Genomic DNA, 115343 nt, shown 5'->3' on the forward strand with positions numbered 1-115343 from the left:
GTTATAGGCCAGGAAGTAGATTTGCTCCCTCATACATTAGAGATGCTGCACAGTATATAGAATTTTATTCTATAAGGACTGGAATTGATATGGGAGATGTAGGTTTTAACGATGTAGGAGATATAATATTACATTCGTCTGACGCTGAAGAGAATATAAGGAGAATTTCAACGGTCTCAAGTTATTTTAAAGATAAAGGAAAAATTTTGATTTCGATTGGCGGAGAACATACTATAACCGTAGGAACTACTAAAGGGCTAAATCCTGATTGCGTATTAAGTTTCGATGCACACTTAGATCTAAGAGATGAATACATGGGATATAAGTATGATCATGCATGCGTTATGAGAAGAATAAGTGAAAGAAGCACAAGAATATTTGAAATTGGAACAAGAGCAGTTAGTAAAGAGGAAATTGATTACGCTAATTCTATTGGTATTCCATTTATAACTTCTCATCAAGTAAAACTTTTAGGTCCTAGAGAAGTCAGTAAAAAAGTTATGACGCATTTCGAAGGATGCAATAAGATCTATATCACATTCGATATGGATTCAATAGATCCGTCATATGCGCCTGGCGTCGCTACTCCAGAACCAGAAGGATTAGATCCATCTACAATATTAGATATAGTAAATTTAATCACAGATAAAAGAATAATAGGATTTGATGTAGTCGAGGTATCTCCTCCTTATGACCCTTCCGGTATAACTACAGTATTAGCATCGAAAATAATTCTAGAAACTGCAGCTTCGATATTCAAGTCGCTTTTATAACTTTTATTGTAGGTTTTCTTATCATATATATTATATCATACCCACAATAAGGACATCTAACTCCTGGTAAAACTTTTAATTTATCATCATCAAATGTTTTCCAACATTTGCCGCATCTATATTTATCTGCCATAGAAGTATGAATGTTTAGCAATGATTTAAAGCTATTTCTAATAGAAAAGCTCAAAAAGGGGATTTCTAATAAATATTTTAGTAAAATGACAGACAATTTGTGTGGAGGACTTCCACCAGAAATATGTGAGCAGTTAAATAAAGAGGAACAGTTTATAAAGGTAAAATTAGAAAGGCGACGATATGGTAAAGAAGTTACAGTAATAGAAGGTATTTCAGATTCTGACGTTGAACTTAAAAAAATAGCTTCGGAGTTAAAATCTAAGTTGGCTGCAGGAGGTACTGTAAAGAATGGTAGAATAGAGATTCAAGGCGATCATAGAGAAAAAGTAAAAGATTTGCTAATTAAGCTAGGATTTCCAGAAAGTAATATAATGGTTATAGAATAGATTAAAAAGAATAAAATTAAAAATAACTAATTTGAAAATTGCTAAGTTATTGGTTTTGTATTTCTATTTTTAGTTCTTGTATTAACTCCTTATATCTATTTCTAACAGTAACCTCGGTAACACCAGCAACTTGTGCTATTTCTTTTTGAGTTCTTCTTTCATCGTTAAGAAGTGCTGCTATGTATATTGCAGCAGCTGCAAGACCTGCTGGATCTTTACCTGCAGTTAATCCAACATTTTTAGCTTTTTCTAAGATTTCTGCGGCAAGCTTCATAGAGGCTCCACTTAAACCTAACAATGAACCTATTCTTGTTACATAATCCTTAGGATCAGAAACCGGTACATCTACGTCTAATTCTCGTAGTAACAATCTATAACATCTGGCAACCTCTTTTCTATTAGCTTTAGTATACTGTGCTATCTCATCTAGTGTTCTAGCTATTTTCATTCTTCTACATGAAGCGTAAATTGATGCTGCTACTACGCTTTCTATAGATCTTCCTCTAACTAATCCTTTTTCTACTGCTTTTCTATATATTAATGCAGCTTCATCTTTTACTGATTTAGGTAAGCCTAGCAAGTTTCCTATTCTCTCAAGTTCGTTCATTGCTTGAGCTAAATTCCTGTCTATTGACGACTGTATCCTTGCTCTAACTTGCCATTTTCTCCATCTTAAAACTTCTAATCTTCTTTTTGGATCAAGATTTCTTCCTATAGCATCCTTATCTTTCCAATCAATGAGCGTGGAAAGTCCTCTGTCATGAATTGTATTATTTAAAGGTCCACCAACTCTACTTCTTTTTTCTTTTTCTTCTGGTGTAAATGCTCTCCATTCTGGACCTTGATCTACTATTCTATCTTCTATTACTTCTCCAGTTTCTGTGCAAATATACTCTCCTCTATCAGCGTCAAAAATTATTTTATCTGGAGGACAGATATATGAACCAGATTTAGAATCTTGCTCCTTACTCATGTCTACCACCTAATCTAGAAATAAGGCACAACCGGGAAAACCCTTTTAAATCTTTCTATTCCGCCATTTATAAGCTTTTCTATAAGTTTTTAAATAAGATACAAGGATTAACCTTTAATAGTTATATTCCCTAAAATAATATAGCCGGGTAGTCTAGCGGCCAAGGATCTAGGGCTTTGGCCCCTGGGACCAGGGTTCGAATCCCTGCCCGGCTACCAGTTGTTAAGATTTTCTTTTTAATTGCTTAATGATATGATAATTCAATTATTATTGATGTTAGTATAATGCTGTTCTCATCTATTCTCTATATTTTTTCTAAACATATAAATACTTAATATAAAGAAAATTATCGATATTATTGTAAAAATTATCCCTAACGTTACTAGTGGTAATAAAGCTTGATGAGGTCCAACTCCAAAAAATATTGGTATTGGGCCAATAAGAACGAGTCCGCCAATTGCTGAACTTGTAGACTGCGGAGTAACTTGCGATATAGATCCGAATATTATAAGGAGCATTCCTATGAAGATTATAAGGAAGCCAATAATGGTTAATCTCATAATTTACTCTATTGTTTTGATATTTATAACGGTGTCGTTTATTGTATTATGGGGGAATAATATCCGTATTATCATCAAAAAAGCAAGATGCTAATGAAATAGCAGAAAAGCTAGGTAAACTTCATGAAGAAGGTAAAATTAGAATATATTATAGGCGTAATGGTGATTTCATCAGATCAGTATTAGTGCCTTCGGAATATCCTGAAAAAATTTTGGATGCAGCAGAAGCAGTTAGTTTATCATCATATTGTATTTTACATATACCTGAAGATATAAAATGGGTAGATGGAGAAGAGGCCCTACTAATAGATGCTCTAGGATTACCAGGAAAAATAGTTACAAATTTACCTTCTGATAATATTAAGAAAATTTTTAAAGGTTTAACAATAGAAAAATTTGAAATAATTAAGGATATTCAAGAAATTGAAAATAAGGAAAATGAAAAAGGTTTTGTATATATAGACAGAGCTTTTGTTGTAAAAGGCGTTGGAGTAGTAATTACAGGATTTTCCTTTACTCAAGTAAAAGTTCATGACAAACTGAAGATTCTACCTCAAGGAAAAGAGGTGGAAATAAAAAGCATTCAGGTTTTAGACGAGGATCAGACAGAAGTTATGCCAGGAATAAGAATAGGATTTGCATTGAGAAATGTTAAAGAAGAAGAATTAAAAGATTCATTTGCTTTAGTAAAATCAAATTCCAAATTATTAAAAGAGTTTACTGCAAAAATTACAGTTTATCCGTGGTCTAAATTTACTGATGGTAAATATCATGTAGTAAGTAATGGTATATCAGTAGTAGCAGAAATAAAAAGGCAAGAAAACGAGGCTCTTGTGTCTTTACCATTCGAAGTTCCAATATCTCAAAGAATAGCAATAATTGATGTAAATGCTAAACAAGGTAAGTCAAGAGTTATAGGCTATCTAGAGCCTAAATAAATTACGTTAAATATATATTTTAGAATAATATAAATACATAATGCGGCCGTAGTCTAGCCTGGATAGGACGCCTGCCTGCCATCATCAGGCAGAACGCAGGAGGTCCCGGGTTCAAATCCCGGCGGTCGCATATTAGTGATGAGCAGTGGGTAACAGAAAAAGTGACGATGGTCTTGAGTCCTGAAATTTTCAAGTATTTTTAATATTAGTTCTTAGTTCATTAAGATTATTTTCTGCTGTAAAAAATACAGGAACATCGTGCGGTAAAGCTGCTTTAAAACTAACTAGTAGCCATTGTCCTATCTCGAGATCTAACGTTCTATCCATTAGCACGTCGTTTATTCCAAATGTTTCAGAGATTAATTGTCTATCATATGGTCTAGGCAAAGTACTAATAAAATATGTATGAAGTTGTTGCAGTACATTTGTATTTAGATAAGCTAATCTCTGTGTACTGATTAGTGCATGTAGATGATATTTTCTTCCATGTCTTAATAATTTTTCTATAGCGTTACTAGAAAGCTCACTTCTGTCCTTTTGTCTAGTATCAAAAGGTATGAATTCCTGAGCTTCGTCTATTACGAACATTATTGGAGATGTAGAATAAAATCTCTTTCTTCTGTTCATGACTTCATTTATAAGCGAAGCTACAATACTTCTAGACTCTTCTATATTTGGTAATTCCAAAATGAAAAGTCTTGGTGAAGACGAAGAACCGTCCAATATTTCTATTGCCATTTTTTCTATATCATAATCTTCAGTTTCGTACTCTTGAGAATTAATGTATGCCTTTAGTGTACTTATAAAAGTAAAAATTGATGAAGTTTCTTTTAATCCGCTAGTTTTTGCTGTTTCTTCTATTTCATCTAGAATTCCTATTATACTATCATCTACTATATCATCTTTACCTAATTTTTTTTCTCTCATGAATATATCTATTTTACGTAATAGTAATCCAAAGAGTGGTTTCTGTGCATACGCTGTATATTTATCATTTATTTGAGATCTTACCATTTCCATGAGATCTCCAAAAGTTAAATATTGAAATTCTTGAGGCGGAACATACAATTGCCTCATTTTTGGATATATTTTATTTGCAACATCTTTTATTGTATCTTTTAAGTCTAGTATTTCTTCTGGTAATACATGGGTCCTTAAGAATTTTCTTGCAGCGTCTTCTGAATTTATTGGCAACCTCTCAGTAGAAACTAATCTTGAATTTATATTTAGCAATTGATCTAGAAGTAAGATTGCGTATTCCATAGAGATATCTATAATTACTATTTTCATATCCGTAGTTTTTAGAATTCTTCTTATTAATGACGCAGTTAAATTAGATTTTCCAGATCCTGTGAAAGCAAATATTCCTATATGATAATTTATAGCTTTTATAAGATCAATATTCAATGGCAAATTTTCTCCAATAACTTTTCCTATTTCAACTCCGTCTTTTTTGCATACAAAGTTTCTAAAAAAATCCTGATCTAAGACATATACTGTAGAACCTACAAGTGGAGGCACATATGTTTTTCTAAACTTAGGTTCACCATTTAGCTCTAAGGTGTAACCAATGGGATAAGAATATACTTCTATCCAAGTATTATCATCTTCCTTATTCCAGCTCTCTTCTACTCTTCGCATAATTTCTTCTCTTAAATCCCTAGGTACAGTTTCGTCTAGTTCTAACATTCCGTAGTGCATAGGTAAAAAATCAGCTACTTCTAATAGTAAATATGAGTTTTCTACCATTGTTTTTACAGCAAGAAGTTTTCCTATGTTTAGTATTTTCCCTGCTATATATGGCATTTCAATAATAAAGCTTCTAAAGCTAATTGAACCTCTACCATCAGCAGTTTGTCTAGTGATTATCTTAACTTCTCTTAGTCTTCCCTTTATATCTTCAAACATTCTTATCACTTTTTAGCTCTACTATATTCCATAATACTTCTAAACTCTCTGTATTCAAGTAATTTACCTTTAGTAATATCCATAGCTTTTTCCATTTTATTTCTGTAGTATTTTACTAACTTATCTGCTAGGAATAAAGGATAATTATACCCCAAAGCCTCTGGTATAGGGTATTCCCCACATATACTTAATAATGTTAATATTTTTTTGGGATCAATTATATTACTTTCGAAATAAAATACCCAACTATATTTATTAAGCTTAAAATATCCAGAAATTATGTCTTTGTTCTCTTCCTTTACTAATAGCCATGGATATTCATTATAGTTTAATTCTGATCTTATTTTAGGATCAAAGTCTTTTACTATACCAATTGTGTTATTAGGAATCTTCATATTTTTTTCTTTATCCATGGATAACTTTCTATCCATTAAAATAATATCAGAATTTAATGAATTAGCTAGATCGTATTCCATTCTTCTCATAAATTCCTCTCCAGAACCTTCGTATATATTATCAGTTATATTATAGGAGTTAAAAGCTAATTTATGTTTATTTAGAGTAAAATTTACAGCTCCTGCTATAACATAAGAGACTATTCCTTCTGCTGTAGGTATTTCGTGCAGACTTCCGTCAATTGCTGAAAGAGTTAACTTAAAAGAGTAGTCAATGTTACTATCTAGTTTGATAAAAGTGGAAACTCCCATATCACTAATTACTGATGTATTCTTGCCAAATATAAGAGCTTTGGAAGCTAAAAAGTTAAGATCAATGGATATGAGTCAAAGTAAAATAGCATCTTTACTTGGCGTAACACAACCAGCAGTAAAACAGTATTTAGATACTAGAGATTCGATATATTTAAATAAACTAAAGGAATTAGGTATTACAGAAGAAGAAATAAATATGTTTTTATCAGATTTAACTGAAATTTTACTTAAAAATGATGTTAAAAGTACTATGTTTTTTATAACAATTTATAGTATGGATATGCTAAGTAGGCTAAGATTTTGTTCATATCATAGGAAAGTCAATCCTCTAATACCACAAGATTGTAACATTTGTGAAAAACTATATAAGGAAGATGAAGAAGAACAGCTTTCTTTAGCTACTTCTATGCTTCAAAACGAAATTATTAGTCCATTAATTCCAGAAGTTTTAAGCAATATAGCCTTTGCTAGGAAAAATCCGAGAGAAATAAACGATGTGATAGCTATAGCAGGCAGGATAACTAAAATTAGAGGTATTCCAACTCCAGTCTCTAGACCTATGTGGGGGGCTAGTAATCATTTAGCTAAAATTCTATTAGCAATAAATATCAATTATCCTGAAATACGCTCAGTTATGAATATAAAATATGATGAAAATGTGAAAAATTCATTACAGAAATTAGGTTATAAGTTTACCTTAGCAGGACCTAAAGATTACGCTAACGATGATATTTTGGCAAAAGATATTGCCAAAGCTTTTAATGGTGGAGACGCCGTTATACATCTAGGAGGAAAAGGAGTAGAGCCAATAACATATATTTTTGGTAAAAATCCGTTAGAAGTTGTAAGAAAGGTAATTGAAATTTCTAGAAAGTATAAAGAAATTATCGAATTATCTTCCTTATCTTAGGCCACCAGTTATATTGCTTTAAGAATGACATAATTGCAGGAACAAATATAGGTCTTACTATAAAGGTATCAAATAATACTGAAAAGCCTACTGAAAAACCTATTTCCTGTAAAAATCTCATATTTGTAGCAACAAGCGAAAAGAAAGCTCCAGCTAGTATGAGTCCGGCAGCAGTTACTACTAATCCAGAGTTTTTGATTCCTGTAAGTATTCTTTTCTCTTCACTTCCTTTTTCTTCTATAATTCTAAGAATTATGAACATATCATAATCTATTCCTATACTAAACAGCATTGCAAAAACTATTAATGGGGATAACCAATACACACTATGGAAAACTAAATCCATAGTAGCTACACCTGTTAAAGAACTTACAATTAATGTTAATGCTAGTCTTATAGGTACTACAATAGATCCTAGTATTACAAATAAATAAAAGATTATAATTAAAATTGTAAAAGGTAATACAAAATTATAATAGTTGCTTACTGTATTATTAACAATATATATTCTTTGTGCATTACTTCCTCCTACTTCATATCCTTGGTTTATAATGCTTTTAGTAAAATCAATAGCTTTTGAACTAAATACTGGATAAGGTATATAGGCTTCGACTAGAGTATAATTATCTCTATAAAATTGAGGTATATATTCAGATTTATTTAAAATAATATTATTTATGGAAAATGTACTATATACTAATCCATTATTTGATATTATATATTTACTTAAATTATAAACTTTCGTATAAGTTATATTTGGATTTCCATGAATTATTATATAATCTATACTATAATTAAATAAATTTAATAGATATTTTTCTCCAATTACTGACGATGAATAAGAAGGAACTATTTCATTAATATTAATATTAGTAGAGTGAGTATAAAACACAGAAAACGAAAATAAGGTAAGTATAATCATTACGAATATCACTATAGTCTTTCTATGGATAGAGGACGAAGCTACTTTTTCTAAATATTTTATTCTAGAATCTACTGGACTAGGAATATCGCGTCTAGGATAGCCTAACCAGGATATTGGTATAGCCTTTAATGCAGTATATGTAAATATTACAGCAGGAATTATTGATGATATTGACGCTGTTATTAGCGCTTCCCCAATATTTTTTAGTAATGGAGAGGGAGAGAATACGAAAGACATGAAGCCTAAAGTTATTGATAGACCGCTAAATATTGCACCTTTTCCAGCAGTTTTTAACGCAGTTTTAATTGGATTATTACTCTTCTTCTTGATTTCTTCAAAATATCTATAAATAAAAAGTATTGAATAGTCTATAGTAATTCCAAACACTATTGGAGGTATAACTAATCCAGAAATGTAGTAAATCTGATAACCAGTAAAAGTTAAAAGATAAAGCAGAGTATATGAAATTTCTATACCTATTACTGCACTAGCTAATAATAATAAAATAGGTAATAATGAACGTAATAATATTATAAGAAGTGAACCTACTAGTATTATCGTTACAATATCTATTAATTTTAAATTACTTTCAGTGTAATAAGCAGATTGAGCGTATATAGCGAAATGGCCAGTAACTGTTCCATTCGTATTCTTTATGAAATTTTCAACATCTATAAGACTCTCGTTTTTTGGAATTTGAATTAAAAAGAGCCATTCGTTTCCTTTATGAAAGTTGCTTAACGATATGGGTGGAGGTAAAATTCTATTTTTAACTTCAGTAAGCGAAAAATTATACGGATTTACTAGTGCAGATTCTGGAATATATTTCCCTGTAATTTCGTATATTATCTCAGAATAATTATTAAAGGTTTTTAAAAAATTATATGCTAGACTAAAATTGCTATAATTATTAAAAGAGAAAAATAAAATATATGGATCTTTAAATACATATGCGCCAGCGTCTCTTGCTGCATTTAGTTTAGTTTCGTTTTTAGTCAAAATAGAGTATGCTACTAGAAATTCCTTAGCTTTGCTAGAATTAGAATGATATTTATCTAATGGTATTCCAAAACTTACATTTAATTGGCATTCAAAATTTGTGAAATTTTTTAATAGATTATACTTTAATATAGTTAAATTATTATAAATTCTATGAAAAGGTTCTAAGTAAGCTGCAGTAATGTTAGCTAATTCAGAGATTTCTTTTGAGTACTCGTTTTTTGTTTCATTAATATATTGAAATGGAGTTACTATTCTATAATCTTCTAGATATTTAGAATTTTTATCTATTTGATTTAGACTTTGATTGTAATTTCCATTTATTATAATATAAAGTGTAGAATCTTGTGAGAAATTAAAATAGTTATCTAACACACGGCTTACGGTAACGCTGGGATATTCATTACTTAAAAAAGGAGAATCGCTATAGACAAAATAATTCTGAATTTGTAATGTAATAGGTGATAATATAACTATTAGAAGTAACCAAGGTATTACAGTAATTAGGCTCTTTTTCATATATTTCTAGAATAATAGCTGTGAATAAAATCGTTTAGGAAATACCAATTTTATGAATGTAACCCATTTATCTAAAAACAAATAGTATAAATCTATGCAGTCTCTAAAGGACGCATTAAATTTGCTTGAAGAAGTTGAGAAAATAATTTCTAACTATAATCCGTCTGAAGAAGATAAAAAGATACTAAATGATATAATCACTAAAAATATGAAAATAGAGGCAGAGCTATATTCAAAATATATAAATATGAGATAATATCGTAGTGATGCGCTAAATACAAAAAAAGACTTATATTCTTCTTTTTAAAATTAATCTTTTGTATGTTTGAGATATTCTTAGATAAACTAATGCCCTATGGAGAAAAAGTATTAACTGACAGCGGACATGTTGTGACATTTTCCAAGAATTTATCTATAGAATTAAAAAATATGGGTATAAATATTAAGGTTTTTGCAGGAGTCGTAGCAGACTATTTTAACGAAAAATCTAAATCTTACTCAATATATTATAGACCTTTAAATATGGCTAATATGTCTGATATATTTACTAGAGTATTCGAGTTTTGGGTAGTTTATTCTTCTGGCCAAATTCAGTTATTTTCTATAATTTCAAATTATAAAGATATAAGTGAAATAACAATTATAGATCCACAATTAGTAACATTAGAACTAGAGAAAATTATGAACTTCGCTAAAAATTACAAGACAGCTACAATTACTATGCCATTTCTATATAAATTCTTAATATTTGAAACATTTAATTTGTTTAGAAAGAATAATATATTGAAATTTGAAGGGATTATAGAAGAAAAACGTGATGCTAAATACATGATGGCCGTAAATAAGAATCTTAATGCAATAATATGGAAAATAGACTCCACAAAACTGAATTATGTTAACGATATTTCGAGTGAAAAAATTGGTGGAATGGTTAGGAATTTATAGTAAAACAAATACATAATATCGGATAACAGTGACAAAACTTGAAGAATGGGATTGGCGATTCAGAAATCTTAATGAAGTAGAGTCGTTTTTACTTGCCATATTTTCTATTGCAGTAAAAGCAATTCCTTTGTTTTTCCTATTACCCAACTACTCTATTTTAGTAATACCAGCTGTTATACTTGCAGCTACAATAGCTGTTATTCCTCATGAATTAGCCCATAGGCAATACGCAAGAAAATACGGATGCTTTTCAAGGTTTACTTTGAATTTTACCGGATTTCTAGCTACTACTATAATAAATGCGTTACCATTTTTTGGTCTATTATTTCTTTCTGGATATACTCTAATTTCTTGCAGATTTTTCTCTATAAGCAAAGAAATAGAAGGTAAATCAGCAGCTGTAGGCCCATTGACTAATATCATAATCTCGGTTTTATCATTTTTATTAATAGGTTATGTTACGCAAACTGTAGCTTTCTTCTTGTATGAAATAGCCGCGTTTAATGCTGCAGTAGCTTTCTTTAATTTACTACCTTTCTGGATATTAGACGGTCTTAAAGTATTTAGATGGAACGTAGGAATATGGATAGTAATGATAATATCTTCTGTAGTACTAATGTATTTTACTGGTGAATTATGAAACCTAAAATATTATCAATTAAACCTACAATACTGTTAATGATTCTAGTAGCTGTAGGATATATTATAGGTTATGTATTGTCAATAGTTAATTTTATAGATTTCCTTTATTTGATTCAGGTAAACTTATTAGTTTTTAACGGTGATTACATAAGTTTAGTAACATCAATTTTTATTACAAATAGTTTTATAGACTTTTTCTTTAATTTTATATCATTAGGTGTAATATATTATTTATTTAGATCATATGCAGGGAAGATTGAATATGTAGTTTTTCTAATATCTGGAATAGTAGGTAATATTTTGACTTTGTTTGTATTTCCTCCAAGAACCGCATCAGAAGGTGCATCTGGCGGAATATTTGGAATATTTGCTTATTATGTAATATTAGATATGTTGGAGTTGAATAGAATAGATTATAATGGGTTAGGAATACTTGTTTTTGTTTTTATCTTAAGCGATATAATACCAAACGTTAATTATGTTGCGCATATTGGAGGAATAACTAGCGGGATATTACTGGCATTTGCTACCTTTAGGCTTTTAAGGAAAAATAGAAGAATTTAGTATTTATGAATATAATAGAAGAAATTTTGTTAGTATTAGGAATTGTAATGATGCCTTATGGTTTATATGAAGTGGCTAAGGGTAATGGCGATAAACAAGTAAAAATCATTCTAATAACTATATCGTTAGCGTTATTTGCTACTGAGTTCTTTTTAGCATATAGATGAGAATACTAATATCTGGTACTCCTGGAGTAGGAAAGACTGAAATTAGTAAAATATTGTCATTAAAATTTAATTTTTTATACTTTTCTGTATCAAAATTTATTTTAGAGAATAAATTATATACGAGTTACGATTCTAAAAGGGAAACATATAATATAGATGATAGTGTAATACAGAAAATAAATGATCAAATTAATAAAATGGATAATGTTATAATAGAAACAATCTATCCATCTTTAGTAGATAATGCAGATAAAATTATAGTTTTAAGAAAAAATCCATTTGTTTTATATAAAGATCTTAAGGATAGAAATTGGGGAGATTTAAAGATAGCCGAAAACGTTGAAGCTGAAATACTAGGCGTAATAGCTCAAGAAGCAAGAGAATGGTTTAAGAATATTTGTGAAATAGATGTTACAAATAAATCCAGAGAAGAAGTTGTAAAGAATATTATTGATAATCGCTGTGATAATGTAGATTGGCTATCCGATGATAGAATTCAAGATCTTTTAATAGAATTAGATAAGATTATTAGTCTATACGAGAATAAATAATTATAATGAGCTCTAATCCATTTAGAATACAGTCTCCTCAACAGCCTCAAAAACAACCTAGAGATCTTAGAAAAACTCAGCCTCAGATACCAGCAGCAGATATAAAAATCCAAATGAAAATGAAAAATATTAAATATAAAATAGCCGTGCTAAGCGGTAAAGGTGGAGTAGGAAAATCTTTTGTATCATCTAATTTAGCTATGGCATTAGCTGCCTCTGGAAAAAAAGTTGGTATAGTAGATGTAGATTTTCATGGTCCATCTGTTCCTAAGATGTTAGGAGTAAGGGGTCAAGTATTAACAGCTGATGACAACGGGATAAATCCAGTACAAGGTCCTTTCGGGATAAAAGTAGTTTCTATAGATTTCCTATTACCTAGAGACGACACACCAGTAGTATGGAGGGGGGCAATAAAACATACTGCTATAAAGCAATTTCTAGGAGATGTAAATTGGGGTGAATTAGACTATTTAATAATAGACATGCCACCTGGAACTGGAGACGAGGCGCTTTCAATAGCTCAACTAGTACCAAGTATTAGCGGAGCTATTATAGTTACTATACCTTCCGAAGTTTCTACACTTGCAGTTAAAAAATCTATAACTTTCGTAAAAACTGTAAACACAAAAATATTAGGCGTTGTAGAAAACATGAGTTATTTTGTGTGTCCTTCTGATAATAAACCTTACTATATTTTTGGTGAAGGAAAAGGTAAAAAAATGGCTGAAGATATGGGAGTATCGCTTCTAGGCCAAATACCTCTTGATCCTAAAATTGCCGAATCCAATGACTCTGGTGAACCGTTCTTTCTTAAATATGTAGATTCCCCTACGTCAAAAGAGTTTTTGAATATTGCAGATAATATAATTAAAATTGTGGAACAAAATTCTTCTTCAACTTAAAATAAAATTTTTTATTTTCATAAACTGGATATTTTTCTATAATTCCTTCTCTTACTAGATCAGCTAACGTTTCTCTAAATTCCATAGGTGAGAATTCTGTACTTGTTTTTAATATTTCTTTCATAATTTCTTCTGATGTCATATCTCTATTTTTTAGAATTTCAATGATTTTTTCTCTTAATTTATTGTTCATAGGTAATATGTATATATCAATTTCCTATAAAAATTTAGGTCTTGATTATAGATATAACTTTAAAAAGAATAAAAACTAAAATCTAAAAGGTGGAAAGTAAAATGAGTATTGAAATTACTGAAAAAAGCATAATATTGAGAAGATTTCTCATGGTTGCTTATGGCTTATCTGAGGCCGATGTTGATGCATTTATGAAAATAGTTAAGAGCAAGGAGGGCAAGGATGTAGATTCTATATCATCGGAACTAGGAATAAGTAAAAGCAGAGCTAGTCTTATACTTAAAAGGTTATCAGATTCTGGTTTAATCGAAAAACAGAAAAATAGCGGAAGTAAAGGAGGAAGACCAAAATATCTATACTACATTAATAAAGAAGAGGTTATATCTAAAATGATAAGAAGAGCAAAAGAAATATGCACAGATCTAGAAAGTATAATTTCTTCTATATGACTAGTTTAATGCCTTCCAAAAGAATATAAAAACCAAATGCTAGAATAATAATAAATGATGCTATTTTCGTATATTTCGAATACTTTCTTATATACTTGTGCGAGATCAAAGGAAATATTATAACCCATATCAATATTCCAATAAAAAAACCTAATATACTGGAAATTCCTAGATTTTCTAGCATAAAGATTCCTATAGTTAGCCACCAAGTTATCTGATATGGATTAGTTAGACCCATGCTAAGACCAGTTAGGTAATTTCCTTTAGGTGAAGTATTAGTATTGAATTTAGATTTTATAATTAAAGTAGAGATAATAATAAGTAATAAACCTCCTGCTATATAAATTACCTTTAGGAAATCTTTAGGTATGAAATTTCTGAAATTATACGATATAAAATAAAAAATCAAATCCGCTGTCATAGCTCCAAGTCCTACACTACTCCCATGAATTTTTGATTTTACGGACTCATTTAATATTATAGCATTAACTGGACCTGGAGGAGCAGCCATAGAAAGTCCTAGAATGATACCTAACAGAATAGATATCATGATACCATCTCCTTAAATTTTAACGCGTTTTTAATAGAGTAAATATTATTAAAAAGCACATAAGATTCCCCGTTCACTATGCTTTTTAATTTAAGTAAATCTTCATCAGAATAATTATATCTATAGTTAACTTCCTTACCGCCTATTCCATGTAACCTGTAGTATCTGATGTCTCCATATAAAGGCATATGTCTAAAAGGATCTGTTACATGAATAAGTTTAGCTTCCTCTAAAACATGGAGTAATATGTCTTGATTGTTATACCACTCTCCTCTAGGTTCCCATCCATACAAAAATTTTCTATCTAGTATCGAGGAGAACTCTATAACGTTTCTTATATTTTCTGCATTAGGCTTAAATGAAGGTGGAGTTTGAAATATTATTATTCTAGAGTTTAAAACATTGGCTTCTTCAAGTGTGATTTCTAACGCTTTTTCTGTATCTATATTAACCTTGAATGAACCTAGGTTATTTATATCACTAACTAAAAATTTTTTCATTTTTTCATAGTTTTTATTATAAGAATGTGTTATAACTTGTAGTGCTTTAACATTTAGCTCGATATCTCTGTTATAATTTCTCCATTTCTTTAATTTATCAATACTTACTATATCATAAAATGTATCCTGAATCTCTAGAACATTAAATAAATTAGCTGCCTTATAGCTAAAGCCGCAAATGCCGATTTTCATATGTATTAAAAATGATTTTGGGAAAAAATTTAAAAAGTTTATATGTGAGCCCTATTTATGCAGAATGAAGAAACAAGCAAAATAGCTAAAGAAATGTATGAAAGAGGTAAAAGCATAAGAGAAATTGCAAGAGAACTTAATCTTAGTTATTCACGAGTAAGAAAGATTCTTAAAGATTCTGGAGTTCAATTTAGAGGAAAAATTTCTAGAGATCTTGAGGAGAAAATAATAGATCTCGCTAAAAGAGGATATAGTGCCAATAGAATAAGTAAGGAGACTAAAATAAATTCCAATACAGTACTTCGAGTTCTAAAAAAGAACAACTTAGCTAAAACTAAAAGGAAATTAGCTCCAGAAAAAATAGAAGAAATAAAGAATCTGTATAAAAACGGAGTTTCAATTTATAAAATAGCTAAAAATTTGAATATATCTACAAACTTAGTAGTATATCATTTAAAAAAGTTAAATGTATATAAGCCTACTCATGAATCTTATTCCACATCTCAGTAGCTAACTTTCCATCGTATTTAAATAATCTAACTTTGTCTTTTGCCATTTCTTTCATCTGCCTATGTTCCTCTAAAGTATTATTCAGTTTTTCTATAAGTATTTCTTTTAATTCTCCAGTTAGCATTTTTCCTGATCTATATTCTTCTTCTATTTCTCTAATTTTATTATCATCTGGCTCAAAGAAATAGTATAACCATTGAAAAGAGACATCTATTTCAGTGTTTCCGCCCAATTTTCTATGAAGTTCTACTGTAGGCTGTCCTCCAGAGAACGCATATTTCATTATTTTTCTCTCAACAGTTTTGGGATCGTCTGTAAGGTATATAGCGGATTCTGGAATAGAAGAACTCATTTTTCCCTCAGGCCCAGTTAATGGAGGAAGAAATTTACTATGAATTTGTGCCGCCTTGTAATATCCTAAACTCTCTGCTATATCTCTTTGTAATCTCCAATATGGATCTTGATCTATTCCTGCAGGAATTAAACATCTTTTCTTTTCAAACATTGTAGGGGCAATTTGTAGAGCAGGATAAAATATTATTCCTATATTGGACGATAGTTCTAAACCAAATGTAGCCTTTACTTCATTAAACGTAAGTTTTTTAGCTATTTTTGTTGTAATAGGATACATATTTTTAATATATTCAGTATCCTGAAATATAAATGTCTTATCTGGATCAAAACCTACTGCAATTATATCTAAAATATTATCATAAGCCCATTGTCTAGTCTGTTCTAACGTATATTCCTGGTTTCTCATGAATTTTTCATCGTCTGTTATTTCAATATATACATTTACCTTAAATTTGTCTTGGAGCCATTTAGTAAAAATGAACGGTATCAGATGTCCAATATGCATTCCTAAAGATGGAGCTCTACCAGTATAAAGGAAAAATCCTTTCCCATTCCTATAATCCTTTAAAATTAGGTCTAAATCTCTATGTGAGAAAAAAATATCTCTTCTTAACATTACATGTAGGTCTCCTCCTATAAGTTTAGAGATCTCTTCCTTTAGTTCTGGAGTAATTTTTTGAGTGCCAAACTGTATTATTAGCTTATCATAATCTACTTTACCCTTAACTTCCCAAGGAGTTACAGAAAAGTTTTCATTGGACATAAAAAGAGATGATAAAAAAGGAAATAAAAAGCGTTTTTAGGCTTTTTGAGTGAGAGTAGCTGCGGGTAAATCTGGGAATTTTTCCTTCATTTTTTGCTCTGCTATTGTAGACGCTTCGTCTAAAATCTTTCTTGCCTCAGCAGTTGGTGCAGATGCGTATGAGTAACTTCCAGTAAAGTCTCCAGCCTCGACAACTACTTCCTGTAGACCTTCTCCCAATTCTCCTAGTTCTACAGATAATTCTGGCATTACTCCTCTTAATACGCCTTTTAGTTCATTTATAACTCCAACTACAGGTACTAAGTTTACAAACACATCTCCTATTTCGCTTACAGTTTCTAATCTAAGTTCTACTTGTTCCAACGCTATTTGAGTTGTTAATAATTGTCTGCTTATTTTTCTTATTTCTGCTACCTCATTTGCATACATTGCAGCTCTTGCTGTATCTTTGGACATTTGAGCTTCAACTACTCTTTCGAATAATGTTCTGTCTCTTTCCTGCATTCTTCCTATGTATGCGTCAAGTCTACTTACCATAGAACTTAATTGGTAATGAGCTTGAACTATCCTATATTTTAAGGGTTCCTTGCTCTTAAATGCACCCTTAAAACTTTTCCACATATCTTTATCTTCTGATCCTGCCCAATATTTCTGGAAATCTTTTCCAAGCATCTTAATTAATATGTTGTCAAAGAAGTTTTTTAAAGCGGATGACCAGTAATATATATTTATTATGTATTAACGAGAATATAATATATTTGTGAGAGTGTTGCCATTCATACAAGTAGATGAAGATCCAGATTTTGATATAATTCAAGAAGGAAATAAAATAAATATATACGTAGATCTAAGGGGAAAAGGCTTAAATATAGATAATATACAAGTTAAAATAAATTCTAATTCCGTATATATTATAGATCAACAATCGAATTCTACTGTAAAAACTATAAATCTTGCTGCGAATACAAATCTTCAGGTCTCAGAAGTAAGAAAACATAATGGAACTTTATTAATAATATTAGAGAAGAATAATTGATGGTAGAAGAAATATATCTTACTGATTCTTATGTAAAAAATTTTAAGGCAAAAGTTGTTAAGGTAGGTCAAGACGGAGTTATTTTAGATAGAACTGCATTTTATCCAGGCGGAGGCGGGCTTGAAAACGATATAGGAAAATTAGTTATAGACAATAAGGAAATACAAGTGACGGAAGTCAAACGTCAAGACAACGAAATAGTACATAAGATAAACGGAAATCTTTCCGAAGGAGATCTTGTAGACGGAATTATAGATTGGGAAAGAAGATATTCTATGATGAAATTACATACCGCTTCCCATATAATTGCCTCGATAGCATACAATAAATACGGTGCTATGGTAACTGGAGGACATATTTCACCAGAATATGCAAAAGATGATTTTAATGTAGAAGATAAAAACGTATTAACTAATATAATAAATGAGGCCAATGACATAATTAAGAAAAATATTGATGTTAAGGTTTACTTTAAACCTAAAGAAGAAGCATTAAAGATACCTGGAATAGTGAAATTAATGGGCAGAAATCCTCCTGATGTACCTATATGGAGAATTGTAGAAATTCCAGGGATAGATATTCAGGCTGATGGAGGACCACACGTTAAGAATACATCAGAAATAGGACATATAGAATTAATTAAAGTCGAAAATAGAGGTAAAAATAAGAAGAGAGTCTATTATACTGTAAAAAGTTAAGGCCATACCCATTTTATACTTGTTATAAATCTTACGATGAATCCAGAAATTATTCCTATGAAATTGATTATGCCAAGTACTAAAGACTGAAGTTTTAAATAAGACGTAAAAAACAATATTGCCAATATTTCCGAAGCATTACTAAAATGAAACATAATTACAATAATTGAAATTACCACAATATACTGAATAATTCCTCCACTAGCTGACGACATATGAAATTTAAGTAGTCTTTTCCATATGTTTCCTATTCTTTTATCTTTAAATGTCCATACATCGTTTAACATAAAATTGAAAATTATTGAAATTTCAATTGCTAATGCTAATGATATCGATATGGATAAAAGCTTAGTAGTAGATAAAAATACTAGTTCATTCACCAACGTGCCTAGCCCTCCTACTATGGCAAATTTCAGTAATCTCGACATCAAGAGATTATTTATATAATGAATTTTAAAATGCTTTGGTTAGTACTGTAAAACTTATTTATATAGTTAATTAGAGTCTTAAAATTTCTTTTTATTGATATTCTAGCATAATACGAATTTAATCCTACAAAACTACTTGCATCCCTTACCATAAACCCTTTCTTAACTAGATAATCATTTAAAATGTTCACCTTGAAAGGAAATTTAAAGAGTAAATACGGAGCATTGCTATTGTACATTTTATAATTGAAATCAAATTTTATGGAAAGTTTTATTTCTGATAATAGATTTTTTGTATAGCTCTTACTCTCATTGAAGAAGATTCTTACGTCATTAGGATTTACATTAGAAAATATGTAATAAGCAATGCTATTTACTCTCCATGGTATAGCTTTTGACTCTAAGACTTTAGAACTTTTACCTATTGTAAATCCTAGTCGTAAACCAGGGACTGAAAATGATTTAGTAAATGTAGATATTATTAGAATGTTATTGAACTCCTCTACAAGTTTTTTTGCGCTGCTAACTGCACTAATATCTGAAAATGATTCGTCAATAATTAGTTCTTTCCCATCATTGAGCGCACTAACTATTTCTTCTAAACTTATTGTACTTCCCGTTGGATTATTAGGGTTACTGAGTAAGACTTTTTTGCCTAATATACGATATATAAAACTATTTCCATTCTCCTCAGCAAAATAGATTGATGTTCTTGGATATTCTGAAAAATTAGGCTCAGGAACATTAATTCCTTTATCTAACAATCTTATAGCTTCAGTAGCTCCATTAAAAACTCCTATATATTCAGGATTTACGTCATAAATTTCTGCTATATTTTCTTTCAATTTAGTATAGTTATCAGGATAATATTGATATACTTTATATTTTATAGCATCACTTATTAGGTCAGATAGAAAATCAGGCATACCAAGTGGGTTAAGATTAATACTAAAATCATCAATAGTGTTTGGCTTTCCATTAATCCATTTAGCTCCTCCATGTATCATAATCCTCTTTCTCTAAAATAGTTCCCTATAATGTTTTTCTCAGCTCTTCTCAATATTTCGGAAAGATTAGATACACTTATATTTAATTTATCTGCTAGTTCGGAGACTTTTATTTTTCTAGGGAAATCAAAAAATCCTGCTTCAAATGCAATTTTTAGTATCTGTTCCTGCCTTGCGGTAAGTATATCTTGAGACTTAACTTTTACAACCTTTATTATTTTCGTATCTATTTTGTAATTTAAAAACTCCTTAAGGAGCTTTTTCAATTCTGTGTAATCACTTAAAATTACTGTCCAATAGAATCCTTCTAATGTTATTGTTCCATTTAATATGATATAATTTGATAAAATCTTTTCTACAGGATAATTAATATTTAAAGTACCCAAATATTTGAATTTAGAGACTTTAGTAAATTTTCCATTAAGCACAGAAAGTGTTTTCTCATCTCCCTTAAATTCAGCCAAAATTTTAGGAACATTGCTGAAATTCTTTATATCAAGAATAACCAAGGAATTTCTAGTCCAGTCTATATTTTTTGTCCATTCTTCGTGCGGTAACTTAATACTTACATATAAAAGCATCGATATTAAATACTTCGTCTTAATTTTTAAGTTTACGTAGATCAATGCTATGTTAAGAGTTTAAGTAAATTTTATATTACCTTAAATGGTAATATCAAATGCTCCGGTAGTATAGCCCGGTCAAGTTTAGCGCCGAGAGTATGCAGGCCTTTCGAGCCTGTGACCCGGGTTCAAATCCCGGCCGGAGCACTAATTTTTAATAAAATTGAAAGAGAGTTATGTTCTCTTTATTAAGGCGTAAATGGAACGGCAAAGGATATTTTGCAATATTCTTATACCATTTAATAATAGAAGTAAGATTATGATGATTAATATAAATAAATTAGATAATGGACATAATTTCAATTTTGAAGAAAGTCATTAAAAAGTTAGTGCTAAGATATATTGAATAAAATCCCAGATAATATAATGCTTGAAAACGCAAATAGTTGAAGAGCCTTACCTTTACGACATAAGGGGTTTTTGAGAGTCATATATGTTAAAATAAGATCCTCCATAATGCTAATTAACTTACTTTAAGAGATAGCCTTTCTATAATAGTTTAAATACTACAACTGTAACGCTTTTGTTATTATATTAAGGGTTTTTGTTTCACTGAATTGTTATTTTTGAGTACTAGGTTTAAAAGAAGATCTGCTAACTTTCTGTCTAAATTTTTTATACACTTTCTGTCTATTCCAATCATAGGGCTACTTATTATGGCAATTGAGGATAGAATTTATCGTTTAATTGAATTGCTACTTTATGTTGCTAAAGAGGAGAGTGCAGAGGTTACTGCAACTAAACTGCAGAAGATTTTTAATATTGCAAGATCTTTCGAAACTTTAAGCAAAACTTTTCTTGCAGCATATGGTACATTATACCGTGGCTAACCTGATATTTTTTGATATCAGGCATTTTCCAACCTCCTAAACTTCTCTAACTCAGTAATGAAAAAATTGACAGGAAGAGTATAAAGAAGACTAATAGGTACTTCATTTAAATGAAGAAAGAGGAAAGGGTTTAAAAATGGAAAGTTAACCATTCCTTAAAAGTCTAATTATGCTTTCAAATATTACCATTACACTTAGCATTCCTAAACCTATGCCAAGAAAATAAAACCATAACGTAGCGTACCATGGCGGTGGAATCTTAGGACAGAGATAAAAAGAACCAAAGTGAGATGAACTTGCATAGACCGGATTATTGATATATACTGTATGATCCATTGATAGTAACCATAATCCAATACCGATTAAAACTAAAGAAGACAGTATGATAACTAAACTTCTTTTATCTGCCTTTCTTAAGGAAAAATGAACAGTCAATAAGGTAGAAATTATACCTGCAACAAGTATTAGAACTGAAACCCACAACATATAAAAAAAGAAAATTTAACTTTTGGTAAAAAGTTTATTGGATAGGCATATACGTAGTGTTGTATTGCAAACCATTGTGATATTATAGCTAGACTTAGAAGGCTTATCCACTTCATTGTGGTTGGGAAGAGGGAAAAAGGGTTTAAAAATGGCTGAATAACTGCAATAAATAAGGTAATGTTAGCTCATATGTTACTAAGGCTATGTATAATCCTGCTAAGAATTTAAGTAATAATAACTTCAAGTTTTCAGATAATAATTTCGTTATCCAGTAAACAGCCAACAACGATAGAACTTTAATGCTTATTAAGTCTGGAAGAACTAGGCTTCCATTACTCTCAACAAATCTTGCAATAGGGTTGAGTTCGAACACATAAGCATCCACATTCACTTCATAATTATCAGTCCATAAAATATAACTATAAATTACATCAAAAGCACTGCAAATTATTATAATGAGCCAAAGAGTCCTAATTTTCATAAGATCACTTAACTTACGCAAATATTATGTTTTTTGCAGAGGTGGTTTAGAAGGGTCTCAGTATCCTTAAATCCCTTTCTGCATATTGGGCAAACAGTCGTATGTTCTGAATATCTTATGTGCATTTTCAATGCCTCACTTGATGAAAAAGGTATAAGGCAGAGGGGGCAAACGTAAGGTGAAACCGCTTTACTCTGCATTAATCTGTATAAATAGTTTGTTTCATTCAGTAAATCAGGCCTATAAATGAGAGTCTTTACTATCGCCCTAATGACCCTCTTTTGTTCCGGAGTGAGAGAATGGTAACGCGTTAATTCCTCCAATGATACATGAATCATTATACCCTTATGGTTACTCAGGTACTTTTTAGTACCTGACTTAACGTTATTGGCGTCTGTCATTTTTTCACCCTCCATATTGTGTAGATGTTTGAGCAAGTTACTGCACCTTCAAGAACTGTATCACCGTATATTACCCACATCGGTGAGAAATGGAAAACCATTAACCAATCTGTAGCAGTCAGCAAAAGGAAAAGCAAAATATCTTCTTAGAGGTAATCAAGGCGGTAACAGGAAATACTAATAATCCCATGCTACAGTTTCATTTAAGTTTTTAATGTTTCGTCAGTTGTAGAATCTTTTAAATTTAATTAAAAATAAGCAATGTAACTATGGCCGAATCTGATATAGAAAAAAGGATAGCGTATTATAGATGCCAAAATAAACCAGTAATTTATATTGCAAAAACATTAAATATAGACTGTCAGAGTGTTAAATATATTCTGAAAAAATGGAAATTTCTAACTAAGGAATATATAAATTCATTAACTCAGTGTGAGAATTCTTTTCTAAATCCTGACATAACCGGTCTTCTTAAGAGTTCTGACTTAACTTTTGATTATGCTAAAAAATTACTTTCAAACAAATATGTTCTTAATTATATTTTTCTAAATAAAAACGAGAATCATAATAGATATATGGATTGTCTTCGTTATCATATTATCCTTTTACAAAAAAATATGTGAACTATTATAGAGGAAATATCTCTAGATTATAATAAGAATTTTCTATTTCTATATGTCTCATTCTTTGTATCGAGACTTTGTCTAACTACATTAGTGCTTCCACTAAGTTTTTGTCTTATTTCTTCTTATTTTGCACTGTCTAAATGTATGAGAACTTCATGGGAATACTAATATTATATGAATAGCATTAAAAAATATTATAGCATTATTAAGTTTCAATAGACAAATATGTTAATTCTAGTTTAATACTAATCATATTTAATTATTACCATTATTTTTACAATAAATGATTTTTATGTAATAAACGCTTCACTCATTAACGCTGTAAGGTTAAATATAATTTACTTATGATAATCATAAAGATTATTTTGTACTCTAATGTTAAGTAACTTAGGTGCTTAGGAATAACTATAGAACGAACTAAATTAATAAGCAGGGCTCTTGAAATAATTAAAAAGGCTGAAGAATCTAATATAACCTTAAGGCTAATTGGGGGTGCTGCAATAGCATCCATAGCAGAAAAGGGGAGTGAGATATTTGCAAGGAACTATAAGGACGCCGATTATTTTGGCTTATCTTCCCAAAGGAAAGAGATCATTACATTTTTAGAAAATCTGGGATTAGAGCAGAATAAGAGGTTTAACGCTTTACATGGATATATTAGATTAATGTTTTACGACTCAGTTTTAGATTCTACTATAGATGTATTTTTAGACGAATTTATTATGTGCCATAAGCTGATATTGAAGGATAGATTAAAGTTATATTATCCTACTATTCCCCCTTCAGATCTCTTGTTAACTAAAATGCAGATAATAAATCTCACAGAGAATGATAAAAAGGATATAGCAGCTCTGTTATACGATTTTGAGATTGGCAATAAGGATGAGGATAAGATTTTAGATGCTAATCATATAGCAAGTATTTTATCTAATGATTGGGGATTTTATAAAACTTATACTATAAATCATGATAGGATGGTAGATTTCCTGAAAAACAGTGAGTATTCTAATATAATCTTGCCAAAGTTGCAGAAAATTATGGAAATCATTGAACAGTTTCCTAAATCAATGAAATGGAAGATGAGAGCTAAAATAGGAGATAAAGTGAAATGGTATGAGGAGCCAGAGGAGGTTAATACAGACTTCAAAAAGTAGAGCAGGTGCGGGGAGTGGGGTTTGAACCCACGCAGGCCTTCGCCAATAGGGCCTAAGCCTATCCCCTTTGGCCTAGCTCGGGCATCCCCGCATACATCTTTTTTAATTTTTGCTATATAAAAAACTAGTCCTTTACAGTTTCTAGAATAGAAACTACATTCCAAATAGATATTCTTGTATGTGTAGGCATATTTGGATCCTGACTTATATCTTCTAAGATACCTATTGCGTTAGCTGCTCTTACAGCAGGGCTAGAATTTTCGTCCTGCAAATTTCTTATTGCGTCTGTTGCTGCTCTTCTGATGTTCCTAGGAACGCTTGTATCGTTAACTATTTTTTGTAATAGAATGACAGCTTGTTTAATTTTTGCTTCATTATCGTAGAGTGTTGCCATAAACTCATCACCAGTTATTTTTTTATATACTCACATTTAGGTTTATTTTAGAGTAAAAATGAGTAACGATCAATCTATTAAGAAAGGAGCTGAGCTTTTAACTCAGGGGGCTACGATGCTTAATGAGTCTTGTCCTATTTGTCATTCCCCTTTATTTAAACTTAAGAATGGAGACGTTATATGTCCAGTTCATGGTAAGGTTTACTTAGTTAAGTCTGACGAAGAGGAGAAAAAGGTTAAGAAAGATATAGTTCTGAGTTCTACGGAGGACGAGCTTATAAATAATTTAAATTATCTGTTAAAGAAACTTAGAGATAGTCCAGAGGATTCTGATGTTATGATGCAAATAATAAGGTATTTGGATGCTATAGAAAGACTTAGGAGGATTTTAGGTACTTCTCAACAACATTAAATATTTCCGTAGTTATTGTTTCAATATTATTCTGGCCATTTACTATTATTAATTTGTCCTTTTTAGCGATTTCCAAGTATTTATTTCTTACATTATGTAAAAGTTTTATTTTCTCCTCAAAATTGAATTTATCATTTTTATTTATTCGTTGAATGGCTATTTCTATTGGAACGTCAATTAGAAACGTGATAGTAGGTTTAGGAAACTTAGAGTTAACTTCTCTAATCCATTCTTCGTCTATTCCCATTACTGATTGATAGGCTATTGATGAATAAATATATCTATCTAGAATTACTATATCTGGATGTTGGTTATATATCCAGTTTATATGTATAGCTCTATCTGCTGCGAAAAGTAAGGTTAAAATTATTGGATTTTTCCACCCATTATCCTCTATCATTTTGATAATGTCCTGAGTAAAAGGCTCAGCTGTAATAATTACATTTTTGTTATGCAACTTCTCAAAAAGTTTTTTTGCAACTGTAGTCTTTCCAGCACCATCTATTCCTTCTAATGCTATCAATAACATTTTAATAATCTTAATGATCTTTCTTCAAAATTATCATTTAAGCTTATTGAGCCTAATATTACTCCGTCTGCCTTCTTTTCTGGAGTTAATATTTCGATTTTTTCATTTATATTTCTAATTATGCCTGCACCAGAGATTTTTCCAGAATTAAGTAAAGCCACTAATGCGCCTTTAATAATTGATTTATCTATAAAATATCCGTAACATTCTCCATATTCAAATTGCAACATATCTCCCCATGCTGTAGATAAATTATGATTAAGTCTTGATCCGAAGACATCAGTATAATTTACTTCTAAAATATGTGAATCCCTAAAATATTTTATGAATTTTTCCCTTCTAGATCTTATTCTTTCTAGCTTGTTCTTAAAAAGAAATCTAGGTATTTTATTGACAATAACTATTCTATTTTGAAACATAGACGGTAAATCATTTTTCAATCTTTCATCGAATAGTAATATATAATCTGGATTAATATAATAAATAAGTTCTTTTTTATGCATATATGCCTTTAATCCTCTTACCCATCCGTCTGTATCTATAACGTTTATTTTAGATTTAGTTTTTTCGTATATTTTGCTAGTTTGTTCTACGTGAAGTCTGGGATTGTATGAAGGTGAGGTATACCCATAAAATTCAGTGTAGTTAAAAATACTATTTTCAGGAAAAATTTTAGATGATATGAAAGTAGGTATAAAAATATCTGGCTGTCCTACATCAGCTGTTAAATAAGTTATGTTTTTTGTCTTATTAATGAAGGTTTTACAAAAATATGTTTTACCGGAGTCATTACTACCAAGAACTATAGTAGTTCCTTCCGTTTGGATTATTTGTGAAATTATTTCATCCCAGCCTAAATGGCTTATCTTCGCTAGTATGTTACAATTTGTCTCTATTTCTGCAATGTTATTGGTAGATACTGAAAAAGTTCCTTTCCCAATAATAGCTATATCGCCGAATTCTTTTCCTTGTATAAATATATTACCTGTTAATATTTTTATTTCACAAGGTCCCTCTACTATTATATCTTCTTCTTTATTTAGTTTCATGTAGTTGACCTTAACGCTATAAGATACGCTGCTCTTATGTCCTTATTTTTTATTTTTACGTAAGGATTTTTAGAACTTGTTTTTCTTTCATCTACTCTTTTTACTCCAGGAAATTTTAAACTAAGTACCTTATATACTAATTCTCCTAATCTATTTCCTGTTCCGACTCCAATATAGAATCTATTGTGTGGAAAACTTTCCAATATAGAATCTATTGTGTCCTCTACGCTTTCTATTTGGGTTTGCTTAGTGTCTATAAGAGTCCCATCTGCAACAACTGCTATAGTTAATCTAAATGAGTTAGTATCAATTCCTACTAGAACTTCATTAAATTTTTCTTTACCCTGTGCTTCGCATATCGCCTTATTTATAGCTAATTCAATATCTTCTTCCTTATTTATTACTATATCTCCACTACATTCTGAAACTTCTATTTTAGATGACATCGAATCTAACAGATTTTCTCTCTTTTTTATTTCTTTAATTGTTAATGGGAACAATCTTGGGTCATTAATACGCAATAATGGTTTTTTAATACCCACACTTTATTATTAAAATATAGTGGAATATAAACATTGCAAAATAAGCGAGTTCATATTTAAAGAGAGTAATCTAGTGTCTATATATGGAGCTTCCGGTAGAGGAAAGACTATAATAGGACTTCAAGTTGCTAAAGAATTTTCCAGGTCTATTTTTATATCTTCAGAAGGTTATATCTATAAATCTAGAGTTTCGAATATATATTTTAAAAACGTATTATTTGCAGACGTATCTACTTCATTAGAACTTATGAATTCTATTTTAAAAGCAATGTTATTAGAACCTAGTGTAATAGTAGTAGATACTATAAACAAATTTTATAGAATTGATAAAAAATACAAAGGTCTACTTTACCCTTTAATGTTATTAAGTGAGTATTCTAAATATGGCAAAGTTCTTCTTTTTTGGCAAGTTTCTATGAATAATAAGGTAAGTGGAGAAAAATTTATGCGATATTTTTCTGGCGATGTTCTTAGATTAGCTAATGGGAATATAATAGGAAATTTAAGAAATTGTAAATTCAAGATTAGTGAGGATGGTGTTATAGGTTGTTTGTAAGCTTGCTAAGTCTTCTTATCGGTTTTTCTTTTTATATTCCGGCATTTATAGCTAATGGATCAGGTCCTTTTGTAAGGAAAGGAACTCCGATAGACAGAGGAAAGAATTTTATAGACGGCAGAAGAATATTTGGAGATGGTAAGACATTTGAAGGTTTATTAGTAGCATTAACCTTTGGAACTACTGTAGGTTTAATTCTAGCTAAGTTTTACGGAAATTGGTGGATCTTTGTTTCGTTTTTCGAATCTCTATTTGCAATGTTTGGAGATATGAGCGGAGCTTTTATTAAGAGAAGACTTAATATTCCTAGAGGCGGAAGGGCAATATTATTAGATCAGCTTGATTTTGTAATAGGAGCTACAATAGCTCTAATTATTCTAGGTATACAGATAAATATATATCAATTTATATTTGTAGCCATCATAGCTTTTCTATTGCATATAATGACTAACGATATTGCATATCGATTAAAAATAAAAAGTGTACCATGGTAAGTTATATTATGGCAAATAGTAGAAGAACGTACAGCCAAGTATTGAATACCTATTTAGTAATAATCTTGATCATAATAATGATGGTAGCAATATTTGGAGTATTAGCTGTTCCTTATTACATTTCTCCTATAACGTATTTTAATGGAGGAGTTCCTCAAGCTACTGGATTATTAGTGCTTGGAAGCATACTTGTCGCAATGCTACTCTCCGGTATTTATTTATTAGAAAGAAGGCAAATAGAATTTGGATCTTTTTTAATTATATTTGCAGTTATGATATTAGCTATACTTATATGGGAACAGTATGGAATAAGTTCCGTGAACAATATAATTCACAATATATAAAAATACTATCACTCTGATAGTAAAATTTAAAATATACGTATAAAGTTTATTGAGTATGGAGCCAATAAAGGTTAAGTTGACTAGTGGGAGAGAAGTAGAAATAAATGACGATGCTATAAGGTTACTAAATAAATATGTTAGGACTCAAATAACTTTAGAGCAATTAGCTAGAGATCTTGGATTAGCTGGATGGGAAGAAGCATATGAACTTATAAAAAGTGTGCCATCATGGGTAATGTGGACTCCTATTTCTATTTACAAGAGACTTGCTTAAACTTTCTTAAAGCATTCAGTTTTTACTTCATAAATTAAGCCGCTCTTTTTCATGTCTGAGACTATTTTTTCAGTACTTTGTTTTTCTATTCCTTCTCTTTCTGCTTCTTTTGAAATTTCTTTTATCTTAGCGCACTCTTCATTTTGTGCAAGCGTATCTATTATTTCTAGTATTTTAACCATCTTTTCTCTTGCACTCTTTGGTTTACCTAGCATTATAGTATCTATATCTATACTACCAGACTCTACATCTAGACCTACTTTTTCCAAGAATATCCTCATTATATTTATTGCCCTTTCTGCGTCATCTCTAGTAGCAACTTCTCTCAGTCCCATTCTTGCATATGCCTCTGTTAATCTTATTAAGGCTTCAAGCTGTCGTGGAGTTATTAGTATTGGAGAATCTGGCGTATCAGAACTTTTTTTCCTCATTTCCACATAGAAATCTGCCAATAGTTTTTTTGCTTCGTCACTTAGTTGAGGATTAACGTATTTTCTAGAAAATGCTATATATTTTTTCAATAAATCTACATCTATGGAATTTTTAACAGATTTTCCTCCATGCATATCTAGAATGTGATTTGCTAATAACTGATCTTCTGAGCCAGGCTTATCTACTAAAATAAATATTAAATCAAATCTGGAGAGAATAGTAGGAGGTAAATCTATATTTTCTGCTATTCCTCTCTCTTGAATATACCTTCCAAATTTTGGATTACCTGCTGCTATAATAGTTGCTCTAGCATTTAGCTTCGCTACTATACCTGCTTTAGCTATAGATACAGTTTGTTGTTCCATTGCCTCATGTATTGCTACTCTATCTTCATCTTTCATCTTATCTATTTCGTCTATTACGGCTATCCCACCATCTGCTAGTACTAACGCTCCAGCCTCTAAATAATAATCTCCAGTATTTTTTTCTCTAACTACGGCTGCTGTTAAACCTGCTGCAGTAGCACCTTTACCTGTAGTGTAAACAGATCTAGGTGCTACTCTAGCAGCAAATTGTAGTAATTGCGATTTTGCTGTACCTGGATCACCTATTATTAGAACATGAATGTCTCCTCTTATTCTAGTACCGTCCTGCATTGTCCTTTGAACTCCTCCAAAAAGTGCTAATCCTATGGCTTCTTTTATTTCCCAATGATCATAAATTGAAGGTGCTATTGATGACATAATTCTTTCCTTTATCCAAGGATCTTTAGCTAGCTCTTGGATCTTCTTCTTGTCCTCATCGGTTATTTCTACCTCATCTAGAACTTTTTCTGAAACTTCTATACTTATTACTTTCATATAAACATCGAAAACTGTTCTACTGCCTCTTTTTACTATAGAATCTTGCTTTATCATTAATATTCCAGTTAGTTTTACTCTATCTCCTGGTCTGGCCGAATCTACTAGATCATCTTCAAGGATTGCTTCAATTTGTCTTGGTAATTGGCCTGGTGGGACTTCTTCAGGTCTTTCTTGAAGTATAACTTTTTGCCAATCTATAAGTTTTGTTTTTTCTGGAACTATTTCGAATTGGCCTATTTTTCCGCATCTAGGACATACGGAAGGAGTAGTTATTATATCGTTCATTTCTCCTTCTTCAGGCCATATAAATTCTTGGTTACAATCTGGATGAACATGCTTAAATGTTACTCTATATGCTCTTTCTTTAACTGGAGTTTGTTTTGTTAATATTCCTTCTACACTTATGATTTTATTAACATCACTGCTTCGTATTTTCCTTAACTCTATTACTCTTGGTAGATTTATTATTCTGACATGAACTTTTTCTACTTCTAAAGGATACGAGTTATCTAACTCCTCAATTATTTTTATCATTCTATCTTCAAGTAAAGTTAGTGACTGTAAAGGATTCAATATAATTTCATTAGCAATTTTTTCATTAAATGAAAATAAATCATTAAAATCTACTATTATACTTTTCTTTCTATATGCTATGATTTCATTAATTTGATTCATGTACTTAAAATTCCCAGGGATATCCTGGAAATTCTTCAAGAATTCTTCAAAAACATCTCCTATATCAACTTGAGTTTCCAATAATATCACCATAATACTTTCTTAAGATTTCACTTATAGTTGAATACACTAAAAATTCTTCTTTTGTCATTTTACTTATAAGTGTTTGTTCATTTATATTAAGCAACGCTAATTGTATTATTTTTCTCAATCTAATAGAAGATAATTCCTTTATTATCGCGTATACTTTTCTTAAACGTTCTAGATCTTCTATATTACTTGAATTTTTTAGATCATTTATTAGAAATTTTATAATGATATAGAAATTATTATAAAGCTGGATAATTGATGCAGGCGTATTTATATTTTGTTTCTCTTGGAATAGTATTCTTCCCATTTCATCGATATTAGGTCTATTAACCTTTGTTTTTCCAGACTTTTCTAACTCTTTAGCTAACCAGAAAGGTATTTCATCTTCACTTCCTTTATATAAGGAAATTTCATTAAAGCCTAAATCTATAGTTCCAGTGTCATCAAGTACTATTACCTTCTCTTTTTCTACCATAAATAATCGATTTATCGCCCTTAGTTTAGTATTAAACATAAGTTATTTTTTATGGTAAAGGTTTTAGAACTATTTTGGCTTTATTCAGTATTAGAACTTATATGGAACCTAAAGTTCTAGTTACTACTGCGTCTAATAAAGGCAATAAATGTGTCGTAGAAATATTAAATAGAATATTTATAAAAGATTCTAATGCAATAGCAAAAGAAATTACACAAAATGTGATAATAGTAGAAACGTCGTTATCTCCTATAGAAACGTATGGACTAATTATTTCTGCTCCTCCAGCATGTGCAAAAAAGATATTTCCAATAAATATGATATTACCTTTAGATACCAAACTTATTATTTGCAAAGTATCAGAATGTCTCACAAAACTCCATATATCGAAATTTTTTGTTAATTGTTATGTAAGATCAGGGAATTTCGATTGTAAAATGTTAGAAATAGGAATAGCATTAAAATTAAAAGGACTTCTTAGTGTTGACTATAAAACTCCTGACAAGGTAGTAAATCTAAATATAATTAAAGATACAGTTTATGTTTCTATATTAAATAAGGATCAAGAAAAAGTTTCGGTTAAGTCCCTCGGTTAGAATATATAGTAATACTTCGTTATATAACGTATAGGTGAAAGTTATGGCGACCCCTGAAGATATAATTAATTCAGAATTAGAATCACCTTCAGTATTTAGGAATAAAGGAATTCTTTTTCCAGATTACATACCTAAAAGACTCTTACATAGAGAAGATAAAATACGAGAGTTAACTATAGCGTTTAAAGACATAATAAATGATCCAGGAAATTCTTCGATAAGAGTTGTCATTTGGGGAAGAACAGGTACTGGCAAGACAGCAACAACTAAATCTTTTGGACAAGGATTTAAAGGAATAACGAATAATAGAGGCATAAAAACCGAGTATATACATATTAATTGTCATAGACAAAGAACTCTTTACCTTTTAACGCTAGAAATTGCAAATATCTTAAAACTTCCTATACCAGTACGAGGATTATCCTCACAAGAAGTATTCAAGGTTATTCATGACTATTTAGATAAGAGAAATATGTATATAATAGTAACTCTAGACGAATTTGACTATCTAGTAAATACGTCTCCCCAAGAAGACGTCTATTTTCTTGTAAGACTTTATGATGAGATCTCTGCTGCCGTTAAAAGAATAAGCTATATTTTCGTAGTTAGAGATCTTTCCACTATTAATTCTCTAGACAAAAGTATTAAGGACCATATTCTAAGAAATATTATAGAATTCAAGCCTTATTCATCAACAGAATTATATGATATATTGCAAGATAGAGTTAGAGAAGCATTTAATGAAAATGCTGTCTTAGATGATGCAGTAAAGTTTGTGGCAGATATGAATGGATTTGACAAAGGAGGAAGTGGGAATGCCAGATTATCTATAGAGACATTGCAACTAGCAGGTGAAATAGCTGATAGAGAAAAATCCTTACTTGTAACATTAGATCATGTAAAACTAGCAAATTCTAAATTAAATCAAGAGGCTAGCGTAATATTTGATGAGATAGGCGATTTGGAATTACACTCTTTATTACTTATAAAATCGGTTAGTAATTTGAGCAAGCGATTTAGAGATGAAGCTTTTTCTATGGGAAAAGTTGAAGAAGAATATCAACAGATTTGTAAAGACATTGGAGAAGAGCCTAGAAGGCATACGCAAGTATACGAGTATGTTAGAAGGCTTAAGTTAATGGGCATATTCAATACTCAGCAAAGTGGACGTGGAACTAGAGGAAGAACTACATTGATTTCTTTGTCAGTTCCACTGTCTCAAGAATTTGACGATTATATAACTAAGCAAATAAGGGGGAAGCTAAATACAAAATACACTTAAACTTCAGAGAATTAAGATTTTGCTTACATTAATGCAATATGGTGATTTGAGCCTTACTAGGCTTTCTAGGCTCTCAAAAGTTAGATTTTCTGTTTTAAAAAGAGAGATTTTAATTCTAAAAAACAAGGGATATATAGAAATTATAGATAGTGGTAGAGTTAAAATAGCTAGGTTAAACTATTCTAACCAAAAAGTTATAATTCTTAAAAATCTGCTTGAAGAACTTGAGGATATATGACAGCAAAAATGGTTGATATATCTCCTAAAGATATAGTATTGCGAGAAGCAATAGCAGAAGGATTCATAAAATTAAAGAAAGAAACAATAGAAAGAATAAAAAAGGGAGAAATTGAAAAAGGTGATGTCATTACTGTAGCTAAAGTAGCAGGCATTATGGCAGCTAAAAAGAATTATGAATTGCTTCCAATGTGTCATCCTATACCTTTAGAATATTCTGGATTAGAAATATTTTTAGAAGAAGAAGGAGTGAGAGTAAGATCTACAATCAAGGCTCATTATAGAACAGGAGTAGAAATGGAAGCATTAACTTCGGTTGCAGTGGCTTTACTTACAATATGGGATATGGTAAAACAATACGAAAAAGACGAAAATGGGCAATACCCTACTACGATAATAAAGAATATTAAGGTTGTAAACAAAATTAAGTCTTCTTCTTAGAACTGCTGTATCTTCTATATGTCTTCTTTTGAGAATATTTTTGTGTATACTTAGTTTGTGTTTCTTCACTACTAGTTTCTCCACTTATTGTAGATAAATATTCTTGTTCTTTAGGAGTTAATTCAAGATTTTTCGAAACTTCCTTTATTTTTGAGTATTGTATGAAATATGGAAACACATCGTTTAGAATCTTATCGCTAGATGTGTGTATTTTTTTACCTATTTTTTCAAGTATTGAATTCTTGAGATCCCTATTTTCTTTAGACTTATATAACATCTGTATAACTTGAGGGAATTGATATTTTTTCCATTTAGGCTTCCATCCTTGTTTGAATTTTTCCGTTTCGGCCATAGCTACGCCTGGTCCCATTAAATCAAAAGTGTAACTAAGTAAATCCCAACCAGACGTTTTAGCCCTATTTAAGAATATTGATGCTCTAGATAACGCGTCATAAGCCCTCCAAATATCTTCCAAATTATCATATTGTATTGGTATATTTTCAGAGAACCATTTTATAAGTAAATCATAATCAACTTGTGAATTTGAAACGGCGTTCTTAGCTTGCCACACATATTTAGCCCAAAACACGTTTCTTACAGTCTCAAATGAGTCTAGTTCTCTTTCTTTTCTTTTTGCTATCTCGCTAACAGTAGTTTCTGTAACCTTTTTATATCCTTCAGCCACTGATTGTAGTAAATTTATGGCATATCTAGCATCTCCTTCACTAATGTCTATTATGTCGCCTAATGCCTCATCTTCGCATTGTATTTTTTCCGAGTTACAGATCTTAGACAGAATTCTTTTTAATGCATATTTTCCTAGTTTTTTAACTTCTATCATTTTAGTAGCGTTTCTAAGATCTCTAAGGCTTGGATCCCATGGATTATTAGCCGCCATAATTATTGGATACTTAGATTTTTGTATTAGTTCTAATATGGCAGGAATTGCGCCAGAATCTTGCTTAACATTTATTCCATCAACTTCATCTAGAAAAATTAGTTTTCCTCGTATGCCAAAAAGACTGCCACTTAAAGCCGCTTTTTCTGCAATATTTTTTATTGCAGTTATATTTCTATTATCACTAGCATTCATTTCCATTAATTCTAATTTATAGTCATTTGCTACCGCTATAGCTATAGTAGTCTTCCCAGAGCCAGGAGGACCATAAAGCAGTATAGCTCTATTTTCTGCCTTACCTTTGAGCCATGATTCTATCCATTCTTTTACCGAATTTTTAACGTCGTCTTGATTTTCTACATCGTTTAAACTCTTTGGTCTATATTTTATTATCCATGGTAAATTACTCATTATTACTACCTAGATATTTATTACCATAAATAGCTATTTTTGCTAAAAGTCCAGAAAGTTGAATTTCGTCATCTGCACCTTCTATTATTCTAAACTCTATTTCGCCTATATAATCCATTAATAATACTCTTAATTCTTCTGGTATCTGAAGTTCATTAGAAGTTAATTCCCTATGCAGCTGCTTTACTATATCTTCACCTGATAGTCCATAAGTTACTAATAACGATCTAAGTTTTTCTCTAGCATCCATGAATTTACCTTTTAGAGCAAAATTTAACATATCTCTCACTTCTTTAGGCTGTGCAAATCCTAATACCTTGTAAACTGATTCTACAGTAACTTTACCATAAGCCGACGCAGCTTGCAAAATATTTATTGATTTTCTCATATCTCCCATAGTCACATCGTATATAGTTTCTAAGGCTTTAGTATCAAAGTCCACTTTCTCCTGTTTTGATATATATTCTAACCTGCCTACTATGTCATCCTTCTTTAATGGATAGAATCTAAACAGTGCAGTTCTAGATTGTATAGGATCTATTATCTTACTAAGATAATTGCAGGCCAGGATAAATCTGGTAGTTTCTGTATAAAGTTCCATAGTTCTTCTAAGAGCTTGTTGAGCATCAGCAGTCATATTATCTGCTTCATCAAGAAGAATTACTTTAAATGGTACATTTCCTGGAACCATTGTCCTAGCAAATTCTTTCACCTTATTTCTTATTATGTCGATGCCTCTTTCATCGCTGGCGTTAAGTTCTAAGAAATATTGTAGATAGTTATCTCCATATAAATCATGTACCAGGGCAAGTGCTGCAGTAGTTTTACCAGTACCTGGTGGACCAGCAAAAAGTAAATGTGGCATATTTTTCTCCTGAGCGAATCTTTTTAATCTGCTTACTATGTCCTCTTGGTCTACTATATCATTAAGAGTTTTAGGTCTATATTTTTCTGCCCAGAGTACCTCTTCGACTATTTCTGACATATAAAAAGAATGTGATTTATAGGAATAAAAAATACAACTCTTCTTATTTTCTCTTATATTTTCCCATTAAATTGCCAGCAGATATTATATGATTCTCCATTAGAGATTTAAGATTGTCTGCAGTAATATTTTTCCTTAAAGGTAATTCCGAATCTAACGCATAGACATTAAAATAATATCTATGAGGACCATGAGATTTAGGAGGGCAAGGTCCATTATATCCTATTTTACCAAAATCATTAACACCTTGAATACCAATTTCACTCTCCATTTCCTTTTTCACATTTTCCGGCAATGAATTTCTTTTTATATTATATATAACCCAGTGAATAAATGTTCCCCCTGGTGCATCTGGATCTTCAACTATAATAGCGTAAGTTTTAGCGTTATCTATTTTTTCCCACTCCAATGGGGGAGATATATCTATTCCATCACAAGTATATTTTATTGGAATTTCTTCTCCGTTTGTGAAGGCAGATCTTATTTCCATGTAAGGATTTTATAATTAAAAATAATTAAGCTTTCTTATTTGGATAGATCTCTTTCTCTATATGGCCTTGTGCATTTATTTTAGTTACTATAGCTCCTGTTCCAGTGAATGAATCTCTTTTTATTGCTGATAATATTGCTCTACCAGCAAGATCCATAGCTTCGTCTTCAGATAAGTTTTCATTGTAGTCATCTTCTAAGACTCCCATTGCTACTGGAGATCCAGATCCGGTAGCTACATACTTTTCTTCTGTCATATCTCCGAAATAATCCAGGTTATATAATCTTGGTGCATCATCATACCCTCCTATCAATATCTGGACAACATAAGGTAGATATTTGGTTTGAGATAACACATTAGCCAGATAAGTAGACAAGGACTTAATACTTGTTGGTCTATTACCTGAGATATAATTAAAATGATATAAATTTTTTAGATAGTTATATATGAACTGTAAATCAGCTACGCTACCTGCAGTAGTTACTCCTATTTTATCTGTAATGTATAATATTTTTCTAACCATTTTATTAGCAACAAATGATCCAGCACTGGCTCTTCTATCTGCAGCTAGAACTACAGCAGTTTTTGTTACTAGACCGACGGTAGTAGTTCCTTTTAGTATTTTAATTTTGCTTTCACTTTCCATACTTACCACTATATATTCTCCATATTTAGTATTTGAAACTTGCTTAACGTAAGATCTTTACTGGATTAAGTTTTTTTCCTACCCAGTTAAATAAACTTCTAATGAAGATACTTGTTAATGGTTTACTTACATTTGATTCTGGTAAAACTACATTTGCTTCATATATATTAAGCGAATTAAAAAATACTGGATTGAATTTTTTTCCTCTTAAACCTATAGCTGGTCATAATGGATGGTATAGCTATGAGACGTTATTGAAAAGTAAATCTATTAATGCTCTTGCAGGTAACGATGCGTTGAAGTATTATAATATAACTGGAATTGATGTTAGACTTATAAATCCATTTGCTGTACTATTATTTCCAGTAGATCTTGAGAAATTAGACTATAAAATATCATTTTATGAACAACTGATGGAAAATGGATATCCAGTTATGATAAGATATACTGATGTTAACGGCAATGATTATTATTACGCTGTAGACCCCGGACTAGTTATAGACTCCTTAAGTGATATTTTGGAAGATCTATATAATACGTTTAAACCAATTATTGTTTCGAATAGGTGTATTAGGAACAAAGTTAATGAATCAAGCTATATTGTGGATAATAATGTGAAAGAATTTTTAAAAAAAGATAATATTATAATAGAATCATATAATGATGCTTTAGCTCCTACGTATTCATCATTAGGCGTTGATGTAATGTTTGCGGTAGCCCCAGGTAAGGTATTTATGATAGATGGCGATAGATTAAGGAAGATACTTAGCTTATTTACATTACCACCTTGGATAATTAGGACAAAAGAGATATTCGAATATACTAAACCAGATAAGACTTTTGTTATCAATATCAAAAATTCAAAAAATGATATAATAGTAAACGAGCTTTTGCGTTATGTAGATTTATAGTTTTCTCCTATATGTCTTAGTATAGATATCATTATTCCTAGACCTTTTTGTACTTCAGGATCTCTTAAAGATGATAATAGTCCACCTAGGCCTACTGGTTTTACTTTTTCGACTTTTATTGCTTCTCCTACTTTATTAATTAGATCTGTATAATATTTGAAATTTTCCAAGTTCATAGCACTTAAGCCTTTCATTATATTATCCCAATTTGTTAATAGGTTCATAGTAAAATCATTAACAAGTCCAGATATTATTTTACCTAAAGTTTCTTCATCTTTTAACAATCCTTTTATAGGATCTATAATTCCGGTATTTTGTAGATCTTTTAGCACTTCCAGTATACTTTTTATTGAGGAAATTGTTTCAGTAGAAGTTACGGTATCTATGAGATCTACTATATTATTCCACCTTCCTATAAGTTCTAAAGTTTTGTCGTTAACTATAGCTCCCATTATCTTACTCATATATTCTTCATCATTAAGAATACCAAGAACTGGGTCTATAATGCCAGTTTTTCTCAATTGAGTTAACATATTGAGAGCAAATTGTAGATTTTCTTTTGTATTCTCGTCTGTTAGTATATCCATAAATGACATTAAATTATTCCAATTTCCTATCAATTCCATAGTTTTGTCGTTAACTATAGCTCCCATTATCTTACCTAGATATTCATCATCTTCCAATAGACCGTTTACTACATCTATTATTCCTAATTTATCTAATTTTTCTAATAAACTAAGTAAATGATTTACTGTTATCAGTTTATCTCCAGATAAAATATTGTCTAAAACATTTACTTCAATTTCGGAAGCCATTTTCGTCACCAGCTAGCTAGGAATTTTTCTAATGCCATATCTCCTTTTGTCCACATAAAGTATTTTGTAAACAATTCTTTTTTAAGATGGTTAACAGCTGCAGGTTCAGCGACAGTTATGGATCCACCATACCATGTATCGTCTTTCACACTAACTGCAAAACCTTCATATGGATTATCGGCTACGCATACTATTGTAGGATAATATGAATCTATTTTTGTATGAACTCCTAATCTATTAGCTAAGTGTTGCGCTGCTATTCTTCCAGTCATTACGGCCAAATATCCTAGTTTAGGTACTGTCATTGAATTTGAGTCTCCTACTGCATATACGTTATCGTATTTTAATGATACCATATTTAGATCTGTTGGTATGAATCCTCCATCATCAACTAGATCTGGAGTAGAATTCTTTAGTGCAGGATTTCCAGTGTATGGCGGTAAAACTATAGTAAGATCAGAATCCAGTTTATTACCTTTCTCATCAACTATTTCATGTTCTCTTATTTCTTTAATTCTGAAATTGTGAACTAATTTCACTCCAAGTTGTTGATATATACTAGCTACAGCTTTTCTAGACTGTGGGGAAAGATCAGATAAATACTCTCCGGGAGAGAATACTGTGACTTTTACTTTATCAAGTAAACCTTTCTTCTTAAAATATCCATGAAGCATTAAAGACATTTCAAATACTGGCCCTTCGCATGCGGAATCTGCATTAGGTACGAAGTTTTCTGGAACTTTTGGTTTAGGATTATGGCCTTGATAAAAAGGACCAGATCCTATAGTTATATTTCCTCCTTTGAACTCATTTAGTTTTTCTCTCAGTTTAGACGCAAATTCTGGTTCACATACACTATATCCATACTCGTTCCATCCCTTCATAAGCTCTGTAGCTAGATGTGCTCCTATACCTACAATTACGTAATCGTAATCCTCCTCTTCTGTAGATCCATCAGATTTGGTATATATTACCTTGCTATTTTTGGCATCTATTTTTTGTACTTTGCCCTCTTGAAACTTTATTCCTTTATTTGGTAACGCTTCTGAAAGATCTATTTTTAATTCATCTACGTCTCTTACTCCAATAGCAACATGTGGAAGGGCTGGTCTAAAGTATGAGAATCTACTTTGATTAATTACTTTAATATCTGCACTACTACCTACTAATCTTTTTAATGTGTAAGCTGCTGTTAAAGCACCAAATCTACCTCCTAAAACTAGTACTTTGGGCATATTAGGTCTGATTATATTTGATCATATACTTAAAAAATCTTTTTTTGAAATAGTTTATATTTATCTTACAATATATTGACTATTTTAATTTAAAATTCTTTTTACTAAAATCTTATTCAAAAACTTTATAGCTTTTAAAGTAAATGTATATTTATGCAAAATCTGGAAAAGTTTGTTCAAGTTAACGGAGCAAAAATTCATTATATTGAAGCAGGAAATGGAAAGGCTGTTGTATTGCATCATGGTGCAAGGTTTAATGCTCATACATGGGAAGAAACAGGAACAATATCTGCTATAGCTGAGGTAGGCTATAGAGCAATTTCAATTGATTTTCCTGGTTTTGGAAAGTCTGAAAGTGGCAATTTTGGAAATTTATCAGATTTTATTTCCAGCTTTATTGAGACAATGAAGTTAGATAAACCAATATTATTAGGTGCATCTATGGGAGGAGAAGCAGTATTAGAATATGCCGTAGATAATCCAAAGAAGTTGGGTGGTTTAATTTTAGTAGGAGCAGTAGGAGTATCATCGTATGAAAATAAACTCAAAGATTTAGATGGACTTCCAATACTCCTTATTTGGGGAAAACATGATAACGTTTCACCAAAACATAACTATGAATTAATACTCAAATACGTTAAGAGTGCTAAGTTTGTGAATATAGGAAATCAACATGCATGCTATCTTGATGATCCTAATGGATTTAATGAGCAAATAAAGACATTTCTGAAGGGCTTATGATGGAGGATACACTTCGAACAAAACTTTATGAAGTTTTAAAAGATAAAAGGTACTTAGAGGTATTGGAGCATCTTAAGAAGGCTAATATAGATTATGGAAAATCTATAATGCTTAACACTAAGATACCCATTGATCAAGTAGTAGATATTCTAGATAAACTAGAACAGTTGGGGTTAATAGAAAGAGTTCATGGTGCTACTTTAAAGAATACAGAAGCTAAATTTAAGTTGAGTTCGGAGGTACATAAACATCATACTTATTATACTCTAACTAGAGACGGAGATCATTTGTTAAGAAATTTAGATGAAAAAATATTAATAAAAACGTATATTGATATGGTAAAAAACGATGATCTTGCTAAGACAATTCTAAATTTAGCAGATGAATTAAACGCAGATCATGCTTTAACATATTCAAAGTTAACTCATAAAACACTTGAAGAAGTTACTCCAAAATTAGAGGAATTAGAAAGGATGGGCTTACTTGAGGAAGCTAAAGCAAAAATAATAAAGTTTGGTGAAAGAAAATCAAAACCTAAAAAAGAAACAAGGACTCATCATAAATATTACGGTCTCTCTAGAACTGGAGAATTAGTAGTTAGAGAAATGAAGAGAAGAGGATTATTACCTAGATAATGTTTATATTTTCTTTTTGAAATTTTCATAAATTTCTTCTATAGTTTCAGTTAAACCAGTACCTTTCTTCTCATATTCTGAAATTATATCTTCGTTTTCTCTAATAGTATTTAATAATACCTCATCAATTTTCTTTTTTAAATATAGCTCAATAATCTTATGTCTTCTTTGATATATTCTCTTAATGAATAGATCATGTTCCTTTACAAATTTTTCATGTTGTGTAATACCTTGTATTAATTCACTAATACCATATTTTTTTAACGCACTAATTTTAATTATAGATGGTTTCCAACCATCTCTCCAATTCGTTTCTCCACTTTCTATAGCAAATTTTATAGAATTATACAATGACTCAGCTTCTATTTTATCAGATTTATTAATAACGTAAAAATCTCCAATTTCCATTATTCCTGCCTTTAATGCTTGTATTTCATCTCCACTGCCTGGTATCACTAGAACCAAAATACTGTGCACTGCAGAAACTATATCAGTGTCTGTTTGACCAGAACCTACGGTTTCCACGATTATCTTATCAAATCCTAGACCGTCCATAGCCTCCATTAGCATTATAGCTTCGGCCGATACTCCACCTAAAAATCCCCTAGATGCTATACTTCTTATAAAAACGTTTTTAAGCATGGTTTTATCTTGCATTCTGATTCTGTTTCCCATAAAAGAGCCTTTAGAAAACGGACTACTTGGATCTATCATAATAACTCCTATTTTTAAATCGTTTTTTGCGTATTCTTCTATTAAATCAGATATTAACGTACTTTTGCCAGCGCCTGGTGAACCAGTTATACCTATAGTATACGCATTACCTGCTCTTAAACTAAGTTCTTTTAGATATTCCATGCCATCTTTTGTTGAGTATTCTATATTAGTAAATATTTTAGATATAGATAATTCGTCTCCTTCAAGAGCTTTCTTAAGTAATTCATGGTTCAATTTTAATACCTCTTTTCTTTTCAGCAACTTGTCTTACTTTTTCAGCAACTTCTTTTAAGCTGGATCCAGGTAAAAATACGTCGTCTACTCCTATACTTTTAAGTTTTGGGATATCCTCTGGAGGAATAACTCCTCCTACTACTAATCCAACATCGTTTAAATTATTTTTTCTCATAATCTCAACTACTTTAGGTATTAATTCCAAGTGTGCGCCGCTAAGAATACTTATTCCTACTACATCAGCATCCTCCTGAATTGCTGTTTTTACTATCTGTTCAGGAGTCTGTCTTAATCCAGTGTATACTACTTCCATTCCAGCGTCTTTTAAAGCTCTAGCTATTACTTTAGCTCCTCTATCGTGTCCATCCAATCCCAACTTTGCTACTATGACCTTTATTCTTTTTTCCATATGTTATCTTTATTTCATATCTGTTTAAAATGTTTAAACTTTTCTTTGGAATTATCTCTTATAATATATATTTTTCAATATACAGGATAGATTTGGGCAAATGCTTATAATATCTTCAAGAAGACATTCTTTTATGTTTGAATTATGGTATATTCATATATCTCTAGCAATAATATCTGTAATATTCTCCTCATTGATTTTTATTGAGTTTAAATCTCTAAGATCAGAATTTAAGGGAAAACTTTCAGCTATTTTACTTATAATTTCTGTATTACTTTTATTGCAAAGCATTACTGATACTATAGCATTTAGTATGTGGAGCTCTTCTAAGAATCCTGTTTATGTATATCCATCATTACTTATAGCAATAATAACCACAACGATTATCATCTTATTTTATTATTATGTTACTAAAGCTTAATTTCTCTATATTTTTTAATGACATCATATACGAATATGGATGCGGAAATTGAAATTATTATATCAGAAAAAACTTGTGATGCAATTATATGTGATCTTAAAAATACAACTAAGATTATTAGTGATGTTAAAAAAAATGATGCTAAAAATGCTGATATAGGAATAAGAAAATTTGCGAATTTAACATAATCAGATAAAATCACTTTTGAAACAACGTATCCTTTTTCTGTTTCTTTGATTAGACCATCTTCTTCTAATTTCTTTAAATGATATTGTACAAGAGAGGGAGAGCTTAAATTGAGATCTCGTTGAATTTTTCTAATTGAAACTGCATTTTTCTGTCTAAGTATATAATAATAAATTTTCCTTCTCGTTCCGTATAAGCTCTCCACACTCATTAATTGTCACTTTATATTCATAAAACTTACTTAAAGCATATACGGAATAAATATAAAAACACAAATGAAAAACGTATTATGTGAAAACAATCCTAATGATAATAGCTGGAGTATTATTGGCAATTACTTTAGCTTATATTTCAATATACATGTCTGCAGGTAACTACACTAGAATTCAAAATTCTCCAAATGTAAGTATGCCAAATATAGAATTTAGTACGGAAAATTCTCCAGCAGTATATAGGCTTAACATTAGTGATAATAATTTCAGTGCCGAATATACTGTCCTATTAACTACTGATTCAATTATAAATTCATATTGTATAAACAACGATACACAAATTCCTCAGTACGGTCCCGCTTTTGTAGTAAATACAAAGATATATATATATCCTTTACTCTATGTATATCCACAACAGATAGTAATAAATAATTCTAATCGAAATATTGAATTTAATATAATGTCAGATAGTTTGAAAGAAATTTTTATAGGTTATAATTCATCGTTGTATGAAATATCATTTATTCATGAATATCTATCTGGTAATAACACATTAATACAAGTTGGGTTACATCTGAAAGATATTTCTAGACAGTCGGAAATTGTTATTCCCATATGGACAGAATATAATATGAAATATTACTATACATATATTATTATAATATACTAATTTTCAGTCGGGGATATTCATTTCATTATTGTCAAACTACATCGAGCTCATCATAAATTAAACTCTTTCATAGTGTCATATATTGACGCTTCAGCTGATATATTTTCTTGTAATGGACTTCTTGATTTACCTACGTAAAGTCCTCTGTATCTAAGTGCTATTTTTATTCCAGTGGGATAATCAGATAATGATACTGCATTGTTTAGTTTTATGGCCACTAACTGATATTTATATGCCTCCTTAAAGTCTCCTTCCTTATATTTAGTATAAATAGATGAAATAATTTCTGGTGCAAAATTTGCTATACCTGATACAGCACCATCTGCTCCATACATTAATGCTGGTAAAACTAATGTATCACTTCCTATTAGCATATTGAAATCTTTGTTCATTTCCTTCAGTACCATAGTGTACTTTATAAAAGAATCCATATCAGAAGTAGTATATTTCATACCGTCTATTATTCCATCATCTACTAATTTCGTTAGTATATCTAAACTTATGTTATATCCTACGTAAGACGGAATGTTGTAAATATAAACCGGTAATCCGGGCTTAGATAAATTTTCATAAAACTGTATAATTCCTTTATCATTTGGCTTGTGATATAATGGAGGTATTGAAAATACTCCATCTACTCCAAAATCCACAAAATTCTTTAATAATATATCAGAATTCTTTAATGAGTTTTCATTTATTCCAGCTAATATTTTACTATTTACTGATTCTCTAGCAGTCTTTACTACTGAAATTTTCTCATCCAAACTTAACATATTAAATTCCCCTGAAGTACCTAAGACCCAAAAAGAAGAAACTCCTCTATTTTTATCAAATTCCATCACGCTCTTTAACATACTTAAATTTAGGTTTTCTTTTTCGTCAAAAGGTGTTATTAGTGCAGTTAATATACCTTCCATATAATTTAAGCCCAAAATCTACATTTTAAGCTTAAGCAATCTATTTACATAATCATTAGCTTAGTGATGTTCAAGTTATTAAGAACCTTAGAAGTTCTCTCTCATATATTGTTAATTGCAATCTGTGATCTTTATCAACTATAGCTATTACTGGAGTTTCGGTTTCTCTAAATTTTTTTAATATATCTGATATTTTTGAATCTAATGGCATGATATCTATATCATCTAGTTCCATATCACATAACCTGAGTTTATCATAATAATCTGGACTTATTTCCAATAATTTTGATACTGTTATTATTCCGACAGGTTTCATATCACTTACTACGACTAGTGCTCTAGCATTTTTCTCATTAATCTTATTTATAGCTTCTCTTAGTGTCTCATTACAATTGGCAAATATTGGAGACGAAAATTGCGATAAAATTAAGGAAACCTTAGTATTCAATTTAATTTTCTCTTTCCTTTCAACTTTATATCCACTTCTTAGTTTGAATAATAAAGGAATAAATAGTGCCGAAAATGTTATAGCCAAAGCAGAATATGAGTATTCTGACGGAGTAATCGCATTAATCGTTAATGCGCTTATTAATAATGATGCGTCTACGCCACCTTTTGTTGACGTTCCTAAGCCATTTAAAAATAAATTGTTTTTTATTATCATACTAGAAATAATGCCTGCTGAAAATTTTGATATAAATATTACAATAAATAATATACTTCCAATTATTAATATTTGATAATCTATTTTTACGAAAAATAAGCCTATACTTACAAAGAATAAAGGTTCAAAAAAACCATATGTGAATCCGTGTAGTTTTTCTAACAGTTCTGGTCTATCTTTTAAATATCTCCTTAAAAGGAATCCTAAAAATAGTGCGGCTATTGCAGAATTAAATTTTAAAATTTCAGATAAAAAACCTATTATCAAGATTAATGAGATAATACTAGCAAATTCTATTTCTCTTACTTTTATATATCCTTCTATTTTCTCTAACAATCTAGATAAGAATGGACCTAGAGCAAATATTAAAACGAAAATAGCTATTATTTCTAATGCAGTATAGAGTAGATTTCCATTTATACCTAAGAAAATTGCAAACAAAATTACTGAGATTATTTCTACTATTGTGGCTTGATAAAAAAGATTTACACCAAATTCACTTTTTGTAATTCCAAGATCTATTAAAAGTCGCGTTAATGGTCCTGCACTTGTCATTATAAGTGGTATTATAAGTATCAGATAATGAGGTACATTTAGTATATATAAAACAACTAAAACTAAAGAAAATGGGATAGTAATCTGAATTATAGATGTTAATACTAATTTTTTATCTAATTTTTGTTCCATATTTATTTCTTCTGCTCCAGCTAAAAATAACAAAAAAACTATTCCTAATGACGTTATAAACGATATTATCTCATTAACCTTGATAAAGTCAGTTACTCCTTCACCTAAGATTATTCCAATAAATATTGCTCCAACAAACGGAATTAAACCTAACCTAGAAAATAATTCTTCTGCAAGTTTTGCCAAAAATAACATTATTCCTAGATATAATAGCGTAATTATAAGAACGTTCATAGTAAAGGCTTATTAGATTCTAAGCTATAATAAAATTGATGAAAATTTCTCATAGAGAGTTACAATATCTACTAATAATAAAGAAGTATAATGACGATGGAAAGCCTGCTAGGTTAACTAACATAGCAAAAGAAGTAGAGGTAAGTCCGGCTAGTGCGTATGAAGAAATAAATCATCTAAGTGAGAAAGGTATGGTAACAAAGGAGAAATCGGAAATCTGGATAACAAATAATGGTATAAACTATATAATGAAAGCTGTCAGAGCTCATAGAGTTATAGAATCATTTTTAGTAAAATTGGGTGTAGATAAGGACGAAGCTTGTAAATATTCACAACAATTTGATCTAATGGTTCCGGACGAAATAGTTGAGAAGCTATATGAGTTTTTAGGGAAGCCTCATAATTGTCCTCATGGTGAAGATATTCCTTGATAGACTATCTAGAAATTTTTCTTCTAATGATTGTGGAAAGTATAGGATTCCCTGTACCTAGTGAAATAATTCTTCCTTTAGCGGGTTACTATTCTTCTCAAGGTTTAACAAACCCAGTTTACGTAATTATTATATCTACTTTAGGTTCGATAGTGGGTTCTATAGTAGACTATTTTATAGCTTTTAAGCTTGGAATACCATTCTTACATAAATATGGAAAAATTTTTGGTTTGACCTCTATTAAATTGAATAAATTAAATCTATGGTTTTCGAAATATGGGACTTTTTCGGTATTCATTTTTAGATTCGTCCCTGAATTTAGAGCATTAATATCATTCCCTGCAGGGATTGCAAGTATGCAAATAGTAAAATTCCTTATATCGACTTTTTTAGGAAATATAATATGGGATTCTATATTAGTCTGGATCGGATTTGCATTTCCTTCAAGCTGGGAGTTGTTAATTAGTACTGTATATAGATATTTGATATATATTACAATATTGTTAGTCATTGGAATTATATTATATATAATACGAAATAAACTTAAAGTATTGTTTTTTAAGATTTAATTTCAAAAATAAGATATTTAAAATAAATTTATATAAAATCTGTAAAACAATATAGTAATGTCGAAAAGTGTATCAATATATAAGTTTTTAAGATACAAAAACTTTTTTATGTTTTAAGGAAATAAAGTTAATTATGGTCGTCATAGATCTTACTCCTTTGCAATATCTTCTTTCAATAGTTTCTGGTATACTTGTAGGATTTAGTCTAGGATTAATAGGAGGCGGTGGATCTATTTTAGCTATACCGTTATTACTGTATTTCGTTGGTCTATATTATGCCGTGCCAATAGCTGATAGAGGTTATGCTGTACATTTAGCTATAGGTACTACAGCTCTTGCTGTAGGATTAAATGCATACATAAACAGTTATATTCATTTTAAAAAAGGTAATGTAAAAGTTCCTCAAGGTATTATGTTTACATTACCTGGGCTTGTTGGAGTATTTGCAGGTACAACATTGGATAAAATAACGCCAGGGAATTCGTTACTATTTTTCTTCAGTATATTAATGATAGTTGTAGCTTTAATGATGTTAAGACCTCAAAAGAAAATAGTTTCGCAATCTAACGTAGATGCTTCAAAAGGCTTTAGTTTATCATCTCTTATATCTTCAGTATCTATAAAGAAAGTTATTCCTGCAGGATTCTTAGTGGGTTTTGCTTCTGGATATTTTGGTATAGGTGGCGGATTTTTAGTGGTACCAGGATTGCTATTTAGTACTGGCTTATGTATGGTTAGAGCAGTAGGTACGTCCTTAATAGCTGTAGGCACATTCGGAGTAGCATCTGCAATTTCATATACATTTTCAGGCTACGTACTTTTCATAGTTAGTATATTATACCTTTTAGGGGGAATAGCAGGTGGATATGCAGGAGCTTCTATAGCATCTAGAATGCCTAGAGGGCTGTTAAGAAAAATATTTGCTATTATTATAATAATAGTAGCCATATATACAATGTATACTAGTATTAATGGTTTATATTTATTGCTACATATTCTAGGAATTTGATAGATAATCATAAAGCTCATTAATTTTTTTTGATATTATATCAATTGTTGCATTTATGTCTGATAATAGCTCTGAATAGTTTTCAGCTTTGATATCAGATATAATTTTCTCTACATATGGATTCAAATCTTTATCGTGTTTTATTAAAAATCCACTTAATTCAGAACTTACCCATTTATATACTGTCTTTTCTTTCCTATTCTCAATATGAAGCTTTACCTTTTCTAATGAAGTTTTCTCTAAGATAAGGTCCTGAAGCCTTATAAATTCTTTATTATTTGACATTTGAAAAACTCTTTATAGCCAGACGTTAAAGAGTTATCCATGAATGAAAAGAAACTAGTACTATCTAGATATTACATCTATGTGATTATTGGATCCATATTGATATTCATGATATCATTAAGCGTAGCACCTTTTGCTCCTCTTGACGAACCTAAAGTGTATGCATACGATGGAGAATATTATAATCTTGGAATACCAGTAGGTTTCTCATTTTCTGCTTTTATCTCACTTATAATATTTATATTGTCTGCCATAATATTATGGGGAAATAAAAACGTATTATATAATATAATAATTGATTCTTCTGCGCTTTCATTCATAATTCTTAATTATATTAATTATTATTTTATTTGGGATGTCTGGAGACCTTATATTATGTTCTTACCATTTTTTGTTCTTATAAAGTATAATGGAGCTACGGCTATGCAGTTAGATTTAGGCCAGATAGTCTTAATTATTTTCCTTTATAGATTTTATAGATTCTATAAGAAATCAAAATCGTCCCGCCCTCTATCTGGTCCAGACTTGCAGTAAATGCACGGATGAAGGTCTATAGCCGGGCGGGATACAAATGATGAGGCCGACATAAACAGATAAAGTGAAGATCGGGTCGATAAACTGATGCAAAGATTCATAGTTGCTTTGTATACTGATATTTCCAATAACTTTAGTATTGTTGATCTAAAAATGCAAAGATAAAGATTTCACAAGACTGCTTTATAAGAATTATAATTAAGTTTAGTAGTTAAACTGATATTGATAATACTGACTTTAATATCTAAGAATATATCTTTAAAAACTCTATTACAAAGACAATGGATTTAGACGAATTAAATAGCACAATAAGAAGTTGTAAGTTATGTAAGCTTTCCATAAGTAGAACTAATGCGGTTCCTGGTGAAGGTAATCCTAAGGCGTCAGTTCTTTTTGTAGGCGAAGCGCCTGGAGCTACAGAAGACAAAATGGGTAGGCCATTCGTAGGATCTGCTGGGAAACTCTTAGATGAACTATTAAAAAGTATAGGGCTAGATAGAGAAAAAGTATATATTACTAATTTAGTAAAATGTAGGCCTCCCAATAATAGAGATCCAGAATCTGATGAAATTTCTTCTTGTTCCCCTTATTTAGAAACTCAAATATCTCTGATAAATCCTAAAATAATAGTAACATTGGGAAAATATTCTACAATTTATATGCTTAAAAAAGTTAATATAAATGTAACGTCTATATCTAAAGTCAGAGGAAAATTTTATGAATGGAACAATATTCTCATATTTCCTACTTATCATCCGGCAGCTGCTTTATATAATCCTAATCTGAAGGAGGTTCTTGAAAAAGATTTTAAGGTATTAGGTAGTAAGATAGGTTCAAAATTGTTTACTCTTGATAATTTTATGAATGAAAATGGACCTAGGAATACGAAATAAAAAGGTAATAGTAACTGCTGCTAGTAAAGGCATAGGATATGCTACCGCTAAAAGATTTTTAGAAGAAGGAGCACATGTTTTAATATCCTCTCATGATGAACAAAAACTGCTTGACGCATATAACAAATTGAAAGATATAGGAGATGTATATTACTTAAAAGCAGATCTTAGATCAATAGAAGAAATTAAGAATCTTATACTGAAAGGTAACGAAATTCTTAATGGAATAGATGTTTTTGTGTATGTTGCTGGAAGTCCTAAACCTGGAAATTTATTTGAATTGACGGATAATGATTGGGAAGAAGGATTTAAACTATTATTAATGAGTGCAGTTGTTTCTATAAGAGAAGTATCTAAATTCATGAAAAACAATGGTAGAATAATATTATCTACGTCTATTAGCATTAAACAGCCTTTAGAAAACCTAGATCTTTCAAACGTCATTAGACTTTCATTAGCGGGTCTTATAAAATCTGTTTCGAATCAACTTGCGCATAAGGGAATATTAGTTAATGGTGTAATACCTGGATGGACATTAACAGAACGCGTAGATCAGTTGGTTAAGGACAGATCTAGGAGAGAGAACAGATCAGAATCTGATATAATAAACGATATAGTTAAGGACGTACCGTTAGGTCGTATGGCATTACCTGAGGAAGTAGCTAATGTTATAATATTTCTTGCTTCTGAACTATCAACGTATATTACAGGGGCTTTAATTCCTGTGGATGGAGGCTATATTAAAGCAACTTTTTAAAACATTTGGGCAGATAATACTCTCTTTTTTCTTCATTTAGAGACTTAAGTGCATTAATTTGGCTAATGGTTATATTATATCTTTACAAAAAAGAGGGGTAGTGAGTAGTATTGAGACTCATTGAGTTTTACACTAACAATTTTAGAAGTCTTAGTAACGTTAATTTAGATTCCCTTGGTGGATTTAATGTTATAGTAGGTTTTAACGGTTATGGAAAAACAAATTTACTAACTGCAATGTATATATTTATAAAAAATATCGCTGCCGGTTTAGATAAAAAGTCTGTAGAAGATAGAAACCAGGAGTTCATGCTATTGTGGCAAGGGTACGATACATCAAAGATTATATATTTGGGGGGTAAACTTCAATTTAATGAACAAGAGGTAGAAAAAGCTACTGGAAAAATCCAAACAATGAATATAGAGATAATAAATAAACTGAGATATACTAATGGGTATTTAGAATGGGATTTAGATTTACTTAAGGTCAACGGTACTGTACCAAATAAGGATAATATTGATGAAGTAAAGAAGTTATTTGAATATGCATCTCAACAAGTAGAATATGTGCCAATATTTGACCAAAACTATTTTGATGATGTAATGAGAAGAATAACAGAAATAAGTAGATCTCCTATAAATTTGAGAAAGTATTGGTACGATTTTGTCAATTTGGTTAGTGCAACAATACCTGAGATAAGAGGAATGGAAATTTGGGATTCGAAAAAATTAGTTTTAAATGTATATAATTTACCTATATATATTGATCTTGCTGCTAGTGGTTTTCAAAGAGTTATCCTTATGCTTTTTGTCATTTGGTTAAGTGGAAATAAGGTACTTTTAGTGGAAGAGCCAGAAGTAAATATGCATCCTACATTGCAGTATAAAATAGCTAAACTATTAAAAAATTGGACTGATAATAATACGTTACAAGTTTTTATGACAACTCATTCTCCCTTCATAGTGTCTACAGATATAGATAATTATATAGTTCTTAAGAAAGCCTCAGCATATTCCAAGGCTATCTCAATAACTCCTACTGAAAATTTAAGGAGTCTATTAAGTATTTTAAAGGTTAGTTTGAGTGATCTATTGTTTAGTAGAATAGTTATTCTATGCAATGAATACGCAGATCCTAATGCAATTTCGAATTGGCTCAAAAGGCTAAGTGTAAACCCGGAATACAATGGTATTTCAATCTTTAGTGTAAAATCAGATATCGAACTTCAAGCCTGGCTAAAATTAAAAGAAATACTAAGACTTGAAACCATGTTTCTAGGAATGTGCGATAGAATTGACTCTTCTATGGCTGAATATTGCCTACCATTAGGAAGAGAAGTAGAATCATTTTATAGTAAAACTGGAATTCTCGAGGCGTTAAAAACTTTAGGTATATATCCTGATGATAAAGAACTTAAGGATTTAGGTAAGGAGGAAAACTTAAGGTGGCTAATAAACATATTTAAAAGACGTGGACTAGATTATTCAATATTAAGATCTTCATTAAGTGATATTGTTACAAGAATAGATAGCATAGAAATACCAAAAGAGGTGGAACTTTTAGCAAATAAAATTAAATCTTTTCAAGCAGTATAATAAAATATGGAAGGGATAATTCAACTAGGTATATTTTTGGTTCTGTTAGGATTTTTCATAGTATTTATAGGGTTTATATATGACGTCTTTAAAAATTCTGAAAAGAATGAAAATACTAGAACAAGTGCTGGAGGTATAATATTTATAGGACCTGTACCTATAATTTTTGGTAATTCAAAAAAGGTAGAAAAATGGATGATAATAATAGCACTAATAATAACGATTATTTTAGTTCTTCTATACATACTTCCAAGCTTATATTAAGCCTCTTGATTTCATTGCTTTTATTACCCTTTCTACTGCTACTACCATGGCAGATGTTCTTAGATCTTGATCGCCAAGTTTATTATATTTCTTATACATCTCATCAAAAGCTCTTTCCATTCTACTTAATATTAATTTCCTTGCTTCTTCATCCTCTATTATTTCTCCCATCTTATTGTTAGCCCATTCTACATAACTTCCTACTACACCTCCTGAATTAGCAAGTATGTCTGGAACAACTGGTATTTGTTTTTCTTTAAGAATTTCATCAGCATCAGCTGTCAATGGTCCATTAGCTCCTTCCACTATTAACTTAGCTTTAATTTTTGGTGCGTTGTATTTTGTTATAACATTTTCTAGAGCAGCAGGTACTAGTATATCACAGTCACTAATAAGAAGTTCATCATTGCTTACTTTCTTTCCATCAGGATAATCAATAACAGAGCCTGTCTTTGCTTTTATTTCTAATGCTTTATCAACATCAATTCCATTATAATCTAATACTCCGCCTTTAGAATCGCTTATTCCTACAACCTTAGCTCCTAATTCTGTAAAGAATTTAGCCGCATATGAGCCAAGATTTCCAAACCCTTGTATTATTACTGTCTTTCCTTCTATACCGCCCAGGAATTTTTCAGCGGCTATTTTTGCAGTATGTGTTAGACCTAGTCCAGTACTGTATTCCCTCACTGCTATACCTCCTAATTCTACAGGTTTACCAGTAAAAGCACCAAGATCAATTTTCCCTGAGATTTTATTGTACTCATCTAAAAACCAAGCCATTATTTGGGAATCAGTATTTACGTCTGGAGCAGGAACATCTATTTCGCTTCCTATATACTTATATAACGCATCAATAAAGTTCCTAGAAAGCATTTCAAGCTCTTGCTTAGATAAGGTCTTAGGATCAACTCTAATTCCAGCCTTTCCTCCTCCATATGGCAATTGCAATAAAGAATTCTTCCATGTCATTATCATTGATAATGCTATGACTTCATCTTGCGTAACATTTGGATGATATCTAACTCCTCCCTTGTAAGGTCCTAATGCACTATTATGCTGAGATCTCCATCCAGTAAATGTTCTTATTTTTCCATCTTTACTTAAGATTTGAATTTTTACTTGCAGTACTCTTTCGGGAGTTGAAAGTGCTTGTAACTCATCTTCATGTAAGCCTAATATATCTCCTATTTTATACAGTTTTTTAACTTGTTGTGTATATAAATTAGAACTTAAAACTTCTTCTACAGATGTCATCAAGATTAGTGTTAATATTTCCCAAAAAAAATCTTACTTATTTCTTACTTAAATTGTATAAGTATGTTTATTCTCTTCTATGCAAAATGACAAGAACTGCTACAAGAACTAATGTAATAACAATAGTCGCTACAAGAGATAATGTGGGTGCTATGGCTTTGAATGGTAATGCAGTATTGTTATAAGCATTTAGATTTATAAACGTTATATTGTTTCCATAAAACTTGTTTCCAAGATATTTTATACTTAACTCAGTAATGAAAGTATTTGATATATTTTGTTTAATGGATTCTTCTAATAAAATTCCTGATTTATTAAATATCAACGTTTGTATTGTTGAGTTAGTTGAGTTAGTATATACAAGCGTATTACTATATTGTTTATTAAATATAGAAATATTCTTATATCCTACAAATTTAAACGGAATAGAGTTCCATAATATAGTTTTAGTCATGTTTGGATAGAATGTAATCTCTATGTGAGTATAATTTGCTATGTGAATAGTAAAATCAGTAGTATCTACAATAGGTTGCCCACTTATTGTATTTAAGCTATAGGCAGATTCTCCTATTATACCGTTGGAGAAAACTACTGGATATACGATTTCTTCATCTCCTACACTTTGAGTAGTATTAGCAAAAGACGAATATTCGAAAACTGCATATAGATATGATATATTTAGTAGGTTCTTCGGAAGATATATTTGGGTTAAATCTCCCGTAAATAATGAAGCAAATCTCTCTAAAGTCATATTTACGCTTAATCCCTTATATGTAGTTTCAAGCTTTGCTATGTTTCCATTGGTTAATACCCAAATTTTTCCGCTTAATGAAGTTGTTGAAAAAGAGAATTCTGTCGTGTTATAATTAACGCCAGAGATTTTTACAGTTGAGTAGTTTATAAACGTTAATGAAATTGACGAAATAGAAGATTGTAAAGTATATGTATTATTAAATATATATTCCGGAGCTATAAATGGATAATTAAGGTTAAGAAAATCTTTCTGAAGACTAACGTTATACGTACCACTTTTTATTAACGTAAAATTGAAAGTTTTATTTTGCGACATTGATTGGGTACTAGTATCATTTATCTCTACATTTACAGTAACGTTACCATTATTGAAATTTTTTACATAATAATTTGCTATATATGTATAATTTAGCTTAGAAGTAGTAGAGTTACTTGATGTATTATATGCTACTATTTTATATGTTAAATTATTATAAAATGTAATACTACTTTTATAATTTGTTATATTTGTAGGCGCGTTAGGTATTGCTAATGAGAGTATAGGGAATATAAATATGAGGATTAACGATATTGCCAATATATATTTTGACATCATATAACACCTTACCAATAGTTTAATAACTTTTATCCAGAAGATTCCACATGGATAGACCTCTAGTAGCAGTAGGTGGAGTCATTATTGAGAGAAATAAAATATTATTGGTAAAACGCGCTCATCCACCAAACAAGGATATGTGGGCCATACCTGGCGGAAAACTAGAATATGGAGAAACATTAGAGGATGCAGTAAAACGAGAGATATTAGAAGAAACTAATTTACAAGTTAAGGTTCTAAATTTGCTATCTTTAATACAAATGATAAAGGAGGGATTTCATTATGTGATTTTAGATTTTCTTTGCGAAATAGTTGGAGGAAATCTTAAGCCATCATCAGATGCAGCTGACGCTAAATTTTTCTCTGTTGATGAGATAAAAAATCTTAATACTTCTCCTACGACAAAAGAGATGCTAATTCGCTACAATAATAAAGAGAAACTTCCCATTTTTATTACTGAAATCTCCAAGTAGATTTTTCTTTACTATCAAGTATCTTAATTCCATTATTCTCTAGAATACTGCGTATTTCATCCGAAAGATCATACATTTTTTTAGCTCTTAATTCATTTCTTATTTCTACAATAGAATCTATTATTTTAGATAATCTATCATATGCGAGACTAAATTCCTCATCCATGACTCCAAAAACTTCGTTAAATTGTCTAAAAGCGTCAAATGCTATAGAGGCTCCCATAAAATCTCTAGTGTTCTCTAGTTTGGAAAAGATTATACTAGCAATATTATGAATATGAGACAATGCGTTAGCAGTATCGAAATCATCACTCATGCTTTCATGGAATTTTTCTATTTCAGAAACTATATTCTTCTGAATTTTTATATCTTCGTCTGTTGAATAACTCTTTGGTCCTTCAGAAAGAATATTTCGAATTATCGACATAGCATCTTTAAGTCTATTTAAAGAGGCCTTACTTTGCTCTAATGAATCTTCGTTAAAATCTACTTGAGATCTATAGTGAGAGGATAGGAACCAATATCTTAATACTGAAGGTCCATAAGATCTTATTGCGTCTTTAAGTGGAATAATATTTCCTAAAGATTTACTCATTTTAGTTTTCTTTATTGTAAGAAACGCTACATGCATCCAATACCTTACCCATAGTTTTCCAGTATATGATTCAGACTGTGCTCTTTCATTCTCATGATGAGGAAATATTAGGTCCATTCCTCCCCCATGTATATCGAAACTCTCTCCTAGATATCTAGTAGACATAGTAGAACACTCTATATGCCATCCGGGTCTTCCTTCTCCCCATGGAGATTTCCAAAACGGTTCTCCCGGCTTTTTAGACTTCCATAAAGCGAAATCATATGCATGTCTTTTTTCCTTTATAAATTCTTCTCCTTGGTTCCATTCTTCCTTTTTTGTATTAGAAAGTTCTCCATACTTAGAATAAGTATCTACGTCAAAATAAACACTTCCACTAGGTGCTATGTAGGCATTTCCTTTATCTATTAATTTTTGTATAAAATCTATTATCTCATTAATATGATTAGAAACTCTAGGGTGAAGGTCTATCTTTACTTTTAAGGCATTAAGATTATCTATATAATCTCTGGAATAATCGTCAACTATTTCTTCCCAGCTTTTACCAGTTTCTTTTGATTTATTAATTATTTTATCATCAATATCAGTTATATTTTGAACTCTAATAACGTTAAAACCTCTTAGTTTAAGGTAACGGCTTATTGCGTCAAAAGCCACAAATGTTCTTCCATGACCTATGTGGACATAATCATAAACAGTAGGACCACATACATACATTCTTACTGTATTATTTTCAACGTTAAAATCTTCTATTTTTCTTCCAAATGTGTTATAGAGTCTAATCACAAAAATAAGAAGTAAAAGAACTACTTAAATACATTAGCTGTAAGCGATCTAGCCTTTGGTATTATATTAAGCTTCTCTGGATTTTCTCCTAATGAATTGGCTAATCTTATTGATGTTAATCCAGCTAACAAGAGTATTGAAGAGATATTTTTAAGTTCACTTTTGAATAATGGGGATATTTGCAGTGCATTTAGAGTCTCTATAGTAACTTTATCAATGTCATCATCTCCAATAACAATCGGTATTAAATATTTTCCGTTAACATAGCTTTCTACTTCGTTATGATTAACTTCAGGAATTAAGCCATAAAATGCAGGATATTTGGCGTTTTCATTTATTTCTTGTTTAAATCTTATAGCTAATGGAAAATATCTTGAAGCATAAAATACTGGCAAATTATTTTCTATCTTTTGTTCTAAATCTTCACTCATTTTTATCATTTTATCAGAACTTTCTATAATTCCTTCTTTTAGTTCGTCAATATTAATTCTAGTATTTGCTTTTTTAGCAAGCATCTTTATCAACGGCGTAAATAGTACAGGAAAAGAATATCTAGTTTGTGAAAGTCCTTTTACTTTAATTAATGGAATATTTTTATTTATAGCAATTTTTTCTAGATCACCTCCTGATGTTATAACTATTATCTTAGATTCCTTTTTAATTCCGTAATTAACTGCATATATTGTTTCTTTTGTTGTACCTGAATAGCTTACTGCTATTAGAGTTGTATCTTTATCTAGATTTCTTGGTATTCCAGAAACTACTGTATAATCTAGAGGTAAATTTAGAATTTCTGCTATTTTTCCAGGGATATAGCTTCCTCCCATCCCAGTATAAACTATCTTATTAGTGGAAATTTCTGGCACGTCTATGTTCTTTATTTCATCAAATAATGTATACCAGTTTAAGTAAATATCAAGCACTTTTAAGCACCAGTGATATATTTATTGATGGAGGATTAGAATTTAGACTAGAGGTTATACTTTCTATACCTATGTTTTTCATGTTATTTTTTAGTGATATTACTGCCTCTGCTATTGTGGTAGATAAACAGTCTACTAGATCTTGTGCTATTTCTGCGATCTTACTGGAGGAAAGAGAGCTAATGACAGCTGGTTGCACTAGGTATGAAAATATTAAATTTGTTCTTTGACCTAATTGGAAGAAAGAAATTAACGACTCGTCCCACTTTTTTTCTGATATATTTTTCTCAAATTCCAATATAAGATCTTCTTCTTTTCTTGCTTGTTCTTTAAGAAAAGATAAAATTCCCTGTTCGGCTAGACTTAAATTTATTTGCTGTAATCCTTCTATCTCCCTATAGAGATTTTCCATTCTAGTCTTAGCAATCATAGTTCTCTATATCTCATATTTGATTATAAAGTCTTAAATCTAGGTATTTAGTATGGAGAAGATTTTAGTACTAGGTGGAGGGGCAGCAGGTATGAGTGCTTCTTCTAGAGTTAGAAGACTTAGACCAGATACGGAAATTACAGTACTAGAACAAACTAAAATGGTTAGTCATGCTCCATGCGGGATTCCATATTTTGTAGAGGGATTATTTAATGACGAAAACTTGTTTATGACATATACACCAGGATTTTTTAAGGAAAAAAGGAAAATTAATGTAATAACTAATACTAAAGTAGAGGAATTGGATTTACAATCTAGAACCGTAAAAATTGCACGTATGCCAGAAAAACTAGAATATGATTATCTTATAGTTACGCTAGGTGCTAAGCCTAAAAAAATAAAAAACGTTGATGGTAAGAGAATTTTTTATGTTCATCATCCAGCTAGTGCCGCAGAACTTAGAGCAAAATTATGGTCTTTAAACACTATTGGAATAATAGGAGGAGGTATATTAGGAGTAGAAATGAGTGAAGCTTTAGTATCTATAGGAAAGAAAGTTATTCTATTTCAAAGATCTAATTACATATTAAATAAAATGTTAGATGAAGATATGTCAAAAATTATTATAGAAACTATGAAAAAGGATGTAGATATAAAGTTAGGCGAAGAAATAGAGGATATTAAAGAAGACGGTACACTCATAATTACTAATAAAGGAAAATATTCAGTAGATGGTACTATTATATCTATAGGTGTAGAGCCTAATATAGATCTCATAAAGGATAAATTAAAACTAGGAAAGACTGGAGCTGTATGGACGAATTCTCACATGGAAACTAACGTAAAAAACGTCTATGCTGCTGGTGATATAGCAGAAACCAAAAACATTGTTACTGGGAAAGAATTCTGGATTCCTTTTGCACCTGTAGCTAATAAGATGGGTTATGTTGCTGGAAGCAATATAGGAGGAAAAGAGATGGAATTTCCTGGCAGTATAGGTACAATGATAACCAAATATAAAGATATGTATATAGCTAAGACAGGTCTTTTAGAAAATGAAGCAAAAGGAAATGGTTTTAATGTTATTTCCTCAATGATTCATACGAAAACTAGAGCGAGATATTATCCTGGAAGTAAAGATATTTTTGTAAAACTAATAGCCGAAGAAGAAACAAATAGAATACTAGGAGCTCAGATAATAGGCGGAGAAGAGGTTTTAGGTAGAATAGATATGCTTGCAGCACAGATTATGAAAGGATTTAGCGTTGAAGATGTATTTTTTACTGAGATGGGATATTTGCCTGCAATATCAGAAGTATGGGATCCAGTGATAATAGCAGCTAGACAGTTAATGAAATCGTGATAGTATTACGCTATATTTAAATATTTCTATAAATAGTTAATAACTTAATTATGGCAATTCAGCAAGGATTCTTTGAAATACTTAGTGACTGTATTATTAACTATATAACTAGATATCTTAATACAGCGTCTATAGATGGCATATATTATATCGATGATCAAAAGAATGATGATATATTGCCATTAGAAAAACCACAAAATCTAGTAAGAGAAGTAAAACCATTGAGATTTGAAAAGGAGGTTTTTAGTATTGATGGAAGTAGTAGAAGTTTCATTTCTGGTAAGGGAATAGTTAGTATAGCGAGTGTTGCTGTAACCTCTACTTCTAGCAGTATTTATGATGTTTATCCTTCAGTTGATGGCAAATCTAAGCTAGGACTTAATGAACCTTTCATAGCTGTTGCGGCCTCTAATTTAGAATCTTCTAAACTAGATCCGTATTTATTTTCCAACAATTACATTTCATCTGTATCATTAAGTGGTGAACCATTTAATCCACTTAATGGATTTGAAAATATAGAAAGTGAATTAAGATCATTACTAGAAACTAAAGCTTTATCTAAATTGAAGGATAAAGGCTATATAATTGTCGATGGACCATTATTTCCATCGTATCTTTATTTAAACGGCAAAGTTAAAGACAAGATAATTTCGGAGAGAATAAAAATAATTGATAGTAATTTTATCGGAATAGTAAAAAGAATAGATAAATCTCAATATTTGGTAAAATCTCTAAATGGCGAATATAGAAAATATTTTGTTCAAAAATTCAAGTTAGATCCTAAATCTTTTATTTCTGATGAATCTTTGCTATTAAACCTTATACGTTTCAACTATAATATTCCCTATTCACCTATAGTAATTGGCCCCTTCTTAGATAGAGTAAAAGAGAATATAAATGTTTATATTAATTATTTGGTAGTTCCATTTAATCCTTATATAGCTAATTTCTTCATATTAAGAGTAGAAACATTAAACAATAATAGTGATATAATTGAAAAAATTTTATCATTAAAACCAACAAAAGACGGTATACCTTATAATCTTGCTTTAGCAGATTTAACTGCAAAAAAATTATCAGCAGGGCTATACAAATTAATCATATTATATCTTCAACAATTAGGCTTACAATCAAGTTTCTACAGCAGACTAGAGGTTATTAAGTCATGAGTAACAATGGGTTATTTGATAGTATTAAAGACAGAATGGAAAAAGCTAGGGCATTAGCTATAACACTAGGCGATATTATAGGTAAAGTTTCTAGGAATATGTCTAATAAAGTTCAAGAAAACGAATATATAGTTAATATTATTGTAGATCCACTCACATATTATAAATATAATTTTTTGGGTAAAGTGGGTATATTTTTGGGAGTTATAGATATTAAAACTCTTTATTTTGTTCTATTGAGAGTAATAGGATATGAAAGAAGTGATGTAAGTAGTTATTTATTTGATAATTCAACTATATCTACCATAGAGGATGAAGAAAATCCAGGAACTTTAATAAATAATGTGATCATAAAATGTGAAATGTTAACTAAGGTTGATATTCTGTCTTCTTCTGATATTTCTCCTGGTGATATAATAATAGAGCCTCAGTCTCCAGTAATTATTCCAAGGTCAGAAATTATAGAAAGAGCTTTAGGAATAAACAGCGGTGCACTAAAAATAGGATTCTTGGATTTAGATGAAGCAAGCGTCAAAGTAAGTTTAAGTTTAGATGAACTTAATTATCATACGCTCATTTTAGGCACTACTGGAGCAGGAAAGACGTCGTTTATAAAAGATTTATTGACAGCACTTTATAAGATAAATGAAGAAGGAAGTAAGGTATTTGTTGTTGATACAACAGGAGACTATTATCACATGTTTTTACCACCTGAAATTACAAATAAGCAAGTTAAGGTCGGTATACAAAAATTTGAAGATCTTTATGGTAAAGTAAATGGCATAGATATGGACATAATTTATCCAATAACTCATAAATGGGCCAAGAAATATCTTAAAAATAATTATGAAATAGAAAATATTGTGAAACAATATTATGAACTATATGTAAATCCTTTAATACAATATTTGAATAAAAAAGGTATAAATACATATACATCAATTTCAAATAATGAAATAACGATTTCAAATGATTTTTGGACTTCCAAAATCCACGTAAATCCCTTTTATTTTAAGTTTAAAAGTGTAAAAAGAATTTTATATAGACTAAATCCATATTTTAGTGAGCAAGCTTCGCATTTTCTTAAGATTATTCTTTCTCAAAAGGAATTTAGTAGTTCTTATAATTTAAACGACTTTATAGATAGATTAGATGATAATGTTTTTGAAAAAATGAAATTACATCGAAGTACTAGAGAGAATATTATAAGAGGGCTTTATTTATTACGCGAAACTGATATGTTTGATCTTAAGATAAGGCAGAAAAGCATTAATGAATTGTTAGAATCGAATTCCAGGATAACTGTATTTGATATATATAACTCTGAACTAGATGATTTTACTCAAAAAATATTTATATACTATATTTTAGATAAAATTTTTAATATTAGGGAAAAACAGCTTAGAAGTGGTATCGTAAAAGGTAGATATATAATAATTCTTGACGAAGCCCATAGATTTTTTCCTTCAACTCAAGGCAGTGAAGAGGATACTTACTATGTTAGAAGAGTTGCTGGAAAAATATCAATGATGATGAGATTAGGAAGAAGAAGGAAGATAGGATTTATTTTTTCTACTCATAATCCTGCAGATCTTAGTGACATAATAGTGCAGCTTTCCAATACTAAAATAATTTTTAGAATAAGACCAGAAATTTCAGAAAACTTTGGATTAACTAAGATGGAAGCAAAAACATTAAGTTGGGAAAACAATGGCGTAGCATTTATAATTTCTCCATGGTTAAGAGAAGGAAGAATAAAGGTAAAAGTCCCTGTACCACCTCCAGTTGGTCATTATGACTTATCTAAAACATAAAGGTGAAGTTATTTGGAATTAAAAACAGCATTACAAGAAATGTTGGAAAAAAAAGATGAGCCATCAGTATATAATTTCATTAAATGTATAGTTAACCTTTTTCCTCCATCTGATGACTTGTCTATATCTGTTATAAAGAGAGGTAACTACGAATATATTTTAGACAGAAAAGGTCTATGTTTAGTAAGTTTAGCTCAAGATGAGTATTTGCCATTTTTTTCTGCAGCAGAAAAAAGACTAACTACAATTCCGTACGATATCCAGGATTATATAGTTAATAACTGGAAGATGATTTTAAAGGAACTGGAAAAAATTCTAGATCAATACTCAAAAAGAGAATCTACATATGAGAAAAAATTGGAAGAGGTAAAAAGTCTTGTTAATAACTGATACTCGTGTTGAGACTGTAAATCTTGTTCATTATGAGCAGTGTAATTTCATGGGCAGATTACACGGAGGAGATATGCTAAGAATGCTAATTGACACTGGTATGTTATCCTCAATAAAGGCCGCTAAAGGTACTTCAGTTTTAGCATCACTAGATAATGTAGTCTTTAAAAAACCCATATATCTTGGAGATATAATAAAAATTAGCGCTCAAGTTGACTATATAGGTAATTCTTCTATGGAAGTTGAAATGGCCGCAAGCAGAGGTGAAGAAATACTGGTAACATCTACTGCAGCTTACGTTAAGATAGATCAAAATTTTAGACCTATTGCAGTAGGAGACAAAATAATTCCTTCAAACGAACAAGAATTGAAAATCTTTAAGAATGGAGAACAAAGGAGAAAAGATAGATTATCGAAAATAAAAAAGGACGTTGCTCAGATAGATCTTTCATCGAAATTAAGTAATAGAATTAGTAATATTTTTTACGTGAGTCCAGATATGACATACGATGGCAAAGTTATTTCTGCTGGTAGATTACTTAAATTAATGGATGATCTAGGTGGGATATTAGGTCTACGGTTAATTAATTATAAAGGCTATACGTCTTCTGCAGATACTGTAGTTACTGTTTCTGTTTCCAATATGAGTTTTTATTCTCCCATAAAATTGGGCGATATAGTTCAAATAAATGCTGGGCTTACTTATGTTGGTAAAACTTCAATGGAAGTCTTAATAACTGTAATGAAAAAAAGTCCTTCTACTGATTTTGAAGTAGTTACTACAGCATTTTTTAATTACGTTAGAGTTGGAAGTGACGGAAAGCCAAAAGAATTTCCTCAATATATTCCTCAAAACGAATACGAGAAAAAATTTTGGGATGATGCATTAAACCGAAGACGCAAGAATTTTTCTTAAATAATTTGCGAATAAAAAGGCAGAAAGTATAAATGAATAGAATATTGCCATATATGCATTATCTAAATTGTTGCCTATTATACCTGCAGTAAGGCTTCCAAGAATACTCGCTATATCTTCCACTGCATTAAAAATACCTATTATAGTTCCTCTATTCTTTTTCAAGTTTCTAAACATTACAGAGAAAAATGATGCACTATAAATTGGATATATAGATCCGAACGATAAAAATAATGGAATGGATAACATACCAATTTTTAATTTTGATAGAATTAAAATGGAAATACCAATAGATATTACTGCTCTTATAAAAATTATAAGGTAAATATAATATATTTCTCTGTTTATTATAATCTTTGACGAGAAATAATAGAATATTTCATCGACTATATAGAGTAAGGCATAACTTGCAAATATAAAGTATTCTGGATTTCCCATAATGTAATTGAACGGAATATAAATTGTAAAGAAAATTTCTGCTGCAAAATTGAAGCTGAAAAATGATAATATCGCATATAGCTTATTTTTAACTTCCTTTCGTTCTTCTGTTTTATCTCTAGTAATTGAGCCTGTTACGTTCCTTATAAACAACACATTAGAAACGAACGCAATAAGGAAAACGAAGGTTATAATTTCAAAATTGGGCTTAAAGATTGCCAAAAGACTACCCGAAATATTACCTGCTAATGTGAATTGTGATAATCTAATATTAGCTTTAGGAAGCTCTTCAAAAGTGAAATTTTCTAGTAATAAAATAGAATAAAGAGGTGCATCTATTGCATATACAAATCCTAGTAATCCATAACCTATAAACCCTAGTATAATTGATCCAGAAAATAGCAAGATGCTACATGGTATTAACGAAATAGGTAGCAAGAATAAAAATTCCTTTCTCCTTTTTATTGTATCAAGGATGTTACCCCAAATATATGAACCAAAAGCATTAGCAGCATTGAATATCATTGAAACTATTCCTAGAATTAATATAGACTTCGTTTCATCATATACTTCTACTGGATATAGTAAAGAAAGTTCTGTAATACCAGAAATTACTAGAGCCTGCCCTATGAATAGCCTCATCCGAATTCAAATGATTCATTCAGTTAATCTTTAAAGTAAACAGCTCTAGATGATGATGTGAATTACATAGCCCTTGCCATAGCTTTTCTTACATATAGTTTGATAGCGTTTAGAGGTATTACAAAAATACCACCTTGGGCATCCATGTTTTTTGGTGGAGTTTTAATGGTTGTATTCAATGTAATTAGCATAAATTTTGCTCTAAAATATATCAATTTAGACGTGATTTTATTCTTAATTACAATATTTATATTTTCCTCTGCTCTAGAAGTTTCTGGTTTTCTAAAATATTTAGCTTACTACATCATTTCTAAATTCAGAACTCCAAAAAGAATAATCATGGCTATAGTAATTTTCTCTGGTTTATTATCAAATTTTGTTACTAATGATGGTATTTCGTCAAGCTGGACGCCTATTATGTTAGAAGCTAGTAAACAACTAAAAATCGATGAAAAGCCTTTTCTTTACTCCTTAGCTTTTGGTGTAACAATAGGCAGCGTAATGCTTCCTACTGGCAATCCCCAGAATTTACTAATAGCACTAGAAGGTAACTTAAAACAGCCATTTATTTTATTTTTAGAATACTTAGGTATACCAACTGTATTAAACTTAATTATTAGTGCATTTATGATATATTTTATTTTCAGAAAATATCTATATAATAAGGAAATAAAAGTATCTAATATAAAAATGGAAGACGTATATACGGCAAAAATAGCAATAATATTATTAACTATAACTATAATTCTTTTCTTTCTTTTAAGCCTTTTTAATATAGATATATTACTAGGTTCCCTTTTTACATCTTCTTTACTGCTCATTATAGTAAAATCTAGGCGTGAAATAGTCAGAAGAGTAGATTGGTCGATAATTATATTTTTCATAGGTTTGTTTTTATTTACCGGTGGTTTAATAAACGGTGGAATAATATCTTCTTTAACCAGCATATTTCCACCACCTTCTAGTATATTTATCATTATGTTGATAAGTATTTTATTAAGTCAAGTTCTTAGTAATGTGCCAATGGTAGCAATATATATACCTATAATGTATGCAAATAATGCTGTAAGTGTATTTGATTGGCTTGCATTAGCTGCAGGAAGTACCATTGCAGGTAATTTAACTCTTATAGGTGCAGCTAGCAATATAATTATTTCTGAATCTTCTGAGAGTAGAGGTGGGAAAGGATTTGAATTTTTTGAATTTATAAAATATTCAATTCCAGTTTTGATTGAAAATTTTTTAATTTTGTATTTATTTCTTAGTTTGAAAACTCCTTGATACTGCCAATAGTTGCATCTCGTTAGTACCTTCTGCTATTTCCATAATTTTTGAATCACGATATAATCTTTCTACTTTTGATCCTCTATTTAATCCGTGGCCACCAAATATATGTAACGCAGTTCTTGTAGTCTCGGCAGCAGTAATTGCTGCATAATACTTTGCCATAGACGCCTCAGTTAAAGCTTCTATTCCGTTATCTAGTAAGGAAGCTGCCTTCCATGTTAGTAGACGTGCGGCTTCTATTTTTATATAAGCATCAGCTAAATTGAATGCTATCCATTCTTGATCTATTAGTGCTTTACCAAATTGCTTTCTTGCAGACGCTCTATTTATTGCATCTTCTACTGCACCTCTAGCGATTCCCACTGCTATTCCTGCGTATCCATTTCTACTAACCATTAATGCCTTTATTGCTCCTTTAAACGCATCTCCTTCTTTTCCAATTATCGAGTCCTTAGGTATTCTTACATTATTAAATTTTACATAAGACACGCCAGCACCTCTAATGCCCATAAGATCTAGTTTATGAATATCTACTCCTGCAGTTTTTGAATCTACTAAAAGTAGCGAAATTCCATTTTTATCACCAGGGTTTCCACTAGTTCTGGCAAGAACTACCATCTTCGTAGAAAACGAAGCTGCACTAGTGAAGATTTTCTCTCCATTTAATACTAATTCATTTCCGTCTAATTTAGCATTTGTTTGTAGTGCTCCTAGATCCGAACCAGCAGCAGGTTCAGTTAAAGCAACTGCGTATATTTCTTCGCCTTTTATTCCTTTTTCTATAAGGTCTTTAGCTGAATCCCCGCCAATAGATACAAGTAATTGTAAAGCATTTAATTGTGTATGAAGACTATGCGAAGCTCCACCACTCTCAGTACCTAATTCTTCCGTGGCTATAGCAAACGCTATTTCACCTAAACCAAGTCCACCGTATTTGGATGGTATTTTCATTCCTAGTAATCCCATTTCCCCGAAATCTCTGACTATTTTTTCTCCTCCCTCATTTGTCTCATCCATGTATTTAGCATAATCCTTAACCACTTTTTGTACATAATCTCGCACTTTTTCTCTATAATCTTCTACTTCTTTTGGTATTTCAAACATAAAGCATCAGAATATAAAGAGTATAAATAATAATAAACCTTATGTTATTCTTATGTTAAGAAACCTTATACTATCATTAATATTCAATAAAATCCCATTAGATTTTTCTGCAATGAGCTTATTATAGCTAGGTAAGAATTCTGAATAATTAGTGTCTATAATAATTACTTTTGAGATTTTTCCCAGTTTATAGCTTAAACATTCTAGTTCATGCTTTATATTTCCGGAAATACTCACGTTAGCTTTTCCATCAGTGATTATAAATGTTATCGGTGTAGCATATTTGCTCTCCTTTCTTAGAATATTGAAAGCATTTAATAAAGCATGACTCAGTGGAGTTTTACCAAATGGTCTTGTATTAGAGAGAATCTTATTGAATTTGTCAAAATTCTTTGAAAATGGAATTATATATTGAGACGCTGTACCAGAAAATGTTATTAAACCTACTTTACTTCTTAATTTGTAAGCATTAGCTAAAAGTGAATGAGATATCCGTGTAGCTATATTTATTCGCTTATTAAAATTCATGGATTTACTAGTATCGAGTAAAATTAATATAGGCAACGAACCTTTGCCTAAGTTATCTCTGAGCACTATATCGTCTTCTGCTATTTTTCTTCTTTTATTTAATGCCATATTTACTATTGTAGAATGAAAATCTAGTATAGTACCTTCATGATTATCTAGGTATCCATAAGATTTTGAAACTCCGCTTTTTCCACTTTTTTCGCTATTAATATTTTTAGTATCAAAATTAATTTTTATGTTCTCTTTATCTAACTCGTTATTCTCTTTATTTTCATTTCCATTCTCTTTATTCTCAGTTTTTTCGTTTTCATTTCCTTTTTGATTATCTTCTTTATCTAAGTTATTTATTATCTCATTTATGTTAGGTGTATTATTTAGACCTTGATTTAACGGTTCATTTTTTAATCTATGTGGCAATACTAGTTCTAAAGCTTCTTTTACGTCTTTCAGATTAACTTCCTTTCTTCCTTCCATTGCCGCAATAGTTTTAGAGACTTTAACAGCAGCTATCATAGCTCTATTACTTAACGAGTATCTTAATACCACGTTAGCTATGATTTTCAATAATTTTTCAGAAATATCAACTTCCGGTAATAATCTCCTAGCAGTGATAATCTTTATTTCTATTTCTTTTTCGTTATTTAAAAATCTTTTTTTGAAGTTTTCTGGATCTTTTTCAAATTCTTCTACTCTATTAGCTATTTCTATTAATTCATCTTCAGATTTTGGAGATTCTGCTTCAACTGAAATTCCAAATCTATCTAATAATTGCGGTCTTAATTCTCCTTCTTCTGGATTCATTGTTCCTATTAATATGAAATCGGCCGGATGAGATACTGATACTCCTTCCCTTTCTACTACATTAACTTTTGATGCTGCAGAATCTAGTATAGCGTTAACAATATCATCATTAAGTAAGTTAACTTCGTCTATATATAGAATTCCCCTATTTGCTTCAGCTAACAAACCTGGTTGCAATGACCTTATTCCGTCCTCTATAGCCTTTTTAATATCTAAGCTTCCTACTACTCTATCCAGAGTAGCGCTTACTGGTAGGTCAACAATTCTCATCTTCCTTTTTTTGGTGGGAAGCTTTTCTCCAGCTAACAATCTTCTTTTGCAGTTTTCACACATCTTATTATTATCGTAAGGATCGCAGCTAAATGGACAGTCTGCAACAACATCTATTTCAGGCAATAAATTCGCTAAGGCTCGTACAGCAGTAGACTTAGCAACTCCTTTAGGTCCTTTTATTAGGAGTCCTCCTATAGACGGATTTATAGCTATTATTAATAGAGCCTTTTTTAACCTTTCTTGTCCTACTATTGCAGAGAAAGGTAAAATGTTTCTTTCTACCATTCCTCAGATTCACCTTCTATTTTAGTATATATATCTTCTATTTTTTCTATTGTGTCTTTCTTTGGTTTCCATATACCTCTTTTTTCGGCTTCTATTAGTCTTCTTGTTATTTCCTCTAGAGCCCAAGGATTTTCCTTTAAAAACCAATTTCTATTATTATCGTTAAAAATAAATTTTTCTGCTACTTTATTAAATATAGAATCATTTACTAAACCTGTAGTAGCTCCCCATCCGTAAAGGTGTTCTATTTTCTTTAAGATTTCTGTAGCTCCTCTATATCCAAATTTTTTCTGCGATTCTATCCATTCATCATTAAGCAACTTTAAAATGCTCACTCTCTCAATCTCGTCCTTAAAAATTCTAATTCTAGGATTTTTAGGATTAAATGTATCTTCAAACATAAGCTCTGGATTTTTACCTATTTTTTTACATACTTGGAAAAATCCTCCTATATAGCTATAATTACAACTATCGTCTAAGATATCTATTTCATCTATTTCTCTTTTATGTACTATGAGATCTATTTTACTGGAAGCTTTTATTAAGTCTTCTACTGCTCTTATTCCGTTTTTACCTTTACCATAAGAGTATCCCATCCAGTTTAGATATACATTAGCTAGATCGTCTGAAGATTTCCAGTTAGATGATTCTATAGCCTTATCTGTACCTGCTCCATAAGCTCCAGGTTTGGCAGCGAAAATATGCTCAAAATTGTCTTCTTTGAGATAATTGTTCTGGGAATTTTCGTCTAATTTTTTTACAGTATCTATAGCTTCGTCTATTAATTCTATAATATTCATTAAATTATCTCTAACTATACCGCTAACTGTTATTATAGTGTCTATCCTTGGTCTATTTAGCTGATCTAATGGTATAGGTTCTATTCCTATAATCTTTTTAGTTACTGGATGCCATTTTGGTTTTACACCTAATGTATGAAGAATCTGTGCTACCAATTCTCCATCAGACCTAAAAATATCAGTAGACCATAATACGAAGCCTATGGCTTTAGGATATCTTCTGTATTTTTTTCTATAGTCTTCAATGAGTCTTTCAGATAGTATTACTCCTATTTGCCACGCAGATAAGGTAGGTATTTTCCACGGATCTATAGAGTAAAAATTTCTACCAGTAGGCAAAATATCATATCTTCCTCTAGATAGTGATCCTGAAGGTCCAGATTCAATAAATCCCCCATCTAAAGCATTAATTAGATTTATTTTCTCCAAATGTGCTGATTCTATTAGTTTAGTAATTACATAATTTTCTTTAATTGGCAACTTATAAAACCCATGCATTGCCTCTATTATTAATTGTTTGGCTTTTTCCCTTCCTACCTTATTTACTAATGAATCTTCTTCAAATCTTGTTGTAGATATTACGTATTCTGCAATATCCTCTTCATTGGGTAAATCGCCTAGGATATGTAAACCTTTTGAAATACTTGAGTCTTTAAATATATTGAGTTTATGTTCTATTTCATGAGTAGCTTTATCTGGATCAGAGAAATCTATTTTTATGCCCACGCTATTACTTAATTCCTTTATCTGTTCTAAAACTAGTTTTTGTCTTGATTTATTTTGTGCTCTTTCTGACTCTTCATATTCTTCAATCAAATCTTCTAATTTTCTAGCATCTTCCGGTATATCATCAGAAGTAGGAGGAGAAAGGTGATCTATTAGTATAGCATAGCTTCTTCTTTTTGCTGTTATTCCTTCTCCAGGAACGTTAACCGCATAGATATATAAGTGTGGTATTGTTCCTATGGAAATTTGCGGAAAACATGAAGGAGATAATCCTACACTTTTTCCTGGTGTGAACTCTAAAGTCCCATGAGTTCCAACATGAATTACGGCATCAAAATTATCATTAATCCATTTATAGAAGGCTAACCAGAAATGATGTACAGGTAAGTCAGAATTATGAGTTAACCTTATTGCATTTTCGTCATCTTGCCATGTAACTCTCTTTGGTTGAACTCCTACAAAAATATTTCCAAAAAATATTCCGGGGATGATAAATTTAGTTCCATCAAACATATAATTTCTTTCTCCATGTTTTATTTCTCCCCAAGTATTTATTACAAGTTTTTTAGATAGTTCTGGGAGAGAAGAGAAGAATTTTTCATATTCCTGAAACGTAATATAGCCAGCGTCTCCTTTTTTACTTAATATTTCTTCTAGGCTAGTATACTTAGTTTCTGGAATAGCCTTCCTACCTATTATTCTATTAATAAGATCTTCTCCATCTTTAGGAGGAATGCATCTATATCCTCTTTTTCTTAATTCGTTTATAATTTCTACAGTGGTCTGAAGAGTATCTAGTCCTGTAGCAGTACCTATATTAGCTTCAAGATCTTTATATGCAGATGCAGAGTGAAGTATTATAGCTATCTTTTTATCACTATTAGGTTTATATTTTAAGTTAATCCATCTATATACTCTTTCAATTAAATAGTCTATCTGGTTATCTATACCATTAAGTTTTCTAAATCTATACTTTCCTAATTGCTGAATTTCTATAGTACCAACTATTATAGGCTGTGTAGTTCCATCCATTTCAGGAATAGTAACGCTCATTATAGTGGAAATATTATCTACGCCAGTAGATTCGTTCCATTCTTTTTCTGACTTAAAATAGTTTATTATACCTTGAAATATAGGAACATTTAATTTTTTTAATATTCCATTATCTTTATCTTTTATCAATGAAAAGGAAAGTAGACTTATAACAGCATCTACTACCGGTTTTCCATTTAACATAAAATATTTGCTTATAGCATCTTCGTTACTGTCTATATTTTTAGATTTATCTCCAAAGCCTTGTACAAATACTGGAATAGGTATTATATTTTTCATACTTAACTTGTCAATTATCTTATTCACTATTTCTAGATCATTATCTACCCATTCCGATCTATAGAATAATATTCCTACCTTTTTTAAATTTGGATTACTAAAATTAGATAGATATTTATTTAAATCGAGATAAACATGATCTTTTGTATAAATTCCAGAAAATGGAAGAGGAGTTGGGTCCTCATATTTTATATTATATTTAAATGATAATAGAAATAGCATTAGATTTCTGATGTTATCCGTTCCACCAAAATTATAATATTCTATAACTTTTTTAGTAGATATTGGATCTAATTTATTGTACTTTGATAATACAGGATCTATTACCGCCACTATTTCCTTTCCTTCTAAAATTTCATGAATTTTATCTATAATTTCCGAATAAAGTTGTTCACTCGAAAAATGATGTATAAAAATTGCATCAGATTTTTTTAAATCTTGTATAAAATCTTCGTCAATTGGATCTAATCTTGGATATTTTATCGATAGTTCTATTCCAGTTTTTTTAGCCTCTTCTATAAAAGTTCTGATTACTGAACCGTTCCAGCCGATTAGAACAGAAATTTTCATTATACTTATCCTTTAATGTACCATATATAAAAATTTGGTTAGCCTATCCATATATTATTATTCAAAAAATTATCTAGCCTTAAACTTTTATACTATTAGTAAAAGATACAAAATGGGGTATCTGACCCCTGACAGCCTCGTAGTAGGCGGAATGAGGAGGGTTTCCTGCCGTGATTTTTATATATATTCTTCAAGTTCTGCTTTCAATAATAATGCTAGTCCACGTATCTATATTGGACGTTAAATATCGTGAGATAGATACAAAAATTTGGTTATTTTACTCACCTTTAGTTCTCTTTTTTATTTATAATATAAAATTCTTAAATATTTACTTATTTTTATACTCCTTTATAGTAACTATTCTAATATTATATTTTTTCTATAGATTATCTTTTATGGGGGGCGCAGATTTATTTGTGATGATCATTTTAGGTCTAGTTGACTCAAGTGTTCATCCATTATTTTATTCTTTCTTCTCTATAATAGGAATGGAACCTATAATTATAATGCTTTTTGCGTCTCTTCTTGTTTTTATGTTTGTTATAATAAATTTTATAAGATACTATAAATACACAGTAGGTTTATCGATATCTAAAAGGATATTATTATCCATTTCAGGTAAAAGAATGAAAATAAAGGATTTTATTAATTCTAAGTTTTTATTTCCATTATCAGTAATTGATGATAAAGGTAATGAAAGTTTGAGAACAAGTTTCTCAGTAGACGAAGATGATCGTGAATGGAGAGATAAATATACTAAACTTGTATTAAACAATATCATTAATGAAGATAAAGTGATATGGGTTGCGTACGGAATTCCTGTTTTACCATTTATTTTATTTGGATATATCGTAAGTCTAATTATTGGGATACCGATTTAATCTATAAATAATAATCTCTAAACTCAAAAGATTATTGAGTTGTATGTTTCTAAAGTTAAGATAATAGCTAATAAACAGAATAATATAGCAAAAGAACTATCGAAGGATTTAGAAGAATTAGGCTATTTTATTGTAGATAAAAATCCTGATGCAATAATATATTTTTATCCTATAGGAATAACTATAAGAAAAATTGCGAAAAATCTCAAAAATAAGGAGAAAGATCCAGTTATTATTTCAATAACTGATGATGGAGGTTATGTTATACCTTTAATAAAGGAACATTGGGGAGGATCCTTTTTGGGTGGAATAATAGCTGATTTATTAGGATCTCAGTTAGTATTAACTTCTAGAACAGCTCAATTAGGATTATACAGTGTAGAAGAATTTGCATGGGTAAATGGATTAGATATTGTCAATAAAAATAGACTTCTTGAAATGGAGAAAAAGTTAATAGAGGAAAGAAAGTTAAATGTGTTCTCTGAAGCTGTAAAACTTTGTAAATTAGAAGGATACAACGTTATAGATGATTGTAAAGACGCGGATATTGTAGTTGGTTTAGATTGTAAAGACTCTGGAAAATTAGTGATGAGACCTTACTCTATTGCTATGGCAATAGGATATACTTCTTCTGCTCCCAAAGAGTCTATCTATTATTCAATAAAGTCTACTCTTAAATCAATATACATTTCTGAAACTCGTCTTGATTTTATTTTAGTTCCAGAAATAAAGAAAGAGGATCAAAAAATAAAGGAAATAGCAAAATCTTTAGGTTCTACAATAATTTATGTACCTATTGAAGAATTACGAAATAAAACTCAGTCTACTCCTTCTCAAGTTGCTAGAAAATATTTTAATATTGAAGGAGTCTGTGAGCCTTCTCTAGAGTTTTTAGGAAGCAAAATAATTCTAAAGAGAACTAAAAGAGCTTATGGAGTAGTTACATGTTTGGGGATAAAATGATAAAAGTCGTAGGCATTGGAGCTGGAGGTAAAACATTAACATTAGAAGCTATTGAAGCAATCAAAAAAGCGGAGGTTATAATAGGCTATTCAAGATACATAGAAATGATAAGAGGTTATATAGAGAACGCAGAAATAATTTCGTCTAATGTGAATGAGATAGGACAGAGAATAGATGACTCTCTAAAGTTTAGCAATAAAAATACTATTGTTATAAGTTCGGGTGATCCGATGATATACGGTATGGGATCTAGATTATTCAAGTATAATGTAGAAATAATTCCTGGTGTAACTGCTGCATCATTGGCTAGTAGCGTAGCTAAGGTTCCCTTAGATGATTTTGTAACTATTAGTTTAAGCACGTACAGTAGAAGTCTTAAGGAAATAGAAAATAAACTAATAAATGCAATAAACGGTAATTTTACGTTAGTAATATATAATATAAATCCCGTTGCTAGAAAAGAATCTGCCTTATTAGCAGAAAATACTCTCAAGAAATATGCCATAGATTGGGACTATTATATGGTCTATAATGCCAGACGTGCTAACCAAAGGCTAATTCATGGTAAAATAAATAGCCTAGATATTAAAAATGCTAATATGGATACTATTTTAATGGTGAAAAAATGGTAAAGATATATAACGAGATACTAGATGAATACTTGGAAATACCTAGGCCAGTCAAAAAAATAATTAGTCTAGATCCAGCCTCTACTGAAACTATCTTTTTCCTAGGATATGGCGAAAAGATAATAGGTACTGACGCATTTAGTTACAGACCTGAGGAAGCTAAGAAGATACCTAAAATAGGTAGCTATACTCATGTTAAAATGGAATTTTTAGAAACTCAAAAACCTGATATAATTTTTACAACTATGGGAGCACAAAAAGATTTGACTAAACTGTTGTTAAATAATGGATATAACGTTTATCCTATTGGTGTTGCATCAAGTGTTAGCAAAATTCTTAATAATATAATTATAATAGGTGAAGTTTTAGGGATATATGAGAAATCACGGGAACTTTACTTAAATCTATTAAAAATCATTGCAGAAAATATATCTTCACCTAAAATAAATGTTTATCTAGAATTTGATCTAGGAGGTCCGATAACTGCAGGTTTTCCTACGCATGTAAGTGATGCAATAAGAATAGCCGGTGGTAAAAATATATTTGATAAATTTGAAAACGCATATTTTGAACCTAATCCGGCAGATATCATTGAAGGAAATCCAGACATTGTAATTTATGAACCTAAGCGGTTTAGTGAGTATGAGAAGGAAAGATTTCTTAGGTCTCTCGAAAATAGAGGTCTTGGAAATCTTATTTCTAAAAAAATATTCTATACGAAAGGTGACTTTCTAGCTCATCAAGGTCCAAGTTTCATTTCAGATGGTATACCGTGGCTTAAATCTATTTTCTCCTCCTAGAAAGTAGTTCTTGTAAAAGTGCTATTATTGCAATAGCTGCTCCTGCTAATGCTACTATTTCCATTACTTCATCATAAATACTTAGCCCATAATAAAAGCCGTTAATATAACTTGAAGGAAATATACCATAAGTATATTTTATTTCTTGAGAAGAATTTTCATCATTTATTACTACTAAGTCATATTTTCCGGGTGTAAGTTGTAGTCCGATTTCACCTTGAGCATTTCCTAATTCTTTGAAATTACTAGAATTATAAATGGATACGTTAGCGTTAGAGTCTACTACAAAAAATATTACAGAATTATTTTTAGGTGTTATTTGAATAGTTTTGACAATGTATTGTGCATAAGGCTTAACAGTTACAATATTTTCATTATTAGCGTATACATGATTTATAGTAGAATAATTAGGGTAGTATATTGGTGCCGCAATCACTGCTATTAATCCAATTAGAAAAATTATAACACCAATAGCTATAGTCTTAAAGTTCATAGAGTGATTATTATAATCTAAGCTTTTATATCTATTCAATAGATTATAACCCATGGCCGGTGGACAAGAAATTAGTTAAGGTTTTGGATACTACATTAAGAGATGGATCTCAAACAGCCTCCATATCTTTTACTTTAAACGATAAAATAAGAATAGCTCTATACTTAGATAAAATAGGTATAGATTTTATAGAAGGCGGATGGCCTAGTTCTAATCCTAAAGATTATGAGTTTTTTAGGAAGATAAAGGAATACTCATTAAGATCCAAAGTAGCCGCATTTGGAAGTACTAGAAGGAAAGATACTAAAGCTGAAAAGGATCCTACTCTAAACTCTATTTTAGAATCCGATGTTGATACTGCAGTTATTTTCGGAAAATCATGGATCTTACATGTAACAGATGTTTTAAGAGTATCTAAAGAAGATAATCTTAATCTAATAACTGAAAGTATAGAATATTTAAAGCAACATGGACTTTACGTTATATTTGATGCAGAGCATTTCTATCAAGGATTTTTGGATAGCGCAGACTATGCTATGCAAGTAATTAAAGCTGCTGAAGAAGCTAAAGCAGATGTTATAGCACTAGCAGATACCAACGGTGGAACAACACCAGATAAAATATATGATATAACTAGTTACGTTGTAAAGCAGACTAACGTTGAAATTGGTTTGCATATGCATAATGATATTGGGTGCGGTGTGGCAAATACTTTAATGGGTGTTCTAGCTGGTGCTCGTCATGTTCAAGGTACTATAAACGGTATAGGCGAAAGAACTGGAAATGCTGACCTAATTCAGATAATACCTACATTAGTTTTAAAATTTGGGTTTAAGGTATTAAAGGACATAAATAGTTTAAAAGAACTTAAACCATTATCTAGACTAGTCTATGAGTTGTCAGGAGTTAGTCCTAATCCTTTTCAACCATATGTTGGAGATAATGCATTTGCTCATAAGGCTGGAGTTCATGCCGATGCTGTAATTAAAAATCATAGAGCTTACGAGCATGTAGATCCAGAAAGTGTAGGAAACTCTAGAAAAATACTCATATCAGAAGTAGCTGGTTCTGCTAATCTTGTAAACTATCTTGAGAGATTAGGTATAAATATTGATAAAAAAGATCCTAGGCTGAAATCTATACTGCAAAAAATAAAAGATCTAGAAAATCATGGATATAGTTTTGATATAGCGCCAGCTTCTGCTGCGCTTATAGCTTTAAAAGATTTAGGACTTTATGAGAAAGTATTTGATGTAGAGTATTGGAAAGTTATTAATGAGAATGGGCTTGCACTAGCATTAGTTAAGGTAAATTCATATTTGGAAGCTTCAGAAGGAGTAGGTCCAGTAAATGCTATTGACCTTGCTATAAGGAAGGCTCTTCAGAATATTTTCCCTGACATATCGAAAATAAAGCTAATAGATTATAGGGTTGTGTTACCAGGAGAGATAAAAAATACTGAAAGTGTGGTTAGGGTAACAATCGAATTTACAGACGGAGAAAAACAATGGAAAACTATAGGTGTTTCGAGAAGTGTAATAGAAGCATCAATAGAGGCATTAGTGAGTGGGTTCGACTATTATATTCAAATTAGCAAGAAATTAAAACCATTAGTGGTTTAGATAATTTGTGACTTGGGATCCAGGAGGAGCAAGAGGAGGTAAAGGTAAACTTTATCTTATTATGAGATTCTTAAGAATGGAACAAACTTTATTTAGCCTTCCTATGGCTTACTTAGGTGCTTTTATAGCTATACGAAGAGTTCCTTCCATTTATATTCTAGTTTTAATATTTTCTGCATTGTTTTTTTTACGTATTGCGGGAATGACAAATGATAATTTAGCTGACAGATTTATAGATTCTAAAAATCCAAGAACTAGATCTAGGCCATTAGTTACTGGAGCTATAAGTGTAACTGAGGCTAGAATCTTAATAATAATAGGTTTACTTGGTTTCTTTATTTCTGCATATCTTGTAAATATATGGGCTTTCATTTTATCTCCAATAGTAGCCCTAATAGTCATGACATATCCCTATATGAAAAGATTTACAGCGCTTGCTAACTATCACTTAGCATCAATACAAGGCCTCGCAATATTTAGTGGTGCAGTAGCTGCTGCAGGAGTATATTACAATTCGTTATTAAGAGTATTAGAAGCCGTACCATGGTATTTTGTTATAGCTACTATATTTTGGGCTGTTGGTTTTGATTTATATAATCATATTCCAGACATGGAATTTGATAAACAAATGGGTTTACATAGTTTTGCGGTCGTACTTGGAAATTCTGCATTACAGTTTGCTGGAATAAATCAATTATTGTCTGTAACTATTGATTTTGTTGCAGATTTTTCATATGGATTAGGATTTTTATCATATATATCTACAATAGCCCATGGATTAATAATGGCCTATGCGTATTATTTAGCAACAAGAAGCAAGTTTGGAAGTGCGTTCTATTACAATATATATTCTTCCATAGTTTTGGGCTTAGGTATAGATATTGATATTATAATGGGTATACCTAAGCTCTAGGCATATCATTAAACTATTTAACCCCATTTTTATTATATAACTATTGAGATGCTCAGGGACTCAAATGAATGACGAGGATCTCCCCCGGACGCCCCCCGGGTCCCTGGGCATCTACTCTATAGATAATAAAGAAATCCCATGTTTCCTTTCCTAATTATATAGTACTTTTCTATAAATTTTTTCATTAACGCTCTTATCCTAGAAATTTTAGCTATATTCCATGTATTACCCCAAGGCACTTTAGATCTAATATGCAAGGCCTCTCCATAGCCAGTATCTAGGATAAAAATAAAAATTGGATCAAAAGGAGAATCATTATTTTTACTTAATTTTTTTCCTAAAAATCTTCCACTTCTCATTGCCAATTCTCCTAGCTTAGGCCATCCAAATATTATGTCACCAGCAGCATATACTCCTTTTTTGACCTCTAAATTTTCATTAACTTTCAAGAAATCTAGAAACTCTGGTGGTTCACATTTTTGAAGAATTAAATTTGGTTTCTCATAAATTTTTATATTATATTTATCTAATAGTATATTTACTTTCTCCTCTACATTTTTGCCTAGCCAGCTTAATGGAGATCCAGAGTATTTTACGTCTTTTCCTAATCTTTTAGCATAAAAAGCCATTTGTAGTGTTATGTATTCGTCATACTGATCTTCTGCGCCAAGTATTATATTATCTGTTTTAATTAATGAATTGATAATTTTATCTAGATTTAGTCTTTTACATCCCAAAGTTACGATAAGATTATCAGCATAATACTCATCCTTATCTGTTTTGATTATCCTATCTTTAAGATCTATATCCTTTATTTGCTCTTCTTTTATGAATCTTACTTTAGAGATATAATTTGTTTTTTCTATAATATTACGTAGAAGTGCAGTGTAAAATATGAACTTATTTGTATTGGAAAGTAGTATCTTATTACGATTTAGATTATAATACACATTAAGACCCGCATATCCTCCGCCTAATATTATGTTTTTCACAAATGCTCATTTTGTCATAAAGTTAAAAAGCTAGAAACCTTTTCTCCTATCGTGAAACTAAGTTTAGCTTATTCTATAGATGAAGAAATATTACCTATAATGCCCATAATTAATGGTGAAGTTTTAAAGGGTATTGAAATTGAGCCTAAGAAAGTTTCTTTAGATGAGATAAAGTTTAATTATAATAATTATGATATTTTCTATGTTCAATTACCGTTGTTTTTGTACATTAAAAATGTAAAAGTAATTTCTAATGGCGCATATGTAATTGAAAAATTAGGTTCAGAAGATAGTTTAACTTCTTCTTCCTCAGTATGTGTTGAAAGTACATCTTCGACTGAATTCTATCTTTTAAAAATTCTCTTAGGTTATAAAGGTATTCCAAGAAAGAATGGGAATTGTATAAAGTTAGTACATGATTTGGATAATATTTCTTGTTTATGGAGAGAACAATGTGGAAACCTTCCTATCATAATAAGTCTTATAGGCTCAACTAAACTTTCAGATGAAGAAATGAGTATTCTAAAAGTTGTAGTTAGAGAGTCTGCCTCACTTCAGGAAAAAAGAAATCTAATAAAAGCATATTCAAAAGAGTTAGGACTTAAAGGAAGAGATGCTTTAAATTGCTTTTTCCAATTATGTAAGGAAAAAAATATATGTAATGAGATCTCTTATGATATATTATGAACTCTCTTACTATTTTTTATTAATTTGAAAACTTTAACACATAGATAAATCGAAGGAACATATAGTAAGCTATATAAAGACGGTATAGAATACGTTAGCACTATTGATAATATTATCATTATGAGTGCGATAATTTCCTCTTTCATGAATCTATATACGGTCCTAAATTTTTATAATGACTCGTAAAGAATATTAATATGATCACTGCTTGGATGACGTAAGTAATATAGAAAAAGAAGCTGAAAAAATAGTAAGAAGTATAATAAATATTCAAGATAATGAAACTGCTGAAGTGATTATAAGAGCGATTCGTTCAACTGGAGATTTAGATCTAGTGGGAACTTTAAGAATATCTAAGAATGCTATAAAGAATGGCATAAAATATGTAAAAAATGGAGTTTTAGTAGATACTAGAATGGCTAAGGTGGCTTTAGGAGATATAGCTATATATAGAGAGCCACAACACAGGAATTCAAGATATTATTCCCAGGATCTTATAGAAAATTACAAGGATTACATTAATAATAGAATAATTATGATAGGTACAAGTCCTATTGCTCTCATAACTCTTAATAAAATGATTAAAAACAATATAGTAAAACCTTCTTTAGTAATCGCTGTGCCAGTAGGCTTTGTTAATGCTCTAAAATCCAAGATTGAGCTAAGTAATCTAGACGTGGAGTATATAACAAATATAAGCGTAAGAGGCGGTGTAGCTTTAGGCATATCGATAGTGAAAGCCTTGGTGAAACTTAGTGAGTCTTGAAAAATTTCTTTCTTCTGTTTTATTTTATACCGAAAAAGGCGATCCATTACCAGTAGCATTTGAAAAAACTAAAAAGATTCATAAACTTAAAATGGATTATGATCATGTTTATGAAATTTCAAGACTTTTGATATTGAGCTATTTTGCTATTAATAGTAAGAAGAGGTCACAGAAGGTTAAAGAATTTTTAGCAAAAGGGCCAAAACCAACTTTACCGGAATGGATGAGGAATAAACTTTCAATATATATGAATATTCAAGATTTAGAGAAATCATTGTTAACTAGAACAGTATGGTTTAGGCCAAATAGCTTAAAAAAAGATCCAGATAAAATTCTTACTTTCTTAGATATGCAAGGAATAAAATTTGAACGTGATAGAGATTTCCCGTTCTTATATAAACTTTTAGAAGGCAATATAAGAAAAACTGAAGAATTTAGAAATTTTGATGTTATAATTCAAGATAAGGCTAGTGTAGCTGTAGTAATGTCATTAAATCCAGAAAGAAAAGAAAGAATAATAGATTTGTCTTCAGCGCCCGGATTAAAAGCTCAATTAATTCAAGAACTAACTGAAAATAGTGTTAAGCTATTCTTAGCAGATTTAGATACTAAAAGATTACTTAAAGAGAAATATTTATTGCGAAAATACGGAGTGAATATGGATAATATAGAGTTTAATTTACAAGACTCATCATATAATTCGTTTTTAAGATCCGATAAAATTCTTCTTGATGCTCCATGTTCTTCGTCAGGTATGATTTCAAATGAGCCAGTGATTCTACTTACATTAAAAAATTCTGAAAAAATTTATAAATATAGTAAAATTCAAAATGATATTTTAATGAGCTCAGAAAAGATCAACGCAGATGAACTTGTCTATTCTGTTTGTTCCATATTTCCTGAAGAGGGAGAAGATCATTTCAATGTATTATACGACATAGCAGAAAAACCTTTAAATATAGGCTATAGCGGATATCCGTCTAAAATATCAGATCGATCAATAAGATTTTTCCCAAACGTTCATTCTACTGAAGGTTTTTTTATAACAAAACTAAATTTAAACAAACTAAAATGAGTGTAAGAATTCCTCTAAATTATAATCCTAATAGTCCTGAATTATCTAACTCAAAGAGCGTGAAAAAGGAAATAATGAAATTTGGATATACAACTGGGACATGTGTTGCCGCTGCGGCTAAAGCATGTGCTTTTGCTATAGTTGAGAAGAAGATTGTTAAATCAGTTACAGTAAGTACTCCTATAGGGTTAAGACTTGAAATACCAGTCAATTATGTTAAGATCGACAATGAATGGGCTGAGGCTAGTGTAACTAAGAATGGCGGAGATGATCCAGATGATACTAATGGTATGGAAATAATAGTAAAAATGAGAATTAATGGTGATAATGGGTATCTAACAATAAGAGCAGGTAAAGGTATTGGAATAGCAAGAAATAAAGGTCTTCCCATAAATGAAGGAGAACCTGCTATAAATCCTGTTCCTAAAAGACAACTAATAGACAATTTGACAGAGATTTTAGGAAATAATTTTGGAGCAGAGATAATAATAGAGGCACCTAATGGGGAAAAAATTTCACAAAGAACATTTAATCCTAGACTTGGAATTGAAGGGGGAGTATCAATTTTAGGTACTAGTGGTATTGTGAAACCTATGAGTATTATTTCATGGTATGCATCAATGGTAGAGCAACTAGACGTTGTAAAGAAAAAGGGTTTTGAGTCAGTTGTCATGGTACCTGGAAATATAGGTGAGACGGCTGCTAGAAAGTTGCTAAATGTAGATAAAGACTCTATAGTCCAAATGGCTATATTCGTAGGCGGAATGATAAAAGCGGCTACTAAGAGAGGGTTTAGAGAAATCGTATTGTTTGGACATATAGGCAAAATGGTAAAAAATGCTATTGGAATATGGAATACTCATTATAAATATGGGGATGGAAGAATAGAAACCATAGTAGCTTATTCTGCAAAACACGGAGTTCCAAATGACGTATTATTGAAAATTTTCGAATGTAAAACTACTGATGATGCAGTAAATATTTTAAGAAATTATAACTATTTTGATATATTTAGCGATATAGCGAATAAAATAGTTTATAATGCAGAAAATCTTATTAATAATAAAGCTAAAATATATACAATTCTTATAGATATGAAGGGAGAGATAATTGGATATTCTAAAGACAGCAAAAAATTCTTATATTAAAATTTTAGGTGCTGGACCAGGTAATATAGATTACTTTACATTCAAATTGATTAAAGAAGTAAAATCTGCAGACATTATAGTAGGCGACAAACGAATTTTAGAACTAATAAAGTTCATTACAGATGCACAGTTAATATATTTAAGATCAGATAAAAATTTTTATAATGATATAGAGAATATCAAAAATCTTTCAGGAAATGTAGTTGTGCTATCTACTGGTGATCCTATGATAGCTGGATTAGGAAAATTCTTCGACAATAGTGAAATAAATCCCGGCATAAGTTCTGTTCAATTGTGTGCATCCATTCTACATAAACCTTTAAACGAATCTGCAATAATATCAGTGAGATACGGTAATAATTATGATAAAATATTAGCAGCAATAAATTCTGGATTTAGAGTTTTCATACTTCCTAATCCTTATTTAGATTTGAAGGAAAATATTAGAAAGATATTATTATTAGGTCTAGACCCAAATAAAAACGCAGCTATATGTAATAATCTAGGTTTACCAAATGAGGTAATAGTAAAAGGAAAAATTGGCGAACTTATGCAGCACGATATAAATGGGCTAAATATTATTTTTATTGAACCGTGAGATATTATTAAACTTAATAATTACAGTATGAGACCACCTATTTTTGATATTCTTTTTAAGTTAGATACACCACCTGCTACCTATTGGTTAGAAAGTAGTAATGGAAATATTATTCTTAAGTCAGATATGATAAGACAACCATTTGTTCAATTATTTCCAGAACTGAAAATAGAAAATAAAGAATGGATATACCAAAGGGGTAATTCATTAATAGAATATAAATCTGGCGATACAACGTTAAAAAAAGTTGAAGAATTTCCAGGGGATGTATATTATGTATATATTGATGATAAAATTGAATATATAAAAAAGATTAAGGACTCGTACATTTTTCAAGATAACGTATATACAAACCTAATAAAATACTTAGATAAACTTATTCTTTATAATAATAAAGATTTTCTTCTTATTTATAGAGGAAAAATATTAAATTTCGAAAAACCCAAATCTATAAACGTTTCTAAAAATAACATATCATTAGTATATGATGGAATGACAAAGGTTATAGATAACGATCTTAATGTAGACAAATATAGTTTCGAAGGATATGTTTTAGGAAAGGCTAGTAAAGGACTAATTGTAAAATCTCTTTCAAATAAAATATTACTAAACGGCAATGTAATAGGTTATTGCCAAGATTTAACAGCGTTTTTGGGAGAGATCTCGAATAATATTATAATATTATGTGGTCCTATTCCAAAAATATATAGGGAAAATGGCTGGATGCAACTAAATATAAGCAGTGTTGAATATAGAAGTTTTATAAACTCAAATTTTATGATACTAGGAAATCACGATAAAACGCTAATATTTGATAACCAAATTAATCTTATATATACTCTAAATCCATCAGTTGTAATAGCAGACAGTAAAAAACTATATGCTTTCTCTGATTCTCATTATTTTGGAGTTATTAATACGTTGGAAATTAAGGACATTATAAAAATACTTAGGCATAAGAATACTTCAGAATTTCCAATTAAATTAGCTTTTAATAAGTTTTACGATATTTCATATGATAAATCATTTCTTACTATTGATAAGAAAGAAAAGGATAATAACGTAATTATGTATTTAGAACCTAAAAAATTTGAAGACGGTGAAGTAAAAATATTTTTGCAAAATCCTTTTTATCATGAGACATATAGTACTTATGTCGAATCAGAAAAGCCTCTAGTTAATTTTAATGGAAAAATATTACATGCTAATAAAGGAAAAGTTATTAATACAGATTTCAATGCATTGCTAGAAGGATATCTGGACTATAAAATACCAAGTAGGTTCAAAAATAAATTAAGGCTATCAATAGGGAAAAATAATATTTATTATGATATTTCTTCTAAAAATGGACAAATTTACGTAAGTGAACCAATAGATCTAACTAATTTTGAGGATAATATAATATTATCTATATATATAGAAAGGGAAGATTTAAGTATTTTATTAAAGGAATTCCTTTTACCTATAGTTAGAGTCGAACCAAACTCTGATATAACTAGAATAGCATATAATTATGATAATATTAGAAAAGTTATTTTGAGAGAAGAAAATGGAAAATTTGTATGGGATAGAGTATTTTTATATCCTAACTTTGCAAAAGGGATATTGGTTGCCCCTGCACATTCTTCTCTATATATTAATAATTCTAGATATTATCTTAAAAAGGGTATAAATGAGATTTGTACAAAAATTGACTCAAATAAAAGATGTTTTACAGTAATAGGAATAGATAATCCAATAGAGAAATTACTATATAAAGTTGAAAGCAACTACTTAATTATCACACCAATTATCAAATATTATTCTCCTATAGAAGTATATTATGGACTTCATGTTTATAGAGGTTTTCCAGTTAAAATAATCTTTCCTATAGATCCCGCATATAATACTGTTGTTATTAGAGCGTATATAGGAAATAAAAAATTTGTTCAAAAATTTACATTAGATTCTCTAAGAATTAGCTTAAATGTAGCTAAAATCTTATCTAACAAACTCTATGAGTATATGCATAGTTTCGGAATACTCTAGCTGTCTTAAAACATTTTTAAGATTATATGGAAAGAATATTAGATCAGTATTTTCTTTATGGTGCTAATATTACTATTAAAGATGTAAATGGAATTGGACTCTATATAATTAAAGATCCCGTATTAGATTTTAAAGATAAGAAACTTGCAGAGAAGTATATACGAGATATTCATGAAAAAGGAATAGGGTATAATTATACAAAGATAATAGAATACCTAAGTGACTTTCATTTAGATCAGTCTAAATTAGAAAAAATAGCCTTTTATGTTTTTAAGAAGCTAACTTATGACGATTTAACAGTTCCATACTTTGATACAAAAATTGAAAGAATAGAGTGCTATAGCTTAAATAAACCTGTATCAGTTATACATTCTTCATATAAAAAATATGGGAGACTATATACAAACATAATATTTAATTCTACAGAAGAAATAAGGTTCTTATTAACTAAATTTGGTAAAGATACAAGCTCAAAAAAGATAATGAGTATTGGAGAATTTTATACTTATGAAAATAATAAAATCTTATACTATTTTGATAATAACCTAATAAATTTTGAAATTATTAAGTCGTATGAAGAGCAACCTATAATAATAAATGTTCTAAGAAACAACAACATAGATTGCAATACTTTATCTTATTTATGGGAAACTTTAGAATATAAACCATTTTATATAATAATAAGTAATAAAAACAAAGCATATTATCTATTTAATTCTCTCCTTTATCTTTTACCTCAGTATATTAAGATAGCTACTATAGAAAGATATCCATTATTTAACTTTAAAGATAGAACGTGGCTTACGTTTCATATATCAGCACAATATAAGTCAAAACTAATTTCAAGTGTAAGCAAATATGAACCAGATTTTGTGCTCTTAGATTTAGATCTTGATTATATCGAGAGTTTACTAAAATATTTTCCAACTCAGTCTGGATTACTGATGTTCACTAACTTAGATTCTATTTCAAATATAATGAATCTTATCTCTAATTATCTTTCTCGAAACTTAGAAAAAATATTTGTAAATAAGTTAGACGGAATAATAGTTTTTAATGATAAACTTAGAATATTTGAAAAATATAAATTAGGTAATAAAGTTAGATTTAAAGAAATTAAAATTCCTGAAAATTTAAATGAGCTCGGTATTACTCCACAAATCAGAAACATATGCAGAAGATCTAGAAACAGCTATAATGATATAATAAAAAATATTACTATAAAATCAGAAATACTTAGAAAAATCGAAAATAATAACATAATAGATAATTCACAGATACAAGAAATATTACTTCAATACCAACAGTAATATGGAATAAATCTATTTTTTAGAAAAGCAATTAATACTGATTCTAAAATATTTATAATTAGATAAAATATTAAAAGTTTGAATATATTCTCTAAGCTAATATCTTTATATTTTATGTCTATAGAATGATAACAATGTCTTATCATAATAGAAAAATTTTTCCATTCTTAGATGATGAAATTTTTGAAAATTTAGATATTCCAGGACCTACTAAGCAGGAAATTAGAGTTATATCTATAAGCAAGATGAATATATTCCCAGGGTGCAAAACTTTAGAAATAGGAACTGGCACCGGCTCTGTATCGGCTGAATTGGATAGATTAGGTTGTTATGTTATTTCAATAGACAAAAACAAATATATCGAAAAGATATCGCATTTTAATAATGTTGAATATATTCAAGCTCACTCTGCTTTTATGTCCTATAGAAATTCTATATTTGATAATGTATTTATAGGAGGTACAGAAAATTTGGAAGATAGTATAAAATTAGCTCATCAAACTTTAAAATATGGTGGGAAAATAGTTATAAATATCTTTACTTTAGAAACTCTTTCAAAAATTCAGGAATTAGTTTCATCCATATTTCATAATTTTAATGTATTAGAGGTGATAATTATAAAAGGTAAAAATATAAAGAATCATACAATGTTCTTGGCCCAAAATCCGATATATATAGCTTATGCAGTTAAATCTTGAGACTTAACTACAAAATCAATAATATTTCCCTTTTCTAATCCGTCTAGAATTTCCTCTCCTTTATTTGTCAATCTATAGACTTTATGAGAACCTTTAGAGTATATTGTCTCTATTAATCCTAATTCTTCTAGTATGTGAAATGCCGCTAGTATTTCATACCTTGGTAATTTTGTTTTTACTACTACTTCACCCGGATTTAATGCACCGTCTTTTATTGCCTCTAAGATAATTTTTAGCTCGTACATTTATCTAATCTCTTTTATCTATTTAGTTTAAAAGCACTTAGCCATAGTTAATAGCTTGAAAATTTTAGATTATATTAGCTAATATTTCTTACTATCCGATAACTTGTCATTCAAGAAAATAATATAATTAAAAGCGAAGTTTTATGAATGATTTTTGTGTACTATTCCTCATATAATAATTTATTAATATTTCTCGCATATTATATTCTTTCCTTTTTGATCATTTTAAAGATTATAATTTAGGTCTTTTGTAACTTATTTAAACTAGTAACAAAAGGTACACATGTATGAAATGTAGTGGAGATTATATACTACAAAAATTAAGTAACGAATATATTATCAATCCAAAGGACTATGTTGCATATGATGTATGGTTAAAATATAAAGACTGTTTTAAGGTTTTGATAGCTACTCTACTATCTCAAAACTCTACTGATAAAGGAACGTATAAGGCTTTTTACAATTTAGAAAGTAAAATAAGTGTAGATCCAGATAAACTATCCAAGGCTTGTATAGAAGATATAGAAGACGCAATAAAATCTATAGGTATATACAAGATAAAATCGAAAAGAATACATGAGATCTCACTCATCATTAAGGAAAAATATAAAGGTAATCTAGATACTATCTTAAATTTATCTCCAGACGAAGCTCGGAAGGAACTTATTACGTTGCCTGGAATAGGTGAAAAGACAGCAGATGTAGTTCTTCTAACTTGTAAGAGCTATCCTTTTTTCCCAGTCGATACTCACATTAAAAGGATAGCAAAGAGATTAGGAATAGAGGGTAATACCTATAATGAGATATCGTGCGCCCTTAAACGCATTTTTAAAAAAGAAGATTATCTTAAGGCGCATCATTTATTAATAGCGCATGGAAGAAATACGTGCAAGGCAATAAAACCATTATGTTCGAGGTGTAGTATAAGTGACTGCTGTGAATATTTCCAAAGAAATGTTAGATCCTAGCTTACTGATTCCGCACGAAGATGTTTCCAAATATAGACTATTTGAAATTATATCACGCATAAAAGATACAAGTTTTATGTATCCAATAATAGTAGATAAATCGACTTATCTAATCTTAGATGGACATCATAGATATTATGCAAGTCTATTTTTAAAAATTAGGAAAATCCCTGTTCTATTAGTAGATTATATGGATTCAAGAATAAAAATTGAAAAATGGTTCAGAGAAGTAAAATCTCCAGAATTGGCTAAGAAAATATCTTTACAATTGCCAAATGACGGTGATGTGTGTATAAACATTTATGGTGCAAATTTTTGTTCTACTTCAATTTATTCATTATTTTGGAAACTTCATTGGCTAGAAAATAAGTTAATGTATTTAGGTATTAAGGTAATCAAAAATACAAAAAACGGAATAGAACCGCCTTCTATATCAAAGGAATATGTAATTAGTGTTGCCAATAATGGGCTAAGATTTCCTCCAAAAACGACTAGACATAACTATGAATTTATTATCCACTATGAAAGAGTAAGACTTAATGAGTTTATTTGATACAATAGTTCAGCTTCTAGTGTTTATAATACCATCATTGATATTATTGTATCAATTTATATTCTTTAATATTGGGAGAAAAAGAGTATATACCGAAGTTAATTTAAAAAATGTCCCGTTTCTTTCAATTATTGTTCCTACAAAGGGAGAAAATGTAGGCGTTATTCAAGGTTTATTGGATAATCTTTCAAAAGTCGAATGGGATAAGTCTAAAATGGAGATAATAATAGTATCTGATGATAGTAAAGAATATTTTGATAAATTAGTGGAAGCTTTACATTTTCCAGAAGGTCTTGAAGTTAAACTTTACAATAGGTTGGGCCATGAGAAAAAAGGATATAAGAGCGGTGCGTTAGCTTATGGATATGAGAAAAGTAAAGGCGATTTAGTAATTACATTAGACGTTGATGCTAGACTTAATAAAGATTCGTTACTGAAAGCTTACTCGCACATGATAAGTTACGGATGTGATGCTGTTACTATGAACTGGATAGGATACACTACAAATCAGTATTCTACATTAGCCAGAGGATTAATAGTTTCTACTCTAGTTGCAGACTACTCTATTCTAAATGGAAGAGAAAAAAGTGGGCTTAAAATATTTCCAGTAGGTTGCGGAACATTATTTAAAAGAGAGGCTATAGAGAGTGTAGGACCATGGGATTATAGTATGATCCAAGATGATTTAGAAATAGGTTCAAGACTAATAAATAAAGGAAAAAGAATATGCTCTTCTGATTCTCCAGTTTTGGTAGAGGTACCAGATAATCTATTTGCTTTTTATGTCCAACAAACCAGATGGGCAATGGGAAGTACTGAAGTTCTTATTAGGCGATTTAAGGAAATATTAAAAAGTAAATCAAATCTAATACAAAAGATCGATATGATATTATTTTTATCACAGTATTTCCCAATAGCATTAACATTTATAGTGGCAGTAATACTGCTCTTTTATTCCTTTATAGGTTATGGTGATCCTTTAAGGACTCCATTAATTTTAGTGTGGCTAATAGCGTTATCTCTTTATGCAATAGGGTTTATTTCTATAGCTAAAAAGCTTGGACTAGGTTTAATACAAAGCTTAAGAGCGTTAGGTAAAGTGTCAGCATATACTGTATCTATCTCTCCATTCGTATTATTAAGTTTATTTAAGGCATTCGCTAAAAAGAGAACATATATAGTCACACCCAAGGGTAAAACTAGTAAATCCAATATTGTGTATATAATAGGCGCATTAGGTTTTGCTTTTTTGCTTTCTTCTATAATATATTTAATTAAATATGATTTATTTAGTGGTATATGGATGCTTTATTATTCTTCAGCGTATTTATTCACATTCTTTACCTATAAAAATGAGCTTTAGTACAAATTTTTTTAACTGAGCCCAAATCATTCAATGTTAGAATGATAAGTTACGCAAAAGGTTATTCTGATGAAGAGGTGTTTTCTCTATTAAGGCCATACGTAGTCTCATGGTTTAGAGAAAAATATTCTACATTTACTCCTCCTCAACGTGCTGCTATACCTTTGATTAAAAATGGAACAAATACTCTAGTATCTAGTCCTACTGGAAGTGGGAAAACTTTATCTGCTTTTTTAGGAATTTTAGATACCTTATTAGGCTATGCTGAAAATGGAAAATTAGAGGATAAAGTATACGCAATTTACATTTCTCCACTTAGAGCCTTAAATAATGATATGTATAAAAATATAGTAGAACCATTGGAAGAGATATATAAAAGAATAGATTTCCAACAAAAGATAAGAGTTGGAATAAGAACTAGTGATACGAGTTCATATCAAAAACAAAAAATGTTGAAAATACCTCCTCATATTTTAATAACTACTCCAGAATCTTTTGCGCTCTCATTGGTTTCTCCAAAATTTAGCCAGAAATTAACTGAAGTGAAATGGGTGATAGTAGATGAAATTCATGAGCTTGCTAATAGCAAAAGAGGTGCATATTTATCAGGATTTCTAGAGTTATATCAAAATATTCTAGCTAAAAATAATTTTGCTAGAATAGGTTTAAGTGCTACAATCTCTCCTCTAGAAGAAGTAGCTAAATTCCTTGTAGGTAAAGACAGTGATTGTAAAATTGTAGATGCAAGATTTGTAAAAGACATTGATATAAAAGTTATATCTCCTGTGAGGGACTTAGTACATGCTTCGGAGTCACAGATAAGCAATGGGATATATAATACAATGATAGATGAAATAAAAAAACATAGTACAACTTTAGTATTTACTAATACAAGAAGTGCAGCAGAAAGAGTATCTTACAAGTTAAGGAAAATTATAGAACAGGAAAACTTATTCGATGCCGATATGGTAGGTGCTCATCATAGTAGTCTAAGTAGAGATTTACGTTTAGATATAGAAAATAAATTGAAAGAGGGTAAATTGAAGGTAGTTGTATCTTCGACTAGCCTTGAATTAGGAATAGATATAGGTTATATAGATCTTGTATTATTGTTAGGTAGCCCCAAGAGCGTTAGTAGACTATTGCAAAGATTGGGTAGGGCTGGTCATCATATAAGGAGTATAAGTAAAGGAAGAATAATTGTAGTGGATAGAGATGATCTGATAGAATGCAGCGTATTAGCTAAATTAGCTAAAGAAAGAAAAATAGATAAAATTCATATTCCTAAAAATCCTTTAGACGTTCTATCTCAATTAATTATTGCCGCTTCATTAATGGGTCAAGTTAATGATAAGAAACTGTATGAAATACTTACGAAATCTTATATTTTTTCGGAACTTAAATATGACGATTATATTGCAGTTTTAAACTATTTAACTGGAAAATATGAATTAGAAAGTAAAAATGTTTATTCAAAGATAAGAATTGATGATGCAATAAAGCCAAAAAGAGGATCAAGAATGATCTTTTATACTAATAGCGGCACTATACCAGAAGAATCCTTAATACCAGTATTTACAGAAGGAAATAAGTACGTTGGAAATTTAGAAGAGGAATTTGTAGAAATTTTAACACCTGGCGATATTTTTGTTCTAGGAGGAAAAACATATGAGTTCATATCAAGCAAAGGTAATAAAGTAATAGTAAAGGCTGCAGAAGGTCAAAGACCTACAGTTCCTAGTTGGTTTTCAGAGATGCTTCCACTAGCCATTGATTCGGCAATAGAGGTTAGTAAATTTAGAGGATTGATAGCAAACATGATAAAACAACAAGCTAAACAATCAGATATAATAAATTATATTTCAAAAGAATATAATATATCAAAATATGCGGCCGCTTCCATTTACGAATATGTACTAGAGGAATATTTATTTACTGATGGAAAGGTTCCTAGTGATACGCAAATTTTAATAGAAATCTATGATGATGAAGAAAATAGAAGAAACTTTATATTTCATGCCTTGTATGGAAGGAGAGCTTTAGACGCATTATCTAGAGTCCTTGCCTCTATATTAAGTGATGATCTTTCTACTGATGTAAGGATTTCAGTTACTGATAATGGCTTTATATTGACAATCCCTACGTTAGAAAACTATGACATATTCAAGATTTTTGATAAAATAGATCCTGAAAAAATGTATGATAGTTTAAGTAACGTTATACTAAGAACAGAAATGTTAAAGAGAAGATTTAGGCATACAGCTGAACGTTCATTTATGCTTCTTAAGAGATATAAAGGAAGAGAGACTAACTTAGATAGAAGACAATTAAACTCAGAAGTATTACTAAATGTTGTTAGAGAGATAGATAATTTCCCTGTTTTAAAGGAAACAATAAGAGAAATACTAGAAGACTATATGGATATTAAAAGCGCTATTAATATAGTTAAAAATATAAAGGAAAATAAAATAAAAATTGTAGTAATAGGACCCAATAAGATTCCTAGCCCATTTGCACATGGCATAATAATTAAAGAACATGCAGATGTAGTGCTAGCAGAGGATAAAAGGGAACTAATAAAGAAGCTGCATGATAAGGTTATACAGTTTCTTAGAAATAAGGGATTCAATATTGATCTCAATTATACCGAGGTATGAGTATTTATACGCTTTAATACATTTTTTAGAGACAATTATCCATGGAATATTCCAAAATTTCATATTATAAATGTCGAAATCACTTGGCTCACACATGCCTCTATGAGTATGGACTATAGCATTCAAATTATAATGTTTAAGATAATTGTATAATTGTTTAGGATCCATTATGAATTCGTAATTATTTTCAGATATATTCCTTATTTCTATAAATTCATTATCTACTATTATTCCGCATCTTTCTTTCATTCTTAGATAAAAACTCTAAGTACGGGATTTTTAGGATATCTATTAAATTCTTACTTATTCCTAAAAAACATAACAAAGATTTGTTTAGAATATCTTCAATATATTTTTAGTAATATTCAATATATATTAAATAATTAGACCAATACTATAAACTATTCAAAGGCAAATTAATTAAATTTTATTAAAATTAATGAACTTTTAGAAAGTAAATCTTGAAATTTATCTTGAAACTTAGATATTTTCTACACTCCCCATAGTCCCTCTAACCCTGCTATAGACTTTAGTATGTCTGTCCTGGTAACTATGCCTATTACTCTTTGCATTGAATCCACCACTAATAGTCGTCCTACATTATAAATTACCATTTTTCTTACTGCTTCCAATACATCATCCTCATCGTTTATAGTTATAACATCCTTTTTCATATAGTCTGAAACCTTAGATGAGTAATTACCTTCAAAGAAAGCTTTTATTATATCTGCTGTGGTTATAATTCCCGCCACTTTTTCCCCGTCAGATATTACTGGAGCTCCTCTAATTCCTTCTTTATATAATATCATAGAAGCCTCTTTTAAGCTCATTTCAGGCTTTAAAGTAACTAATTTTTTTCCTATTATATTTTTCACTTTTTCTTTTGGTACACTTATCATTCTTTTAACATCTATTGCTACTTCTTTTCTAGTATCATCAGCATGTATGACTACACCTTCTATAACTAGTCTACTGTACGGTGTTGGACCAAATCTTACAGAATCTCCTGCTCTTAATTTTCTTAAATCTCCACTTACTTTAAGTATTACTTTATTACCCGAAGGATTTGTAATATCTAAAAGCTCTATATTATCTACCTTTATATCTGTTTCAATATTTCCCCTATATAGGCTTAATTTATCAAGAATAGGCGTTACTGTAGGATTTTTAATAAACTCGTAAGCTTTAAGTGTTGGAAGATATCCTCCATTCGGTCCTGGCTTGGATTCTACTAAACCCAACACTTTTAGGCTTAGGATTATATTTCTTACTGTTCCCTCATCTTTGCTTATCATGTCAGCAACTTCTTTACTTTTTATCATTTTTTTCTCTCTATTATATAATTCAGTTAATGCTAACAATATCTCTTTTTGGGTCGATGATAGATTCTGCATACTAAATTATAATTAATTATAATACTTAAAAACTTCTGTCTTTAAACATTTGTTGATACTTCAAGAACTTTTTTAATAATTTTAGTTCTTACATTAAATACTTCCTTAGATATTAACGCTACATAATTAGCTTTTGGTAATGGATAATCAAATCCTATATTTATAGATATAGCTTTCTTCATTGCTATGTAGTTCATTTTATCTCTAATTATTCCTTCGGCTATTTCTTCTGCTAGCTTAAATGCAGTATAAAATCTAGAAAAACTTTTTGCAGTATGTTTTATAGCATCATTTTGGGAAGAATTAAGGATCCTTAGTGAATTTATAAGCTTAGACTCATCTGAAAATGAGAATATTACTTCAGTAAAAGTAACTCGAAGAGCACGTGCTAATAGATCCTTATCTTGCCCAGATAAATCAAAAGCTTTATCTGGGGATACATTAATAGATTCAGCTATTTCTTCATACTTCTCTTCTTGATCGAAGAACTTATCAAAAATATCTCTATAATCATCATACAAACCTAAGCCCTCTTTTCCTACAACATATAAACTTATCAATTCTTTCTCGTAAAGATTAGTAGACTTGAATCCTCTTAACGGTCTTATATTATTTTTCTCATAGTTTTTTTGTAAAATTTCTATTATATCATTTCTATTTAAATCTTTCCACTCATTAAGTATTAATCCCCAAATGTCTGTCAAAACCTTTATTCGGTCCTTGTAGATCTCTTTTACCATATTAAATCCAGAGATTTATATGTGTTTTACCTTAAAAAGGATATCAAATTAATTAATCATCTATGAGTCTTGAAGATAATTTAAAGCCTAGTATAGTTCTAGTTTCACCATCAGATCTAGAAGAAGAAATAAAGAAAATAGAAGAAGAAATAAAATCGCATGAGCAGATTGACGTAGATTTCCAGAAGAAAATTCATGAAGAGATAGATAATATATCAAAATCCCTAAGCTGGCTAAAAATAGCAGAATCACAAGGAGTATGGAAATCAAAGACATGTAAACATGTATCTAATGATACGTGCAATGCATGGAACATTAGTGATCCTGAAAAGCTTGGAATACCAGTGGATGTCATAATATTTAATCAAGACGGATCAAAGAAAGTATCTGTAAATAAATTCCCTGGTCTATGCATAACTTGTCCATTATATGAACCCAAAAGAGCTTAATGATTTTTTGTCTACTTCGGTAATTATCTTTTTTAGTTCTTCTAAATTCTCTTCTGCTATTGTAGGATTATTTGAAAGAATCTCAACTATACTTGAAACCAAATCGTTTACTATAATTTTCAATATTTTCTTCTTTTCATCATCATTCGCTATACTTAAAGCTCTCATTATGGTCTCATCGCTAGGATGAGTTTTACCGCTTGAGAACTTAACAATAGCTGCTGGAGTTATCCCAAGTTCATCGGCAAGTTCTTTTCTACTCCTATGAGACAAAAGTTCGGTTATAATTTCTTCTCTGGCTTCTTTGCTAATGTTATGAATAGCTTTCATAGCCTTTCTTTATAGTTAAAACTTAAAAGATAACCACTCCATTTCATTTGCATGATGTCTATAATATTTAACCAAGGTATTATTGCTAAGGACATAGTAGAAAAGCCTATAGACTCCGATTTTGTATTGATCTCTACTCAAAAGGTATTACTGGGTGTGATAGAAAATTCCATATATTTAGGATTTCTATGGGTAAGACCTTGGAGAGTATTAGGTAGTATAGGCATAGGAAAAATAGACGCAGTAGGTTTAGATGTAGATACTACTTTGCAAGGTAAAACAGTTCTTGTTCTTCCATATTCACAGAAATATGGCGGAATAGGAACTGAAATTGATGGTATCCTCTCTGAAAAAGCTACTGTTCCATCAGATTCCATTATTGTAATATCTCCTAATTATTCTGATAAGATTTTACTTTATCCTTTTGCGTCAATAGCCCTACAAATAAAAGAAATTGCTGAAGGTAAAGATATTCTAATTATAGGTTCTGGATTTACTAGTTTATTAACATACTTAGCCCTAGCAGATTCTTCTAATATAGGAATATATTCTGATACTGAATCAAAAATGCCAGGTATTCAAGAAGTCAAAAAAAGTGATAAAAAATGGGATATAATAGTTATCTCTACAATGAGAAGTTGGGCTAGAGTCGTTGCAGAAAAATTAGTTAAAGATAATGGCAAAATAATAATTCCAAAATTTATGAATTCATGGCCTACTATAGTTCCACATAATACTGCATTTATATATCCTAAAAAGAGGGACGATGTAGCTCAATTTTTAGATAAATATGTTACTGAAAGAATATTTAATGAAAATATAGCATATTCAGACGACATAATAAATTCCATACCTACACCAAAAAATGGAGTAATAGTAGAGATCAAGTCGTTAAAAAATTACATTTCGTCCTTAACTAGTTGACCAAGAGTTTTTATTCCATTATTAATTTGTTCTTCAGTAGGGAAGCTGAAATTTATTCTCATAGTATTTCTTCCAGAATAATCATAGTAAAAGCTGGAGCCAGGAACATAAGCAACTCCTCTATTTAAGGCCGTAGAAAGCATTTTCACAGTATCTATTTTTTGTGGTAACCATGCAAAAACGAACATTCCTCCTACTGGCTTACTCCATGAGGCTTCTTTTGGGAAGTACTGTTCCATAGCATGTAACATGACATCCCTTTTCTTTCTATATAGTTCTCTAATTCTGGGTAAGTTATTTTGTATTACATTTCTTTTTATAGCTTCTGCAGCTATAAATTGAGTAAAACTTGGTGTATGAAGATCTACATTTTGTTTAAATAATTCTACTTCTTGAATAATTTCTTCATCAGCAACTATCCAGCCTAATCTTAATCCTGGAGCCAGGATCTTACTGAAAGTACCAGTATATATAACTCTTCCTTCCTTATCTAACGCTTTAATTGGAGCTGGGCTATCACCATCAAATACTAAAAACCCATAAGCGTCATCTTCTACTATCATAAAATCATATTTAGAGGCAAGTTCCAATAGCCTTTTTCTACCTTCTAATGATAATGTAGTTCCACCAGGGTTCTGTGCAGTAGGTATTATATAAGTAAGCTTTACCTTTTTCCCTTCTGATGCTAATTTCTTTAGCTGATTTTCTAGCGAATCTAAATCTGGACCGTATTCTGTAAGTGGAATTCCATGAAAAGATGGATTTCTAGCTCTTAAGATATTTAAAGCTGCTAAATAGCTAGGAGTCTCTACGAATATATTATCCTTAGGGTCTACCATTATATTAAACAACATAAATAGAGCTTCTTGGCTTCCAACAGTTACGAATATGTTATTTTCTGAAATATTAGATATTCCACGTTGAGAAGATAAGTTTACAAGTTCTTTTCGAAGTTCTGGAATTCCAGAAGTTGCGGAGTATTGTAATGCTCTAGAAGAATAGTTATCTAGAACGTAGTCTGTTATATTTTTTATATCCTCTGCAGGGAAAGTTGTAGGATCTGGTAATCCTCCAGCGAAACTAATAACATTTTTACCTTCTGTTAGTTTTAACAGATCTCTGATCTCTGACGTCTTAAGTAAACTACTTTCTTTAGAAAGAAATTTATCCCATTTAGGCATAACTATTATTATTATGTAAAGTATTTATTACTTTGTGAAGTACATAGCCGAGATTTTAACAATCGGGAACGAGATTTTGAGTGGAAGGACAATAAATACAAACGCTTCTCATATAGCTAGGCGTTTAACGTCAATAGGATTTAACATTCGTAGAATGACGGTAGCAATGGATGAACTTAACGAGATTTCTGCAGTTTTTAGGGAATCGTTATCAAGAAATCCTAACATTATAATATCGTCAGGTGGTTTAGGTCCAACATATGACGATAAAACTTCAGAAGGTTTGGCAATAGCATTAAATTTGCCTTTAGTATATAATGAATTAGCTTTAAAGCAAATACAAGCTAAATATGAGAAATTAAATCTAGAGATAACTGAAGAAAGAAGAAAAATGGCTCTAATGCCTAAAGGTGCAATTCCAGTAGAAAATGAGCAAGGAATTGCTCCAGGTATTTATATTGAATATAATGGAGTCGAGATCTTATCTACTCCAGGAGTACCTAGAGAAATGGAAGCAGTACTCGAACAATTTATTGCTAAATATTTAAAAACAAAACCTAATGTAGTTTATAAGGAAATTTCCATATTTGTAGAGGGAATAATGGAATCTGCTATTGCTCCATATGTAACGCAGTTAGTCAAAAAATATGACTTATACATAAAAACTCATCCTAAAGGATATGAGCTTTCTCATCCATCATTGGAAATACAGATAGCTGGAAGTAGCGAAAATGAAAAAGAAATACTAAATAGGATTGAATTATGTAAGAACGATATTATTCAAGTTATCAATAAATTAAATGGAAAAATCATAGAAAGCCAGCAATAGCTTTGTTCAATTCATCAGGCGCTTCGAAATTTAGGAAGTGGCCAAATCCGGAAATTATATTTTCATCGTAATTTTTTAATTTTCTTAATACTTTTAGATTTTGTATTAGTTTATCATCAGATCCATAGACTATTAAAGTAGGCGAATCTATTTTTTCTATGTCTTTTTCATAGTTATTTGCTAAAAGTAAACCTTCCACCGCATATCGATAACCTATTGGAGAATTATCTCTATATACGTTAAGTAACTCATTCCAGGCAGTTTGATTTTCTACTAAAGCGCTTGAAAATTCTTTATTCATTTTTCTATATAATGCTAAAGCCTCCATCCCGTATGTATCTGCTATTGAAATATATCTTCTATAAGGTTCTGGATCAGGAGATTTATATAATGCTCCTATAAGAATGAGTTTATCTAAGCTGTATTTTAATGCAAAATCTAATGCTATTAATGTGCCAATTGAATGACCTACTATTATTGGATTTTTAATTTCTAAATACTCCAATAAGCTATTCAAATCTCTTACATGGTCTTCAATTCTATATGGACTCAAAGGAACTGATGACCTACCATGACCTCTTAGATCATATACTAGGACATTATATTTTTTGGAGAAATAATAAGACTGTTGAGACCAACTTTTATATGAACCGGCTAAATGATGAATAAAAACTATAGGCTTTCCTTCACCAAACATTTCATAGTAGATTTTTACTTCGTCTAAAATTGCAAAAGGCATTAGATAAGATTATTTAACTTTGATAAATAAATTTCACTTAATACTACAGGGAAAGATAATTCAAATTTGCTCAGTATCTCTGGATTTACCTCTCCTATAATTCCTACTATATTTCCTTTAATGGAAATTGACGCTCCTCTTCCTCTTATAAATATCAAATTATCGTTCTTAAGATAAGAAGGTTCTGTACCAACTATATTAGTTATAATTTGATGAACTAAAGATTGAAGATTTTCGTAGCTTACTTTACTATCCATAATAGCAAAACATCCTCTAGTCTCATTACTATAACCAGTATCAGATTCTGACATGGTAACAACATCGCCTACTTCAAAGATCTTTATAGGAAAACGTGCATGTTGATTTTTAGACAAGAAGTTCAAAGTAGTCCAGATTAACGAATTACGCACAGCATCATATTCTATTGAAATGGGATTAAGAATTTTAACATAATTATCTATTAGATTTGTAGATTTAGTAAGAACTAAACTATATATTTCTTGAAATCCAGCTCCTATAGAAAGATCTCTAAATGCTCTTGAAACCATTGATATTTTTAAATACTTGCCTATTTCAGAGCTTTGAAATTTTTCAACACCTAAGTTCTCATACCCTATAGCCATTGCAACATCTTCTGCTATATCCACGTCCCTCATGATATCTACTCTATAAGGTGGTACAATAACATTAATATTATCGTCTAATGTAGCATTCATTCTCATTTTTAATATGGATTTTACTATAGTGTCCTTGTCTAGTGAAACACCTATTCTATTATTAATATAAGTCGGATTTACAGATATTGTCTTATGCTTCATTATTGGCGATTTAGCGTTAGGAATTGTGCTAGAATAAGGAGCTTCGATTTTTACAAAACCTATTTTAGCACCTTCTTCAGCCAGATTACTTGAAAGTATATCAAGAGTTTGATATACGGCATCAAAACTAGTCCCTGTTACGTCTATAAATAGGTTCTTTGTTTCAGAATCTAATCTAGATTTATTTGAATTTATTATAGGCGGAATGCTAAGAACTTCTCCATTATCTTGTAATATAGCAGGAGTTAATTTATTATATATGGATATGTTTCCATACTCTTTCCCCTGCTCAGTATTTTTTATTATTTCTGAGACGCTCATTTCCACATTAGAGTTAAGTGGTACAAATTTGTAGTCTAACGGTATATATTCATATTTAATAACTTTACTATCTATTTTATCTAAATCATGAATACCTATAGCGACTTTTTTCCTCTTCCGCCCAATAGTATCATGAAGTTTCTCTTGGAATTGAATAAGTTCTTTTATTTCTTCGTCGTCTAATTTAATGTTATAAATAACTGCGCCTAGAGCATAAGGCCTAGTTTCTACATTACTTACTACAAGTTTATAGTCAGTATCAACGGCTGCATATTTAGATTCTCCTAACTCTTTTCCTAATATACCTTTTATAGCTCTTGAGATTCCACCTACGCTAAGCATATCTAGCCTATCAGCATTTATTTCTATAGATATATTATCCTCATCTATTGGCTCTATTTCTGATTTTAAATTAAATAAAACATTTTCAAGCTCATTTTGTGTTAGTTTCAATTCTTGCAATAATTTGGATTTTTTGACAACTATAGTTACCATCAAATATCTACCTTCCTATTCCTTAGGAACTCTATATCCTCAGAGTATAAGTCTCTTATATCCTTTACATTTAAGAAAAGCATAGCTAATCTATCTAATCCTATTCCCCAAGCTCCAGCAGGATCATTTACTCCAGCAGGCTCAGAAACTTCTGGTCTTAAAAGTCCAGCTCCAGCCATTTCGACCCATCCTAATTTTTCTATAAGGCCATAAACCTCTACACTCGGTTCAGTGAAAGGAAAATACGCAGGCTTAAATTTTACCTCTGTAATACCTAGTCCCTTAAATATCTCCTTTAGAACTCCTAAAAGCTTTTTAAAGTTAAAATCCTTCTCTATTATGAGACCATCCAATTGATGAAACTCGATTAGATGAGTAGCGTCTATTGCGTCTGGTCTAAATACTTTACCTATTGTAAATGTTCTAGTTGGAGCTTTAGGTCTTGTAGACAGTACTCGTGCAGTAGTAGCCGTAGTTTGGCTTCTCATTACTAATCTTAATGCATTATTTACGTCCCATGTGTAATTCCACCATTTTTCGTGAACTTCTTTCACGTTATTTAATAGCTCCTTATCACTTATCCTACCCTTTCCGCTTATTATAAAACTATCATGAATTTCTCTTGCAGGATGATCTTGTGGCTGAAATAGCATATCGAAGTTATAGAATTCCATCTCTACATAATCACTGCTGACTTCACTAAATCCTAGACTTATCATAACATCCTTAGCTTTTTCTATAAACTCTCTAAAATAGTGTTTTTTTCCTATAGGCACAAAAGGCGGCAGAGCTGTTACATTATACTCTTTAAATTCGTACTTTTTCCATTCTCCATTTTTAAGCAATTCTGGAGTAAGGAAAATCAGTGAAGATTTTACTTCTGGAGATCTTAAGAACTCTACTATTATTTCTTTATCTTCCTTCTCTCTAATTAAGTTTCTAGATCTTAAAAGCTGTAGCTCAGAATCCGTAATCATTTCTCCTTTCTCTATTTTTTCTAGAATTTTTCTTTCTGGAGATATAAACGAGTTAGTTAATGGTATCATTTCTCCTTTCTCTATTTTTATTATATTTCTCTTTTTCGCCCATGTTATAGCTATTTCAAAATTATCTCCAAGTTTTTGTTTTATTTCTTGTATTTTCAAAGACTTTCCATTGAGAATATTAATTAGATTTTCTTCTGGGAATCCTTCATTTAATCTTTTTTTCCCTTCGTCTGAAATCTCTATATCTTGAATTTTCTTTTCTTCAATAATTTTTATGTAACCTTCTGATGCTAGGTGATAAATAACACTAAAAACAGAACTCTTAGGCAAATTAAGAGAAGCAATTATTTCTGTAGATGACGTATTTACTTTTTCTTTTATGAAATTTAATATTCTAAACTCTATTTCGCTTAACATTTTTTTACAACTCTATACTTTGACCAGCTTGTAAAATAATTGCTTTGAAACCTCTTTCTTTTACTTTTTTTGAAAATTCTTCAGCATTTACTCTTATTAAATCCCACGTGTTATAATGGATAGGAATAGCTGCCTTCTTAGGTCTTAACATTTCTACTGCTATTGAAGCTTGATATGGATCCATAGTAAATCTACCACCTATAGGCAATAGAACATAATCTGGAGAAAATATATCGCCTATTAGTTTCATACCTTCAAAAAGTCCTGTATCTCCTGCATGATAAACTGTTATACCTTCTGATGAAATAACTGTACCAGTAGGATCACTGTGTTCACTTGAATGTATAGCTTGTGTTAAGGCTACTTTTATTCCATCTATATCAATATAACCACCAACGTTAGCTTGTATCATTCTATCCCAAGGTACATTATAACTTTCATTCAGATATTTCTCTAAATCGTATGTAGCTAGAAGTAGAGGTTTATTAGAATTTTTCATTATCTCTACTGTATCTCCTAAATGATCATAATGATCATGTGTTACTATAATTATATCTGAATCATAAGTATAGTCTATTTTTACAGGAGTAGATGGATTATTTTTTATAAAAGGATCTATGATTATTTTTTTCCCATTAATATTAATTTCTGTTGCTGCGTGGCCTAACCATCTTAATAGTGGCATAGTAAGTATTAAAAAGCTAAAAATAAAAATTTCTATTCAGTCTAGATTGTTATGACAGAAGATGAATTAAAACTACTTTTGAAAGCTGGCAAGATAGCTGCTGAAGCTAGAGATACTGGAGCCAAAATGATAAAAGCCGGAGTTAAGGTTCTTGACGTTTGCGAAACTGTAGAAAAAATGATTATAGAAAAAGGTGCTAAACCAGCGTTTCCATGTAATTTATCTATAAATTCAGAAGCTGCGCATTATAGTCCAGTCATTAACGACGAAAAAATAATTCCTGAAGGTGCTGTAGTCAAATTAGACATAGGAGCTCACATAGAAGGTATAATTACAGATACAGCAGTTACTGTAAGCTTAGACGAAAGATATTCCAGGCTATTGGAAGCTTCAAAGGAAGCCCTAAATGCTGCTATACAGAATTTTAAAGCAGGAGCAAGTCTAGGAGAAATAGGGAAAGTTATAGAACGTGTAATAAAAATGAATGGATATAAACCAATAAGAAATTTAGGCGGACATCTAATAAGAAAGTATGAACTTCATGCAGGAATTTTTGTTCCTAATGTTTATGAACGAAACGCAGGAAGAATATTTGATGATAATACGTATGCAATAGAACCTTTTGCAACAGACGGAATGGGAATGGTTACTGAAGGAAAAGCAGAAACTATATTTTCATTAAGATCTGTAGATGTTAGAGGATTAACTGATGTGGAAAAGAAATTTTTAGATTCAATTCAAGAAAGATTCAAAACTTTGCCCTTTTCAGAAAGGTGGCTTTCGGATCTTGGAGATAAATCCTTAGTCGAAGCTACTTTAAGATCTTTAACAAAGAAAAAAGCATTATATTCATATCCAGTGTTAGTAGAGATGAAAAAAGGAACAGTATCTCAATTTGAACATACAGTATATGTAAATAAAGACGAAACAATTGTTATAACGTAGTTAAAGTAATTTGGATAAAAGTTTAATTTAGACTATTTCATAAAGTATACTAAGGAGAAATATGATTGAAACTATATTCAATATAATAGCTTTAGCGCAAGGAACAGGTAGTAGCAATCCTTTTTCTGGTCCTTATTTGCTTTATACGCTACTCTATATAGTATTTATAGGATCGTTTGTCCTAATGTTCTTCCCTGGATTTCAACAAAAATCTCAAGTATGGTTCCTAAGCAGAGATGTAGAGCAGAAATTAACAATGATAGAAAATTACCTAAAAGATTCTAAAAGCGTTAGTGAAAAACTACTTAAAGATAAAGGTTTTCCAGATCCAAAGTCCTTCATAGACAGAGTAATAGATAGGTTTGTAATAGATCCAGTTGGAGTAGAACCTACAGATATAATTAATAGAATGAAATTACTAATTAGATCTAACGAAGATACAGTCAGAGATATGATAACAAGAATACAACCTAATATTGATCCAGTAAGTAGAAGTGAAATAGAAGTATCTACAGAAGTCATGAGTGCATTAAACTTAATCTATAAAGTAATAAGACATTATTTGCTAATGGCAAAGAAACTTAACAGCATAATGATAATGTATCAGTTACAAATGGTAGCTCCTATATATGTAAAAATGGCCGAGGCTTATGATAAGGCACAAAAAGTATTCTTGCAGGGTATACCAGTAGGAGATGGATTAGGTCCACTAGTAGCTTCAAGATTCTTAATGAAAACTGATAACAAATGGACAGCCAGTAAAGATACAGTTGCAGGTGCATTAGAGTTTGAACAGAGAAGATTAGTAGTTGTAAAAGCAGAAGGACCAATGGCAACAGTTGGTACTCCAGGAGAGGCAGTTCAAAATGTTATAGAGAAAGAAGGAGGAAAAGTAACCAGAATAATCACAGTAGACGCAGCATTAAAATTAGAAGGAGAAGACACTGGATCAATAGCAGAAGGAATGGGAGTAGCTATGGGAGATCCTGGCCCAGAAAAAATAGCAATTGAAAGAGTAGCTGTGAAATACAATATACCCATAGATGCAGTAATAGTCAAAATGAACATGGAAGAAGCCATAACAGAGATGAGGAAAGAAGTATATCAAGCTGCTGATAAGGTTGTAGAATACGTAAAGAACCTAATATTGGAAAGAACAAAGCCTGGAGATACAGTAGTACTAGTTGGAGTAGGTAATACAGCAGGGATAGCCCAGTGAATAAAAATGGCAATGGGTTTTGAAAATACTAAAGAGCAATTAAAAGTCAAGACTGAAATACGTTGCATGACTTGTGATTATAAAATTGTTAGAGATTTCCAACAGGGGGATTTTGTTCCCAAAATAGTTGGTCAATGTCCTAAAGATGGGGGGCAATTGTATATAGCAGGGATTTACGCTGAGAATATAGCCCCAGCACAGAAGAAATAATTTTTTATACTTCTAAGCATTATTTAATAATGTCCACCCGGCCATAGTAGGGGGGCAACACCCGGACTCATCTCGAACCCGGAAGTAAAGTCCCCTACGTTGGTAAGGCAGTGGGATCCGCAAGGGCCTGCAGCCTTGCCAAGCTGGGATGGACATTTATATTTTAGATTTATAAAATACTTCAAATGAAGAAGATATTTGACGAAATATACGGGTATATAGAGTTAGATGAACCGGAGGTAGAAATTCTTGATTCTCCGGAATTTCAAAGATTGCGAAGAATTAGACAAACTAGTCTAGCATATATTGTATACCCTGGTGCAACTCATACTAGGTTCAGCCATTCACTAGGAACTTTTTATCTTGCCAATAAATTAGGAACTAGATTAATGTCTGCTAATTATATAAATAGTGATGAATATGAATATCTCAAACTTGCTGCATTGCTTCACGATTTAGGTCAGTTTCCATTTAGTCACTCTTTAGAAGGGTATTATTTACCTAATGGATTTGGAAATAAGGATTTAAGAGAGAGCCTTATTACTGGACATAATATAAAAGAAATACTTAACAGATATGGCTATAATCCTAAAAAAATTCTTGACATATTTAACGGAAATTCGTTATTATCGTCAATAATTGATAGTGAAGTTGACGTTGATAGATTAGATTATCTAATGAGAGATTCTAGACATACTGGAGTTCATTTAGGTAATATAGATCTAGACAGACTTATAGACACAATAACATATAGAGAAGATGGAATATCAATATTGGATAAAGGATTAATAAGCCTAGAGAATTTCTACATTTCAAGGTTACATATGTATCAAGCAGTATACTATCATAAGACTATATTAGGATACGAATTATTTTTAAGAAACATATATTCTCATATTTTAGAGTATTGTAATCCTAATTTTAAGGATATAAATTACATTAAAAAACTCGCTTCTGACGGTTCAATATCCTATTGGGACGATGAATGGGTATTTAGCAGTTTATATGATTGTCTATCTAATTCTGAAGTTCCGTCATACGTTCTAGAGAAAATAAAAGACTTCCTAGACAGAAAAGGTCCAAAAGTAGTTTATGAGGAATTCTCATATAAGAACGAGTCAAGTTACATAGGCGATATAGTAGATCAATTACAAAGAATAGGTATACCTTCAGATTCAATTTATCCATTTGAAGAGAAAATTTCCATAATAGATAAGAATAAAATAAAAATAGTCTCAAAAAATAAGGAAAGAAAACTAAAAGACTACTCTTCTACTCTCTTGCATGATATACCAGAGTTTATGGTAATAAAAAGAGTTTATGTAGACTATGAATATTCCAGAAAAGCGAGGGAAATATTAAGTTGATAAAATTGATATTGGCAGATCTAGACGGTACCCTAACTGAAGACAAAGGAGTTTATAGAATAAGTATAGAAGCTTTAGAAGCCTTAAGGAGAGCAGAGGATATAGGTATAAAAATAGCCTTAGTTAGTGGAAATTCTTATCCTGTGCTGAGAGGTCTTCACAATTACCTAGGAATAACTGGTGGAGTAGTAGCAGAAAATGGTTGTGTAGTTTATTACGGGAAAAAAATTAAACTATGTAAAAATATGGATCTAAATATTCTTAATGAATTTAGAGAAAAATTCAAACTTAAAGATAGTTGGCAAAACGAGTACAGAGAATGTGACTTTGGATTTACTCCAGCTAATTTAACTGAAGAAATGATAAGATGGGCTAAAGATAAAAACGTATATATAAATACGAGTGGTTATGCTATTCATATAGCATTAAACCTAGCAGGAAAGAGTGTGGGCGTAAGAAAATTACTAGAATTGCATGGCCTTAAAAAAGAAGAAGTAGCCGCTATAGGAGATTCACTTACTGATATAGATATGTTTAAGGAAGCAGGTTTAAGGGCAGCAGTAGGTAATGCAGACGAAAAACTAAAAAAAGAAGCAGATGTGATACTAAACCTTAAGAGTGGAAATGGCGTGAAAGAATTCATAAATTACATAATAGATGGTAAGATATGGAACTAGAAGAGTTAATATACAAGCACGCTTTAGCGAATGCCATAAAACATGAAGGAAAAGCAGAAGTAGGTCCTGTAGTAAGTAAAGTTCTAGGAGAACGTCCAGATCTAAAAAAGAACGCTAAGGAAATAGTAGAAAAAGTAAAAGAAATAGTAGAAAAAGTAAATTCCATGACTTTAGAAGATCAGAAAAAAGAGGTCAAAGAAAAATATCCAGAACTTTTAGAAGAAAAAAAGGAAGTAGAGAAAAAGACACTATCTCCTTTACCTAACGTTAAGGGCAAAGTAATAACTAGATTTGCTCCTAATCCAGACGGTCCTTTACATTTAGGTAACGCTAGAGCTGCAATTCTTTCATACGAATATGCAAAAATGTATAACGGGGAATTCATACTTCGTTTCGACGACACCGATCCAAAAGTGAAAAAGCCAATAAAAGACGCATATGAGTGGATTAGACAAGACTTACATTGGTTAGGATTTTCTTGGAATATAGAATTTTTAGCATCAAGTAGAATGGAAAGATATTATGAAATAGCAAAAGAAATGATAGCAAAAGGATATGCGTATGTCGATCTTTGTAGTGATGAAGAATTTAAAAAAATGAGACAATTAAGGAAACCTTGTCCTAACAGAGAAAAATCTCCAGAGGAAAACTTAGAACTATGGGAAAAAATGCTAAATAGAGTATTTAATGAAGGAAAGGCTGTAGTTAGAATAAAAACGGATCTAAATGATCCAGATCCCTCAAAAATAGATTGGGTAATGCTAAGAATCATAGATACAAGCAAAAATCCTCACCCTATTACTGGAGATAAGTATTGGGTATGGCCAACGTATAACTTTGCTACAGCAGTAGATGACCACGATTTTAAAATCACACATATATTAAGAGCAAAAGAGCATATGGCTAATAATGATAAACAAAGATGGATTTTCAATTACTTTAATTGGGATTTCCCTGAAATAATAGAATTTGGTAGATTAAAATTGGAAGGGTTTATGATGAGTAAATCAAAAATAAGGGGCATGCTAGAAAAAGGTACTAATAAGGATGATCCTAGATTACCAACATTAGCAGGATTAAGAAGAAGAGGGATTTTACCCGAAACCATAAGAGAAATAATAATAGAGGTTGGAACTAAAGTCTCTGATGCTGCTATAAGTTTTGATAACATAGCTGCTCTTAATAGGAAAAAATTAGACCCAATTGCGAAGAGATTAATGTATGTTAACGATTATAAAGAATTCGTCATTGATATACCTGAACAGATAACTGCAAAAATACCCTTAAGACCTAATTCGTCCGATTATAGAGAAATCACAGTTAATCCAGGAGATACAATACTTCTAAATAAAATAGACGCAGAAGAAGGTAGTCTGATAAGATTAGTAGAATTATGTAATGTTAAAGTAGAAGGCGAAAAATTGAAATTCTTTAGTTATTCTGTAGACGATACTAAGAAATTTAACGCAAAAATAGTTCAATGGGTAAAGAAGTCAGACGCTGTAAACGTTACAGTAATAAAAGCAGATCCTGATAAAGATCTGATTAAAGAAGAGGGAAAAGGAGAACATGCAGTTACGGAGTTATCAGAAAATGAAATAATACAGTTTGTTCGTTATGGATTTGTAAGAGTAGATTCCAAAAAAGAAGGTAGTGTAACAGTAATATATGCCCATGAATAACTTTTTAATTTCAGCCGATATATCACTTTTTGCGTGACGAAGTAGGAGGAGGATGAACGCATGTCAAAACCATCTTATGTAAAATTTGAAGTTCCACAAGATCTATCAGATAAAGCATTAGACGCTCTTAAAAAAGCTAAAGAAACTGGAAAAATAAAGAAAGGTACTAATGAGACTACAAAAGCAATAGAAAGGGGACAAGCAAAATTAGTTTTAATTGCAGAAGATGTACAACCAGAAGAAATAGTAGCTCATTTACCTTCATTGTGTGAAGAAAAGAAAGTAGCATACATATATGTTCCATCTAAAAAGGGTATAGGAGAAGCATGTGGACTCCAAGTAGGCGCTGCTGCCGCCGCAATAATGGATCCAGGTCAAGCTAAGGACGAATTAGATGAAATATTAAAAAGACTAGGAGAAATAGCAGGTAAAACTCAATAAATATTTTTTAAATATATAATTTTATATAGATAAAATTTTTGAAGTATATGTTAGAGATTGTTATTTAGAGATTTTAGATTAGTAGTGACGATGGTTTTAGTGTAATGTAATTTTCCATTTCGCGTTATATTCTGTAGAAATTCCATTTGCCATTACATTCGCCAATACTTTTGGATAATTTTTCGAAATAATAAAATCGATAATGTTGCTAATGTTTTTCAGAATTACCATTATAACGGAAATGTTTTTCTTTTTACGTTACATATTTATTTTAATGACTGAAGAAGAAAGAAGGAGAATATTTATAAGGCTTTTAGAGGAAAGACCTAGGGCTAGGAAAAATAAAATAAATGATAAAGATTTGAAAAGACTTGCAGAATTAGCTACAGAAAATATCCAGATAATGAAAGAATTAGGATGTTGGAAAGTTGAAGGTGATATAATATTTTACAAGACGAATTGTTTAGGGAATTATTATCAAGAGTAAATGAACTAAAGGGAAGCGAAACTGATAGATTCTTAAAATTCTTAGCTATTTTAAATTGTTTGATAGAAAGAGAAAAAATTGGAAGAATTATAATAGTAGGAGGATTCGCTGCAGAAATATATTCTGGAAGAAGTTATAGAACTGGCGATGTTGATATAATAGTAGAAGGAAATTCTGAAATAGTTAAAGAAATTCTCAAAAAAATTTCAGATAAAGGATTAAGAATTTACATTCCGAAAATTAGAGAGATTTCTGAAAAAGGTATTGATATAGTAGATTCAATATATTTAGGAGAAAGAATTAGAAAGATTGAAGTTGACAATTATCATGTTTATATAGCTTCAGCGGAAGATATAATTATTAATTATTTGCAAGCGTGGAAATTTTGGGAAAGCACAGAAGATAAGATAAAAGCAATATTAGTTTACTGTGCACAAGACGTTGATGAAGAATATTTGAATATTAAAGCGAAACAAAAATCAGTCATGGATTATTTAGAGAAAATAAGAAGCGAATATTGTAGAAAAACAAAATAAAATCCTCTATTTTACCTATATAATTCGCCTAGTACTTTCTTAAATTCATGCTGTTGAATAGTTCTTATTATAGTTGTCGAAATATATTTCATGCTAATATATTAATATTTTTTACTAAAACTATAAACTTTTATATTTTCCGAATATAAATTATAATTGGCCTTCTATGTAATATACTATTAAATAACACTATAGTACTCGTTTTAAACATCTATAGGGTAATAGATATTAAATCAGTTTTATAACAAAAGCTTTGGCAAATATAAATAACTCGCGATTACAAATAAAAAATGTATTAATCTCAGGTTAGTAATTTTATACGCCACGGGATGGATTCGAACCATCGACCGCTCGGTTAACAGCCGAGCGCTCTTCCAGCTGAGCTACCGTGGCAACCTATTATAACAAGCTATAGTTTTTAACGTTTTTGGATACTCTTTGTGAATAATAACGATGATTCAATAGGATTGGCAGCTAAAAGGAAATAGAGAATTTAATCCATAAATAATTCCATTTCATCACAAAGTAATCATTCGATAAAAGTTTATAATAGCACTTTTATTATCAATGTTTTGTATTTTTTATGAGATTTAACTATATAGTGTTTTTAATAATTAGACTCTGCTTTACCGTATATATAAAAATACTATCAGTTACGAGTAATTGTTTTAAAAGTCTTGAAAGTAAATGATGACAACGACCTTTAAGAAAAACATTATTTCGAAATTTTTTATTTTTTTGTTTTATAATATTTTAAAAAGATATTACTTGATATATGAAGATAAAGAGGAGATAGTACTTCTTAAGAAAGGAAAGGACTATAGATATGATATTATTTTAAGACATAGAGGTGACTAAAAATGAAATATTGGTTTAAAATACTCTGTAACAAATCAATTGAATATTTACATATAATAGTTAAGTATCAAGAATTTAGACTTTATACGAATATTGGCAAAATGTTTTAAAATGTAAAAGGAGTGAGATAATTACACGAGAAAGTTTTCAAATTCTGCTATTAGCAACACTATTTTTCTCTCAGTTTCTAATAGCAGGATTAACATTTGCAATGCTTTTAGAATATTTTCCAAAGTCAGTTACTATCGTCGGAACAATACTACTAATAATAATACTTAGTTTAACTACAAAAATTCTTAAAACAAAGATTGCGCAGATCTTTTGATAATATCCTTTATGTAATTCTACTAAGTTATTTAATTTTTATAGATATTACAACATATAGACTTTTAGATATTATGTTCTTATTAAAGTTTCTTTGATTAACTATCTACTATTTATTTTTGCTCTAGCAGTATTGAAGATTTATCCTATAAAAATGAAATCTGTTCATGACTGTCCGTAAAATTATAAAAGATCAGTTTCGTTACAGTATTATCTAATAAATGATTTTGAATATAAAAAGATAAATATTTCCATTTTCAAAATAACAATTATGAGCACCACAACATTACCATCATTAGGTTCATTAGCAGGAGCCTTAGGAAGCATAGCAGGTTTAGAAACATCACTCGACATACAACAATTCAACTGCGTTAAGAACAACCTAGAAAAATATTTTGAATTGTCGGCTAATTCAGCGCAGAAATACGAGATTTACCCTGCAATAGCAGCAAGCGACACAATGGTTAAAGAAGCAGCAAACTCTATAGACAAGGTCTTCAGACAAGGAATACTAGTAAAAACTACTGACACCAACGAATGGTACTACATAGGAGGAGTATCCCCATACTGGTCAGCAGGAAATCTTATAGTATACCAAGGAGGTTCTAAAGCAAAATCACAAGGGAAGATCAACAAGAGATTATGGGATTCAATAATAAACAAGATTGGAGGAATAGTAGCAATACCTTTACAGAAGACAAGAAGCCCAGAAAAATGGTACA

131 protein-coding genes, 5 tRNA genes, 1 rRNA gene and 1 pseudogene (2 of these 138 running past the window's edge) are annotated in these 115343 nt (G+C 30.4%); 81 read left to right on the forward strand and 57 right to left on the reverse strand.

The features are described 5' to 3' along the window. Positions 1–773, forward strand: the 3' portion of a protein-coding gene (gene speB, locus DFR85_RS23945; RefSeq protein WP_110270443.1) for an agmatinase. 109 nt of this gene lie to the left of the window's left edge; 773 of the gene's 882 nt are visible here — the last part of the coding sequence; its start codon lies beyond the left edge, outside the window; its stop codon occupies positions 771–773. On the opposite strand, the gene DFR85_RS23950 is transcribed toward speB, so the two are convergent. Continuing rightward, positions 757–906, reverse strand: coding sequence for a DNA-directed RNA polymerase subunit P (locus tag DFR85_RS23950; RefSeq protein WP_110270444.1), 150 nt, complete (start codon positions 904–906; stop codon positions 757–759). The two genes, speB and DFR85_RS23950, sit on opposite strands and share 17 nt — an antisense overlap. 85 nt (positions 907–991) lie before the next feature. On the opposite strand from DFR85_RS23950, the gene yciH reads away from it, so the two are divergent. Beyond that, a complete protein-coding gene (gene yciH / locus DFR85_RS23955) occupies positions 992–1294 on the forward strand; it encodes a stress response translation initiation inhibitor YciH (protein WP_110271829.1) in 303 nt (100 codons plus the stop codon). Between the two features lie 46 nt (positions 1295–1340). Here yciH and DFR85_RS23960 read toward each other — a convergent pair whose 3' ends face one another. Further along, positions 1341–2267, reverse strand: a complete 927-nt coding sequence (locus tag DFR85_RS23960; RefSeq protein WP_110271830.1) for a transcription initiation factor IIB — start codon at positions 2265–2267, stop codon at positions 1341–1343. Between the two features lie 142 nt (positions 2268–2409). Between DFR85_RS23960 and DFR85_RS23965 the strand changes: the two genes are divergently transcribed. Continuing rightward, positions 2410–2485 (forward strand) — tRNA-Gln (locus tag DFR85_RS23965). Positions 2486–2560: 75 nt separating this feature from the next. On the opposite strand, the gene DFR85_RS23970 is transcribed toward DFR85_RS23965, so the two are convergent. Next, positions 2561–2827 (reverse strand): TIGR00304 family membrane protein, encoded by a 267-nt coding sequence (locus DFR85_RS23970; protein ID WP_110270445.1) that lies wholly within the window; start codon positions 2825–2827, stop codon positions 2561–2563. Positions 2828–2868: 41 nt separating this feature from the next. Here DFR85_RS23970 and DFR85_RS23975 point away from each other — a divergent pair, with 41 nt between their 5' ends. Both DFR85_RS23975 and DFR85_RS23980 read left to right on the forward strand, forming a co-directional pair. After that, complete coding sequence (locus DFR85_RS23975; RefSeq protein WP_110270446.1) at positions 2869–3765, forward strand: translation elongation factor; 897 nt, start codon at positions 2869–2871, stop codon at positions 3763–3765. 42 nt (positions 3766–3807) lie between these two features. After that, a tRNA-Gly gene (locus tag DFR85_RS23980) sits at positions 3808–3895 on the forward strand. A gap of 59 nt (positions 3896–3954) precedes the next feature. On the opposite strand, the gene DFR85_RS23985 is transcribed toward DFR85_RS23980, so the two are convergent. Both DFR85_RS23985 and DFR85_RS23990 read right to left on the reverse strand, forming a co-directional pair. Further along, entirely contained in the window at positions 3955–5673 is a 1719-nt protein-coding gene (locus DFR85_RS23985) for an ATP-binding protein (RefSeq protein ID WP_110270447.1), read from the reverse strand. Between the two features lie 5 nt (positions 5674–5678). Continuing rightward, positions 5679–6380 carry a DNA double-strand break repair nuclease NurA gene (locus DFR85_RS23990; protein ID WP_110270448.1) on the reverse strand — a complete coding sequence of 234 codons (702 nt, stop codon included), beginning with the start codon at positions 6378–6380 and terminating at the stop codon, positions 5679–5681. Between DFR85_RS23990 and DFR85_RS23995 the strand changes: the two genes are divergently transcribed. Further along, on the forward strand, positions 6343–7293 hold the full coding sequence (locus DFR85_RS23995) for a thiamine-phosphate synthase family protein (protein WP_110270449.1): 951 nt from the start codon (positions 6343–6345) through the stop codon (positions 7291–7293). The two genes, DFR85_RS23990 and DFR85_RS23995, sit on opposite strands and share 38 nt — an antisense overlap. On the opposite strand, the gene DFR85_RS24000 is transcribed toward DFR85_RS23995, so the two are convergent. Then, positions 7268–9736 carry an MMPL family transporter gene (locus DFR85_RS24000; RefSeq protein WP_110270450.1) on the reverse strand — a complete coding sequence of 823 codons (2469 nt, stop codon included), beginning with the start codon at positions 9734–9736 and terminating at the stop codon, positions 7268–7270. The genes DFR85_RS23995 and DFR85_RS24000 overlap by 26 nt on opposite strands. A 94-nt stretch (positions 9737–9830) precedes the next feature. On the opposite strand from DFR85_RS24000, the gene DFR85_RS24005 reads away from it, so the two are divergent. The 7 genes from DFR85_RS24005 (at position 9831) to DFR85_RS24035 (ending at position 13507) form a co-directional block, all read left to right on the forward strand. Next, the gene (locus tag DFR85_RS24005; protein ID WP_168367147.1) at positions 9831–9992 is read left to right on the forward strand and encodes a hypothetical protein; all 162 of its coding nucleotides are present in this window, start codon (positions 9831–9833) and stop codon (positions 9990–9992) included. A 65-nt stretch (positions 9993–10057) separates the two neighbouring features. After that, entirely contained in the window at positions 10058–10681 is a 624-nt protein-coding gene (locus tag DFR85_RS24010; RefSeq protein ID WP_110270451.1) for a hypothetical protein, read from the forward strand. Positions 10682–10709: 28 nt separating this feature from the next. Next, positions 10710–11321 carry a zinc metalloprotease gene (locus DFR85_RS24015; RefSeq protein ID WP_110270452.1) on the forward strand — a complete coding sequence of 204 codons (612 nt, stop codon included), beginning with the start codon at positions 10710–10712 and terminating at the stop codon, positions 11319–11321. Continuing rightward, the gene (locus tag DFR85_RS24020) at positions 11318–11887 is read left to right on the forward strand and encodes a rhomboid family intramembrane serine protease (protein ID WP_246252846.1); all 570 of its coding nucleotides are present in this window, start codon (positions 11318–11320) and stop codon (positions 11885–11887) included. Before DFR85_RS24015 ends, DFR85_RS24020 begins: the two co-directional genes overlap by 4 nt. Positions 11888–11892: 5 nt before the next feature. Further along, entirely contained in the window at positions 11893–12054 is a 162-nt protein-coding gene (locus tag DFR85_RS24025; RefSeq protein ID WP_168367148.1) for a hypothetical protein, read from the forward strand. Next, entirely contained in the window at positions 12051–12605 is a 555-nt protein-coding gene (locus DFR85_RS24030; RefSeq protein ID WP_110270453.1) for an adenylate kinase family protein, read from the forward strand. Before DFR85_RS24025 ends, DFR85_RS24030 begins: the two co-directional genes overlap by 4 nt. 5 nt (positions 12606–12610) lie before the next feature. Then, complete coding sequence (locus DFR85_RS24035; protein WP_110270454.1) at positions 12611–13507, forward strand: Mrp/NBP35 family ATP-binding protein; 897 nt, start codon at positions 12611–12613, stop codon at positions 13505–13507. On the opposite strand, the gene DFR85_RS24040 is transcribed toward DFR85_RS24035, so the two are convergent. Continuing rightward, positions 13473–13700, reverse strand: a complete 228-nt coding sequence (locus DFR85_RS24040; RefSeq protein WP_110270455.1) for a helix-turn-helix domain-containing protein — start codon at positions 13698–13700, stop codon at positions 13473–13475. The genes DFR85_RS24035 and DFR85_RS24040 overlap by 35 nt on opposite strands. A gap of 101 nt (positions 13701–13801) precedes the next feature. Here DFR85_RS24040 and DFR85_RS24045 point away from each other — a divergent pair, with 101 nt between their 5' ends. Beyond that, on the forward strand, positions 13802–14149 hold the full coding sequence (locus DFR85_RS24045; protein ID WP_110270456.1) for a helix-turn-helix domain-containing protein: 348 nt from the start codon (positions 13802–13804) through the stop codon (positions 14147–14149). Here the strand turns inward: DFR85_RS24045 and DFR85_RS24050 are convergent. After that, positions 14142–14699: a LysE family transporter gene (locus DFR85_RS24050; RefSeq protein WP_246252847.1), complete on the reverse strand. Its 558-nt coding sequence runs from the start codon at positions 14697–14699 to the stop codon at positions 14142–14144. The genes DFR85_RS24045 and DFR85_RS24050 overlap by 8 nt on opposite strands. After that, a complete protein-coding gene (locus tag DFR85_RS24055) occupies positions 14696–15391 on the reverse strand; it encodes a DUF72 domain-containing protein (protein ID WP_110270458.1) in 696 nt (231 codons plus the stop codon). The genes DFR85_RS24050 and DFR85_RS24055 overlap by 4 nt, the downstream gene beginning before the upstream one ends. A gap of 57 nt (positions 15392–15448) precedes the next feature. Between DFR85_RS24055 and cbp1 the strand changes: the two genes are divergently transcribed. Continuing rightward, a complete protein-coding gene (gene cbp1 / locus DFR85_RS24060) occupies positions 15449–15901 on the forward strand; it encodes a CRISPR DNA repeat-binding protein Cbp1 (RefSeq protein WP_110270459.1) in 453 nt (150 codons plus the stop codon). Here cbp1 and DFR85_RS24065 read toward each other — a convergent pair. Together DFR85_RS24065 and cdvB1/B2 are read right to left on the reverse strand one after the other, a co-directional pair. Continuing rightward, on the reverse strand, positions 15870–17018 hold the full coding sequence (locus tag DFR85_RS24065; protein WP_110270460.1) for a tryptophan--tRNA ligase: 1149 nt from the start codon (positions 17016–17018) through the stop codon (positions 15870–15872). The two genes, cbp1 and DFR85_RS24065, sit on opposite strands and share 32 nt — an antisense overlap. Before the next feature lie 36 nt (positions 17019–17054). Continuing rightward, complete coding sequence (cdvB1/B2, locus tag DFR85_RS24070) at positions 17055–17690, reverse strand: cell division protein CdvB1/B2 (protein ID WP_110270461.1); 636 nt, start codon at positions 17688–17690, stop codon at positions 17055–17057. Between the two features lie 97 nt (positions 17691–17787). On the opposite strand from cdvB1/B2, the gene DFR85_RS24075 reads away from it, so the two are divergent. After that, on the forward strand, positions 17788–18054 hold the full coding sequence (locus DFR85_RS24075; protein WP_162582727.1) for an Hsp20/alpha crystallin family protein: 267 nt from the start codon (positions 17788–17790) through the stop codon (positions 18052–18054). Further along, positions 18054–18752, forward strand: a complete 699-nt coding sequence (gene alaXM / locus DFR85_RS24080; protein WP_110270463.1) for an alanyl-tRNA editing protein AlaXM — start codon at positions 18054–18056, stop codon at positions 18750–18752. Before DFR85_RS24075 ends, alaXM begins: the two co-directional genes overlap by 1 nt. On the opposite strand, the gene DFR85_RS24085 is transcribed toward alaXM, so the two are convergent. Genes DFR85_RS24085 through DFR85_RS24095 form a run of 3 tightly spaced genes read right to left on the reverse strand, consistent with a single transcriptional unit; the run spans position 18749 to position 20768 of the window. After that, the gene (locus DFR85_RS24085; RefSeq protein WP_110270464.1) at positions 18749–19180 is read right to left on the reverse strand and encodes a GtrA family protein; all 432 of its coding nucleotides are present in this window, start codon (positions 19178–19180) and stop codon (positions 18749–18751) included. The two genes, alaXM and DFR85_RS24085, sit on opposite strands and share 4 nt — an antisense overlap. A gap of 11 nt (positions 19181–19191) precedes the next feature. Beyond that, entirely contained in the window at positions 19192–20187 is a 996-nt protein-coding gene (locus DFR85_RS24090; RefSeq protein WP_110270465.1) for an aminotransferase class I/II-fold pyridoxal phosphate-dependent enzyme, read from the reverse strand. Then, positions 20184–20768 (reverse strand): helix-turn-helix domain-containing protein, encoded by a 585-nt coding sequence (locus tag DFR85_RS24095; RefSeq protein WP_210433905.1) that lies wholly within the window; start codon positions 20766–20768, stop codon positions 20184–20186. The genes DFR85_RS24090 and DFR85_RS24095 overlap by 4 nt, the downstream gene beginning before the upstream one ends. Positions 20769–20868: 100 nt before the next feature. On the opposite strand from DFR85_RS24095, the gene DFR85_RS24100 reads away from it, so the two are divergent. Then, a tRNA-Glu gene (locus tag DFR85_RS24100) sits at positions 20869–20957 on the forward strand. Between the two features lie 509 nt (positions 20958–21466). Beyond that, positions 21467–21568, forward strand: a pseudogene (locus tag DFR85_RS32325) (conjugal transfer protein); the annotation flags it as partial. Positions 21569–21784: 216 nt separating this feature from the next. Here the strand turns inward: DFR85_RS32325 and DFR85_RS24110 are convergent. The 3 genes from DFR85_RS24110 to DFR85_RS24120 form a co-directional block, all read right to left on the reverse strand. Next, complete coding sequence (locus DFR85_RS24110) at positions 21785–22126, reverse strand: hypothetical protein (RefSeq protein ID WP_246252849.1); 342 nt, start codon at positions 22124–22126, stop codon at positions 21785–21787. A gap of 142 nt (positions 22127–22268) precedes the next feature. Then, the gene (locus tag DFR85_RS24115; protein WP_110270466.1) at positions 22269–22607 is read right to left on the reverse strand and encodes a hypothetical protein; all 339 of its coding nucleotides are present in this window, start codon (positions 22605–22607) and stop codon (positions 22269–22271) included. A gap of 8 nt (positions 22608–22615) precedes the next feature. Then, positions 22616–23008: a C2H2-type zinc finger protein gene (locus DFR85_RS24120; RefSeq protein ID WP_110271833.1), complete on the reverse strand. Its 393-nt coding sequence runs from the start codon at positions 23006–23008 to the stop codon at positions 22616–22618. Between the two features lie 1027 nt (positions 23009–24035). On the opposite strand from DFR85_RS24120, the gene DFR85_RS32255 reads away from it, so the two are divergent. Beyond that, positions 24036–24788 (forward strand): hypothetical protein, encoded by a 753-nt coding sequence (locus DFR85_RS32255; RefSeq protein ID WP_110270468.1) that lies wholly within the window; start codon positions 24036–24038, stop codon positions 24786–24788. Positions 24789–24794: 6 nt separating this feature from the next. Here DFR85_RS32255 and DFR85_RS24130 read toward each other — a convergent pair. Both DFR85_RS24130 and DFR85_RS24135 read right to left on the reverse strand, forming a co-directional pair. Further along, positions 24795–24879: transfer RNA gene (locus DFR85_RS24130), tRNA-Leu, on the reverse strand. A 33-nt stretch (positions 24880–24912) separates the two neighbouring features. Continuing rightward, positions 24913–25182 carry a stationary phase-response protein gene (locus DFR85_RS24135; protein WP_110270469.1) on the reverse strand — a complete coding sequence of 90 codons (270 nt, stop codon included), beginning with the start codon at positions 25180–25182 and terminating at the stop codon, positions 24913–24915. A gap of 58 nt (positions 25183–25240) precedes the next feature. Between DFR85_RS24135 and DFR85_RS24140 the strand changes: the two genes are divergently transcribed. Next, positions 25241–25594: an Sjogren's syndrome/scleroderma autoantigen 1 family protein gene (locus DFR85_RS24140; protein WP_110270470.1), complete on the forward strand. Its 354-nt coding sequence runs from the start codon at positions 25241–25243 to the stop codon at positions 25592–25594. Here DFR85_RS24140 and tmk read toward each other — a convergent pair. From tmk to DFR85_RS24155, 3 genes are read right to left on the reverse strand one after another with little or no spacing between them, the layout of a single operon-like run. Next, positions 25560–26123, reverse strand: a complete 564-nt coding sequence (gene tmk / locus DFR85_RS24145) for a dTMP kinase (RefSeq protein WP_110270471.1) — start codon at positions 26121–26123, stop codon at positions 25560–25562. The two genes, DFR85_RS24140 and tmk, sit on opposite strands and share 35 nt — an antisense overlap. Further along, positions 26114–27172, reverse strand: coding sequence for a Clp1/GlmU family protein (locus DFR85_RS24150; protein WP_110270472.1), 1059 nt, complete (start codon positions 27170–27172; stop codon positions 26114–26116). The genes tmk and DFR85_RS24150 overlap by 10 nt, the downstream gene beginning before the upstream one ends. Beyond that, complete coding sequence (locus DFR85_RS24155) at positions 27169–27714, reverse strand: hypothetical protein (protein WP_162582731.1); 546 nt, start codon at positions 27712–27714, stop codon at positions 27169–27171. Before DFR85_RS24155 ends, DFR85_RS24150 begins: the two co-directional genes overlap by 4 nt. 19 nt (positions 27715–27733) lie before the next feature. Between DFR85_RS24155 and DFR85_RS24160 the strand changes: the two genes are divergently transcribed. From DFR85_RS24160 to DFR85_RS24175, 4 genes are read left to right on the forward strand one after another with little or no spacing between them, the layout of a single operon-like run. Continuing rightward, a complete protein-coding gene (locus DFR85_RS24160) occupies positions 27734–28270 on the forward strand; it encodes an AAA family ATPase (RefSeq protein WP_210433906.1) in 537 nt (178 codons plus the stop codon). Between the two features lie 2 nt (positions 28271–28272). After that, complete coding sequence (locus DFR85_RS24165) at positions 28273–28764, forward strand: CDP-2,3-bis-(O-geranylgeranyl)-sn-glycerol synthase (RefSeq protein WP_110271834.1); 492 nt, start codon at positions 28273–28275, stop codon at positions 28762–28764. Between the two features lie 8 nt (positions 28765–28772). Further along, on the forward strand, positions 28773–29108 hold the full coding sequence (locus DFR85_RS24170) for a hypothetical protein (protein ID WP_110271836.1): 336 nt from the start codon (positions 28773–28775) through the stop codon (positions 29106–29108). A gap of 55 nt (positions 29109–29163) precedes the next feature. Then, positions 29164–29382 (forward strand): hypothetical protein, encoded by a 219-nt coding sequence (locus DFR85_RS24175; protein ID WP_110270474.1) that lies wholly within the window; start codon positions 29164–29166, stop codon positions 29380–29382. Here DFR85_RS24175 and mcm read toward each other — a convergent pair. Further along, the gene (mcm, locus tag DFR85_RS24180; protein ID WP_210433907.1) at positions 29379–31445 is read right to left on the reverse strand and encodes a minichromosome maintenance protein MCM; all 2067 of its coding nucleotides are present in this window, start codon (positions 31443–31445) and stop codon (positions 29379–29381) included. The two genes, DFR85_RS24175 and mcm, sit on opposite strands and share 4 nt — an antisense overlap. Continuing rightward, entirely contained in the window at positions 31417–31917 is a 501-nt protein-coding gene (gene gins23, locus DFR85_RS24185) for a DNA replication protein Gins23 (RefSeq protein ID WP_246252851.1), read from the reverse strand. Before gins23 ends, mcm begins: the two co-directional genes overlap by 29 nt. 101 nt (positions 31918–32018) lie before the next feature. Here gins23 and DFR85_RS24190 point away from each other — a divergent pair, with 101 nt between their 5' ends. Genes DFR85_RS24190 through moaC form a run of 4 tightly spaced genes read left to right on the forward strand, consistent with a single transcriptional unit; the run spans position 32019 to position 34473 of the window. Next, positions 32019–32513, forward strand: a complete 495-nt coding sequence (locus DFR85_RS24190; protein WP_110271838.1) for a THUMP domain-containing protein — start codon at positions 32019–32021, stop codon at positions 32511–32513. A gap of 43 nt (positions 32514–32556) precedes the next feature. Next, on the forward strand, positions 32557–33795 hold the full coding sequence (locus tag DFR85_RS24195; RefSeq protein WP_110270476.1) for an ORC1-type DNA replication protein: 1239 nt from the start codon (positions 32557–32559) through the stop codon (positions 33793–33795). A 46-nt stretch (positions 33796–33841) separates the two neighbouring features. Further along, positions 33842–34033, forward strand: a complete 192-nt coding sequence (locus tag DFR85_RS24200) for a hypothetical protein (RefSeq protein WP_246252852.1) — start codon at positions 33842–33844, stop codon at positions 34031–34033. Beyond that, positions 34030–34473 carry a cyclic pyranopterin monophosphate synthase MoaC gene (gene moaC / locus DFR85_RS24205; protein ID WP_110270478.1) on the forward strand — a complete coding sequence of 148 codons (444 nt, stop codon included), beginning with the start codon at positions 34030–34032 and terminating at the stop codon, positions 34471–34473. The genes DFR85_RS24200 and moaC overlap by 4 nt, the downstream gene beginning before the upstream one ends. On the opposite strand, the gene DFR85_RS24210 is transcribed toward moaC, so the two are convergent. From DFR85_RS24210 to psmB, 4 genes are read right to left on the reverse strand one after another with little or no spacing between them, the layout of a single operon-like run. Next, on the reverse strand, positions 34457–35782 hold the full coding sequence (locus DFR85_RS24210; protein ID WP_110270479.1) for a replication factor C large subunit: 1326 nt from the start codon (positions 35780–35782) through the stop codon (positions 34457–34459). The genes moaC and DFR85_RS24210 overlap by 17 nt on opposite strands. After that, positions 35775–36767: a replication factor C small subunit gene (locus tag DFR85_RS24215; protein ID WP_110270480.1), complete on the reverse strand. Its 993-nt coding sequence runs from the start codon at positions 36765–36767 to the stop codon at positions 35775–35777. Before DFR85_RS24215 ends, DFR85_RS24210 begins: the two co-directional genes overlap by 8 nt. 43 nt (positions 36768–36810) lie before the next feature. Next, positions 36811–37257, reverse strand: coding sequence for a YbhB/YbcL family Raf kinase inhibitor-like protein (locus tag DFR85_RS24220; RefSeq protein ID WP_110270481.1), 447 nt, complete (start codon positions 37255–37257; stop codon positions 36811–36813). A 25-nt stretch (positions 37258–37282) separates the two neighbouring features. Further along, positions 37283–37903: an archaeal proteasome endopeptidase complex subunit beta gene (gene psmB, locus DFR85_RS24225; protein WP_110270482.1), complete on the reverse strand. Its 621-nt coding sequence runs from the start codon at positions 37901–37903 to the stop codon at positions 37283–37285. Between the two features lie 101 nt (positions 37904–38004). On the opposite strand from psmB, the gene DFR85_RS24230 reads away from it, so the two are divergent. After that, on the forward strand, positions 38005–38814 hold the full coding sequence (locus DFR85_RS24230; protein WP_110270483.1) for an ATPase: 810 nt from the start codon (positions 38005–38007) through the stop codon (positions 38812–38814). Here DFR85_RS24230 and DFR85_RS24235 read toward each other — a convergent pair. Further along, positions 38799–39629, reverse strand: coding sequence for a helical membrane plugin domain-containing protein (locus DFR85_RS24235; RefSeq protein ID WP_162582733.1), 831 nt, complete (start codon positions 39627–39629; stop codon positions 38799–38801). The two genes, DFR85_RS24230 and DFR85_RS24235, sit on opposite strands and share 16 nt — an antisense overlap. A 5-nt stretch (positions 39630–39634) precedes the next feature. Beyond that, complete coding sequence (locus DFR85_RS24240; RefSeq protein ID WP_110270485.1) at positions 39635–40864, reverse strand: NAD(P)/FAD-dependent oxidoreductase; 1230 nt, start codon at positions 40862–40864, stop codon at positions 39635–39637. A gap of 153 nt (positions 40865–41017) precedes the next feature. Between DFR85_RS24240 and DFR85_RS24245 the strand changes: the two genes are divergently transcribed. Continuing rightward, entirely contained in the window at positions 41018–41605 is a 588-nt protein-coding gene (locus DFR85_RS24245) for an alpha/beta fold hydrolase (protein WP_110270486.1), read from the forward strand. Further along, entirely contained in the window at positions 41605–42240 is a 636-nt protein-coding gene (locus DFR85_RS24250; RefSeq protein ID WP_110270487.1) for a DUF2250 domain-containing protein, read from the forward strand. Before DFR85_RS24245 ends, DFR85_RS24250 begins: the two co-directional genes overlap by 1 nt. 3 nt (positions 42241–42243) lie before the next feature. On the opposite strand, the gene meaB is transcribed toward DFR85_RS24250, so the two are convergent. Further along, positions 42244–43191 (reverse strand): methylmalonyl Co-A mutase-associated GTPase MeaB, encoded by a 948-nt coding sequence (gene meaB / locus DFR85_RS24255; RefSeq protein ID WP_168367149.1) that lies wholly within the window; start codon positions 43189–43191, stop codon positions 42244–42246. After that, positions 43181–43600, reverse strand: a complete 420-nt coding sequence (locus DFR85_RS24260; RefSeq protein ID WP_110270489.1) for a cobalamin B12-binding domain-containing protein — start codon at positions 43598–43600, stop codon at positions 43181–43183. The genes meaB and DFR85_RS24260 overlap by 11 nt, the downstream gene beginning before the upstream one ends. A gap of 133 nt (positions 43601–43733) precedes the next feature. Between DFR85_RS24260 and DFR85_RS24265 the strand changes: the two genes are divergently transcribed. Beyond that, positions 43734–44021: a hypothetical protein gene (locus DFR85_RS24265; protein ID WP_168367150.1), complete on the forward strand. Its 288-nt coding sequence runs from the start codon at positions 43734–43736 to the stop codon at positions 44019–44021. Here the strand turns inward: DFR85_RS24265 and DFR85_RS24270 are convergent. Next, positions 44011–44418, reverse strand: coding sequence for a winged helix-turn-helix domain-containing protein (locus DFR85_RS24270; RefSeq protein WP_110270491.1), 408 nt, complete (start codon positions 44416–44418; stop codon positions 44011–44013). The two genes, DFR85_RS24265 and DFR85_RS24270, sit on opposite strands and share 11 nt — an antisense overlap. Positions 44419–44498: 80 nt before the next feature. Between DFR85_RS24270 and DFR85_RS24275 the strand changes: the two genes are divergently transcribed. Next, on the forward strand, positions 44499–45089 hold the full coding sequence (locus DFR85_RS24275) for a hypothetical protein (RefSeq protein WP_162582735.1): 591 nt from the start codon (positions 44499–44501) through the stop codon (positions 45087–45089). 50 nt (positions 45090–45139) lie between these two features. Here the strand turns inward: DFR85_RS24275 and DFR85_RS24280 are convergent, their stop codons facing one another. Together DFR85_RS24280 and DFR85_RS24285 are read right to left on the reverse strand one after the other, a co-directional pair. Then, positions 45140–46006, reverse strand: a complete 867-nt coding sequence (locus DFR85_RS24280) for a dihydrodipicolinate synthase family protein (RefSeq protein WP_110270493.1) — start codon at positions 46004–46006, stop codon at positions 45140–45142. 70 nt (positions 46007–46076) lie between these two features. Continuing rightward, the gene (locus DFR85_RS24285; RefSeq protein ID WP_210433908.1) at positions 46077–47591 is read right to left on the reverse strand and encodes a cation:proton antiporter domain-containing protein; all 1515 of its coding nucleotides are present in this window, start codon (positions 47589–47591) and stop codon (positions 46077–46079) included. Positions 47592–47629: 38 nt separating this feature from the next. On the opposite strand from DFR85_RS24285, the gene DFR85_RS24290 reads away from it, so the two are divergent. From DFR85_RS24290 to DFR85_RS24300, 3 genes are all read left to right on the forward strand, one after another. Then, complete coding sequence (locus DFR85_RS24290; protein ID WP_110270494.1) at positions 47630–48022, forward strand: metal-dependent transcriptional regulator; 393 nt, start codon at positions 47630–47632, stop codon at positions 48020–48022. Next, entirely contained in the window at positions 48019–48591 is a 573-nt protein-coding gene (locus DFR85_RS24295) for a DedA family protein (RefSeq protein WP_246252853.1), read from the forward strand. Before DFR85_RS24290 ends, DFR85_RS24295 begins: the two co-directional genes overlap by 4 nt. 133 nt (positions 48592–48724) lie before the next feature. Then, positions 48725–49600, forward strand: a complete 876-nt coding sequence (locus DFR85_RS24300; RefSeq protein WP_110270495.1) for a sulfite exporter TauE/SafE family protein — start codon at positions 48725–48727, stop codon at positions 49598–49600. Here the strand turns inward: DFR85_RS24300 and DFR85_RS24305 are convergent. Beyond that, positions 49589–49885 carry a hypothetical protein gene (locus DFR85_RS24305; protein ID WP_110270496.1) on the reverse strand — a complete coding sequence of 99 codons (297 nt, stop codon included), beginning with the start codon at positions 49883–49885 and terminating at the stop codon, positions 49589–49591. The genes DFR85_RS24300 and DFR85_RS24305 overlap by 12 nt on opposite strands. Before the next feature lie 39 nt (positions 49886–49924). Between DFR85_RS24305 and DFR85_RS24310 the strand changes: the two genes are divergently transcribed. From DFR85_RS24310 to DFR85_RS24330, 5 genes are all read left to right on the forward strand, one after another. Beyond that, the gene (locus DFR85_RS24310; protein WP_110270497.1) at positions 49925–50419 is read left to right on the forward strand and encodes a hypothetical protein; all 495 of its coding nucleotides are present in this window, start codon (positions 49925–49927) and stop codon (positions 50417–50419) included. A 281-nt stretch (positions 50420–50700) separates the two neighbouring features. Further along, a complete protein-coding gene (gene udg, locus DFR85_RS24315) occupies positions 50701–51312 on the forward strand; it encodes a type-4 uracil-DNA glycosylase (RefSeq protein ID WP_110270498.1) in 612 nt (203 codons plus the stop codon). Further along, entirely contained in the window at positions 51290–52069 is a 780-nt protein-coding gene (locus DFR85_RS24320; protein ID WP_110271841.1) for an SDR family oxidoreductase, read from the forward strand. Before udg ends, DFR85_RS24320 begins: the two co-directional genes overlap by 23 nt. Positions 52070–52179: 110 nt before the next feature. Further along, the gene (locus DFR85_RS24325) at positions 52180–53664 is read left to right on the forward strand and encodes an ATP-dependent nuclease (protein ID WP_110270499.1); all 1485 of its coding nucleotides are present in this window, start codon (positions 52180–52182) and stop codon (positions 53662–53664) included. A gap of 6 nt (positions 53665–53670) precedes the next feature. After that, positions 53671–53928 (forward strand): TIGR00304 family membrane protein, encoded by a 258-nt coding sequence (locus DFR85_RS24330; RefSeq protein WP_110270500.1) that lies wholly within the window; start codon positions 53671–53673, stop codon positions 53926–53928. Here the strand turns inward: DFR85_RS24330 and DFR85_RS24335 are convergent. Next, positions 53920–55185: a Glu/Leu/Phe/Val family dehydrogenase gene (locus tag DFR85_RS24335; protein ID WP_110270501.1), complete on the reverse strand. Its 1266-nt coding sequence runs from the start codon at positions 55183–55185 to the stop codon at positions 53920–53922. The genes DFR85_RS24330 and DFR85_RS24335 overlap by 9 nt on opposite strands. 67 nt (positions 55186–55252) lie before the next feature. Further along, positions 55253–56530: a hypothetical protein gene (locus tag DFR85_RS24340; protein ID WP_110270502.1), complete on the reverse strand. Its 1278-nt coding sequence runs from the start codon at positions 56528–56530 to the stop codon at positions 55253–55255. 50 nt (positions 56531–56580) lie between these two features. Here DFR85_RS24340 and DFR85_RS24345 point away from each other — a divergent pair, with 50 nt between their 5' ends. Continuing rightward, the gene (locus DFR85_RS24345) at positions 56581–57006 is read left to right on the forward strand and encodes an NUDIX hydrolase (protein WP_110270503.1); all 426 of its coding nucleotides are present in this window, start codon (positions 56581–56583) and stop codon (positions 57004–57006) included. Here DFR85_RS24345 and cysS read toward each other — a convergent pair. From cysS to DFR85_RS24360, 3 genes are read right to left on the reverse strand one after another with little or no spacing between them, the layout of a single operon-like run. Beyond that, positions 56987–58393, reverse strand: coding sequence for a cysteine--tRNA ligase (gene cysS / locus DFR85_RS24350; protein WP_110270504.1), 1407 nt, complete (start codon positions 58391–58393; stop codon positions 56987–56989). The genes DFR85_RS24345 and cysS overlap by 20 nt on opposite strands. Positions 58394–58407: 14 nt before the next feature. Then, positions 58408–59310, reverse strand: a complete 903-nt coding sequence (locus tag DFR85_RS24355; RefSeq protein WP_110270505.1) for a bifunctional phosphoglucose/phosphomannose isomerase — start codon at positions 59308–59310, stop codon at positions 58408–58410. Next, a complete protein-coding gene (locus tag DFR85_RS24360) occupies positions 59303–59740 on the reverse strand; it encodes a hypothetical protein (protein ID WP_110270506.1) in 438 nt (145 codons plus the stop codon). The genes DFR85_RS24355 and DFR85_RS24360 overlap by 8 nt, the downstream gene beginning before the upstream one ends. A 52-nt stretch (positions 59741–59792) precedes the next feature. Between DFR85_RS24360 and DFR85_RS24365 the strand changes: the two genes are divergently transcribed. From DFR85_RS24365 to DFR85_RS24385, 5 genes are read left to right on the forward strand one after another with little or no spacing between them, the layout of a single operon-like run. Next, a complete protein-coding gene (locus DFR85_RS24365) occupies positions 59793–61103 on the forward strand; it encodes an FAD-dependent oxidoreductase (RefSeq protein ID WP_110270507.1) in 1311 nt (436 codons plus the stop codon). A 50-nt stretch (positions 61104–61153) separates the two neighbouring features. Further along, entirely contained in the window at positions 61154–62272 is a 1119-nt protein-coding gene (locus DFR85_RS24370) for a DNA double-strand break repair nuclease NurA (protein ID WP_110270508.1), read from the forward strand. Then, entirely contained in the window at positions 62269–64086 is a 1818-nt protein-coding gene (locus DFR85_RS24375) for an ATP-binding protein (RefSeq protein WP_110270509.1), read from the forward strand. Before DFR85_RS24370 ends, DFR85_RS24375 begins: the two co-directional genes overlap by 4 nt. A gap of 12 nt (positions 64087–64098) precedes the next feature. Further along, entirely contained in the window at positions 64099–64476 is a 378-nt protein-coding gene (locus DFR85_RS24380; protein ID WP_110270510.1) for a hypothetical protein, read from the forward strand. Then, positions 64463–65392 carry an acyl-CoA thioesterase gene (locus DFR85_RS24385; protein ID WP_246252854.1) on the forward strand — a complete coding sequence of 310 codons (930 nt, stop codon included), beginning with the start codon at positions 64463–64465 and terminating at the stop codon, positions 65390–65392. The genes DFR85_RS24380 and DFR85_RS24385 overlap by 14 nt, the downstream gene beginning before the upstream one ends. Here DFR85_RS24385 and DFR85_RS24390 read toward each other — a convergent pair. Then, positions 65363–66472 (reverse strand): MFS transporter, encoded by a 1110-nt coding sequence (locus DFR85_RS24390; protein ID WP_110270512.1) that lies wholly within the window; start codon positions 66470–66472, stop codon positions 65363–65365. The two genes, DFR85_RS24385 and DFR85_RS24390, sit on opposite strands and share 30 nt — an antisense overlap. Positions 66473–66529: 57 nt before the next feature. On the opposite strand from DFR85_RS24390, the gene DFR85_RS24395 reads away from it, so the two are divergent. Further along, entirely contained in the window at positions 66530–67753 is a 1224-nt protein-coding gene (locus DFR85_RS24395) for an SLC13 family permease (protein ID WP_110270513.1), read from the forward strand. Here DFR85_RS24395 and DFR85_RS24400 read toward each other — a convergent pair. Genes DFR85_RS24400 through DFR85_RS24410 form a run of 3 tightly spaced genes read right to left on the reverse strand, consistent with a single transcriptional unit; the run spans position 67727 to position 74178 of the window. Continuing rightward, a complete protein-coding gene (locus DFR85_RS24400; RefSeq protein ID WP_110270514.1) occupies positions 67727–68863 on the reverse strand; it encodes an acyl-CoA dehydrogenase family protein in 1137 nt (378 codons plus the stop codon). The two genes, DFR85_RS24395 and DFR85_RS24400, sit on opposite strands and share 27 nt — an antisense overlap. A 39-nt stretch (positions 68864–68902) precedes the next feature. Beyond that, positions 68903–70750, reverse strand: a complete 1848-nt coding sequence (locus DFR85_RS24405) for a VWA domain-containing protein (protein ID WP_110270515.1) — start codon at positions 70748–70750, stop codon at positions 68903–68905. After that, a complete protein-coding gene (locus DFR85_RS24410; RefSeq protein ID WP_110270516.1) occupies positions 70744–74178 on the reverse strand; it encodes a cobaltochelatase subunit CobN in 3435 nt (1144 codons plus the stop codon). Before DFR85_RS24410 ends, DFR85_RS24405 begins: the two co-directional genes overlap by 7 nt. A 212-nt stretch (positions 74179–74390) precedes the next feature. On the opposite strand from DFR85_RS24410, the gene DFR85_RS24415 reads away from it, so the two are divergent. The 4 genes from DFR85_RS24415 to DFR85_RS24430 are packed head-to-tail and all read left to right on the forward strand — an operon-like array spanning position 74391 to position 77451. Then, positions 74391–75059 carry an A24 family peptidase gene (locus tag DFR85_RS24415; RefSeq protein ID WP_210433957.1) on the forward strand — a complete coding sequence of 223 codons (669 nt, stop codon included), beginning with the start codon at positions 74391–74393 and terminating at the stop codon, positions 75057–75059. A gap of 39 nt (positions 75060–75098) precedes the next feature. Then, positions 75099–76022, forward strand: coding sequence for a cobalamin biosynthesis protein (locus DFR85_RS24420; protein WP_110270518.1), 924 nt, complete (start codon positions 75099–75101; stop codon positions 76020–76022). Next, the gene (locus DFR85_RS24425; RefSeq protein ID WP_110271842.1) at positions 76019–76654 is read left to right on the forward strand and encodes an SAM-dependent methyltransferase; all 636 of its coding nucleotides are present in this window, start codon (positions 76019–76021) and stop codon (positions 76652–76654) included. The genes DFR85_RS24420 and DFR85_RS24425 overlap by 4 nt, the downstream gene beginning before the upstream one ends. Further along, positions 76648–77451, forward strand: coding sequence for an ABC transporter substrate-binding protein (locus DFR85_RS24430; protein ID WP_110270519.1), 804 nt, complete (start codon positions 76648–76650; stop codon positions 77449–77451). Before DFR85_RS24425 ends, DFR85_RS24430 begins: the two co-directional genes overlap by 7 nt. Here DFR85_RS24430 and DFR85_RS24435 read toward each other — a convergent pair. Then, on the reverse strand, positions 77435–77944 hold the full coding sequence (locus tag DFR85_RS24435) for a hypothetical protein (protein WP_110270520.1): 510 nt from the start codon (positions 77942–77944) through the stop codon (positions 77435–77437). The two genes, DFR85_RS24430 and DFR85_RS24435, sit on opposite strands and share 17 nt — an antisense overlap. A gap of 59 nt (positions 77945–78003) precedes the next feature. Between DFR85_RS24435 and cimA the strand changes: the two genes are divergently transcribed. Both cimA and DFR85_RS24445 read left to right on the forward strand, forming a co-directional pair. Continuing rightward, the gene (cimA, locus tag DFR85_RS24440; RefSeq protein ID WP_110270521.1) at positions 78004–79566 is read left to right on the forward strand and encodes a citramalate synthase; all 1563 of its coding nucleotides are present in this window, start codon (positions 78004–78006) and stop codon (positions 79564–79566) included. Positions 79567–79573: 7 nt separating this feature from the next. Then, complete coding sequence (locus tag DFR85_RS24445; protein WP_110270522.1) at positions 79574–80479, forward strand: 4-hydroxybenzoate octaprenyltransferase; 906 nt, start codon at positions 79574–79576, stop codon at positions 80477–80479. A 116-nt stretch (positions 80480–80595) separates the two neighbouring features. On the opposite strand, the gene DFR85_RS24450 is transcribed toward DFR85_RS24445, so the two are convergent. After that, complete coding sequence (locus DFR85_RS24450) at positions 80596–81471, reverse strand: NAD(P)/FAD-dependent oxidoreductase (protein WP_110270523.1); 876 nt, start codon at positions 81469–81471, stop codon at positions 80596–80598. Positions 81472–81522: 51 nt separating this feature from the next. On the opposite strand from DFR85_RS24450, the gene DFR85_RS24455 reads away from it, so the two are divergent. From DFR85_RS24455 to DFR85_RS24490, 8 genes are all read left to right on the forward strand, one after another. After that, on the forward strand, positions 81523–82158 hold the full coding sequence (locus DFR85_RS24455) for a hypothetical protein (RefSeq protein WP_110270524.1): 636 nt from the start codon (positions 81523–81525) through the stop codon (positions 82156–82158). Positions 82159–82366: 208 nt separating this feature from the next. After that, positions 82367–82924, forward strand: a complete 558-nt coding sequence (locus DFR85_RS24460; protein WP_110270525.1) for a precorrin-8X methylmutase — start codon at positions 82367–82369, stop codon at positions 82922–82924. Beyond that, positions 82914–83999 carry an RsmB/NOP family class I SAM-dependent RNA methyltransferase gene (locus DFR85_RS24465; protein WP_110270526.1) on the forward strand — a complete coding sequence of 362 codons (1086 nt, stop codon included), beginning with the start codon at positions 82914–82916 and terminating at the stop codon, positions 83997–83999. Before DFR85_RS24460 ends, DFR85_RS24465 begins: the two co-directional genes overlap by 11 nt. Next, a complete protein-coding gene (gene cbiD, locus DFR85_RS24470) occupies positions 83996–85147 on the forward strand; it encodes a cobalt-precorrin-5B (C(1))-methyltransferase CbiD (protein WP_110270527.1) in 1152 nt (383 codons plus the stop codon). The genes DFR85_RS24465 and cbiD overlap by 4 nt, the downstream gene beginning before the upstream one ends. Beyond that, positions 85110–85745 carry a precorrin-6y C5,15-methyltransferase (decarboxylating) subunit CbiE gene (gene cbiE, locus DFR85_RS24475; RefSeq protein ID WP_110270528.1) on the forward strand — a complete coding sequence of 212 codons (636 nt, stop codon included), beginning with the start codon at positions 85110–85112 and terminating at the stop codon, positions 85743–85745. Before cbiD ends, cbiE begins: the two co-directional genes overlap by 38 nt. Positions 85746–85772: 27 nt before the next feature. Then, on the forward strand, positions 85773–87773 hold the full coding sequence (upsX, locus tag DFR85_RS24480; RefSeq protein ID WP_110270529.1) for a protein UpsX: 2001 nt from the start codon (positions 85773–85775) through the stop codon (positions 87771–87773). 26 nt (positions 87774–87799) lie between these two features. Then, positions 87800–89083, forward strand: coding sequence for a hypothetical protein (locus tag DFR85_RS24485; RefSeq protein ID WP_110270530.1), 1284 nt, complete (start codon positions 87800–87802; stop codon positions 89081–89083). Between the two features lie 134 nt (positions 89084–89217). Next, complete coding sequence (locus DFR85_RS24490) at positions 89218–89781, forward strand: methyltransferase domain-containing protein (protein ID WP_246252855.1); 564 nt, start codon at positions 89218–89220, stop codon at positions 89779–89781. On the opposite strand, the gene DFR85_RS24495 is transcribed toward DFR85_RS24490, so the two are convergent. Next, a complete protein-coding gene (locus DFR85_RS24495; protein ID WP_110270531.1) occupies positions 89763–90026 on the reverse strand; it encodes an SSO5209 family protein in 264 nt (87 codons plus the stop codon). The genes DFR85_RS24490 and DFR85_RS24495 overlap by 19 nt on opposite strands. Positions 90027–90313: 287 nt before the next feature. Here DFR85_RS24495 and DFR85_RS24500 point away from each other — a divergent pair, with 287 nt between their 5' ends. From DFR85_RS24500 to DFR85_RS24515, 4 genes are read left to right on the forward strand one after another with little or no spacing between them, the layout of a single operon-like run. Further along, a complete protein-coding gene (locus DFR85_RS24500; RefSeq protein ID WP_110270532.1) occupies positions 90314–90994 on the forward strand; it encodes an endonuclease III domain-containing protein in 681 nt (226 codons plus the stop codon). Further along, on the forward strand, positions 90954–91547 hold the full coding sequence (locus tag DFR85_RS24505; protein ID WP_162582737.1) for a ParB N-terminal domain-containing protein: 594 nt from the start codon (positions 90954–90956) through the stop codon (positions 91545–91547). Before DFR85_RS24500 ends, DFR85_RS24505 begins: the two co-directional genes overlap by 41 nt. After that, the gene (locus tag DFR85_RS24510; RefSeq protein WP_110270534.1) at positions 91534–92910 is read left to right on the forward strand and encodes a glycosyltransferase family 2 protein; all 1377 of its coding nucleotides are present in this window, start codon (positions 91534–91536) and stop codon (positions 92908–92910) included. The genes DFR85_RS24505 and DFR85_RS24510 overlap by 14 nt, the downstream gene beginning before the upstream one ends. 44 nt (positions 92911–92954) lie before the next feature. Continuing rightward, positions 92955–95567, forward strand: coding sequence for an ATP-dependent helicase (locus DFR85_RS24515; RefSeq protein WP_432417928.1), 2613 nt, complete (start codon positions 92955–92957; stop codon positions 95565–95567). A gap of 491 nt (positions 95568–96058) precedes the next feature. Here the strand turns inward: DFR85_RS24515 and DFR85_RS24520 are convergent, their stop codons facing one another. Both DFR85_RS24520 and DFR85_RS24525 read right to left on the reverse strand, forming a co-directional pair. Further along, entirely contained in the window at positions 96059–96961 is a 903-nt protein-coding gene (locus DFR85_RS24520) for a CBS domain-containing protein (protein ID WP_110270537.1), read from the reverse strand. Positions 96962–97002: 41 nt separating this feature from the next. Continuing rightward, complete coding sequence (locus tag DFR85_RS24525) at positions 97003–97701, reverse strand: DUF2192 domain-containing protein (RefSeq protein ID WP_110270538.1); 699 nt, start codon at positions 97699–97701, stop codon at positions 97003–97005. A 62-nt stretch (positions 97702–97763) separates the two neighbouring features. Between DFR85_RS24525 and DFR85_RS24530 the strand changes: the two genes are divergently transcribed. After that, positions 97764–98150 (forward strand): hypothetical protein, encoded by a 387-nt coding sequence (locus DFR85_RS24530; protein ID WP_110270539.1) that lies wholly within the window; start codon positions 97764–97766, stop codon positions 98148–98150. On the opposite strand, the gene DFR85_RS24535 is transcribed toward DFR85_RS24530, so the two are convergent. After that, positions 98127–98480 (reverse strand): helix-turn-helix domain-containing protein, encoded by a 354-nt coding sequence (locus DFR85_RS24535; protein ID WP_110270540.1) that lies wholly within the window; start codon positions 98478–98480, stop codon positions 98127–98129. The genes DFR85_RS24530 and DFR85_RS24535 overlap by 24 nt on opposite strands. Positions 98481–98531: 51 nt before the next feature. Here DFR85_RS24535 and DFR85_RS24540 point away from each other — a divergent pair, with 51 nt between their 5' ends. Further along, on the forward strand, positions 98532–99404 hold the full coding sequence (locus tag DFR85_RS24540) for an MDR/zinc-dependent alcohol dehydrogenase-like family protein (RefSeq protein ID WP_110270541.1): 873 nt from the start codon (positions 98532–98534) through the stop codon (positions 99402–99404). On the opposite strand, the gene DFR85_RS24545 is transcribed toward DFR85_RS24540, so the two are convergent. Further along, a complete protein-coding gene (locus DFR85_RS24545) occupies positions 99380–100585 on the reverse strand; it encodes an aminotransferase-like domain-containing protein (RefSeq protein WP_110270542.1) in 1206 nt (401 codons plus the stop codon). The two genes, DFR85_RS24540 and DFR85_RS24545, sit on opposite strands and share 25 nt — an antisense overlap. A 34-nt stretch (positions 100586–100619) precedes the next feature. On the opposite strand from DFR85_RS24545, the gene DFR85_RS24550 reads away from it, so the two are divergent. Beyond that, positions 100620–101414 carry a nicotinamide mononucleotide deamidase-related protein gene (locus tag DFR85_RS24550; protein WP_110270543.1) on the forward strand — a complete coding sequence of 265 codons (795 nt, stop codon included), beginning with the start codon at positions 100620–100622 and terminating at the stop codon, positions 101412–101414. On the opposite strand, the gene DFR85_RS24555 is transcribed toward DFR85_RS24550, so the two are convergent. The 4 genes from DFR85_RS24555 to DFR85_RS24570 are packed head-to-tail and all read right to left on the reverse strand — an operon-like array spanning position 101395 to position 105875. After that, a complete protein-coding gene (locus tag DFR85_RS24555) occupies positions 101395–102153 on the reverse strand; it encodes an alpha/beta fold hydrolase (RefSeq protein ID WP_110270544.1) in 759 nt (252 codons plus the stop codon). The two genes, DFR85_RS24550 and DFR85_RS24555, sit on opposite strands and share 20 nt — an antisense overlap. Next, entirely contained in the window at positions 102153–103787 is a 1635-nt protein-coding gene (gene pheT, locus DFR85_RS24560) for a phenylalanine--tRNA ligase subunit beta (RefSeq protein ID WP_110270545.1), read from the reverse strand. The genes DFR85_RS24555 and pheT overlap by 1 nt, the downstream gene beginning before the upstream one ends. Beyond that, positions 103787–105190, reverse strand: a complete 1404-nt coding sequence (gene pheS, locus DFR85_RS24565; RefSeq protein ID WP_110270546.1) for a phenylalanine--tRNA ligase subunit alpha — start codon at positions 105188–105190, stop codon at positions 103787–103789. The genes pheT and pheS overlap by 1 nt, the downstream gene beginning before the upstream one ends. Before the next feature lie 4 nt (positions 105191–105194). Next, positions 105195–105875, reverse strand: a complete 681-nt coding sequence (locus tag DFR85_RS24570) for a metal-dependent hydrolase (RefSeq protein WP_110270547.1) — start codon at positions 105873–105875, stop codon at positions 105195–105197. 51 nt (positions 105876–105926) lie between these two features. Between DFR85_RS24570 and map the strand changes: the two genes are divergently transcribed. From map to DFR85_RS24620, 10 genes are all read left to right on the forward strand, one after another. After that, positions 105927–106820, forward strand: a complete 894-nt coding sequence (gene map / locus DFR85_RS24575) for a type II methionyl aminopeptidase (protein WP_110270548.1) — start codon at positions 105927–105929, stop codon at positions 106818–106820. Between the two features lie 61 nt (positions 106821–106881). Then, entirely contained in the window at positions 106882–108039 is a 1158-nt protein-coding gene (locus tag DFR85_RS24580) for a DUF1512 domain-containing protein (RefSeq protein WP_110270549.1), read from the forward strand. A gap of 6 nt (positions 108040–108045) precedes the next feature. Continuing rightward, complete coding sequence (locus tag DFR85_RS24585) at positions 108046–108249, forward strand: hypothetical protein (RefSeq protein WP_110270550.1); 204 nt, start codon at positions 108046–108048, stop codon at positions 108247–108249. A 33-nt stretch (positions 108250–108282) separates the two neighbouring features. Continuing rightward, positions 108283–108401 (forward strand): 5S ribosomal RNA (gene rrf / locus DFR85_RS24590). Positions 108402–108434: 33 nt separating this feature from the next. Further along, the gene (locus tag DFR85_RS24595) at positions 108435–109616 is read left to right on the forward strand and encodes an HD domain-containing protein (protein WP_110270551.1); all 1182 of its coding nucleotides are present in this window, start codon (positions 108435–108437) and stop codon (positions 109614–109616) included. Further along, positions 109613–110293 carry a phosphoglycolate phosphatase gene (locus DFR85_RS24600; RefSeq protein ID WP_110270552.1) on the forward strand — a complete coding sequence of 227 codons (681 nt, stop codon included), beginning with the start codon at positions 109613–109615 and terminating at the stop codon, positions 110291–110293. Before DFR85_RS24595 ends, DFR85_RS24600 begins: the two co-directional genes overlap by 4 nt. Further along, positions 110284–111975: a glutamate--tRNA ligase gene (locus tag DFR85_RS24605; protein WP_110270553.1), complete on the forward strand. Its 1692-nt coding sequence runs from the start codon at positions 110284–110286 to the stop codon at positions 111973–111975. The genes DFR85_RS24600 and DFR85_RS24605 overlap by 10 nt, the downstream gene beginning before the upstream one ends. Before the next feature lie 60 nt (positions 111976–112035). Continuing rightward, the gene (gene rpl7ae, locus DFR85_RS24610; protein WP_110270554.1) at positions 112036–112416 is read left to right on the forward strand and encodes a 50S ribosomal protein L7Ae; all 381 of its coding nucleotides are present in this window, start codon (positions 112036–112038) and stop codon (positions 112414–112416) included. Positions 112417–112690: 274 nt separating this feature from the next. Next, positions 112691–112903: a hypothetical protein gene (locus tag DFR85_RS24615; protein ID WP_110270555.1), complete on the forward strand. Its 213-nt coding sequence runs from the start codon at positions 112691–112693 to the stop codon at positions 112901–112903. Next, complete coding sequence (locus DFR85_RS24620; protein ID WP_110270556.1) at positions 112876–113439, forward strand: DUF6036 family nucleotidyltransferase; 564 nt, start codon at positions 112876–112878, stop codon at positions 113437–113439. The genes DFR85_RS24615 and DFR85_RS24620 overlap by 28 nt, the downstream gene beginning before the upstream one ends. A 320-nt stretch (positions 113440–113759) precedes the next feature. Here the strand turns inward: DFR85_RS24620 and DFR85_RS24625 are convergent. Beyond that, positions 113760–113832: transfer RNA gene (locus DFR85_RS24625), tRNA-Asn, on the reverse strand. 1060 nt (positions 113833–114892) lie between these two features. Between DFR85_RS24625 and DFR85_RS24630 the strand changes: the two genes are divergently transcribed. After that, a protein-coding gene (locus DFR85_RS24630; RefSeq protein ID WP_110270557.1) for a hypothetical protein crosses the window boundary here: on the forward strand, positions 114893–115343 show its start. 962 nt of this gene lie beyond the right edge of the window; the window shows 451 of its 1413 coding nt (coding positions 1–451); the start codon lies at positions 114893–114895; its stop codon lies off the right edge, out of view.

The organism is Acidianus brierleyi (assembly GCF_003201835.2).
GTDB classification, from domain to species: domain Archaea; phylum Thermoproteota; class Thermoprotei_A; order Sulfolobales; family Sulfolobaceae; genus Aramenus; species Aramenus brierleyi.

Coding starts and splice junctions, on each gene's coding strand:
- DFR85_RS24025 (WP_168367148.1), top strand. CDS start 11,893: ATGAATATAATAGAAGAAATTTTGTTAGTATTAGGAATTGTAATGATG.
- DFR85_RS24000 (WP_110270450.1), bottom strand. CDS start 9,736: ATGAAAAAGAGCCTAATTACTGTAATACCTTGGTTACTTCTAATAGTT.
- DFR85_RS24110 (WP_246252849.1), bottom strand. CDS start 22,126: ATGTTGTGGGTTTCAGTTCTAATACTTGTTGCAGGTATAATTTCTACC.
- rpl7ae (WP_110270554.1), top strand. CDS start 112,036: ATGTCAAAACCATCTTATGTAAAATTTGAAGTTCCACAAGATCTATCA.
- DFR85_RS24120 (WP_110271833.1), bottom strand. CDS start 23,008: ATGACAGACGCCAATAACGTTAAGTCAGGTACTAAAAAGTACCTGAGT.
- cdvB1/B2 (WP_110270461.1), bottom strand. CDS start 17,690: ATGCTTGGAAAAGATTTCCAGAAATATTGGGCAGGATCAGAAGATAAA.
- gins23 (WP_246252851.1), bottom strand. CDS start 31,917: ATGGTAGAAAAAGAGAAGGTAATAGTACTTGATGACACTGGAACTATA.
- DFR85_RS24090 (WP_110270465.1), bottom strand. CDS start 20,187: ATGATACATGGAGGAGCTAAATGGATTAATGGAAAGCCAAACACTATT.
- DFR85_RS24345 (WP_110270503.1), top strand. CDS start 56,581: ATGGATAGACCTCTAGTAGCAGTAGGTGGAGTCATTATTGAGAGAAAT.
- mcm (WP_210433907.1), bottom strand. CDS start 31,445: ATGGTGATATTATTGGAAACTCAAGTTGATATAGGAGATGTTTTTGAA.
- DFR85_RS24555 (WP_110270544.1), bottom strand. CDS start 102,153: ATGCCTTTTGCAATTTTAGACGAAGTAAAAATCTACTATGAAATGTTT.
- DFR85_RS24285 (WP_210433908.1), bottom strand. CDS start 47,591: ATGAACGTTCTTATAATTACGCTATTATATCTAGGAATAATGTTATTT.
- DFR85_RS24390 (WP_110270512.1), bottom strand. CDS start 66,472: ATGAGGCTATTCATAGGGCAGGCTCTAGTAATTTCTGGTATTACAGAA.
- DFR85_RS24055 (WP_110270458.1), bottom strand. CDS start 15,391: ATGAAAATCGGCATTTGCGGCTTTAGCTATAAGGCAGCTAATTTATTT.
- DFR85_RS24140 (WP_110270470.1), top strand. CDS start 25,241: ATGAGTAACGATCAATCTATTAAGAAAGGAGCTGAGCTTTTAACTCAG.
- DFR85_RS24085 (WP_110270464.1), bottom strand. CDS start 19,180: ATGTCGAGATTACTGAAATTTGCCATAGTAGGAGGGCTAGGCACGTTG.
- yciH (WP_110271829.1), top strand. CDS start 992: ATGACAGACAATTTGTGTGGAGGACTTCCACCAGAAATATGTGAGCAG.
- DFR85_RS24525 (WP_110270538.1), bottom strand. CDS start 97,701: ATGGTAAAAGAGATCTACAAGGACCGAATAAAGGTTTTGACAGACATT.
- DFR85_RS24500 (WP_110270532.1), top strand. CDS start 90,314: ATGAAATGTAGTGGAGATTATATACTACAAAAATTAAGTAACGAATAT.
- map (WP_110270548.1), top strand. CDS start 105,927: ATGACAGAAGATGAATTAAAACTACTTTTGAAAGCTGGCAAGATAGCT.
- DFR85_RS24605 (WP_110270553.1), top strand. CDS start 110,284: ATGGAACTAGAAGAGTTAATATACAAGCACGCTTTAGCGAATGCCATA.
- psmB (WP_110270482.1), bottom strand. CDS start 37,903: ATGGAAAGTGAAAGCAAAATTAAAATACTAAAAGGAACTACTACCGTC.
- DFR85_RS24045 (WP_110270456.1), top strand. CDS start 13,802: ATGAGTATTGAAATTACTGAAAAAAGCATAATATTGAGAAGATTTCTC.
- DFR85_RS24115 (WP_110270466.1), bottom strand. CDS start 22,607: ATGAAAATTAGGACTCTTTGGCTCATTATAATAATTTGCAGTGCTTTT.
- DFR85_RS24585 (WP_110270550.1), top strand. CDS start 108,046: ATGGCAATGGGTTTTGAAAATACTAAAGAGCAATTAAAAGTCAAGACT.
- DFR85_RS24520 (WP_110270537.1), bottom strand. CDS start 96,961: ATGCAGAATCTATCATCGACCCAAAAAGAGATATTGTTAGCATTAACT.
- DFR85_RS24305 (WP_110270496.1), bottom strand. CDS start 49,885: ATGTCAAATAATAAAGAATTTATAAGGCTTCAGGACCTTATCTTAGAG.
- DFR85_RS24340 (WP_110270502.1), bottom strand. CDS start 56,530: ATGTCAAAATATATATTGGCAATATCGTTAATCCTCATATTTATATTC.
- DFR85_RS24405 (WP_110270515.1), bottom strand. CDS start 70,750: ATGGTAGAAAGAAACATTTTACCTTTCTCTGCAATAGTAGGACAAGAA.
- DFR85_RS24490 (WP_246252855.1), top strand. CDS start 89,218: ATGTCTTATCATAATAGAAAAATTTTTCCATTCTTAGATGATGAAATT.
- DFR85_RS24410 (WP_110270516.1), bottom strand. CDS start 74,178: ATGAAAATTTCTGTTCTAATCGGCTGGAACGGTTCAGTAATCAGAACT.
- DFR85_RS24320 (WP_110271841.1), top strand. CDS start 51,290: ATGGACCTAGGAATACGAAATAAAAAGGTAATAGTAACTGCTGCTAGT.
- DFR85_RS24050 (WP_246252847.1), bottom strand. CDS start 14,699: ATGATATCTATTCTGTTAGGTATCATTCTAGGACTTTCTATGGCTGCT.
- DFR85_RS24400 (WP_110270514.1), bottom strand. CDS start 68,863: ATGTTTGAAATACCAAAAGAAGTAGAAGATTATAGAGAAAAAGTGCGA.
- DFR85_RS23960 (WP_110271830.1), bottom strand. CDS start 2,267: ATGAGTAAGGAGCAAGATTCTAAATCTGGTTCATATATCTGTCCTCCA.
- DFR85_RS24030 (WP_110270453.1), top strand. CDS start 12,051: ATGAGAATACTAATATCTGGTACTCCTGGAGTAGGAAAGACTGAAATT.
- DFR85_RS24370 (WP_110270508.1), top strand. CDS start 61,154: ATGGCAATTCAGCAAGGATTCTTTGAAATACTTAGTGACTGTATTATT.
- DFR85_RS24235 (WP_162582733.1), bottom strand. CDS start 39,629: ATGGCTTCCGAAATTGAAGTAAATGTTTTAGACAATATTTTATCTGGA.
- cbiD (WP_110270527.1), top strand. CDS start 83,996: ATGAGTGTAAGAATTCCTCTAAATTATAATCCTAATAGTCCTGAATTA.
- DFR85_RS24485 (WP_110270530.1), top strand. CDS start 87,800: ATGGAAAGAATATTAGATCAGTATTTTCTTTATGGTGCTAATATTACT.
- DFR85_RS24095 (WP_210433905.1), bottom strand. CDS start 20,768: ATGCTTTTATATGTAAGTATTAAGTTACCGCACGAAGAATGGACAAAA.
- DFR85_RS24365 (WP_110270507.1), top strand. CDS start 59,793: ATGGAGAAGATTTTAGTACTAGGTGGAGGGGCAGCAGGTATGAGTGCT.
- DFR85_RS24280 (WP_110270493.1), bottom strand. CDS start 46,006: ATGGAAGGTATATTAACTGCACTAATAACACCTTTTGACGAAAAAGAA.
- DFR85_RS24510 (WP_110270534.1), top strand. CDS start 91,534: ATGAGTTTATTTGATACAATAGTTCAGCTTCTAGTGTTTATAATACCA.
- DFR85_RS24250 (WP_110270487.1), top strand. CDS start 41,605: ATGGAGGATACACTTCGAACAAAACTTTATGAAGTTTTAAAAGATAAA.
- DFR85_RS24495 (WP_110270531.1), bottom strand. CDS start 90,026: ATGTACGAGCTAAAAATTATCTTAGAGGCAATAAAAGACGGTGCATTA.
- DFR85_RS24020 (WP_246252846.1), top strand. CDS start 11,318: ATGAAACCTAAAATATTATCAATTAAACCTACAATACTGTTAATGATT.
- DFR85_RS24240 (WP_110270485.1), bottom strand. CDS start 40,864: ATGCCCAAAGTACTAGTTTTAGGAGGTAGATTTGGTGCTTTAACAGCA.
- pheS (WP_110270546.1), bottom strand. CDS start 105,190: ATGTTAAGCGAAATAGAGTTTAGAATATTAAATTTCATAAAAGAAAAA.
- DFR85_RS24065 (WP_110270460.1), bottom strand. CDS start 17,018: ATGTCCAATGAAAACTTTTCTGTAACTCCTTGGGAAGTTAAGGGTAAA.
- udg (WP_110270498.1), top strand. CDS start 50,701: ATGGATTTAGACGAATTAAATAGCACAATAAGAAGTTGTAAGTTATGT.
- DFR85_RS24615 (WP_110270555.1), top strand. CDS start 112,691: ATGACTGAAGAAGAAAGAAGGAGAATATTTATAAGGCTTTTAGAGGAA.
- DFR85_RS24310 (WP_110270497.1), top strand. CDS start 49,925: ATGAATGAAAAGAAACTAGTACTATCTAGATATTACATCTATGTGATT.
- tmk (WP_110270471.1), bottom strand. CDS start 26,123: ATGTTATTGATAGCATTAGAAGGAATAGATGGTGCTGGAAAGACTACA.
- DFR85_RS24425 (WP_110271842.1), top strand. CDS start 76,019: ATGATAAAAGTCGTAGGCATTGGAGCTGGAGGTAAAACATTAACATTA.
- DFR85_RS24375 (WP_110270509.1), top strand. CDS start 62,269: ATGAGTAACAATGGGTTATTTGATAGTATTAAAGACAGAATGGAAAAA.
- DFR85_RS24010 (WP_110270451.1), top strand. CDS start 10,058: ATGTTTGAGATATTCTTAGATAAACTAATGCCCTATGGAGAAAAAGTA.
- DFR85_RS24540 (WP_110270541.1), top strand. CDS start 98,532: ATGATGTCTATAATATTTAACCAAGGTATTATTGCTAAGGACATAGTA.
- DFR85_RS23950 (WP_110270444.1), bottom strand. CDS start 906: ATGGCAGATAAATATAGATGCGGCAAATGTTGGAAAACATTTGATGAT.
- DFR85_RS24545 (WP_110270542.1), bottom strand. CDS start 100,585: ATGCCTAAATGGGATAAATTTCTTTCTAAAGAAAGTAGTTTACTTAAG.
- DFR85_RS23995 (WP_110270449.1), top strand. CDS start 6,343: ATGTTACTATCTAGTTTGATAAAAGTGGAAACTCCCATATCACTAATT.
- moaC (WP_110270478.1), top strand. CDS start 34,030: ATGACAGCAAAAATGGTTGATATATCTCCTAAAGATATAGTATTGCGA.
- DFR85_RS24530 (WP_110270539.1), top strand. CDS start 97,764: ATGAGTCTTGAAGATAATTTAAAGCCTAGTATAGTTCTAGTTTCACCA.
- DFR85_RS24260 (WP_110270489.1), bottom strand. CDS start 43,600: ATGGAAAAAAGAATAAAGGTCATAGTAGCAAAGTTGGGATTGGATGGA.
- DFR85_RS24190 (WP_110271838.1), top strand. CDS start 32,019: ATGGAACCTAAAGTTCTAGTTACTACTGCGTCTAATAAAGGCAATAAA.
- DFR85_RS23970 (WP_110270445.1), bottom strand. CDS start 2,827: ATGAGATTAACCATTATTGGCTTCCTTATAATCTTCATAGGAATGCTC.
- DFR85_RS24210 (WP_110270479.1), bottom strand. CDS start 35,782: ATGAGTAATTTACCATGGATAATAAAATATAGACCAAAGAGTTTAAAC.
- DFR85_RS24435 (WP_110270520.1), bottom strand. CDS start 77,944: ATGAACTTTAAGACTATAGCTATTGGTGTTATAATTTTTCTAATTGGA.
- DFR85_RS24265 (WP_168367150.1), top strand. CDS start 43,734: ATGTTTGAATTATGGTATATTCATATATCTCTAGCAATAATATCTGTA.
- DFR85_RS24040 (WP_110270455.1), bottom strand. CDS start 13,700: ATGAACAATAAATTAAGAGAAAAAATCATTGAAATTCTAAAAAATAGA.
- DFR85_RS24245 (WP_110270486.1), top strand. CDS start 41,018: ATGCAAAATCTGGAAAAGTTTGTTCAAGTTAACGGAGCAAAAATTCAT.
- DFR85_RS24005 (WP_168367147.1), top strand. CDS start 9,831: ATGCAGTCTCTAAAGGACGCATTAAATTTGCTTGAAGAAGTTGAGAAA.
- DFR85_RS24580 (WP_110270549.1), top strand. CDS start 106,882: ATGATTGAAACTATATTCAATATAATAGCTTTAGCGCAAGGAACAGGT.
- DFR85_RS24035 (WP_110270454.1), top strand. CDS start 12,611: ATGAGCTCTAATCCATTTAGAATACAGTCTCCTCAACAGCCTCAAAAA.
- upsX (WP_110270529.1), top strand. CDS start 85,773: ATGAGACCACCTATTTTTGATATTCTTTTTAAGTTAGATACACCACCT.
- DFR85_RS24430 (WP_110270519.1), top strand. CDS start 76,648: ATGGTAAAGATATATAACGAGATACTAGATGAATACTTGGAAATACCT.
- DFR85_RS24270 (WP_110270491.1), bottom strand. CDS start 44,418: ATGAGTGTGGAGAGCTTATACGGAACGAGAAGGAAAATTTATTATTAT.
- DFR85_RS24175 (WP_110270474.1), top strand. CDS start 29,164: ATGGAGCCAATAAAGGTTAAGTTGACTAGTGGGAGAGAAGTAGAAATA.
- DFR85_RS24330 (WP_110270500.1), top strand. CDS start 53,671: ATGGAAGGGATAATTCAACTAGGTATATTTTTGGTTCTGTTAGGATTT.
- DFR85_RS24290 (WP_110270494.1), top strand. CDS start 47,630: ATGAAAATTTCTCATAGAGAGTTACAATATCTACTAATAATAAAGAAG.
- DFR85_RS24195 (WP_110270476.1), top strand. CDS start 32,557: ATGGCGACCCCTGAAGATATAATTAATTCAGAATTAGAATCACCTTCA.
- DFR85_RS24360 (WP_110270506.1), bottom strand. CDS start 59,740: ATGATTGCTAAGACTAGAATGGAAAATCTCTATAGGGAGATAGAAGGA.
- DFR85_RS24570 (WP_110270547.1), bottom strand. CDS start 105,875: ATGCCACTATTAAGATGGTTAGGCCACGCAGCAACAGAAATTAATATT.
- cbp1 (WP_110270459.1), top strand. CDS start 15,449: ATGCAGAATGAAGAAACAAGCAAAATAGCTAAAGAAATGTATGAAAGA.
- DFR85_RS24300 (WP_110270495.1), top strand. CDS start 48,725: ATGGTCGTCATAGATCTTACTCCTTTGCAATATCTTCTTTCAATAGTT.
- DFR85_RS24220 (WP_110270481.1), bottom strand. CDS start 37,257: ATGGAAATAAGATCTGCCTTCACAAACGGAGAAGAAATTCCAATAAAA.
- alaXM (WP_110270463.1), top strand. CDS start 18,054: ATGGTAGAAGAAATATATCTTACTGATTCTTATGTAAAAAATTTTAAG.
- DFR85_RS24215 (WP_110270480.1), bottom strand. CDS start 36,767: ATGTCAGAAATAGTCGAAGAGGTACTCTGGGCAGAAAAATATAGACCT.
- DFR85_RS24535 (WP_110270540.1), bottom strand. CDS start 98,480: ATGAAAGCTATTCATAACATTAGCAAAGAAGCCAGAGAAGAAATTATA.
- pheT (WP_110270545.1), bottom strand. CDS start 103,787: ATGGTAACTATAGTTGTCAAAAAATCCAAATTATTGCAAGAATTGAAA.
- DFR85_RS24135 (WP_110270469.1), bottom strand. CDS start 25,182: ATGGCAACACTCTACGATAATGAAGCAAAAATTAAACAAGCTGTCATT.
- DFR85_RS24170 (WP_110271836.1), top strand. CDS start 28,773: ATGGCAAATAGTAGAAGAACGTACAGCCAAGTATTGAATACCTATTTA.
- DFR85_RS23985 (WP_110270447.1), bottom strand. CDS start 5,673: ATGTTTGAAGATATAAAGGGAAGACTAAGAGAAGTTAAGATAATCACT.
- DFR85_RS23990 (WP_110270448.1), bottom strand. CDS start 6,380: ATGGGAGTTTCCACTTTTATCAAACTAGATAGTAACATTGACTACTCT.
- DFR85_RS24335 (WP_110270501.1), bottom strand. CDS start 55,185: ATGACATCTGTAGAAGAAGTTTTAAGTTCTAATTTATATACACAACAA.
- DFR85_RS24415 (WP_210433957.1), top strand. CDS start 74,391: ATGCTAGTCCACGTATCTATATTGGACGTTAAATATCGTGAGATAGAT.
- DFR85_RS24230 (WP_110270483.1), top strand. CDS start 38,005: ATGAAGATACTTGTTAATGGTTTACTTACATTTGATTCTGGTAAAACT.
- DFR85_RS24595 (WP_110270551.1), top strand. CDS start 108,435: ATGAAGAAGATATTTGACGAAATATACGGGTATATAGAGTTAGATGAA.
- DFR85_RS24150 (WP_110270472.1), bottom strand. CDS start 27,172: ATGAAACTAAATAAAGAAGAAGATATAATAGTAGAGGGACCTTGTGAA.